Genomic DNA, 115,343 nt, shown 5'->3' on the forward strand with positions numbered 1-115,343 from the left:
ATCGACCTCGCAAAGAGTGTCTTCCAGATCCATGGTGTCGATGGGAACGGTCGGGTTCTCGTACGCCGTCAGCTTCGCCGCAGCCAGTTGCTGGTGTCAGCGGGACGAGAGATGCGATGCACGGCGCGGCGCGGTTCTCCACACGATTACGCATGGACCAGCGCAGCTGCCTCGCCGGCTTCACCTCCGGGCCATGGCGACCTTCGCCGCCAGACACGCGAACCTCGCCGGCACCGGTTTCCATTTGGCGACGGTGAGCGCTGCCGGCGCGATGGAACCCTTGCTGGCGGTGATACCTTTCACGACAAGCCGGCATTCTGGGCAAGCGACAGCTACGCGCCGGCCATGCCCGTCAGAACGCCGGTGACGATGCCGCTCGATAGCGCAGACAGGTCGCGAATTGCCAGTCGTGTGAACGGCGGCCGGATTATCGTCGATCGCGCGTACCTTGTTTCGGCCGCAGACTATCGTTCGGCAGCTTGTGATCTTGGCCACATAGCCTAGGAGCTATATATGACTTGCGAAGCCGTTTTTGGCGATGAGTTCGACGGGGAGTCGAGGCGTTGCACCAGACAGTCCAAGATGAGCTATTGGCCTCGGCTAAGCTGCTCGGTGTGTTCGGGCCCCAGCTGGGGCGACCGCATGCGGACCTTGAATGATTCGTCGTTAGCGAACATGAAAGAACTTCGCTTCGACGCTGATGATGGTGTCTGGCGGGTTGCGTTCGCATTGGACCGGAAGCGGAAGGCGATCCTGCTCGTCGCCGGCGATAAGTCGGGCGTGAGTGAGTAGCGCTTCTATAAAAGTCTGATCGCCAACTCGGACAAGCGCTATCAAGGGCATCTCGACCGTTTGGGGGCGGCGAAGAAAGAGAAGAAGTGATGGGACGCAAGCTTGACGACCTAATCGCTGCGCTCCCCGAGGATCGTCGGGAGCGGGTCGACGCGCGTTTCGAAGAATTAAGGGGAGAAGTCGAGAGTCTCGGCGATTTGCGGCGTGCCGCTGGAAAGGCCCAGGCCGAAATCGCTTCGGTCCTCAAGATCAAGCAGCCTTCGGTCTCGAAGATCGAGAAACAAGCCGACATGTACTTGTCTACTCTTAAAAGCTACGTCGAGGCGATCGGGGGGCAACTCGAACTCGTCGTTCGCCTTCCCTCGCGCGCGCCCCTCCGTATAGAGCGGCTCGGCGACGTCGTGGCTCCCAAAGCCATCTCCGTGCGTAGCGTTAAAAGAGCGGCAGGTGGACGTAATCGCACAAAGGCCGCACGCGCCGGCTGACCTCACTCTGTTTCGGCTAAAGAGGGCAGCACCTGGATGACGCGGATGTCGACATCCTGTTCAAGCAGGTGGGTGGCGAAGCTGTGACGCAGCGTGTGAGGGCTGACGCGTTTGCGGATGCCGGCGACTTCGGCTGCCTCCTGGACTGCGCGGTGCAATTGCCTCGATGAGATCGGCGCGGTGAAGCTGCGCCTCGGGAACAGCCAGCCATGGGGGAGCATCACCCCGCGCCGCTTGCCTTCGCGCCACCACAGCCGCAGCAGTTCCAGAAGTTGCGGCGAGAGCATGGGGTTGCGGTCCCTGCGTCCCTTGCCCTGTTCGACGCGGATCAGCATGCGTGTCGAGTCGATGTCGTCGACCTTGAGGTGCGCGACTTCGGACACGCGCAGGCCCGCGCCATAGGCGACGCCAAGTGCGGCCTTGTACTTGATGCCGGGTGCGGCTTCGCGCAGCAGCGATGGAAACCAACATCTACGGAAGCGTTGGCAAGCCTCACAGCGGGTTATCATGACCAACTGGAAGGTTTCGGGGCAAGCGGTTTTTCTTCAGTCCCCTATGGCTTCGGCACGTTCTCCGACGGCACGTCGATTCCGAAACTGGCGCGAATTCTCTTTCGTGAGAAGCTCGAGCCTTTCGAGGGCGATCCTTTCACTCTGATGCCGGACTATCTGGACCGTCCAGCCGGCATCAAGCCCAACCCCGGTGGTGTGGTCACACAGCTTGCGCACGCACTCTGGACTACGAGGGGCGACCTAAAATCCTACTTCCCTCTCCAAGAGGGGAAATCCCAGATAAACTACGCCGACTGGTATGTCGCGGGTGGCGCAACGTCGGCAGGGATTCCTGCCAGGTTCACGCACACTGTCGTCAAAAGAATCCGCCAACTAGGTCGGGGAACTGCAGATGTTTCCGTCAATGAAAAATCGGTGACCGCGACGCGTATTGCGCGCCGCACTTATCGAACTCTTATGAAAGCTCAGCCTCACATTCGCTGGCTCTACAGAATGGTGCCGCCGGCCAAGCGAAAGCAATTTCTCGATGCGATGTTCAGGCGTGCGTGGCCCACGAATTTTGACACGACATCGAAGGACACCCTCCGGCCCGGCCTGTCCCTGATCGGTTATCCATTTTCAGAAACGGGCGTGGGTGAAGCAATGCGCTCGCTCGCTCGTTCAGTCGACAGTGCCAACATCACCTATGATGTCACGAACTTTGACGAGCAGGTTCCTTCGTCGAGGAGGGATAGAGCCCTCACATCTCATATCGTTGTTCGACCTTCCAAAATGGTGAACGTTTTCTGCGTAAACGCCGACATGCTGGGGTCAACCATTCATGGCATTGGCGGGGGTGTTCTCCAAAACAGATACAACATCGTCAGGCCTTTCTGGGAACTGCCTTCGATCCACCCGCAATGGCTGAACAGTCTGCAACAAATGGACGAAATCTCGGCCCCGACCGCCTTCGTTCGGGATGCCTTCATGGCAGGTACCGATCGCCCCGTTGTGCACATTCCGGTGGCTATATCCGTCCCGCCCGACATCGAGGCGAGCCGTGAGCGTTTCAAGGTTCCAAAGAATTCTACCGCATTTCTGTTTGCATTCGATTTTTCGTCCTACCCGGACCGGAAGAACCCGGACGCCGTTTTACAAGCCTACCTTCGCGCGTTCGGACATGACCGAAACCGACGGGTATCTTTGGTTATCAAGACGATGGGTAATAGCCCCCAAAAACGAACAATTCTGAATTCAATTCGTAGCCTGGCGCAGACCGACAACAGGGTCGTGTTGATTGATAAGGTTCTCACTCGAACCGAAACATATTGTCTGACAAAATCGTGCGATGTTTTTGTCTCGTTGCATCGCTCGGAGGGCTTCGGGTTGGGAATTGCCGAAGCTATGGCTATGGGCAAAGCCGTTATTGCAACAAACTTTTCGGGAAGTAAGGATTTTGTTGGCACGCAAACGGGGTTTCCTATTGCATACCGATTGATCGACGTCGAACCCGATCAATACCCCTATTTCATCGAAGCCCAGAAATGGGCCGATCCCGACATAGATGAAGCCGCTCGGGTCATGGCGCAACTCGCCGACAACGTTGAGGTCGTGGCCGCTATGGGCGAGCGTGCTCGGAGGTACATGGCCGCGGTGCACAGCCCCGAGGCGGTCGGCAAGGTGATTGCTAGTCGCCTTCAAGACATCCAAGGATATAGGAATTCCATTCTAAATACCTATTGATAAGTTGATGTTCGCACGCCACTGCCCTCGATGCGCTGCGCCGGTGCACCAATCTGGGTCTGCGGCTCCAGGGCAATGCCCTGCGCTTCCAGACTGCGATGATCGATGCGGGCGTCGATGTCGAGTTCGGCCAGGCGCTCATTGGCCAGCTCCGCCCATCGCTCGCGCCAGCGCCCGACCAGTTGGGTAGCATTCCAGTCTCGAACGTTCGCGCCAAAACCGTTCTCGTCGACTGACCGCATGGTCAGCATGACATGAGCATGCGGCTTGGGACTGCCATCCTCCGCCCTGTCCCAGTGCACGTTGAGATCGGCGACCATGCCCCGACTGACAAACTCGGCTTGTACAAAGTCGCGCGCCAACTCGATGCCTTGCGCCTGGCTGAGTTCACGTGGCAGCGCAAACTCCACTTCGCGGGCAAGCTGCGCATCCTTGCGTACCTCGAAGGCCTCGACATCGTTCCACAGCCGTTCGCGGTCGCGCCAGGCCTCCGGTGCATCCTCCGGCAACATCACCTCGGAATGAACGACACCACGTTTGGCCGAGAAATCATGCGTGCGTTCGATCCGCTCGTCACGCAACCGAGAAGCCGAGCGGTAGGCGGCCGACGCTACAGCACTGCTCCCAGTCTTGCGGCCAATGACCTTGACGTGAAGATGATAGATCGCCATCGCGACAGGATCATTTGCACGTCAGACCGCACGTCGGCACGATGTATAAGCGCGCCCTCCCTCGAAAAAATCTCGGGATGGACCAGCCCGTCCCGGGCTGTCTCGGCAACCCTGAAGCCTTCCGGCAGGCGCTCAATTATCATTGCCACATCAACACTCAATGGAGACAGCCATGCGCAAACCACGCGACTACGACACGGAACTGAAGGCGCTGGAAGACAAAGCGCGAGAGCTGAAAACCAGAAAAGTGCAGCAGCTCGGCGAGCTGGTGATCGCCACAGGTGCCGATCAGCTCAGCACCGACGAACTGGCCGGCGCATTGGTCGCAATTGCCGAGACGAAAGACACCGCAAAGCGCGAGGCATGGGCCAAGCGTGGAGTGATGTTTTTCGAGAGTCGGTCCCGGCGAACTGCTCCAGAATCTCAGCGCAACCCTCGCAGCGCTGCAGCACAACCGGGCGGCCCACAATCGCCGGCAAGCGGCACAGGCTCGCAATGACATGAGGGCATGGCAGGTCGAACGTCGCAAGCGCACACGGCAGCTCATCGAACTTGGCGGGCTCGTCATCAAGGCAGGCATCGTCGAGCTCACCAATGACGATCGCACCACCATCTACGGCGCGATGCTCTGGATGGCCGCCAAGCTGCAGAGCGATGAAGGTGAGCATGCGCGAAACCTGTGGACTGCGAAGGGTAGGCAGACGTTCGATGGTGAACGGCGTGAAGAGCAGATGGGAGGGCGAGCTTAGCCACGCATTGGCTCCCTCGTAGGCCTACAAGGAGGCATCGACAAGGCTCGCGCGGCTGCATTCACAAACTGGGAAGGTCGCTCTCAATTGCTGCTGCGGACGCCTTTGCGCGTGTTCAGAAGACGGTGCGTCAATCCTACGATCGTTGATGGATGCTCTTACATTACATGCATCACTGGCGCTTGGCCGGCGCAGTTAGTACTGTTCCCGCGGACCAATCAGTTGTGAGAGCGGGGGTGCATTGTCTCGAAACGAATATAGGCAAACGAGAGTCACGCTGCGTTCCCGCGGAAGCGGGGTCGTCGTATGAGAAATGATCCTTGGGCGTTGCTCGTGTCTTCTATTCGTCGCCGACGGGCTCCGGAGGCACGATTCTTCAAACCCGTTTGCGTGATTGCCGCGATAGATTTGTCCAATGAGGGACTACTCGATCCGGCTCGGGTCAATGCAGATGCCATTCTTTCGCGCTTTCAAGCCTATGTGAAGCTGAGTTTTCGAGCGCGCGCTGACATGGGATGGAAGCCGTTGTGGCACCTATCGAACGATGGCCTTTGGACGTTTTTTGACAACGATATCGCGATTACGCGTGACGACTTCGGCGCGGACCGCAAGCCCGGAACGAAGGCTATTCTGTTCAATCGCTTCGACCTCCTGACTGTCAACGAGCCTTATAGAACTCTCTGGCTCGATCCTGAACATAGACGGGCGCTACGTCGCGCCATGTTGATCATTCTTGCGAACGATGACGAAGGCTGCCGGCGATTTGCGCGCCAGCTCTTTCGCCCCGAATTTGCGATGCTTCAGAAGGAGTGGCCTGCAGAAGAAGAGGTCATGGAGGAGTTGCGACTCTTTCGCGAGCAGCTAGACCTTTTTGGCGAAGGCACCGGCGTTGAGGTTGATGACGCCTCTGCGCTCGAGAGTGACGATATCGAGCAGCCCTTCGATCCCGAAGCAATCGACGTCGTGACGAGAAATCCCACTGTCGAGCTCCTGCTTTCCCGCGTAAGTAGTGGCAGAATCGATCTCATGCCCGATTTCCAAAGACGGTGGGGTATATGGGATCAGAAAAGGCAAAGTCGGCTCATTGAATCTCTGCTGCTGCGAATTCCAATCCCCGTCCTTTATGCGGCCGAGGACGAGGACGAGAGGTGGGAGATTGTCGACGGCATTCAACGTCTCTCAACGATTGCGCGCTTCGTTCGACCTGAAAGCATAGAAAGCCAGCCACTACTGCTGTCGAATCTGCAATATCTCGAGGCGTATGAGGGCAAGAGCTTCAATGACTTGAGCGAGAAGCTAAAGACTCGCCTCAGAGAGACAGAGTTGGTTGTCCACCTGATTCGTAAAGGGACGCCGCCGGAGGTTAAATTCAATGTGTTCGCGCGCATAAATTCTGGGGGCATTGCGTTGTCGCCGCAAGAGCTGCGCCACGCAATAACGCCCGGTGCCGGCCGTGGTTTGCTGGCAAAATGGGCTTCCTCGGAGGATTTTCTCAAGGCAACGGACAAGAGCGTCAAGCCGATCAGAATGGATGACCGGGAACTGGTCCTTCGATTTGTTGCCTTCTATTCGCTTGGCGTCTCTTACTACAACAGGGCAGATATGGACGGCTTTCTCATCCAAGCCATGAGAAGCTTGAACAGGCTGGAACCGGCAGATATTGAGCGCCTAAAGGCGGCGTTCAGCCGCGCCATGCTCCTCGCCTATTTGATCTTTGAAGGCGAGGCATTTCGAAAGCGCTTGTCTCCCGAGGCGGCAAGAATGCCCATCAACAAGGCTTTGTTCGAAGCGGTCTCTGTCAACCTTGCGAGATTGGCAGAGCAAGAGGGTAGCCTTTTGGTTGATCGACGGACACGTCTGTGGGGCGAGTTTATGGCGCTCTGCGCCGATCGACAGTTTGAGGCTTCTATATCGCAAGGAACGAGCGATGTAGCTAAGGTTAACCGACGTTTCGATATGGTCGCAGAGATGTTTCAGACGGTCGTGAGCAATGCTTGAAAGTGTCGCCCTGGTAAATTTCAAGGCGTTCGACGATCTCGCGCTCCCGCTTGAGAAGCTCACGGTCCTATCAGGCTTAAACGGCACGGGTAAAAGCTCGATATTGCAGGCTCTAGGATTGCTCCGACAGTCTTTCGACGCAGGAAGTCTGCAGACAGGCGAACTGGGCCTGAACGGCCCCCTCGTCGAGATTGGGACAGGGTGCGATCTACTCTATCAAGATTTTGACAAGCGCGTTGTACAGATAGGGTTAGGCGTTAAGTCCGGCGATGGCCGTCACTTCCTGGAATGGATCGCGGACGCCCCATCAGAGGCTGACGTCCTGGTCTGCAAGGAGAGGCCGAAAAATTTCGCTGACGAGCCCATCGGTTTGTTCAGCCGCGGCTTCCAGTTTTTACGGGCTGACCGAATAACGCCCTCCGTTACATTTCCTAAGTCCCAGCATGCCGTCGGACATGAGCGTTTTCTTGGTGCGCGCGGTGAATACACAGCATACTTCCTACTGAAGTTTGGTCAGGATCTCATGGTCGCGCCATCACGCCGCTTTGCGCAGCAAAGTGATGCTACAAGCCTCTTGGCGCAAGTGAATGCCTGGATGCAGGAGTTCAGCCCTGGGGTTCGCATCGAACCAGAGGAGGTCCCGATGACCGACTTTGTGCGCTTGGCCTATACCTACAGAGGCCGAAACGCCGCCTATGGAGACGCATTGCGCCCTACCAATGTTGGATTCGGTCTGACGCATGTTCTTCCCGTCGTAACAGCGTGCCTAGCGGCAGAACCTGGAACGCTGCTGATCATCGAAAATCCCGAGGCACAGCTCCATCCTCGCGGTCAGGCCGCGCTTGGTCGATTGATTGCTCTGACAGCGGCAAGCGGCGCTCAACTTATCGTCGAAACCCATAGCGATCATATCCTGAATGGTATTCGGCTTACTGTCAAAGATGGCCACCTTGAAGCCGCAGACACCAAATTGCACTTTTTCACACGATCGCCCGGAACCGCTACAACCTATGAAACGCCAGTTTTCGACTCGAAAGGCCGACTTTCGTTCTGGCCGTCCGGGTTCTTCGATCAATGGGAGCGAAGCCTGGACCAATTGCTGTCGTAAGATTGTTCAGGATGCTGCAGCTTCTTCTCAACGATCTCTCCATCCCCAATACCGCCTGCTCTCGGGAGGTCGCTGCAGCGCGGCTAAAGCAGTTCGTTGATGCGCTTCGAGCGGTTGCATCAATTTCTCCGCAGTTTGTCCTGAACGGACCCCATTCTCTGGCCGATCTGAGTTTCGCAACGAACTGGACCTTAGCCGCACTTCGCAATGATGCCGGCTGTACCGACGAGAATATCTATCTCAAGACGGTCCAGGATCGTTCCCCCTACGGTCAGACGATCGCGGAACTTGAGGGACCGCCACTGGTCGGTCTCGAGTATCGCATAGCCGAAACCGCAGCGATCCTCGTGGGCGAACCGGCGCTCGGACTTGGTCTAGCGCACCAGTTTGACGGCCTAGCCCTCAGCATATTTTCCCATGCTTTCTGGAGCGAGCCGGGTATAGACCTGCGCAGGCTGTCGCTCGATGAGGGCGGAGACATTCAAGACGAAACGGTTACAAGCCGAAACGCATGCTCCGAAGAAGGTGTGGCCCATCATCAGGAGGCGCTTGTCCTCCTAATCAGGCCCAATATAGTCGATGGAGCCCAACTTTGGGCTGAAAGAGAACTGTTGTTTCCTAATTTGCGCTTCATTCCTCGAACGCGACAGCAAATTGAAGACCTGAGCCACGGTGATCGAATGCTTAATCCGATCGTGGAACGACTGTTAGCCCTGGACGGGGCCATTGGCGCCTGGAGACGAAACCGGTCACCGTATCCAGTTTTTCCCTTTAGCGTAAACGGTGAAAGTCGCACACGACGGGCGCTCGCCGCGTTCGCTGACGAGAACGGCACGATCCTCAATTTCGAAGAACACGCCAAATTCACGCCAGGTGAAGGTAGGTTGCACTTTCTGCTTCAAACCGAACCGGAGCGTAGGGCATTGATCGGCCACGTCGGTAGAAAAATCGGAATTGGATAAGTAACGACCACCGATTTGCGCATACACCACATCGGACGGACCGAGAAACTGCAGCCGTTGGCATTCGACGAAATCCTTGCCCGGATCCAAAAGCTGGAGGACGAAATCAACCCACCTTCATAACATTAGTAGTGAAGCGCGGACGGCCGGTGCTGGCGAACAGATGTTGTCGCGCGGGAGCGAAGGTCCGAACTCCTGAAATCTCGGGCATGCTCACCAGCCGCGCTGACGCTAAAACAACGTCGCCCTAACAAGCGCCCCGGAATCGAACCTTGCCTATTGGCCCGTCGTGGAAGATGTTTGCTGGCCTGTTGGAAAAGCGAACTCGGTAATGTGGCGTAATGAACATGAACAGTGTCGATCCTCCCATTTACCTTGACGGCTTTGCAACCATGCCGCTGGCGCCGGAGGCCCAAGAGGCGATGGTGGCAGCATGGACGACTCCGGCAAATGCCGGATCGCCGCATATCTTAGGCGAGCGCGCGGCAGCGGCCATTTCTGGAGCGCGCGCCGACGTCGCCAAATTGATTGCCTCTGCTCCGTCTGAAATCGTATTCACGTCCAGCGCAACTGAAGCAAACAATCTTGCCATGCTCGGCGTTGCCGATTGGGCAGTCGAAACTCAAAACCCGCGGCGACGCATAGTAGTATCGGCAGTCGAGCACAAGGCGGTGCTTGAGCCGGCACACAGGCTGAAGAAGCTCGGATTCGATGTGGTTGTTGCGCCGGTGGATTACACTGGCGTGATTGACCTTAGCGCCCTGAGAGTGCTTGTAGACTCGAACACGTTGCTGATTTCGATAATGGTAGCAAACAATGAAACGGGTGTGTTGCAGCCGTTATCCGACGTTGTCGCGATCGCTCGCGCTAACGGTGCTCTCATACATTGTGATGGAGCCCAAGCTGCGGGAAAAATTCCGCTGGATGTGGTTGAACTCGACATCGACTATCTGAGCCTTTCATCCCACAAGATGTATGGGCCTGTTGGCGTCGGAGGCCTCTATGTGTCTGCCGCTGCACCGCCGCCCCGGCCAATCCAGTTTGGTGGTGGCCAGCAAAACAGCATCCGACCTGGCACAGAGCCTGTGCCATTGATCGTTGGATTTGGCGCGGCGGCAAGTCTTGCCTGCAGCAAGCTCTCCGCGGATGCGAAACACGGGGACGAGCTCGCGCTTCGTCTGCTCGCCAAGCTACAAGAGCGTCAAGCACCCTGCCGTAGAACGACGAACGGCGCCCCCGTCCTGCCTGGGACGCTAAGTTTATCAGCATTGGGTGTTGATGCTGATGATCTTGTTTCACTTCTCCAAACAAAAGTGTGTTTTTCGACTGGATCAGCATGCACGTCCGGTCAAGTTCTTTCATCCCATGTCTTACTTGCAATGGGTATGACGCAAATGGAGGCTCGCACTGTATTTCGTATATATTGTAATCGCTATACGACGGAGAACGATATCGACATAGCTGCGGACCAAATTGCCAAAGCACTCTTGCGTGCACGCCTTGCATCTGGACGGAGCCGCCAGTAGCAGTTTAGAGTGGGGGAATGAAGCATGGGCTCCTTGATTCTGATGCTCGTGGCCAATTCGCAGGCCATGAAACCTTTCCCCTCCGCCTCTTGTGGCTGAAGAAAGCCTTCGACGCGGTTGTTGGAGGCGCACCCTCGGGAACATTTCAGGAACAATCAGCAATTGCACGGTTTGGCGTCGGGCGCAACATGGCCGTTTCGATGCGCTATTGGGCCATGGCCTCAGGTTTCGTCGAGGAGGTCGAGCGTGTCCTGAAACCTACGCCACTTGGCGCGGCGATCCTGTCTGACGAGGGATTCGACCCGTACATCGAGCGCCCCGCGACTGTATGGCTTGTTCATTGGGCAGTTGCTGGCAGTCCACAGTTCACGACGACAGCGTACTACGCGTTCAATGGCCTCGTCGCTATCGAATTCGACCCCGCGATGCTTGTCGAGGAACTGCTTGATTTGGTTGCGGCGAAGGGATGGCGCGCCGCGCGAGGTACCCTCAAGCGCGATGTCGAAGTCTTTCTTCGAGGTTATGCGCGACGCGGAGATAGTCAAGGTGAGGATGCGGCCGAGCCCCTACTAGCGGAACTCGGGCTTATCCGAGAAGCGCGATTTGGAGGTTGGCACGAGTTTGTGCGTGGCCCCAAGCCGACGCTGCCCGATGGCGTTTTTGCTTATGCCTTAAACGAATTTTGGCGGCGGCAGGGGGGCTCTACCGCACTGACCGCCGAGCAAGTTTGCTACGCGGCGGGCTCGCCCGGTCGCGTCTTTAAGCTCGATGAAGACAGCGTCATTACCAGGCTCATGGGATTGGAGACGATAACGGAAGGAGCATGGCTTTGGACGGACACTGCTGGTTTGCGTCAGATACAGCGGATCGGTGAGGTCGATCCGCTTAAGCTGATAGCCAATGCGTATCCTGCACGGCTTGCGGCCGCAGCATGAGCAGCCTAGCTTCGATCGTTGAAATCGACCGACGGTTTGCAAGATCTGCACGTCTGGATGCTGATTTAAACGGCACACCGCCCTTGGTCGGCTACGTGCTGCAGGCGAGTATCGAAAAGTCGCTTACGACTCTTGCATCCAGCCAGATCGACAGCAAGCAAGGCGCCTTCACTTGGACAGGCCCATATGGCGGCGGCAAATCGAGCGCCGCCCTCCTCGTGGCCAATCTCGTTGCCGGCATTCCAGAGAATCGCGCGATCGCGCGCAAGATTGCCGGGCCGTCCTTGGCGGGAATTTTCCAAAAGGCATTTCCCGAAAAGTTAGGCCCTTGGGCAGTCGTCGCAGTCACCGGCAGCCGGATGGGGTTGCGCCAAGCAATCGCAGATGCCTGTCTTGTTACGTTCGGTTGGTCGAAAGCGGCGCACACACGGGCCGTTGTTAGCGATGACGCCCTTATCGACGCGCTGCAGGCATCGACAATCGCAGGCCGCAGCGGCGCTCTAGTCGTGTTGGACGAACTTGGAAAGCTGCTTGAGCATGAAGCGCTGGAAGGCGGCGATATACATTTGCTCCAGGACATTGCCGAGCGGGCTGCACGAAGCCACGGCCGCTTGGTCGTATTAGGTATTTTACATCAAGGTTTCGACCAATACGCGGCTCGGGCATCCCGTGATTCCCGTCAAGAATGGGTAAAGGTCCAGGGACGCTATCAAGATATTCCATTTCTTGCCGGCGCGGACGAAACAGTCGCGTTGCTCGGCCGGGCGATCAGATGCACTAAACGACCGGCTTCCGCCTCTGTGTCAGCCACGGCTGTTGCAGAGGCAATTGGCAAGCGGCGGCCGACCGATGAGCAGGTTCTGGCGGCCGCCCTGACCGCTACATGGCCGCTGAATCCAGTTACCGCGCTTCTTCTCGGTCCCGTATCTCGTCAGCGCTTCGCCCAGAACGAGCGAAGCGTTTTCGGCTTTCTAAGCTCGGCCGAACCGTCCGGATTTCAGGAGCATCTTGATAGGAGTGAGGACGGCACTACCTACGGCCCCGATCAACTATGGGATTATCTGGCGTCAAACTTTGGTATGGCCCTGGCAAGCGGTGTCGATGGTTCTCGGTTTAGTCTGGCTTTTGAGGCAATCGAACGCGCAGGTGCAAAAGGGGGACCGCTTCACGTTCGTCTAACCAAGTCCGCTGCCGCCATTGAATTCTTCCGCAACGGATCCGGGCTCGCACTCGCCGACGACATTTTGGCGGCGGCGACGCCGAATGCATCCGAGAAAGAGCGCAAGGCAGCGATAGCGGACCTAGTGGATTGGGCGGTGCTGATCCGCCAATCGCGGCTCAAAGGCTATGCTCTGTTCGCCGGCAGTGATTTCGATCTCGATGACGCGATCAACAAGGCGACAGCACCACTTAGCGCCGAACAATTGTTGGTCCTACCGCAACGTGTTGGCCTCGGCTTTGCGGCGGCCAAGCGCCACTATTTCCGCACTGGCGCGCTCAGAACGTTCGAGGTGGTAATCCATTTGACTGGCGAGGCCGACACGCCGCCGGCCATTGCTGATACCATCGCTTCCCGTCGGACCAGAGGGAGCGGATCTCTCGTCCTTCTACTCGGCGACGGGACAATCAACGGCGGCGAAGTCGAGCGCCGATGCAAGGCGGTCGCCAAGGCTCTCGGCAAGGCCAACGTCGTGGCTGCAGTCGGCGGCGCTACCGATGCATATGCCCTGCGGTCGAGTGCGGCGGAATTGTTTGCAATTGAGCGTGTGTTCCGCGAGCATCCCCAACTCGAAGGCGATCGGATTGCACGTCGCGAGATCGCGGCTCGCCGCTCCGCCGGCATCGATATCGTCCATCGCGACCTGGAGGCTGGTCTCGCCAATGCGCGCTGGTGGCTCGCACCTGAACCAACAACAGGTCTACGTGAGCCGCTGGCGATCGTGGCGACAGCTCTTGCAGACGCTGCTTATTTCAATACGCCCATCCTCCAAAGCGAATTGTTGCAGCGTGACCGACCATCATCGAGCGCAATGGCGGCTCTTCGCGAGCTTTGTCATGCGATGGTCGCGCACGCGGATCAGGCCGACCTAGGCTTCGAAGGGTTTCCGGCGGAGATGGGGCTTTACATGACCATATTGGCGCCATTTGGCGTTCATGGGGAGATTGGTTCTGGGGTCTATGGCTTCCGCGTTCCGGCAACCCACGGTGACGGGAAAAGCCTGTGGCCCGCGTGGAACGTCATCGAAGCGGCCACGGATATTACGCTTGACGAGATTTACCGAATTTGGGCGGCTCCACCGTTCGGTATCAAGGCGGGCGTCATGCCCGTTTTGGCACTCGCGAGCCTTATCGTGAACAGTGACCGATTAGCGATCTATATCGACGGCGTATTTCAGACCGGCCTCAATGATGTCGTCGTGGACAAGTTTCTTCAGAAACCTAACGAGGTCCGCCTGCGCCGTGTGGATCGTTCGGTACTGCAAGCCGCTTTCCTGGGCGGCTTGGCCCAGAAATTTGACATCATCGATGGAACCGCAACACTGCTCGTTGCCCAAGCCTTATTTCGGCGTTACGAAAAGCTGACGATTTACGCCAAGCGCACCGAGACATTGGGTGACGTGGCACAAAAGGTGCGGCGGGTGGTGCTGAAGTCGCGCGACCCGGAGGCACTCCTGTTTGAGGACCTCCCGAACGTCTTAGATGATAGCCCTTCGGCGCAAACCGTTTATGACGCGCTGCTTGAGGCCGAAGGAGCATATCAGAGCCTCCTCGATCGCCTACATAAAGCGCTCGCCAGATCCCTTGCGGTCGACGCATCGACCTTTGCTGGACTTTCCGAGCGGGCCGCTTCGATAAAGAACCTAACCAATGACTATGCTTTCGAGGGCTTCGCTATGCGCGCCGCTGCCTTCGAGTCCGGCGATGGCGACATTGAGGGAGTCGCCAGCCTGCTTCTTCATAAGCCTGCCCACCAATGGTCGGATCGCGATAGAGAACAGGCACTCCTGCAACTCGCTAGGTTCGGCCGCCAATTCCGGGAGTTGGAAGCACTGGCCGTCGTGCGAGACCGGCGATCTAACACTGAAGCTCTCGCGTTGGTTGTTGGCGTTGATCCGAAGACGGCCCCACTGTTCCGCAGCTTCATTCTGACCGAAGTGGAGAAGGTCGAAGCGACCGCGCTCGCCGACCAGCTCCTAGAAACGCTGGCAAGGGACTCGGCCCATGGGCGGATCCAGTTCGCCGCCCTAGCACGCGCAGTCGCAAGTCTCGCAGCTGATAGCGACATAGAAATCGCATGACCAAAATGGACCGTCATATTCTTGGTGTCTCGGGTGGACGTGATAGCGCGGCACTGGCTGTCCACATGAGACAGAACCATCCCGAACTGCCGCTCGAGTACTTCTTTACGGACACCGGAAAGGAGCTGCCGGAGGTCTACACATTTCTTGATCGGCTGGAAGGGTTTCTAGGGAAGCCTATCCTGCGCCTCAACCCGGATCGCGACTTTGATTTTTGGCTCGACGAGTATGGTAATTTTCTTCCCTCCCCACGCACCCGCTGGTGTACGCGCCAACTGAAGTTGAGGCCACTTGAGCAATGGCTGCGCGCCGATCTCGACGCGGGCGTCACGGTTCACTCGTATGTGGCGATCCGCGCTGATGAACCTACCCGCGAGGGATACCAGGCGACCCATCCGAATATGAGGGTTCACCTCCCGTTGAGAGAGGCAGGTATCGATCGCGCCGGAGTGATAGAGATTCTCCAGCAAGCCGATGTAGGCGAGCCGGAGTATTACTCCTGGCGCTCCCGATCAGGTTGCACCTTCTGCTTCTTTCAGCAGAAGATCGAGTGGGTACGATTGGCCGAGCATCACCCCGACCGGTTCGCGGAAGCCGTGGATTATGAAAAGACTGCATTACGGGATGGTTCTCCATTTACATGGAGCCAAGGTGAGAGCTTGCCCGATCTGATCCGTCCTGAACGTGCGGAACAAATCAAACTGGATTATGAACTCCGTCGGGAGCGTCTTAAGCGTCGCCGACCAGCAAATCCCCTAGCCGAAATGAACTCCGACACGATCGACGACGTTTACGGCATCGACGAGGCCGCAGGCGGTTGCGTGATTTGTCACAAATAGCGCCTAACAACGCGGCAACTTAAATTCATCTTTGATGCCAGCCCGGTGTATCTCTAATCGCGTCCGGCGCCAGGACGAAGCCGCGTCACGAAAGATTGGGGGGCGATCTCATATTTATCGCGCAGGAAGTAGGTGAGCCATTCGCGCACAATTTGCCAACGCACGGCCGGACCCATATCGGATGCTTCAACGAGCGTTGTGATCAAGTCTGCCGCAACGGCGTCCGATAGGTCGTTCTGAGCCGCGTCCAGTATCGCCCTGACTGCAGGCATGGTGGAAAAGCGCTCGGCCACCTTTGTGCGGAAGGCAGCTTCGCTCAAGTGCGGCTCTATAGCTAGCGCCTTGAGATCATGATCAGCCGCCTCAATGGCCGAGTACGTCAGTCTTTCACGGGCAGATGGCAAATAGGCTGCGAACAAACGCTCGGGTGCTGCCAGTTTCGGGAGCCATGGGCCGGCCAGCAGGTCATCAACCGTCTTTGCCTCGGGAAGAGGCCTTTGATCTAAAAGATCAACGGCTGATTGGATTGAGTCCCGTTCTTCGATTGTAGCTAAGCGCGCGGCACCCAGGGCCGCCCGACATCGTAAGACCGCTTCGTCGTCTGCCCGTACCGGTACTAACAATTCAAGGTTCGGATTCTCGCACCAGCCAAGTGCGGTTGCGGTGAGATTTGCGGACCCTGCTAGGAGCAGGTCGTCTGCTCCATAGAGTTTGGCATGCAAGTTATCCAAAAGCCGAAGTGTTACTCCCGGGCGGCTAGCGGCTAGATCGAAAACGGCTAGATCGCTCACGCCGGCGGCAACCTCCTCAGCGTACCAGCGCGTGACTATCTCCACCCTAACATCAGGATGGATGGCGCTGAGAACACGTTTGATGACGGCCGACTTGATGAAGGGCGCGCAGAGCAAGGCGCTCTGTTTCGCGCCCGCCAAATGTGAGAGGAGCAAATCCCCATCGCGACGCATCAGTCGAGGCCAGATATGTCGACAGGGTCGAGGAAGTCGCGAGCGAGCTTGCCCCAACTCTCGCGAACACGTTCATAACGCGCCTGATTGGGCGGATCTTCGCGTTCCATCCGAGCCCACGCTGCGAATAGAAGTTGGACGGCTTGCCCCGCCTTAAGTAAACGGTCCTGCAGTTCTGTACTGGAGAGGGTATCAAGGTCATCATCGGCAGAGACGGTGTCGAAGATCATATCGAAAGCTGGATGTCGACGGTTAAAGACCACCTCGGTGAGTGGGCCACGGGCGACGACGGTGAAGAGCTCTGACGATCCCCCAAGGGATTTGTCAATGAAGACGACTTTCAGGTCGCCGGACACGACGCGCGCGACAATCTCCGACGTATCTTCGGCATTGCGCCCGTCTTCGGTTAGGTCGCCTGAAAGCTCGTTCAAATCATCTGGCGAAGGAACAGTATCGCTGTCAGGAATCGGGTTGATCTCATCCCGCTCCTTCCAGCGTTTGTTGGCCTCCTCGGTCGGATCGCCATCGGTGTGCCGCTTGGCGCCCTTGCGCGTACCCTTGCCTTGGATCTTGATTGTGCTTCGGAGTTGGGCGAGGTTATTTTTGATGGTCTCACTAAGATATAGAAGAACCCCTTTGGGATCACCCTCATCCTTCAGGCGCGCGACGACCTCGGGCATGGTTTCACCGGGATCGGCGAGATCCTTCCAATCGAGACCAGATAGCTCATTGAAGACGGTTGCCGCCTGTTTGTTGTTGGTGACACCGAAGATTTCATCGAGCGCCGCAGGGAATTCGACCTCGCATCCCCACCAGCGGTCGCGTGGGTCGTACTGAATTGTCCAGGATCGGTCGAGCATCAGCTCCCGACCCTCGCGCATGACAGAAACCCCGATGTTGTTGGCAGCATCCTTTCCGTAAGCAGTGTCACCCCGGTTTACCGAGCCTGCCAAGTCAAGTGTGATATCCTTGGCGACCGAGTAACGGGTCTGGACTTGGTAGGTCTTCTCGTTAACCTCCACCGTGACGGGAACGCTGAACACGTCCTTGAACATCGGATCCTTGTTGAATGGTGCCGGCATGGTTGGAGCCGCGATCAAATACATCGGATCGTTGATCGTGACCGTATCGGACTCCAAGTAACCGTCCTCGCCACCCGCCAGTCGGATACTGAGACTGCCATCACCAACGAACCGGCGGTGGATACGCCCGAGCAGCCAGCCGGTATTCTTCAATGTAGCCTTAGCACCCTTCCAGGTTAGGCGGTCCGGACTAAGTTTGGTCCAAACGACCAACGTGCCACTATGACCTACGCTCAGCGCTCGATCACGCCATTCTGCGGGGACGGCGGAGGGTCGTGGGATCGGTACCTCCTTGCGCAACCGATCCCGAATCTCCTGAACGTCAAGGAAGCTATGAAGGGCATTGTCGGGGCCGTTCTGCCAGCTCCAAACGTCGAGCCGTCCAGCTTGTGAGATGGACGCATTAGGAAGACCCATGCCAAAACGACCGATCCCGGAGCGGTCGTTCAGGCGCGTTCCGTTGCCGAACTGCAGAGCTTTGCGTAATACCGCCGCATCCATGCCCAGTCCGTCGTCCAGCACGGCGATCTTGGTTAGCCGCTTTCGCTTGCGGTCGGCGAGTTGCACCTGTTCCTCGATACAGATGATCTCGATGCTCTTAGCTTCGGCTTGGACCGAGTTGTCGATCAATTCTGCCAAGGCATAAGCGGTGTTCTTGTAGCCGCTATCTCGCATCGCTTGGATTGCGAGATCGGCGGGAATGAAAGATGCATCTTCGATTACGGTCTCATCAGTCGCCATGCCAGACGTCCTCCCAGTTAAAGAATGCCTCGGCGATATCTCCGAACCCAGGATAGGCGGGATCATGGACAGTGAGAATTTCGCATGTTTCGTTGCCTCCGGCCCGCGGTCCGCGCGTTGCCCGTCCGACCATCTGGCTGTAGAGCACGAGAGACTTTGTCGGCCTTGCGATGATCGCCGCGCTGGTACGAGGTGCGTCGAAACCAGTTGTCAGAACACCGAAGTTGCATAGGATCTGCGGGCGCAGCGTCCCACCCTTGAAGGTCTTCAGAATAGAGGTGCGCTTGGGGCTCGGGGTGTCCCCAGATACCACAGCGGATAAGATCCCATACGCGGACAAGGCGCTGGCCATATCTTGCGCATGCTCAACGCTAACCGCGAACAGGATAATCCGGGCGTGCCCGCGAGCAATTAATCCTTTGGCTGCATCAAGGATTGCAAGGTTGCGAGCCGTATCGGCCGCCAACTTGTTCAAGGTCTCCTCAGCATAGTCATCGAGTTTTGCGAGCTTCTTTAGCTCAGCCGGGGTCGGCCGGATTGCAGGCGAATACTCAATCTGATGAAAAGCAGGACGAGACAAGTAGCCGTTGTCGAGCAGGTATTTGACTGGGTTGGGATCGTCGCCAATCTCAAGCACTACCTTCGAGCCGCCAAAAAACTCGGACAGCGCTTCATCGGCGCTCATGTCGTTCCAGGATCGACCTGGGGTGGCTGTCAGACCGAGCAAGGCGCCTTCGCCACCTGCCCCGCATAAACCTTCGATCACCTCGCGATAGGTCGGTGCCACCGCTTGATGTGCCTCATCCATGATGACGAGGCGGACCTTGGCCGCCAACTTCAAGAAAGCCAACCCGTCTCGCTCGCGCCAAGCATGCAGCTTTGCCAGGCCAGCAACGAGAATTCCGTCGGCCATATCTTCCGGTGCAGGAGTGCCAGCTCCCCAGAAGCGACGAATCTCCAAGTCACGATTCCCCAGCGATGCCCAAGCTGCCTCGAAGGTTTCAGCAGCCTGCTCCAGAAGCTCCCGGCTGGTGGCAAGCCAAACGACAACACCTGGCTCGAACTCATTCAGCGCTCTGGACACCAGGTGCATTGCCGTTCTAGTTTTGCCGGAACCTGTCGGCATATGGATGAGTGTGCGACCATATCCACTGCCAACACGCGAATAAGCTCGTCGGACCACAGACCGCTGATGGGCAAAGAGAGAGAATGATGGCTGGATCTCTTGACGGCTAAGAGCCGTCGTTCCGGCGGCCGTCTCCTCCCCTTGCAAGCCGAAAAAACCGCTGGCGATGGCCCAAGGTCGGAGAGCCCCAAGATCGCTAATGTCCAGCGCATCGTCAGCGACATCAACCCCTCCTTGAGCCAATCGCGCCTTCAATTCTTCGAGCTTCCCAAGGTCGAGATTTCGCAGCAGGGTCTTTCTGATTTCCGTGTTCGAAACTGCGTTTTGTGCGCGGTCCTGCAGGGCGCGTTCCGCCGCAGCGAGGAGAGCAGATCGGTCGCCCTTGGGCTGAGATGGAAGTAAGGGAAGCACGCGCGGGCCAACAATGATCTGAAGATCGCGCACAGTTAGGCGACCAAGTAAACTCTCCAGGTTTTGCCCGGGAGAGGCACCCGCGTAGCCCCGCTGTGGATCAAACACCAGATACCCTCGCCACCCCTGATCGCCTTTGCCCCAGGCACCCGTGTCGGACATTCGACACGGAACAGAACTATTGTCCGAGCACTCTATGCGGCGTCACTTCCGCCGCCTTCGCGCCGTATATCGGTAGTTTGCATCACAATCCCGGCCTTCGCGATCAACCCACTATCAATAGGCCCATTTTCTTTCCCGTTTCGTAAGATAAGACCGATATTTCTCGGATTCTGGCCTATCAGCGCACCACTGGGCGACGGAATGAGCTTGTATGTCGTAGCGTCGGGGGCTGGCAACGGAACGCCGTTCGCCAACGCGTCTAAAAGCTCGCCGGGATTGTCTTTAAGATAACGAAGTGCGTCGCCCGCATTGGGATGTACCGTCGCAGGATCCAAGTCTGCGATCGACGCGGAGATTGCTTCGCACGCATCTTCGCTCAGAACGAGCCGCATCTTGGCAAGCCCGGGGCGTCCAACGAAGCATACTCCGTCGTTCTCTAGCGCGGGAATAGTAAGAGAAACCGGGGTACGGTCTGCCCCAGGATACACGAGCCGCACTTGCATCGGAAAGGTCGCCGGCATTGGCGCGGGCAAACCGACTCGCCCCATGGCCGAAAGCATCTTCTGCTGGAGCTCAAGGGCATGTGCTTCACGCAGTCTTCCGATCAGAGCCAACCCGCCGCCATCCGCGCGAGCCTGGGCAAGGGCGTCCTGTCCAATCGTATCGACGTGCTTCAGATCCCATTTGATCCAATATCTCGTGTCCTCGAGCTCAATAACGGGCGTGCGAACCGGATCGTCTGCATAGCTCCAATCGCGAGCTCCGAGCTGGCGGAGCTCTCCGATCAACAGCAACACTCGCTTGGCACCGCCGCGCTGAAGGTCACAAGCGGGTGTCAGCACAGCTAGCACATTGTTTGGTCCCACATCGGCGATCGGGCTGGGCAAAGGTGGCTCGCCGGGGGGAGGCAACGGCCGCAGGACGTCGCCGAAAGCAACACCGCCTCCTGGCCCCGCCAAGCGCAGCCGTTCCGTGTTCTGGAACAACGATCGATAGACGAGTTGCTGCAAATCTGGGGAGCCAACCAGGTAAGGTGGCGGGTACTCAGCAGATGTAATTTCATTCAGCGTGATGGCGGCGTCAATTATAGCGGCCTCACTCTCGATCTCGTACTGCAGAATACGGTCGAAGATATCGACCATATAGCTCCCGGTGGGCTCGCCTTCCTCTGATAGAAGCAACTGTTGGATCTGCGCGTAGTCGGGCAGGTCTAGTGTCCGCATCAAGCCCACCGCCCGCATTGTGGCGCTGCTCACGCCTTGCTGCCATGCATCCATGAAGGCCGCGAGCCGCGTAGAGTCTGTGCGGTGAAAGGCAAGGCGACGCAATATGCGTGCGAGCTTGCCGTCTCTCTGCAGATCCGCCTTGCGCACAATCCGGAATGCTGAGGCCAAGAGGCCTGCGCTATCGCGGAACTCCTCACGCTTCTCTTCAAGCCTACCGCTGCGAGACATCAAGACCACGAGCGGCGGCTCGCTACGCCGAAGATCGACAACCCGGCGAAGTTTCGTCTTTGACTCAGCGATGGCATCTGAGTCTTGGACAGACCCAAGAAACAGATCGATCACAATCAGGTCCGCATCCGCAGCCTGCTGTTCGAAATTGCGGCCTGCAGTCTCGACCGCGAGCCCCAAAGTCTGCAACTCATCTACTAGCGCGTTGACGTACGCAAGATCGGTAGCCATGTCGGCATCGTACCGCGCGAAGACCGGACCTACGAGTTCGGGACGAATTTGGTCGCGATTCTGCCAGATGCTAGCAACGAAACTATCGCTTGAGGGTAACTCCGCTGTCGGCAAGGCGTCGTATTCGGGCGTGAGATTTCTGATGATCTCTACGTCAGGTTCCTGGAGATCATCAAAGAAATTGGTCCATTCATTTGCGTCTAAAGTTAGGTCTGCCGCACGCGGTAAGGGATCATAGGCGTCATCCACCACAAGGGCACGCCGAACACTCTTCTCGATGAGAAGCTCTGCCAGAGTTGTCATGCGATCACCTTGTCGGGAAGCTCGAGAATGAAGCGATGAAGTCTCCCCGTCTCAGGGTTTATCGCGTCGTCGAGGACGAGGGTCCCACCATGATATTGAGCGGCTTCACGGGCGATGAACAGCCCTAGGCCGCGACGTTTGCTCTTTTCCTTCAGCGAAAAGAACGGCTTGAAGACATTCTCGCGATTGTCAGGAGCGATGCCCCGCCCGTTGTCCTCGTAGACGATACTCGGCGGCCCGCTGTGGACGGCAATGCTGATCTCAGGTTTGAAACTCTTCTCCCTTTCGGCGCGCAGTGCGAGCCAATATACGGAATTGGAGATCAGATTCTCCAGTATCTGGATGGCCATACCCTTAACCGCGCGGACGCGAATGGAGCGCTCAGGAAGACTGAGGTTTAGCGTTATGCCTTGACGCTCGAATTGAGCGTCGTGCGCTTCCAATGTATCGCGCACCGAATCATTGAGGCTAAACACCTCCGCGCGCTGTCTGCCGGAAATGCTGAGCGGATCAAGGACACGCACCCGCTTGCTGATGCTTTTCATTTCAGCTCGGAGGGTTTCGATATTGGCTTTTATCTCGTCGGGAACGGGTCGCCGATGGAGTCGGTCCAGCGCGTCCAAAGCATTCTCCGATGCTCTGGCGAGTTCGTGGGCAACGACCTCAACCATCAGGCCGACACCGGCCATTTCGACCATCTGTCTGCTTTCCTGCTCGACTTCCGCTATGCGCGCTCGCGCCCTCGCCGCGAAATCAGAAAATTCAAACATGGTCTGCTGTAAGTCTTCCACCGCCTCCTGACCTTCAGGCGGCGCGAGCCGTTGCAGTTTTTTCAGTGCGTTTTTCGCACGTTCCTCAAGCCGATTCACTTCAGAACGGGCGTCGGACAAGTCGATCTTCTGACTCTTGTATTGCCGCTCGACATCCTTAAGAAACCCACCGAGCAAAGTCTGAACGACATATTGCATGACGTTGAGGAGAACATACTGTTCGGGAGTCTCCCGCAGCCCCTCGCGGTTGGTTTGATCCACAAGGTCAGGGTTTGATGTTCTGGAGATCGCAACCCGGCCGACGAATTGAGTCTTATTAAGGGTATATCCTGAGCGTCGTAGCGCCCGGCGATCTAGGCCAAGCCAGTCGTCCTCGTCGTCACCATAAGGGAAGACGCGGAATCGATCCCGAAATAGCAGAATCCCTGACCATTTCTCCTGAAGCTCTTTCACTTGGCGTAGGTCACCGATCGCGTCCACAGCGGTCAGCCGACGGCGGTTGAACCAATGGGCTTCGAGCGCGAACGGGCCTACACTGACCAACGCGCTGTCATGAATTGGACTGTGCTCGCCGATGATTGCGCCCTGCAGATCCTCTAATGGCACAACCACAATGCGGCTCTCGCGCGGGTGTGGGAACCCGAGATCCATAGCCTCAAGAGTACAGTGCAGCTCCGGACGGCCCTCCTCGATGACATAGCGTCCAGTAACCTTGGCATGTGCCTGCGCAAGCAAATCCGGGCTCATCCACGGGATAGTGATCCGCTCGTTATTCCAATAAATGGCGATACGGGGCCGATGTTTTGGATCCAGAAATGGGTCCGTCAGCCGGGCGAAATCATACTCCGCCATCTCATGGACGCGGCGTTCGGTCCAATCTTCCGAAAGATCACTTATAATCACGCGAGTGCCCGACCAGGTTGGACTTTCTTTCGCGCCGCCGGTGGTAGGCACAATCTTGATTTCGTCGAGCATCGCGTCGAGATCGCCAAACAGAGACCAATCAATATTCAGGACGTTCAACTCGGGGTCATCAATGCGAGCGGTTTCAATACGGAGGTGCTCTCCGAGGCGCATGGCGGAAAGACGTCCGATACCCTTTTCGCCCAGGTATGGACTCTCGGACTTGCCGGCTGCCAGCGCTTGCTCGACCGCATGCTTTCGAGACGCGGTGCCTATTACCAAGAAGTTCTTCTCAAGGTCACTGATCGACATCCCCGAGCCGGTGTCACTAACTAAGATACGGTTGCAACGGGCTTGGCCCTCGTCGAGGGCATCCAGTAACGCGTCTATGTCGGGTGCGGTTGTGATTAAAGATGTGAATGTAGAAAGGGCTTCAACGCTGGCGTCGGCGTTGGTCAGCTCAAGTGCTTGTTTCTGGAGGTCGGCTAAGTCGGCCGCCTTTGTAGAAATGCGTGCCCGCAAAGTAAGGTAATCATTTTTCCGCAGAACGACATCGAAGCGAACTTCCACACCAGATTTCGTACGGGCGTCAAAGCCGTTTTTGATTAGCTCGTAGAACGCAATCACATCGGAACTTATGAGTTCCGAGCCAAGTTCCAGCACTGTACGAGCGGATATACGGAACAAGCAGCAATTCCCATCGCATGCTGATTCGACCATCCGTCTTCAGCAGAAACAATTATTAACTTGTAGCGTGCCGACTTGCTAGTCAGTGCAAGGTCGGCAATTCTCAAACGCCGTTGGCTGGGGGAACATGACGGACAGCTCGCAAACGCGGTTTGAACAATGCACCCTGCCAAGCGAAGCAGGAATGGGCTGCTCCTAGAAACACCAGCAGAAGGGTGGTCAGCAGCGACGGTAGTCGTGACCCTCTGCCTTCGGAGGACATCGGCCAGCCTCTTCCTCAAAATGGAATTTCGACTGTTTAAGCCGCGTGCCGTCGATAGCAGAAGAAGGCCTCTTTGATAGTAGGTATTGCGATGTAGCGGTCTACCGACTCCAATCCCCTTCGGTACTTGGATCAAGGTTGCACCACACCGGAACAGATTCCAAAAACCCCAGGCAGACAGCCCCCCGACGCACAGTGAGGTTCACGGGTATGCCGGCGAACCGCCGCATCGAGCAGTTAATATCGATTGAAGAAGAGTGTCCAAAAGTGCTGTCGGCGGCATCGTCGTGGAACGAAAGAGAAGGGAGCAGAACTTTCGTGCGCGATTTTTGCACACAACATCTCGCAACTAGCTGATCCATTGACATATCAGCCCCCATCACGATGGCCAAATCGACGGAGGCGGATAGTCGCCCTGTTTGATGCCTTTTAGGCCGCCTGCCAGACCTGATTCAAAATCCGCGCAGCAAGGGCAGCTTTGTCTTGCGGCAAAAAACGACCGTAATGGTGTGCCACCATGTCGGGTGTATCCTGGATTGCGTAGCTGGCCTGCTCATACGACCCGGTCTGCTTCAGGATATGCGTTGCCAGCACGTCGCGAACATTGTGCGGGCCGTGAGGGAGAAGGCCGGCGATCGCGCCGCGTTGAGTATAGGGATTGTAGATGCCATATCGCTGGATGGTCCGGCGCCACGCCTCATAGAACGTGTTTCGATCGTATGCCGCATCCTTACTCGTCGCCTTCACCGTTTTGATAAAGAAGGTGCCGGGGTCCCCGAAGTGCGGTTCGTATTCGAGCGTAACGCCCTTGCTGCCGACCTCAAACGAAATCATCACATTACTCCTGAACTGGCCGGCACCACATCGACCGCCCGATGCTCGAGGGGTGAGGTCGTGCCCGCTCTCATCAACGTCCGGGACGTGCGCACCTACAATCAGACTCTGCTCGAACTCCCTCTACGCGGAGAACTTGCAGGAGCGTGCCTGCGCTCGCTATCACGAAGGCGCCAGTGCTAGAACTCGCCGCCTTCCAAAGCATCAAAAAGCGAATCTAGTGTCCCACCTTGTCCATGAGCACCCGCAATTCGGGCTGAGGCGCGACCCAGAAAGTTCGAAAACCTTCCAGGAACCTCAGCGCGCGCGCCGTCGGAACCTGGCCGAGAATGATGGTGGAGCCGGCAGCAACGAGATTGATGGCGACGCCGGAGACAATCTGGCCGCCCCAATGGGTGATCGAGGCGAAACTGTGCACCAGCGCGAACAATCACGGCGGTGAACCGCGGCCGCCCAGGCGCCGCAACCGCCAGGCAGGCGAGCAGCAACGGCCCGGAGAACACCAGTTGCTCGGCGGCGATGGTGCGGGTCGCATCCCGCACCGCCATCTTGACGGCGCCCGCCGAAGTGAGCATGGCGACTAATCGGACAGCAGGCACAGCATTCAATCCCCGAAGGCGTCAGTCGACGTTCGTAAGAGACATATGGCGCGGCGCGAGCGCTGCGGCTTTACGACAGACGAAAGCGGTTCTCAATCCGAGGCGATGCCGTTCTTGATCCGTGTGAGGCGGCTTTCGCCTTCCTCCGGGCCGAAGCAGCTTTCGACATCATTGCATTCCCGGCAACTGGGCGCGCTGCACAGCGAAAAACCTTCGGCCTCGCAGAGCTTGCGGTAGAAGTATTTCTTCCATTTCATGTTTTGGGTGTTGCCGGCCGCCAGCGTCGGAAAATGCGAGGCGAGCAGGCGGCCGAGCTCGGTCCGATTAAAAAGGCCAAGCTCCTGCCAGAGGTGGTCATTGCGCATGGCACGCCGGGCGATGATCCTGGCGAAGCGGGCGCTCGTCGGGTCGCCAGGACGGGCATGCGCCAACAGCAGTCCATGCAGCAGTTCTTCCTCCAGATCCGGCTCGGGCTCGCTCACCTCTTTCAAGGCAAACGCGTTGATAGGAATAGCAGGAAAACAGCGGGACAGGACATCGCGCAGCTCGGCGCGCGAAAGTCCGGTTGCCTCCGTCACAGTCGCCTCGCCGGCCTCGATCTCCTCGAGCGCACGTGAAAGCACACAGGCAAGCACATGCTGGTCCAGCTCGATCTGCGGCGATTGGCCGGTGCTGAGCCGGGCATAATGTTGGGCAAATATGGTGCGTTCTCCTGGTTTCGTCCTATCAATTCATGCAGAGACCCGGCCTGCCGCAACATGGGTCGGGCAGTTCTTCGGGTGTACGCAGTCGCGGATTGCCTCGCGGTCGAGTAGTTCGGCAATTCTCGTCTGGTCCACTCGGCTCTGTCGTAAATTCTGCGATTGGAAGGAGGCGTTCCGCGAACCGCGGGGCCCTGCCGTTTGCGCCTCACGGGGAACACAGGCGCCGGAAATGCCCCTGCAGAGTTGGACGTGAACCGTGCGGGACAGAGGTCGCGTGCTGAGTGCGGCCACATGGTTCAAGCCCGCCAGACTCTCGGTTGAATGAGTCCTCAAAGCGCGCAGCGGGTGAGTTCCAGCGCACGTTCAGGACAGGATCGCACGCCTCGTGATGCAGGCAGTTCCTCCCCTTCCGCAACTTCAATGTCACCAAGCAGGATGTAACCGTCATCATCGAGTTTGAAGATGTCAGGCGCTTGCGCCGCGCATCGCGCGTGGCCCTGGCATTTGGCCTTTTGGACGATGATGCGCATGGCACTGCCTCCATTGTTTGTGCCCGGCTCGGGGCGGGCCTAAGACCAGTCCAGGATCAAATTTTCGATCCCGAACACATGGCCGCCAGAAGTTATCGGCGCCGTACCCTGCTTGACCCTGAAAGCCGGGATGCGCGCCAGCCACTCCTCCAGGCCAATGACAATCTCCCGCCGGGCAAGGTGTGAGCCAAGGCAACGGTGGGGACCATAGCCAAACGATTCGTGGCGGTTGTCCTCCCGCTCCAAATCAATCGTGTTGGGGCATGCGAATTCCGCCGGGTCACGATTGGCAATCATAGTGGCGCAGGAAACATAGTCCCCCTTCCGGATCGGCGCTCCTTCGAAGTCGATATCTTTCGTGGCCACGCGGATCAACTGAATGGGCGAATAGGCCCGCAGCAATTCTTCGGTTGCGAGCGGGATGCGGTCCGGTTCGCTCCGCAGCAATTGCTGATCTTTGAGGTTGCGTGCGAGGTACGCCAAGTCAAAGCCTATAGCTGCTGCGACCGTGTCGAGCCCAGCGACGAAGACAAGCACGCCGATGCCGCGGACTTGGGTGTCCGTCAGCCGGCGGCCCTCGACCTGTGCCTGCACGATAAAGGTCATGAAATCGTCAACCGCCTCCTGGCGGCGCATGGCTGCAAGTTCGTCGATGAATGCCACGATCGTCCGGGCAGCCACAGGTCGTTCCTTATCGTCGCCGTGGAGCAGATCTTTCCCCCAGCCGACGAATGTATCGAGTCGGTCATCAGGCAACCCCAGAAAGCGAAGAAAGGTGCTCACCGCGAAAGGAAATGCAAAATCCTTCATCACGTCGCAGCTTGTGCCCGACGCGGCGATCCTTTCGATCAGCTCGACCGCCCGTTCGCGGACAGCCGGTTCCAAAGCCAACACCCGCTTTGGCGAAAGCAGCGGATTGAGCAGTGAGCGAAAGACGCCATGGGCCGGTGGATCGAGCTCAAGCGGGATCGTGGGCCAGTTTTCACCCAGTATGGAGGAGAAGATGCTGCGATGGCTGGAAAAAGTCTCTGCATCCTGCAGCACCTTCCGCTGGTCCGCGGCACGGGTGATGACCCAGGTACCCCGGCCATCTTGCGTGTTGTAGCGGGAGTAAAAGATCGGAGGCCCATCATGTACGCGAGCGACAGCTGCGTGTGGATCCCCGTTGAGTGTTGGTGGCATCCCTGGCGATGTAAACAGGCTGAAATCCCTCACCATTTCGGGCGGGACATGATCTGGAACGGGGTTGGTTGCCATTTTGCTTTCTCTACATTGCCGTTCATGGCTCGATCGAGATTGCACCGCTGTTCATAAAGTAGATATCCAGCATGGGTGCGTCTCGTGTCGGGCGCCTTCGAGATTCTGTCGCCCGATCAGCCCACTGCCAGCGCGGATGAGATCGGTTGCGAAGTCAATCAAAAGGCATCTCCGCCTCGCTGCGGTCATGAAGCAAAGCCGCCGCTTATCCCCGATAGGGTTGAGAGGTGGTCAATCCGCTTTGAGCTCCGTGACGCACTGCTGACGCCCCGCTGACCAAATTATCGAAGCAAGTCGCGTGCCGGATAGGCGCACCCCTAGCCTGCGCCAAGCGACGCCAGCCAGCACTGGGCCCGCCGCCACTAAGTTGATGATCACCTGTCCACCATTCTCAGGACAACGTCCGACAACCGACATCCACGGTCGGTTTCGAGTCCACATCGGCCTGTTCGGCCTGGATGCTGCTGCACTGCCTTCCGGTGACGGGCGAGAAGATCGCTCGCACGGCCTGGATTGAGCAACGACGCTATCCAGCGCACGGTTCGGGTGCGGTCCGATAAGACCCGGCGGCGCTTCCGCTTCGGTTCGGCGCTGATGGCATATGCGTTGTTGTAGCCGCTGCAAGGATTTCCGTCAGACGGCGATGCAGTCGTGCGCACCGGTCCGGACGACGACGAGCCTGCCTGTATCGACGCGGTCAATTCCGGCGCGCACGCCTAACCGTGCGTATGCGCTACGACGGCAAGCACTATCGCACATGGACCTAAATGTCGGAACGTGGTGCCGAGTCCTATGGCGGCCGGTTCAATCCGAGGGCCTGTCGGCACACTCTATACATCCCTGTCGCTCGGACCGGGAATGCGTGGCAGACTCTCGGCCAGAGACCGCCAGTCGCTGCGCTCGCGTTCGCCTTCCTTGCGCGTGCCGAAGAACTGGATGATCATCTTGCCGTCGGCGCCATAGGCTTCAATGGACGTGACGTGACCGTCCCTCGTCGGCTTGCGCACGGCCCAGACCTCGCGGATGTGATGGGTCCTCAGATGCAGATGGAAGGTTTCGTCGAGCACATTGATCCGCGGCCCGATCTGCTTGACCGACTTGATCGGGCCGGAATGGATCTGAATGCAACCACGATTGCCGACAAAGCACATGATAGGCATCTCGTCTTCGGCCGCCTGCTGGAACAGGGCGCCAACGGCATCATTGTCGAGCAGCCAGGCGTAATCTTCGTCGGCCATACGCATTGCCTGGCAGCGGCTGAGCTTCAGTGTCTTCAACATATCGTAGAACTGATGCACGTCGCTCAGCCGGCTCCAGTGCTCGCGTAGGTCGTCGGCCGTGGCGGCTTGGTCCGGACTCACTGCGTTATCGCGCGCACCGCCCGCTTCGACCGATATGATCGGCTCCTGGTCGGAGGATACGAGCTGTGCCGCCAGATTCTGATAGGCCTGCAGGTTCGAGGCGGGCCTGAGATGTACTTTGTGCATCGCCTCGCCGGCGGCATCAAAGAATTGCAGGCTGCGGCGGATCTCGGCTCCCTCGCGCTTCTCGACGGCGAAGCCATACGCCCACGCTTTCGGGAAGATGCGCAGGTCGATGTCGTCGCCGAGCACCATGGCATGCTGGTTGCCGGTGACCACTTTGTCGTAGACGCCGATCTTTTGGTGCACGGCACTTTCGTTGCGGGTGAGCGCCATCACCTCGCCGACCGCTTCGAGGCCAGTCAGCAGATCATCGACGCGCGGCTCGATGCGCACCGCGCCGTGACCACAATGCGCCGCGACCAATTCGGCTTCCGAAACGCCCAATCGAGCGGCGAGATCATGCTCCCGGATTTTTGGATTGTCTTTGCACGCCCGCCGGATTTCGTCGGGCGACGGTTTCTCGCGCTGGTCCATGTCTTACCCCTGGTTCTACCTACGTGTAAGGATCAGCTGCCCTGCCGGGGAATCTTCAGGCGATAGGGCGGCCGTAATGCTCGCCCCTGATCTGCTGCTGGCCCATGAACAAAGGGTCGCTGGACAGCGTGCGCACGGCGTCGCACCCGCGCCGAAAACCGGCGAGCATGACATGCCGATGGCATCCCGTTGAGCCGGTCGGCGGCTACTGGGCGGTGTGAGCGAGTATGGGTGTTGTCGCAATCGGCCAGGCGGGCATTCGGATGCCACGGGGCGTCGCTGCTTTGCCAAACAAGGCGTATCTGACCCGGTCCTGACATGTTGCTCCCTTGCTTCGCCCCATCCCCATCGCGAGGGCACCCACGGCATGATTGTGGATCGGCATGCTCTTGCCGCCTCGCCAAACGGAGCCTCAAAAACCGTGCCAATTGCGCCGAAGCAAGCTCAGAAGACGTTCTGTATTTGGTGATGTGAGTTCAACCAAGAACTCAGGCCCAACATTCCTCGTGGCGATCCCGACAAACCCGACAGTACGTGTCGGTTGGCCGACAGCTTCGCAGCAATGCACTCACAAGAAGCACGGCAGTGTCAGAGATGCCGCGCTGTGTTGAAACGTTTTTTTCGCTTTGGCACGGTGCATGCGACGTGATGCGCAAGCAGGTCCCGGACTGAGGAGAATGGAGCCATGATTACGCTCACCGACAACGCTGTTGCCGCCTTCAAGACTGCTCTTTCCCGCGCCAGCGAGCCGGCGGAAGGCTTTCGCATTATGGTCGAGACCGGCGGCTGCGCCGGCTTCAAATACTTAATGGGCTTGGAGAGCGTGTCGCGCGAGGGCGACGCGATCACTGACACAGATGGGATCAAGCTGTTCGTGGACACGGGCTCCCAACCCCTTGTCGCCGGCATGACCGTTGACTTCCTCACCGGGCTCGAATCTTCCGGCTTTGTCTTCGATAACCCCAATGCGCGCGAGAAGTGCGGCTGCGGCAAGTCCTTCAGTTAAACGCCCGAAGGCCCTATGCGGCCGTCGGACTCATTTTGCGGCAGAGGAGACTTATATGGCCGGCACGACAGATGTCCCCGTCCTAAAGACCAAGGAAAACGGATCTCGGGACCGCCATTCGCTTCCGGTAAGGTGCAAAGAACGCCGCCTCCCGAAACAGCTCGGGTCCTGGTGTCACCCGAGCTGCTTGCGGACAGATCGCGCTGCTGTGCCAAATTCGGCTCATCGATAACGTTATCGCGTTCGGGCGTCCTTACGGCTGACGGCGGCCACTGCGAACATGTCCATCTCGACGGAGATCCGGTCTGCGTCAAACACTCCGGGCGTCTGCGCGGGCTGCCAGTTCAGGCCCATTATCATCAACGGCATGCGCCAGAGGCTCAACGAGTCGGTCCGCGCCGCGTCATTCTGGTCAACTGAGGATCGCACCTATGAAGCCTGTCTACCTCGACAACAACGCAACCACACGGGTCGATCCTGCGGTCCTGCAAGCGATGTTGCCGTTCTTTAGGGATCAATTCGGCAACCCTTCGTCGGCGCACGCTCTTGGCGCCTCAGTCAGTGCGGCGGTGACAAAGGCGCGGAGGCAATTGCAAGCGCTGATCGGCGCGGAGTTCGACGATGAGATCACCTTCACCTCGGGTGGGACAGAAAGCGACAATGCAGCGCTTCTTTCAGCGCTCGAGGCGGCGCCCAACCGAACCGAGATCGTGACGTCCGCAGTCGAGCATCCCGCCGTGCTGACGCTCTGCGCGCATCTTGAGAAGACCCGCCGCGTCAAGGTGCATAGGATCCCGGTGGATTGCCGTGGCCGGCTCGACCTCGACGCCTATATGGCCGCCCTCACCCCACAGGTGGCAATCGTATCCATAATGTGGGCGAACAACGAGACTGGTGTGATCTTCCCCGTGGCCAGGCTTTCCGAGTTGGCCAAGGAAGTGGGCGCCCTATTCCATACGGATGCTGTGCAGGCGGTCGGCAAGCTTCCGATGGACCTGAAGTCGACCGCAATCGACATGCTGTCGCTCTCCGGCCACAAGCTGCACGGGCCGAAAGGGATCGGCGCGCTTTTCGTAAAACGCGGCGTCAACTTCCATTCGCTGATCAAGGGGGGACACCAAGAACACAACCGGCGTGCTGGCACCGAGAATACGCCCGGCATAGCCGGGCTCGGCACGGCGGCCGAACTCGCCTTGAAATTCATGGACGACGAGACCACACGGGTAAAGTCGCTCCGCGATCGTCTGGAGGGCGGGATCCTCCAGCGCATCCCAGGCACCTGTGTCACTGGTGATCCCCTGCAACGGTTGCCCAACACCGCAAACATCTCCTTCGAACATGTCGACAGTGATGGAATTCCTCTTCTCCTCAGCCGCATTGGCATCGCGTGTTCCTCTGGCTCGGCCTGCACCTCCGGCTCTCTGGAACCAAGCCATGTCCTAAGCGCGATGAAAACGCCGCACGCGGCAGTCCGCTTCTCCTTGGCGCGGGACAACAGCGAAGAGGATATCGACCGGGTGCTCGAGGTCATGCCGGCAATCGTGGGGAAGCTGCGCAGCTTTTTCGGTTCTGGGCCGGGTAATCCGGTCTATGCGTGAGCGGCAGAAGAACAGGCTACCGGTTATGACCCGTCATGTCTCTCTCAACGATACGACCTTGCGCGATGGCGAGCAGGCGCCGGGCGTCGCCTTTACCACGACGGAAAAGCTGGAGATCGCTGAGTCTCTTGCGGCGGCCGGCGTCACAGAGATCGAGATCGGCACGCCGGTCATGGGCGTCGACGAGATCGAAACAATTCGCGCCGTGGTCGCGCGGCGTCTTCCGGTTCGGCTCATGGCCTGGTGCCGGATGACGTCGTTGGATCTCGATGCAGCGATCGAGAGCGGGGTCCAGGCGGTCAATTTGTCGCTGCCTGCGTCGGACATCCAACTTGCCGCCAAGCTCGGCCTCGACAAGGCGGGAGCGCTCCAGGTCATCGATGATATGGTCAGGCGCGCCGCCGCCGCCGGCTTCTTCGTCGCGGTGGGGTGCGAGGATGCCTCGCGGGCCAATCGGGATCATCTCGCCCGCGTCATCGAGACGGCCGCACGCGCCGGCGCAAGCCGCGTGAGGCTGGCCGACACAGTCGGTGTTCTCGACCCGTTTTCGACCTTCGAACTTGTCGCCCAGCTCGTGGCGCGGTCTCCAATCGACCTTGAATTTCATGCGCACAACGATCTCGGACTTGCTGGCGCCAACACGCTGGCGGCGATCCGCGCAGGCGCGCGCCATGCCTCCGTCACCGTCCTGGGGCTCGGCGAGCGTGCGGGCAATGCCGCGCTGGAAGAGGTGGCCGCCGCGATGGCGGTCTTCGGCGGCGCGGATACCGGCATCGAGCTGACCGCATTGCCCAGCCTCGCCGCCGAGGTGGCCTGGGCCGCCCGCCGGCAGATCGCGGCCACTAAGCCGGTCGTCGGCGCCGATGTTTTCACCCACGAATCCGGCATTCACGTCGCAGGGCTGCTGAAGGACTCGCGCACTTATCAGGGGCTTGATCCGGCTCTCGTGGGCCGCTGCCGGCGGATCGTCATCGGCAAGCATTCCGGCGCCACTGCGATTGCCCATGTGCTGAGCGAAAGCGGTCGCGATCTCGACCCGGATCTGGCAGCCGCGATGGTGGCCCGCGTCCGGCGCGAGGCGGCCGAGACCAAATCGACGCTCACTGCAACTCGACTGGTCGAGCTCTACGATAAAAAGTGCAGCGAGGCGTCCCTCTTCGAGCTGTGCGGGTCCAGGTCAGCCGTGCGCGCGCGCGCAAAGGCCACAGTTTTGCGACCAGGGAGAATGCAATGAATTGTTCCGCTGACAGCCGCCCCATCGATGTCACCGACATCCTCGCACGATTGAAGCGCCTGTCGGCCGCGGAGGAGTTCTTCTCAGTCCTTGGCGTCTCCTATGACCCCAAGGTGCTGAATGTCTCGCGGCTCCATATAATGAAGCGCGTGGGCCAATACCTTGCCGAAGAAGATTTCTCCGGTCTACCCGACCAGGTGATTGCCGCGAGGGTGCGCGCGACGCTCGAACGCGCTTACGAGGACTTTGCGATTTCCTCGCCGCTCACGCATCGGGTCTTCAAGGTGCTCAAGGACCACGATCCGAACAAACCTGCCGCGCCGGGTCACACCTTTGTCCCGTTCGACTCGGTACTGAAGCGGTTCGGACGGGAATGAGCGGCGACAAGGGTTGCGACGCGACAATGTCGAGCAGCCGACAAATCCGGTCATCACCACAGCGCCGTCAGAAGCAACCAGCCGAAGTTGTAGGAAAGGGGGCAGCGCAAGAGACTTGGCACGGATTATGCGGATCAAGGAGATAACCGCAATGCCCGCACCCGGACAGGAGCCTAGAGAAACCGCCAATGCACATCGTAATCTGCATCAAGCAGGTGCCGGACTCGGCACAGATAAGGGTCCATCCGGTGACGAACACAATCATGCGCCAGGGTGTTCCGACCATCATCAACCCTTACGACCTGTTCGCCCTCGAAGAAGCGCTCAGACTGCGCGATGCGTATGGCGGCGAAGTCACTGTGCTCACCATGGGTCCGCCCATGGCAGAGGACGCGCTGCGCAAGGCGCTCGGCTACGGCGCCGACCGAGCGGTGCTCTTGACCGACCGCTATTTTGCCGGCTCCGACACGCTGGCGACCTCGTTCGCCCTTTCACAGGCAATCGCGAAAGTCGGCGAGGCGTTCGGCACGCCAGACCTCGTCTTCACCGGCAAGCAGACGATCGATGGCGACACCGCCCAGGTCGGGCCCGGCATCGCCAAGCGCCTCGGACTCCTGCAACTGACCTATGTTGCGAAGATCCCCTCTATTGACCTTGCTGCAGGCGAGATCAAGGTCGAGCGCCGCTCCGAAGGCGGCACACAGATGCTGAAGAGCAGGCTGCCTTGCCTCATCACCATGCTGGAAGGCACAAACGAGATCCGCCGGGGCTCGATCCACGACGCCTTGTGCGCCGCGCGCAGCCAGGTCTTGAAATGGAGCGCGGCCGACGCCGGCATCGAGGATCTCACCAAATGCGGCCTGCGCGGCTCACCGACGGTCGTCAAGCGTGTTTTCGCCCCTCCTGCTCGAGCTGAAAAGGCGGCACTAATCGACACCGCCGAGAAGGCCTTGCGCGATGTCGCTGACGAACTCATCACCGCAATCTTCACCCGCCAGCCGGCGCTGGAACATGAGCTCGCCTTCAACGGCGGCGCGTGACGGCAAGGAGCAAAACGATGTCGACCGCGAACCGAGAACCCCCTCGCCCTGCCGCCGGCCGCGCCGGCATAAAGAAGGAGCTGCCCGCCCATTTCAAGGACTACCGGCACGTCTGGGTCTTCATCGAGCTCGAACGCGGCCAGGTCCACCCCGTATCATTCGAGCTGCTCGGCGAAGGCCGCAAATTAGCAGACAAGCTTCAGGTCCAGCTTGCAGGCGTCGTGCTCGGACCGCCGGGAGAGGCCGTCGGGAACGCCGTTGCCGAAGCATTCGCGTATGGTGCTGACCTTGTCTACATCGCCGAGGCGCCCCTGCTCGCCGACTATCGGAACGAGCCTTTCACCAAGGCGATGACGGATCTGGTCGATACCCACAAACCCGAAATCCTTCTTCTCGGTGCCACCACACTCGGCAGGGATCTTGCCGGCTCCGTGGCGACGACCTTGCAGACAGGGCTCACGGCCGACTGCACCGAACTCGATGTGGATACCGACAGTTCGCTCGCCGCCACGCGTCCGACTTTCGGCGGTTCCTTGTTGTGCACGATCTATACGCTCAATTTCCGCCCTCAGATGGCGACAGTGCGGCCAAGGGTCATGCCCATGCCGCAGCGGACGGATAAACCGGTCGGGCGTGTCATCCGGCACAAGCTCTCGCTTGCCGAGGACGAGATCGCTACCAAAGTCCTCGGCTTCCTGCCGGACAATCAGTCGGCAAAGGCAAACCTTGCCTATGCCGACGTCGTGGTTGCGGGAGGCCTTGGTCTTGGCGCGGCGGAGAACCTGCAGCTTGTGAAGAACCTCGCGCGAGCAATCGGCGCCGAGCATGGCTGTTCGCGCCCGTTAGTCCAGAAGAGCTGGATGCCAGCTGATCGGCAGATCGGCCAGACTGGCAAGACCATCCGGCCGAAGCTTTACATAGCGGCCGGGATTTCCGGCGCCGTCCAGCATCGGGTTGGCGTCGAGGGGGCGGATCTCATCGTGGCCATCAACACCGACCCGAACGCGCCGATTTTCGATTTCGCTCACCTCGGAATCGTCACCGACGCGATCCGCTTCCTGCCCGCACTGACGGAAGCCTTCACCCGGCGGCTGTCGCCCCACAGTCGCGATAAGCTTGCGAGCTAAGGGACGGACATGATCGAGGAAAACTTCGACGCCATTGTTGTTGGGGCAGGCATGTCCGGAAACGCAGCTGCTTACACCATGGCCAGCCATGGCCTAAAGGTGCTGCAGTTGGAGCGCGGTGAATATCCGGGCTCCAAGAATGTCCAAGGTGCCATCATGTACGCGAACATGCTGGAGAAGATCATCCCGGATTTCAGGGACGATGCGCCTCTCGAGCGGCATTTGGTTGAACAGCGGCTTTGGGTGATGGACGACACATCCCATACCGGGATTCACTATCGGTCGGACGACTTCAATGAGGCCAAGCCCAACCGATACACAATCATCCGTGCCCAGTTCGACAAATGGTTTTCGCGTAAGGTGCGCGAGGCCGGCGCGACGGTTCTGTGCGAGACGACCGTGACGGAGCTCATCCGTGACGCCAAGGACAGGGTGATTGGCGTGCGCACAGACCGGGCCGGCGGAGCCATCTACGCGGACGTGGTCGTTCTCGCAGAAGGTGTCTGCGGACTGCTTGGCACGCGAGCCGGCCTGCGGCAGATGCCGAAGCCACAAACCGTGGCGCTCGCCGTTAAGGAAATGCATTTCCTGCCCGAAGAGGTCATTGAGCAGCGGTTCGGCGTCAAGGGCGATGAAGGCTGCGTGATCGAGGCGGTGGGCACGACCTCCCGCAGCATGGCCGGGCTCGGCTTCCTCTACACCAACAAGGAGTCGATCTCACTGGGCATTGGCTGCCTCGTCTCCGATTTCGCCGCGATGGTCGAGAGCCCCTACGTTCTCCTTGATGCCTTAAAGAGCCATCCTTCGATCCGGCCGCTGATCGCCGGCTCGGAAGTGAAAGAATATTCCGCACACCTCATTCCCGAAGGCGGCTACAAGGCTATTCCGCAGCTGTTTGGCGATGGTTGGGTCGTGGTCGGCGATGCCGCGCAACTGAACAACGCCATTCACCGCGAGGGTTCGAACCTCGCCATGACCTCCGGCCGCATCGCGGCTGAGGCAATCATCGAGGTCAACAGCCGCAACGCTCCTATGACCAAACGAAATCTCGCTCTTTACAAAGCCATGCTGGACAAGTCCTTCGTGGTCAAGGACCTGAAGAAATACAAAGATATGCCGGCCTTGCTCCACACCAATTCCTGCAATTACTTCACAACTTATCCGCGGTTGATGTCNATACAAAGATATGCCGGCCTTGCTCCACACCAATTCCTGCAATTACTTCACAACTTATCCGCGGTTGATGTCCCAAGCCGCGCAGAACTTCATGCGTGTCGACGGCACGCCGAAGATCGAGAAGGAAAAGGCGACCACGGCGGCCTTCATCAAGGCGCGCTCGCGTTGGGGGCTGGTCAGCGACGCGGTCCGCCTTGCATTGGCGTGGCGCTGAAGGGAGACGAAATGACGATCGCAGTGACAAAGTCACGTGTCGAGGACAAGCTTTACCAGAACCGCTACTTGGTGGATTCCGGCCGCCCGCATATCAAAGTGCGACCGCACGAGAGGCCAAGCGCGAACTTGCTCGCGCTTACCCACGTCTGCCCGGCGAAATGTTATGAGTTGAACGACAAAGGTCAAGTGGAGATCACTGCTGACGGCTGCATGGAGTGCGGCACCTGCCGGATTTTGTGTGAGACCAGTGGCGAGATCGAGTGGAACTATCCACGCGGCGGTTTCGGAGTCCTCTTCAAATTCGGATGACCGACGCACGCACGTATTAAGAGGGTTGATCTTGGTACAGTTTAGGTCTCGCCCAACGCCAAGTCTATTTTCTTTGCTTCGATCGTCGCTTTGACGAAGAGAAGCTCGTGAATACTGTGCTTTCAGAATTCAGATAAAAAAGGAGGAGCACTCTGGACGACAACCCCTGAGGTGTTTCCATGACCCACGGACCGCAAGATCGGGTCGACGAGGTTGGACCTCGGGAGACCCGCCCTGAACCGCCCAGCAAAAGCATGCCCCAATCAGATATCGCGCTCAGAGGACTCTACGAGATATCGAAGGTGCTGACCGCCCCCAGCGAGCTGGAGATTACGCTCGCCAATGTCGTGAACGTCCTGCCTTCATTTCTGCAGATGCGTCACGGAGCAATCGTCGTCCTGGACGCTGAAGGAGAGCTGGAGATTGCCGCGACTGCCGGCAATACCCACGTACGTCAATCAGGCACTCGCCGCGTCATACCACAGGCCGTAACAGATCAAATCGTCGCTACGGGGACGCCGCTCTTCATACCGGACGTGCGCAAGTCCCAACTATTTCAGGCTGACCTTCAAACGTCTTCGAGCATCGGAACCATCCCAATTGCCTTTATCGGTATCCCGCTAAAGGCTGATCATGATATCCTTGGGACATTGTCGATCGACCGCGCCGGAGACGGCGCCACCGACTTTCGCGACGACGAGGCCATTTATTTCCTGACGATGGTCGCCAACCTTGTCGGCCGGACCATCCGCCTCCATCGCGCCCTGAGTACAGATCGTCAGCGGTGTGGCCATGAGCAATCGGGACCGGAGAAATCGCCCAACGAGGGGAGGACCTACGACCCTGCCCGGCATGCGGATGCCAAAATCGACGGGATCATCGGGGAAAGCCCCGCACTCAAGCAGGTGCTCGAAACCGTCTCGGTCGTAGCAGGGACCAATTCCACCGTGCTTCTGCGGGGTGAAAGCGGCACGGGCAAGGAATTCTTTGCGCAGGCCATCCATAAGCTCTCACGTCGGAGGAAGAAGTCTTTCGTCAAATTGAACTGCGCCGCACTGTCTGAAAGCGTTCTGGAGTCAGAACTGTTTGGGCATGAAAAGGGCGCTTTCACGGGTGCTATCTCCCAGCGCGCCGGTCGTTTTGAATTGGCAAATGAGGGAACGCTGCTACTTGATGAAATCGGCGAGATTTCGCCGGCCTTTCAAGCCAAGCTGTTGCGTGTCTTGCAGGAAGGCGAGTTGGAGCGAGTCGGCGGCACCAAAACGCTACAGGTCGACGTGCGCCTCATATGCGCCACCAACAAGGACCTCGAGGCGGCCGTCATAAAAGGGGAGTTCAGGGCCGACCTTTATTACCGCATCAATGTCGTGCCAATTATCCTGCCTCCGCTCAGAGAGCGAACCGGCGATATTCCACGCCTTGCGAACGCCTTCCTCAACCGGTTCAACAAGGAGAACGATCGCGCACTAGCCTTCGCGGCGCCGGCGCTTGACCTGATCTCGCAATGTTACTTCCCTGGTAACGTCCGCGAGCTGGAGAACTGCGTCCAAAGGACGGCCACACTTGCGCGCTCAAGGACGATCACTCCATCCGATTTCGCCTGTAAGAAGGGCCAGTGCCTTTCCTGGCTCCTCTGGAAGCGAGCCGACCGCTCGAATGGCGGCAATGCCATCGACGATCTCGCACGGGTCAACGCAGTGCCGGTCGGATTGCGGCTGCCGGCCAGTTGCATCGGTGCCTCCGCAGGCAAGATATCTCCCCTTACGGCCGGCGATCCGAACGATCCCGCTTGTCCCCCGCGTCTGGCGGAACGCGACCGGGTGATCGACGCGATGGACAAGGCCGGTTGGGTTCAGGCCAGGGCGGCTCGTATCCTCGGCCTCACGCCGCGGCAAGTCGGCTACGCCCTGCGCCGGCATGGTATCGTGGTGAAGAAATTCTAGACGTCGTGATGACGTCAACCGTAAGCAGCCCGGAGTGGTCTCGCTCACGCTCTGCGCGCCCGAGGCTGCTAGCCTCGCGACCCTATTTGCGTGTCCACTGTCGTAAGCCCGACAAAGGTTTGTCGGAGCAATCCGAAGAAATCTGACACGATAAGCCTATTCGTGAACCGAAACAGCTCTTTGAGCTGGCATAGCTCTTGCGCTTTGAACTGCGACATCACGCAGCAACGGAGCCGTTCATGTCTGCACCGGCAATTTCGCTTGAGAGCCTCAGCACGACATTCGGTGACCAGTTGCTTGGCACCATGAAACCCGGTGGCTGCGCGTCATCCTGCGGCTCGTCGACAAAGCCCGACGACACGGATCCGGCTGTCTGGGAGAAGATCAAGGATCACCCCTGCTTTTCAGAAGAGGCGCATCACTATTTCGCGCGCATGCACGTCGCGGTCGCGCCGGGCTGCAACATCCAGTGCAACTACTGCAATCGCAAATATGACTGCGCCAACGAAAGCCGGCCTGGGGTGGCCTCTGAAACGCTGACGCCCGACCAGGCGCTACGCAGGGTGATCGCGGTCGCCAGCGAGGTGCCGCAGCTTTCCGTGCTCGGCATCGCCGGACCGGGCGATGCCTGTTACGACTGGAAGAAGACGAAGGCAACCTTCGCGCGGGTTGCCAGGGAAATTCCAGACATCAAGTTTTGCATCTCCACGAATGGGCTGGCGCTGCCGGACCGTGTCGATGAGCTTGCCGACATGAACGTCGATCACGTGACGATCACCATCAACATGGTCGACCCTGAGATTGGTGCAAAGATCTATCCTTGGATCTTTTACGACCATCGCCGCTACGTCGGCATCGAAGCCGCCCGGATCCTGCATGAGCGGCAGATGTTGGGCCTGGAGATGCTGACCGCGCGCGGCATCCTCACCAAAATCAACTCGGTGGTGATCCCGGGCGTGAACGATGAGCATCTGATCGAGGTGAATAGATGGGTCAAGGAGCGAGGCGCGTTCCTGCACAACCTCATGCCGCTGATTTCGGACCCGGGACACGGCACGCATTACGGACTGAGCGGGCAGCGCGGCCCAAACGCAATGGAGATGAAAGCTCTTCAGGATCGTGTCGAAGGCGGCGCCCAGTTGATGCGCCACTGCCGGCAGTGCCGGGCAGATGCCGTCGGCATGCTTGGCGAGGATCGTGGCCAAGAATTCACGGCCGACCGGATTCCCGGCGAGGTCACCTACGATGCCAGCAAGCGTAACGCCTATCGGGAGCTGGTCGCGCAGGAGCGCCGTGATCACGTGGCGGCCAGAAGTGAAGCGATCGGATTGGTCAAGGCAGCGAGGCCCGGCAAATCCGTCCTCTTCGCGGTGGTGACCAAGGGCGGCGGCCGCGTCAACGAACATTTCGGCCATGCGAAGGAATTCCAGGTTTACGAAGCCTCGCCGAGAGGCATCAGCTTTGTCGGGCATCGCAAGGTCGAGCAGTATTGTCTCGGCGGCCGGAGCGCAGAGGCCACCCTCGATGGCGTCATCGCAGCGCTGGAAGGCGTAGACATCGTGCTGTGCGCCAAGATTGGAAATTGCCCGCAGGATCAGCTCGCGGAGGCTGGAATACAAGCGACCGATGCTTATGCCCATGACTATATCGAGACCGCAATCAGTGCGATTTGCGCCGCCGCATCTGGAACTCCCGCACTCGCGGCGACGGCCTGAGCTGTCTCATTCATTCGGACCAGGAGTTAAAATGGCTTTCAAGATCATCGCATCCCAATGCACCCAATGCGGCGCCTGCGAATTCGAATGTCCTTCCGGCGCGATCAAGTTCAAAGGCGAGAGCTACGTGATCGAGTCACAGAAGTGCACCGAATGCGAGGGGGTCTTCGATGCGCAGCAATGTGCCTCGGTATGCCCGGTGCCGAAGACCTGCGTTCCTGCGTGACCACATGGCTGCCGACATGGTTGGGGCTGCCTACGCAGGACGCCTGGAACGCCTTGTTCACAACCTGCAGCCGCAAGAGAAATCAGGGAACGGACATGTCGCTCAGACGCGAAGAGGAGATCGAAATCCGCAGGCCGCCACGATTCATGCCGGGAGAGCGGGTACGTGCTACTCGCCACATAAAGAATGACGGCACCTATCCTGGCAGGGAGATCGGCGAAAATCTCGTGCGGAAGGGCGATGAGGGATATGTGCGTGACGTCGGCACCTTTCTCCAGCAGTTCTTCATCTATGCGGTCGAGTGGATCGACCGTGGCACCGTCGTCGGCATGCGAGCGCGTGAACTGATGAGCCTCGACAAAGCCGAGGCGTTCTGCAGTGCTGAAAGCAATTCCAATGAAGGGACGGCCAGATGAAAGTCATGATCCGCAGGACCGATGCTGGCTTGTCGGCGTATGTCCCCAAAAAAGACCTCGAAGAGCCGATCATCAAGCTCGAGAAGGAAGAGTTGTGGGGCGGAACGGTCACGCTCAGGAACGGGTGGCGGCTCCTCCTACCCGATCTTCCACGGGATACGCGTCTGCCGATCACTGTCGAGGCAAGGAAGGTTTCCGAAGAGGACTGATGCTGCCCCTAGGTGCGTCGCGAGGAAACGAGCATGAACACGATCCTGACATCGGACCACCTCGTCATCGTGCGGGACAGTTTTGCCGATAAGCTGCTTGACTTGGCGAAGGAAGCGCTCGCCGCCGATGAGGTGATCCCCTANCTCCCACATGATACGCGTCTGCCGATCACCGTCGAGGCAAGGAAGATTTCCGAAGAGGGCTGATGCTGCCCCTAGGTGCGTCGCGAGGAAACGAGCATGAACACGATCCTGACATCGGACCACCTCGTCATAGTGCGGGACAGTTTTGCCGATAAGCTGCTTGACTTGGCGAAGGAAGCGCTCGCCGCCGATGAGGTGATCCCCTATCTCGGTCCGGGTCTTCTTGGGTTGAACTGTGCGGAACCGCCAGTGCCGCATACTCCGGAGGTCGTTGCCGCGGCACTCAATGCACGGGCGCCCGCCCCTTCCAGGATCCGCACCAATATGTGGTCGGTTGCGCAGTTCATCGAACAGCGCCGGCATCGCCGGACGCTTCAAGCTTGGATGACCGAGATATTCGCAGCGCCGGTGAGGCCAACCCTCCTCCACGCTTGGCTCGCAAGGCTGCCGCTCTCCCTCATCATCGACAGCTGGTATGACAGCGCGATGCGCACGGCTCTCGTGGAGACCGGCCGAACGGACGTCGTTGAGATACAAGGCGTCACGCGGGCGAACGAAATCGGCAACATTTGGACGAAAACCTACGATTTGTCCGGGAGGGAGCTCGACGCTCGATCGGGGGCAAAGACGGTCCTCTATGCACCTCACGGGAGCAGTAGGCCCTCGCAAAACTTTCTCGTCGCAGATTCCGACTATGTCGAAGTCCTGACCGAAATTGATATCCAGACACCGATCCCAGACGTGGTGAAGGAACGGCGCATCACCCGTGGATTTTTCTTCGTTGGCTGCCGCTTCAACGATCAGATGCTGCGCACCTACGCCAGACAGATCATGAAGCGCTCCCGCGGTCCCTACTGCACTGTAATGGACGCGGAAACCCTGACCAGAAACGAAGCGCGTTTCCTTGCGGCAAGCGGAANGCGGTCCCTACTGCACTGTAATGGACGCGGAAACCCTGACCAGAAACGAAGCGCGTTTCCTTGCGGCAAGCGGAATCACGGTGATCGACATGCCACTTAGTCAAGCGGCGGCTCGGCTTCTGGGAACGGGCACGGCTGCAGGTTGAGGACGGGATTAAAATGGCGGTCGCCTTTGATGATGCGTCCTTCGGCTTTCCTCGAAGGCGCAAAATGCAGTCGGGAATACACCCGTGAACAGTGATGCTGTCGGCAGCGCAACGAACGCTCTGAATTCGTTCACCCATGTTGAAGCGGCCCGCTGGGGCCGGGATTTGAGTACGCTGTTGCGCATAACGCGTATGAATTTTCGGCATCCCTGGCAAGTCGCCTTCGCTATGGGCTCGACGATCATGGCGGCAATCCTCCAGTTGCTCATTCCCCAGCTTCTCGGCCGGGCTGTCGACCAGGCCCAGACAGCCATCGGGGGCGGTGTCGCCGGGAGCGCGGCAGGACAAGCGCTCTGGACCCCGGCTCTCCTGCTGCTCGCCGTCAGCGCGCTACGCGGCCTTTTCACGATGGCGCAGAACTATTTTGCCGAAGCCGTCGGGCATCATGTCGCGTACGAACTGCGGCTCGCCTACTACGACAAGATCCAGCGTCTCAGCTTTTCCTTTCACGACCGGGTCCATTCAGGCGATCTGATCACCATCGGAATGCTCGATCTCCAAGGCGTGCGGATGTATTTTTCCACCGCGCTCGTTCGCGTGGTCCTGCTCACCATGCTGATCGGGATCGGCGCCTACATGATGATCTCGACCGATCCCATGCTCGGCCTGGTCGCGCTGAGCTTCGTGCCTTTTGTCGCCTGGCGCTCATCGACCACACAGCTTAGGCTGCGCGCCACCTGGCTCGACCTCTATGAGCGCCTTTCGGTACTAAGCCGCGTGATGAAGGAAAATCTCGCAGGCATCCGCGTGGTCCGCGCTTTTGCGGCTCAATCCTATGAGATGCTGAAGTTCGACCGCGCTTCCAAGACCGCGCTCGGCCTCGCCAAGGATCTCGTTGACATCTACGTACCCAGCACGTCGGCGATGACCTTGTCCTTCTTTTTCGCAATGGGATTGGTGCTTTGGATCGGTGGCAACAAGCTCGTCGCTGGCGAGATCAGCGTCGGAACGATGGCGACCTTCCTGACCTTCATGACCATCCTGCAAATGCCAGTCCGCCAGATCGGCCTGATGGTCAATGCCTTTGCCCGCGCTTCCAGCTGCGGTTCGCGGCTTTTCGGTCTCCTCGATCAGGAGATCACGATCAGGGATGCTCTCGAGGCCAGACCGCTTGAGATAAGCGTCGGCACTCTGCGCTTCCACAATGTCTCATTTGCGTACCCCAATGTCGAAAACCGCGCCATTCTGAAGAACCTCAGCTTTGAGGCCCGGAGAGGCGAGACGATCGCGATCGTCGGTCCGCAGGGTTCCGGCAAATCGACGATGGCTCATCTGATCCCCCGCTTTTACGACGTGACCGGTGGCGCCATCACGTTGGACGGCCAGGATATACGCAATGTCACGCTCGAGAGCCTTCGCAAGGCGGTTGCCGTTGTACAGCAGGATGCGTTCCTATTCACCACCACGATTGAGAACAACATCGCTTATGGCGACCCCTGGGCGAAGAGACAGCGAATTGAACACGCTGGCGAATTCGCCCAGCTCCACGACTACATTCTAGGGCTCCCAGCAGGGTATGAGACGGTCGTGGGAGAACGCGGCGTCTCTCTGTCTGGCGGCCAGCGCCAGCGTCTCACGATTGCTCGCACCATGATGCTGCGCCCCTCTGTCGTCGTTTTCGACGACTCGATGGCCGCGATCGATGCCGGCACCGAGNCGCACCATGATGCTGCGCCCCTCTGTCGTCGTTTTCGACGACTCGATGGCCGCGATCGATGCCGGCACCGAGCAGCGCATTCGCGCGGCGACGCGGCGCTTCGCCAAGGATCGGGTGACGATCATCATCGCGCACCGGCTGAGTGCGCTTATGCATGCCGATCAGATCCTTTTTGTGGATAACGGCGAAATCGTAGAACGCGGCAAGCATGAAGAGCTTCTGGCGAAGCGGGGACGCTACAAAGCCCTTTACGATCTCCAGACGCGCCCAGGTGATATCATATGACCCAGTATGGGGGCGCCCGCTGATGGACCAAGGCCCCGGCGAACTCGAAGCCGAACGTGACGACGGCAGACGCCCTCCGCGCGCGGTCGTCGGCTCGCACCGGATCGAGGAGGAGATGTTCGGCCGGGCTTTCGACAAGAGCATCCTCCGCCGGATCTGGGGCTTCGTCCATCCCTATCGGGCAAAGGTAGTTGTCACGATTGTCGCGATGCTGATCTTCACCGGGACGCAGCTTCTCATCCCCTTGATCATCCGCTACGCGATCGACAACGGCATGAACCCGGCAGGGAGCGATCGCTCAGCCCAGCTTGCNTCCCCTTGATCATCCGCTACGCGATCGACAACGGCATGAACCCGGCAGGGAGCGATCGCTCAGCCCAGCTTGCGGCCGTCGGCGCGTTCCTTTTGGCGATTTTGGTCAATTTCGCCGCCGGTTACATGCAGGAAACCTTGGATGGGAAAATTGCCGAAGCTGTCCTGTTCGACATCCGCCGCGCCATGTTTGGCCATCTGCAAAAGGTTTCGCTCTCTTTCATGGACAAGACTGAGGTCGGACGCCTGATNTCCCCTTGATCATCCGCTACGCGATCGACAACGGCATGAACCCGGCAGGGAGCGATCGCTCAGCCCAGCTTGCCGCCGTCGGCGCGTTCCTTTCGGCGATTTTGGTCAATTTCGCCGCCGGTTACATGCAGGAAACCTTGGATGGGAAAATTGCCGAAACTGTCCTGTTCGACATTCGCCGCGCCATGTTTGGCCATCTGCAAAAGGTTTCGCTCTCTTTCATGGACAAGACTGAGGTCGGACGCCTGATNCGCCGCGCCATGTTTGGCCATCTGCAAAAGGTTTCGCTCTCTTTCATGGACAAGACTGAGGTCGGACGCCTGATGTCGCGCCTGCAAGGCGACGTTAACTCCATACAGGAGTTCCTGGAAACCTCGGTATATTCCCTAGGCGATGTTGCACTTCTCTTCGGCATCGTATTCGTAATGCTGTGGCTCGACTTCCGCCTCGGCCTCCTGACGCTGTCGGTTCTGCCGATCCTGGTGATCGTCCGCATTGTCTGGCTGCCGCGCGCCCGCGACGCCTTCATGGCTGCACACGAAACCAATTCCGTCGTCAATGGCGCGCTGGCCGAAGCCATTCACGGCGTGCGGACCATACAGTCGATGGATCGCCAGCAGGTGAATTTCATTCTTTTTGACGACCGGGCCCATGCCAACCTCAGGACCCAACTGATCGCTGCCAGATATGCACTGGTCATGGTGCCTATCGTCGATGGCCTCACCGGCCTCGCCTTGGCCGCCGTTATTGTGGTTGGCGGCTCGATGGTCGTGAATAGCCGTGTAGATGTGGGCGTGTTGGTAGCCTACCTGTTTTACATCCAGCGCTTCTTTGACCCGATCCGCTCACTCACCCTGCAATATTCGATCATGCAGCGCGCCATGGCCTCAGGCAAGCGCCTGACCGATGTGCTCGACGTCAAGATCGATGTTCAGGACAAACCCAATGCCGAGGTGCTTTCGCCCGAAATGGACGGCTCGGTCGAGTTTAGGCACGTCACCTTCGGCTACGATCCGAACCGTTCGGTTCTGAAAAATGTCTCCTTCAGGGTCAATCCCGGCGAGACGGTCGCACTGGTCGGACCGAGCGGTTCTGGCAAATCGAGTGCGATGGCCCTGGTCCACCGCTTCTATGATGTTCAGCAGGGTCAGGTGCTGGTCGGCGGGCATGATGTGCGCGACCTCACCCAGGAATCGCTCGGCCGCCAGGTCGCCATGGTGCTGCAGGAGCCATTCCTGTTCACCGGGACGGTCTTCGAGAACATTCGATACCAGAAGACGGACGCCACGCGCGACAAGGTGATCGAGGCGGCGAAGGCGGTCGGCGCGCATGACTTCGTCATGAGCCTCGCCGACGGGTATGAGACCCAACTTGGCGAACGCGGCGACAACTTATCTCTCGGCCAGCGCCAGCTTATCAGTTTCGCCCGCGCCCTCGTCGCTGACGCCAAGATCCTCGTGCTCGACGAAGCGACCGCCAACATCGACAGCTACACGGAATTGCAGATTCAGAAGGCTCTGATCAAGCTGCTTGAAGGGCGGACTGGCCTCGTCATCGCCCACCGTCTCGCCACGATCCGGGGGGCCGACCGCATCATCGTGCTTCAGAATGGCCAAGTTGTTGCGACTGGCAACCACGATGAGCTAATAGCTATGGGCGGCCTGTATTCCAAACTCTACTATCTCAACTACGCCTCCTTCGACGACATTCCCGAACACGAGACCACCGTCCAAGCTGGCTCCCAGACCTGAGTTTTTGGCGGCCTTGTGGTAGTGGCGTTGACTTTCGGGCGTGTCGGCGGACCACTCAGGCCACCGCAGACGGCTAGCAGGCAGCATTCAAGGACAAGCACTCCTCGCAGTTCGTGAAGACCGGCTGCGAACGATTTCCTCCAGCATCGTATCCCGACCGCGGTGCACCCCCATCATCGGGCGAGCTCGCTCCTGGTGGTGGCTGGGGGTAGCAAAGCCGCTCGCGAGCGCGCCCTCAACAGCGCCGTAGCGAGTGGCGGCTTTGCTACCGCCGGGCCGCTGATGAAGCTGGAGGCGCCGCACCGACGCCGCCCCAGGCGAGAAGAACCTCTGCGGCGGGCTATGGCGACGGGTAGCGCGAGCGCGACGAGCAGACGCGTGCCTGCATCGTGACGCGCTCGGCCATCTCTCCTTAGGATCATGCAGGTTCACAAGATGGCCCAGACGCCAGCCAACGCACAAACCTGGTATTCTGTGCCGCCGGACCGGCTCGTCGTCAGTTTGGCCTCCCTCCCGATTCCCCGTCCCCATCACGTGCACGCTAGAGCACGTCGATGTGAGGGAGCGCTGTGACCGCGAATTTCATGGTCAGCCAAATCGAGCCATGATTTCGGATTGAATGGTCGTCGCGGTGTACAGGGAAGCATCTAGTGGCAGATTTCCAAATGCCAGTTGACAAAGCAGGTAGTTGGCACCTGCCACTTCCAACTGACCTAACAGAGCTTTTCGCACAGATTCTGCTGATCCTACCACGCACAATTCACTCTCGACTGCCGCGTCGAAGGTCAGCGGCAGGTTTGGTGGAGTGGGGATAGCGTTAAGCTCGTAAAGGAATTGGAAGCTCTTGAGCCAGCGTTCGTAAGCAGGTGCCGCGAGCGAATAGGCATGTGTGTCACAACGCCCAACCACGACCATGCGGAGCAATCCGATAAATTGCGCCTGATCCCCCGCGCCAGCGTTGTCCTCTCGATAGGCGCGGAACGCATCAGTAGTTTTGCGAACAGAAGAGGAGGGTCCTACACACGCGATATTTGTTCCATTCGCAGCCGCCCAAGCTGCGGACTCGGGTCGATTGGCAGCGACCCATGTCGGCGGATGTGGACGCTGATGAGGTCTTAGCGTCAAAGGAACGTCATTGAGATCAAAATGGCAGCCTTGATAGCATAGCGTGCCGACCTTCATCGGATTAACAAGTATTTCCATGAGGATTTCGCTGGCTTCGGCATAACGGCCCGGCACCGCGTCCGCACCGATCCCGAAGTAGCCCAATTCGATCGGGAGAGCACCGCGCCCTATGCCCAGTTCGAGCCTGCCACCGCTCAACTGGTCCAGCATACAGATCTCTTCGAACGCACGCAGCGGATGATAAAGCGCAAGCAGCATCACCAAGGGTCCGAGACGCAAGCGCCGGGTGCGCTGGGCGACGCTCGATAAGAACAGATTCGGCGATGGACCTCTCCCATGGGGAGTACAGTGGTGTTCTGCGAGATGATAGGCATAGAACCCCAGCTGATCGCACGCCTCTGCTAACATCAGGCGATCTTCGTATTGCCGACCGATGTCGCGGCCATCCTCGTCCAGATGATCGAAGATGCCGAACGCTAAGTTTGAAGGAAAGACGTTTGTCACTCGATAAGTCCCCGATTTTAAAAGCAGGCTGTTCTCTTGCTGGGATGACCAAGCAAGTCGGAAGAGATGTGTGTGATCGCCGATTAGCGTCAGCGTAACGAAGAAGCAGAGCCTGACGCTTCCCTGCCCTTGGAGCTTGGCACCGTTAAGCTTCCAGCAATGTCGCCAGCGGCAGCAAGAAATACATCCATCTGCTCTTTTGTGCCGATGCTGACGCGGATGCAGTGTTCCAAGCCTTTGTCCGGAAAAAACGCGACAAGTATCTTTTGCCTTTCCAATGCTGCTTGCCACCATGAGCCGTCCTGTCCCGCGGGCACACGGGCCAGCAAGAAATTTGCGCGGGAGGGCGTTACGGAAAATCCGAGTTGCGACAGCGCGAATGTCACTCGCTCTCGTTCATCCTTGATGTGCTTGTGGTTCTCTGCGTAGGCGCCGCGATGCGCAAGCACGCTGATACCAACGGCATGCCCGATGACGTTCATGTTGAAGACGTTCTGGATGTTTCGCAGCCTGCCAATAATTTCAGGGTGACCGAAACCGAAACCGACGCGAATGCCGGCGGCGGCATAGCTTTTCGAGAATGACCTCAAGATCAGAACGTTCGGATACCGGTTGATGAGGCGCAGGCCATGATCAGGTGCAAAGTCGACGTAGGCTTCATCAAGGACAACCAAGCGGTCCGATTGTGCTACGAGGCGTTCGATATCGCTTATCGGGAGGAATGTTCCGGTCGGATTGTTTGGATTGGCCAACATAATGAACTTGGCGTCTTTTGCCGGACCGGAAAGCAATTGCTCCGTTGGCAGGGAGTGAGCTTGACATCCGATTTCGAGAAACTCGGCGCCCTGAATCATGGCAAGTTTGCGGTTGAACGAAAACCCTGGCGACATCATCGCAACCTTGTCGCCAGGCGCGAGGAAAGCTCTGTAGATGAGTCCGAGCAGTTCAGACGACCCGTTGCCTGCGATGACATGGTCCCTGGAAACGCCATAGGTGCTGGACGCCGCTTCCCTCAAGCTGATGTTATCGTCATCCGGATATAGATACTGGCACTTGAGGGCCGCCACTGCACTTTGCATTATGATTGGCGGCAACGGAAACGGGTTCTCATTCGTATTCAGCTTGACAAAATTTCCGTCCGGCGCTGGTCCGTTGGACGGCAGAGCATCTAACTGTCGCGTCACTGGCGGAAGAGCCGAAAGCACAGTTTGCAGTTTTGCATCGGACATATTTAACTCCGTTTCAGTCACACAGGGGGCATCCGTATGAGCTCGCAACGAGAGCAACATGGCGGACAGGATTGACGATGGAAGCGTTGCCTCTCACACGATGGTCGCAACGCAGACACGGGAATTCGGCCAGGCTGTCCTCGGTGGATCGAGTGGACGCGGACGCGGATCTGCATCGCTGCCGCAAGGCGCTAAGCAGCTCAGCTCATCTCCTCGGTTTCAGATACGCTTGATCTCGACGCCGTATTTCCTTAGCACGTAGCCAATCTGGCGCGGGGTCAGTCCAAGGAGGCGCGCTGCCTTTGCCTGCACCCAGCCACATCTTTCCATGGCAGCAATGACGCGCTCTATGTCGGGGTTCCTCGCGCCAATTGGGTGTGTTGCACCGGCACGCGGGACTGTAGTCGCTGCCGCATCCGGCGGCGTGGCCGGATTCGCTGACTCCGGCAGGATCGGCGCTGGTTGCAGCGCGGCCATGCCCGATCTGCACTTCCACAGCGCCTCGGCAAAGCATTGGCCTTGGGAGCAGGCAAAGTCGTTTCTCCCGATTGATAGTCCCTCGGCCAGGATCGCTGTCCGGTGCACGCAATTTTCAAGTTCGCGAATGTTGCCGGGAAACTCACATTTCATCAGCACTTCAATCGCACGCGGATCGAAGGTGAGCGTACAGCCGTTCTCGTCGTTGAACTTCTTGAGAAACTCAGCTGCGAGGAGCGGAATATCGCTGCGCCTTTGGCGCAATGCTGGTACCAGCAAGGGAACCACGTTGATGCGGTAGTATAGGTCGGCGCGGAACTCATTCCTTGCAACCGCCTCTTCCAGGTTCCTGTTCGTGGCGGCAATCACGCGAACATCGACCTTGATGGTCTGATTGCTGCCGACGCGCTCAAACTCCTGCTCCTGCAGCACGCGCAGTAGCTTTGCCTGGAACGAGGCCGAGATCTCGCCAATCTCATCCAGAAACAACGTCCCCTTGTCAGCGAGTTCAAAGCGCCCCTTGCGGGAATTGAATGCGCTTGTGAAGGCACCCTTCTCATGACCGAACAATTCGGATTCCAGAACTGTCTCTGGGAGCGCTGCACAATTGAGTTTAACGAAGGGCCGCTTGGCGCGCGGCGACAACTCGTGAATTGCCTTGGCAGCCAGCTCCTTTCCGGTACCGGACTCGCCTCGCAACAGAACGGTGGTTTTTGCCTTGGCTACGACCGCGATCTTCTCCAGCAGCGCGCTTATCGCCGGACTGTCACCAATCATCCCCTCGACATGAACCTTTTTGCGTCGGGGTGCAGGGTGCTTAACACCACACAATTTCGTTTGCAGCCGGTCTTCCAACTCCGGCGGTCGCTCGCGGTCGCCTGCGGAGAAACGATGCAACTTGACTGTCTGTCCCACCATGTTGGCGATCATGGTGAGCAGCCGGACATCGTAATCGAACCGATAGCTTGACCTGCTTTGCAAAGCCCTGTCCATAGTCAGCGCGCCTACGGCGTTCCCATCAACACGAATGGGAACGCCGATGAACGACACGGTGTCGGAGGCCCCAAGCACCTCGATGTCAGCGGCAGTGAAGGCCGGATGCATCGCTATGTCCTCGGCGATGAGCGGCGTGTCCGTCGTCACAATCTGATCGATGGCGTTGCGCGGCACGCGCGACCGGGAGGGCTCATTGCTGTTCGTGTCGCAGTCGCCGGCCACGGTGATGTCCAGTCCGCCCTCGGCATCGCAGAGAGCGATGATGCCGTGCCGCATCTGCACAAACGAGTGCAGGAGATCAACGACCTTGGTCAAACTGAGTTCGAGCCGGGCGGGATCGGTGAGTATTTTCGATATTTCGAAGATTCCGGTGAGGGCGCGCTCGTGCAATGCCCCATTCGCAGGATTCGTCTCGGACGTTGGACAACCCCTTATCGCATTCGGCAGCGATATGCCGCACTCGCTGGCATTTTGTTCTGATTTGCGAATGTTGTGGTGCATGTGATCCTCGATCTCGCGCCATCAAACGTAGGCCGGCGGCATGTGCGCCCGCGACGTCGCGAGCAAGCGCGAAAATACTCCGACGTGAACTCGTGCCGCCGCCGTTTGGTCGAGTGCAAAGCGGATCGAACCATGATGCATCGCTTGGCTCTCCCCTCCACGAAGCTTGGCCATGGTCTCGGCTGCACCAAGGCAACCACACGTTGTTCTCAAAAGACTGGAGCGAGGCGGGATAGTCAATCGAGCTTTCTTTCATTCGTGAAAGGAAACCTCGCGGCATATGATAGAATTCATCAATTCTGTTTTTGCCGTTGAACGGCGGAAATACTTGCGCCGGCGATGCGGTGCCCGAGCGGCTGACCGCGCCGAGTGTAAATGCCGGGCCGGGCCATTCACCAGCGCCCAGGAGGGGCGGGAGCGATAATAACCGCCAACGACACTGGTCGGAATGAACAGGCGACCTATTTGGTACGCGCTGGCGCCAGCGATGCGGCCCGGTCCAAAGCCGGCTAAAACGAGGAACCCACCACGCTCTGTGCAGCAAACCGCTAGCCAGAGGGATCGACCGGCAGCACTCTGCCAGAGACATCCAGGGCGTGCCGGACCGCGGCCTATCCCGCTGGTCTGACACCGCATTCCTCCATCATTGGCGAGCCCACGTCAGTTCAGGTCATGCGGATTCATCTGGCATGGGTATTGCGGCGGCGTTGGTGCAGCGTTCGACCGGAGCGCCGCGATAGGGAGAAGCCCGGGAGAAGTCACGCCACCTCGATCCGGTCAGGGAGAGAGAAACAGTGTCAGCTGCACAAGTTCGCGGCGCGAGTCCCGCGCCCCGCAAACCCTTCTACACCAAGCTCTACGCCCAGGTGCTTGCCGCCATCGCGCTCGGCGTCGCAATTGGCTATTTTTATCCGGAGACCGGCGAGAGCCTGAAGCCGCTGGGTGATGCCTTCATCAAGCTGGTCAAGATGATCATCGCGCCTGTCATCTTCCTGACAATTGCCACCGGCATTGCCGGCATGAACGATCTTCATAAGGTCGGCCGGGTCGCCGGTAAAGCAATGGTCTATTTTCTCACCTTCTCGACGCTCGCGCTGATCGTCGGCCTCATCGTCGCCAATGTCGTCCAGCCTGGCGCCGGCCTCAACATTGATCCGGCCTCGCTCGATGTCCAGGCCGTGAATACCTATGCCGCAAAAGCCAGCGAGCAGTCGGTCACCGGCTTTCTGATGAACATCATCCCGCCAACGATCGTCGGTGCCTTCGCGGAAGGCGACATCCTGCAGGTGCTGTTCTTCTCGGTTCTGTTCGGCATGGCGCTTGCGATGGCCGGAGAGCCGGGCAAGCCTGTCGTTTGCTTCCTTCAGGCGCTCATCGCGCCTGTCTTCAAGCTCGTTGGAATTCTGATGAAGGCCGCGCCGATCGGCGCTTTTGGCGCAATGGCCTTCACCATCGGCAGATATGGCATCGGTTCGGTGGTCAACCTCGCGATGCTGGTCGCGACGTTCTATTTCACCGCCTTCCTCTTCGTGTTCGGGGTTCTCGGCGCGGTCTGCCGCTACAACGGCTTCTCGATCTGTTCTCTCATTCGCTACATCAAGGAAGAGCTGCTGCTTGTCCTCGCAACGTCCTCCTCGGAGGCGGCGCTCCCTTCGCTGATGCAGAAAATGGAGAAGGCGGGCGCCAGGCGTTCGGTTGTGGGTCTCGTCATCCCGGCCGGATATTCATTCAATCTGGACGGCACGAATATCTACATGACGCTGGCGGCCCTCTTCATCGCGCAGGCGACGAACACGGATCTGTCCATCGGCGATCAGGTGCTGCTGCTGCTCGTAGCAATGCTTTCCTCCAAGGGCGCTGCAGGTGTCACAGGCGCGGGCTTCATCACCCTGGCGGCTACGCTCGCCGTAGTTCCGAGTGTTCCCGTTGCTGGGATGGCACTGATACTCGGCATCGACCGCTTCATGTCCGAATGCCGGGCGCTGACGAATTGCGTCGGCAACGCAGTGGCATCCCTCGTCGTCGCCCGCTGGGAAGGAGAATTGGACCGAGCACAGATGAAAGCCGCCTTCTGCGGTCATCAGCTTGCCGAGGCATCAAACCGGCTACCCTCCTCCCAATAAGGTGGGCGGCCCACGACCTGTTAAGTCGCCTAGCTGGTCACATGAACTGAACGACCGACCCGCAGCCTCTAAACGGCTCCTCACGGACCATGTAGCCGAAGCGCTAAATGTGTGAGTGCAAACCGTCACCGCCCTTTAAGCGAATGAGCCTTTCAGTATACCCGGCCGGTTTACGTCTGGAATGATGTTCGTCCAACACGCTGTTGGCCATTCGTATGGGACGTCTTCACTTTGCCACCCGAAACCGAAACGCGTCAGGCGACAGAGAGCCGGCCCGCGTCAAAAACCGATCAGAATAGGACCTATGACCAAGCGCCCCACAATTGCCGATCTCGCCCGCGAAGCCCGAGTCAGCGTAGCAACGATCGACCGGGTTCTGAACGCCCGCCATCCGGTGCGCGAGGAGACCGCGCGGCGGGTCCACGACGCCGCCCACGCGATCGGCTATCATGCTGCCGGGCTAATCAAGCAGCGCTTGCGGCGAGACCTACCGCACTACCGTCTGGGCTTCATCTTGAGAAAACCGGCCCAGCATTTCTACCAAGATTTTGCGCGCGAGGTCGAAGCATCGGTCAATTTGGCCCAGTCCTTCCACGGCATTCCGCTCGTCGAATTCGCCCCGTCACATATGCCGAGCGACCTGATCGCGCCGCTCAAGGATTTGGGCGCACGCTGCCATGCGATCGCGATGGTGGCACCGGACCACCCGAAAATTACAGCAGCGGTTGAGGACCTCAAGGCCAAAGGCATTCCGGTTTTCTCGCTGCTTTCCGACTTCGCCGCCGGCGTACGACAGGGGTATATCGGCCTTAACAACCGCAAGGTGGGGCGCACGGCCGCTTGGATGGTGTCGAAGGTCGCAAAACGGCCCGGCAAAGTGGCGGTTTTTGTCGGCAGCCATCGTTTCCAGGGGCACGAGCTCCGTGACGTCGGCTTTCGCTCCTATTGCCGTGAGAACGCGCCCACGTTCGAGGTGCTGGATCCTGTCATGAACCTCGAGAAACGGCAGATCACCTACGAGGCAACGCTTGATCTCATGCAGCGAGAGCCCGAGCTCGTCGGCTTCTATGTCGCCGGCGGCGGCATGGAGGGCGCCATCTCCGCGCTTCGAGAAGAGGGCAAAAGTCGCGATCTCGTCGCGATCGTGAATGAAATCACGCCGGAGTCTCGGGCGGCGCTCGCAGATAATATCGTCACGATGGCGGTCGCCACGCCAATGCGCCGACTTTGCCGGGAGCTGATAACGCTGATGACGCGGGCTATCGAGACCGGCACCGCTGAAACACCCGGACAGACATTTCTCCCGTTCGACATCCATCTGCCGGAAAATATATGAAACTCATGGGCTCTATCGTGAGCGGGGAGTTTGATCCCATCCCGCGGGGTGGCCGCACCCACGGACCTCAGCCGGGCAGAATGTAGCGCCGATTAGATGAACGGATCGGCCACGCGTTCAGGCAGAAGCGCGGGGTCAATTGCTTGGGTCCGCAGCGTCAAGCTCGACCGGCTTCATTGCCAAGTGCCCGACTTTCTCGGTGCAGGGGACTGTCGTCGACGCCAGTAGCCGGGCGAGGCTGGCACAGATTGGATCGACCACGTCGACCGCCATCTCCTCGCCTGGCCGCGCGTGAAAAGCCGCGGCAAGGCCTGCGACGTTGGCATTTAAGTGGGGCTGAGCATCTTCTGGGACTCCGCAAGCAAAATCGGAGGCGGCAGTCAATTCAGTAGCAACCCCGGGCGTGTGTTCTGCTCGTTCCTGGCCCTCGTACTTGACAAGCAACTGCGCCGCTCTGCTGGGCAAAGGCCCGGTGTTTAAGTGGGGCTTAACATCTTCCGGGACTTCGCACGTGAAATCGAGGTGGCAGTCGGTACCAACAACCGCAAGGTCGGATCGGCGTGCCCGAGACGCTCATTGATTTCAGGCAAAGGCGCCAGGCAAGATGCCTCCTGCAACATCATTTCCCGCATCCACATGCTTGCCGGATCAGTATTGTGAAGCTCAGGCCATTGGACGGCCTCCGTGAATGCGGGAGGAGGAAGTGGCGGCGGAAGTTGGACAATCCGCAGGGGTGTTGTTTTTGCGAAATGCTGCGCCAGCCGTAAGGGCATGGTCCCGATGCGGTTGGTGCCTGACAGGACGGGCGCGATCAGGCTAAAGCCCTGTACGACGACCTCGACACGTCTCTCGAAACCGTGCTCGAGCAAATACCATTCCTCCATGGTGGGCTGCCGGGTGTGCCTGAATTTGAGCACGACATGCCCCATGGACAAGTATCGCTCGAATGTAAGTGGCTCTGACAGCTGCTTGTTCGTGCCGCAGCCTACGCATACGAGCATATCGTCGAACAGGGCTGCGCGAGGATGTTTCGACATGAACACTTCCGGCATAATCAGAAAATCAAGGTCGCCGCGCCGGAGAAGCTCCTCGGGGTCGTCGCAAATAGGCAGACATTCAAAGCGGACGCCGGGAGCTTCCCGCGCAGCACGCTCTACGATCTTCTTAAAAAATACGAGCGTGATGTAATCGGAAAGCATCATTCGGAAGAGACGATCCGATTGGGCTGGGTTGAAAGCGTCGGAGGAAATAATCGACAGCTGGATGTGCAGCAATGCCTCCCGGACTGCTGTGGCGAGCCCGTCGGCGCGCGGTGTCAAAATGAGCTCGCGGCCGTTCATCGTAAATAGCTCATCGTTGAAATAGGCGCGTAACCGAGCAACGGCGGCGCTCATGGCCGGCTGGCTCAGGTTGATACTGCGAGCCGCGGCAGTGACTTTACGCTCCCTCATCAGAGCGTCCAGCACAACGAGGAGATTTAGATCGAGTCCCTTGAAACGCATGTCATGTTCTATCCAACGTGTGGATGCGTGTCATTCAAACAATCAATTTTACGAATTTACGAGCCATGCATTAGAGGAACGTTAATGAGCGACGTCAAGCTCAAATCGACGACACGGGCCGGAACTTCGAGAGAGAGCGTCTGGCTCACCTTCGCCAACGACNGTGGATGCGTGTCATTCAAACAATCAATTTTACGAATTTACGAGCCATGCATTAGAGGAACGTTAATGAGCAACGTCAAGCTCAAATCGACGACACGGGCCGGAACTTCGAGAGAGAGCGTCTGGCTCACCTTCGCCAACGACAACGGCTGAATGCAGCCAGAAGCGCCGCTTTGGTCGGGTAATGCGGCCGCAAAAAACTAATATGAAGAGAGGTCCTGAATGCGCCACCAGGTGCAGTGGAAGTTGTGCTGGGAAAACGAGTTGCAGCTCTCCGATCACGTTGAGCTCGCCGAGTTCTTTCGTGATACGTACGGGCCGACTGGGGCGTCCAACGCAGAACCGTTCGAAGGTAGTCGAAGCTGGGCCGGAGCCAGGCCTGAACTCCGCGTGATCGCCTATGATTCAAGTGGTGTAGCGGCTCACATGGGCATACTGCGCCGTTTCATCAAGGTTGACGCGGTCGACCTGTTGGTGGCTGAGCTGGGCCTGTACGGGGTACGCCCGGACCTTGAGGGTCTCGGAATCGCCCATTCAATCCATGTCATGCTTCCAATACTGCAGGAGCTTGGCGTTCCATTCGCTTTCGGAACGGTCCGGGACGCGCTGCGGAATCATGTTGAGAGGTTCGGGCGGCGATACAGGCCTTTGGCCGTTTTGTCGGGAATTCGCGTGCGCTCGACCCGACCAGAGGCCCGCCTCGACCTGCCGCCCACACGCATCGATGACGCACTCACCATTGTTCTGCCGGTTGGACGGCCGATCAGCGAATGGCCCACGGGCACGATGATAGATCGGAACGGACCAGAGCTATGAGCCGTCCCGATTGCTTGTACGAAGTGCGCCGTGAGTGCTCTGACGGCACCGGCCGTCGCAGCGTTTATCTCACGTTTGACGACGGTCCCAATCGACTTTTCACACCGGAGATTCTCGATGTGCTGGCAGAGCAGCGGGTGCCGGCGACTTTCTTCGTCATCGGCGCCTACGCCTTAGAGCACCCAGATCTAATCCAACGGATGATCGCAGAAGGGCACGAGGTAGGCAACCACACGATGTCTCATCCGGATCTGTACCAATGCGGTTTCGGCGAAGTGCAACGTGAGGTCTTTGAAGCGAACGACGCCATCATGAGAGCGTGCCCGCAGGCCTCGGTGCGCTATGTTCGCGCGCCCTACGGCGCCTGGAGCGAAGAAGTGTTCACAGCGTCACAGATCGCGGGGCTGGCGGCCCTCCATTGGTCCGTCGACCCTCGAGATTGGTCTCGCCCTGGGGTCGACGCGATTATCGATAAAGTGCTCGCCTCTGTCCGGCCGGGCGCAATCGTACTCTTGCACGACGGATGCCCTCCCGGCGAGTTGGGCCGGGGCGCTCACGCCGGTCTGCGCGACCAGACGGTCACGGCGCTGTCCCGGCTGATTCCAGCATTGCGTGAGCGCGGATTTGTAATCCGCTCACTTCCTCAACATCACTGAACAAACGAGATCCCATGACTCTTCTTGGTACAACCAGCACTGTGGCCATATCGCTTTATGCGCTGCTCTCGACTGCTTATAAGAGCATGCAGGGGCTTTATGCTCTGCCGACAAACGACTCATCGGCGTTGGAGGTTCTCGTCGGCTCCGATCAACTGCCCAGCGTGGATGTCATCGTCCCCTGCTTCAACGAGGATCCGCGCACGCTTTCAGAGTGCCTGGCTTCCATTGCCGACCAAGAATACGCCGGAAGACTTCGGGTCTATGTGGTTGATGACGGTTCTGGAAATCGCGAAGCCTTAGGAACTGTCCACGAAGCCTACGCGCGCGACCCTAGGTTCGACATCATTTTGCTTCCCGAGAATGTTGGAAAGCGCAAGGCGCAGATCGCCGCGATACGCCGCTCATCAGGGGATCTGGTGCTTAACGTTGATTCAGACACGTTACTCGCGTCCGACGTCATTGCCAAGCTTGTACCGAAGATGCGAGATTCAGCGGTCGGCGCAGTCATGGGTCAGTTGACGGCCAGTAACCGGACCGAGAGCTGGCTGACCAGGCTGATAGACATGGAGTACTGGCTGGCTTGCAACGAGGAGCGCGCGGCGCAGGCTCGCTTCGGTGCCGTTATGTGCTGTTGCGGCCCATGTGCCATGTACCGCCGGTCTGCGCTCCTTTTGTTACTGGACCAGTACGAGTCGCAGTTTTTTCGGGGCAAGCCAAGCGACTTCGGTGAGGATCGCCATCTTACTATCCTGATGCTGAAAGCAGGCTTTCGAACCGAGTACGTTCCGAGCGCCATCGCGGCCACAGTCGTCCCGAACAGACTAGGACCGTATCTGCGCCAACAACTCCGTTGGGCACGAAGCACATTCCGGGACACGCTGCTTGGGCTGCGCTTGCTGCCCAGCCTGAATAGCTATCTCACGTTGGACGTGGTCGGACAGAATCTCGGCGCGCTACTCCTCGCCGTATCGGTATTAACGGGCCTAGCACATTTCGCACTGACAGGCTCTGTGCCTTGGTGGACAGGACTGATGATTGTAACCATGACCATGCTCCGATGCAGCGTGGTAGCATTTCGTGCCCGACAGTTTCGATTTCTGGGCTTTTCGCTGCACACGTTCATCAACATCTTTCTCTTGCTTCCGTTGAAAGCCTACGCGCTGTGTACATTGAGCAATAGCGATTGGCTGTCGCGAGGCTCTGCTGTCGCTACATCGAACACTGGGGGAAAACAGGCCCCCACCCAAACTCCGATCACTGGTTCCAGCAGGGCAGAATTCTCGCCCCATGCGGCTCCGCTTCGCAGGCTCAATCTTGCGCGGGATTCTTCGGAATTAGTGCTGTCGGGCAACATTTGCGGCGACGAGTGATCGCTAATTACCTAGTGGACGAGAGGTGCACGAGTTTGACCCAGAACGTGAATCATCAGTTGCTTGATCGGGAATTGGCCGCAGACGATCCGTGGCTTCTCGACGGCAATCCGTTCGAGCGGAAGCGCCACACGCAAATGCTCCAGCTGGCGCTTGCCCAAGGCTCCATTTCAAATGCCCTCGAAGTCGGGTGCGCTGCCGGCGCATTCACGGAAAAACTAGCCCCCTACTGCCAAGGGCTCACCGTCATCGATGTCGTGGCGCAAGCGATTGCTCGAGCACGTCAACGGATAAACGAGCCGTCGCGCATCAACTGGATAGTCTCCGATGTTCAACAGTTTTCGACCGACGAGTTGTTTGACCTGATCGTTGTGGCGGAGGTCCTCTACTATCTCGAAGACATAGCCGAGATGCGCGCGGCCGTCAAAAACCTGGTGCGGGTGCTTGCGCCTGGCGGGCATCTGATCTTCGGATCGGCAAGGGATGCTAATTGCCGTCGCTGGGGTCACGCCGCTGGTGCTGAGCCGGTCATCGCCATGCTGAACGAAACGTTGATCGAGGTAGAGCGTCTTGAGTGTCGGGGCGAGTCGGTCAACGAAGACTGCTTGCTCGTCCGTTTCCGAAACCCGCTTTCCGCTTCCTGATGAATCGAATCTATCGCCGTTAACCTGGAGACACTATGCGCATCTTTGGTATCAAGCTGACCCATGATGGGGCGATCGCCCTGGTCGAGGATGGACGGCTCGTCTTCTGCGTTGACCAGGAAAAGCGGCACAACGATCCGCGTTACCAAGCCATCGATAATCTCTACGCAATTGTCGCCGCTTTACCGGAACAGGGGCTAAATCCTTGTGACGTCGATCAGTTCGTTATCGACGGCTGGGATGGCGAAGACGAGTCACAGTTTCAGGTCCGGCAGGCAACCAAGCAACCGCCAGTCTTGGCGTCCCTCTCGGTAAAATGAACCCATGTCCATGGTAGCGATCGATCTTACTGACGTAAGCAAAACTTATGACAAGCTCGTTGTCGACAGACTGTCGTTCCGCGTTGCGGCGGGGGAATGCTTCGGGCTCTTGGGACCGAACGGCGCGGGCAAAAGCACGATTGCGCGTATGGTCCTCGGCATGACATCGCCCGATGCGGGGAAGATTACTGTGCTCGGCGTTCCAGTGCCGGCGCGCGCGCGTTTGGCACGTATGCGCATCGGCGTGGTTCCGCAGTTCGACAATCTTGATACCGCGTTCACTGTACGCGAGAACCTGTTGGTGTTCGGGCGCTACTTCCGGATGAGCAGACGCCAGATCGATGCGGTCATACCATCGCTGCTTGAGTTCGCCCGCCTCGAGAACAAAGCGGATGCGCGCGTCGCCGAACTGTCCGGCGGCATGAAGCGGCGCCTGACGCTCGCGCGTGCGCTGATCAATGACCCGCACTTGCTGGTGATGGACGAGCCGACCACCGGCCTCGATCCGCAGGCCCGCCACCTGATCTGGGAACGGCTGCGATCGCTGCTGGCGCGGGGCAAGACTATTCTTTTGACTACCCATTTCATGGAAGAGGCCGAGCGGCTGTGCGATCGGCTGTGCGTTATGGAGGAGGGGCGCAAGATCGCCGAAGGCCGCCCGTCCGCACTCATTGACGAGCAGATCGGCTGTGACGTGGTCGAGGTCTACGGCGGCAATCCGCATGAACTGGGTGCGCTGATCCGGCCGTACGCACAGCGCATCGAGGTGAGCGGTGAGACGCTTTTTTGCTATGCACCCGATCCGGAGCAGGTGCTGGCGCAGCTACGCGGGCGCGCGGGTCTACGCCTTCTGCAGCGTCCCCCCAATCTCGAGGATGTGTTTTTGCGGCTAACCGGGCGCGAGATGGAGGACTGAACAATGGGCGAACGTTATGCGGCGGGCATGCCCGCCAATGCGTGGAATTGGGTCGCGGTTTGGCGCCGCAACTATCTCGGATGGAAGAAAATCGGGCTTGCATCGGTGCTCGGCAACCTCGCCGATCCGATGATCTATCTGTTCGGTCTCGGCTTTGGAATCGGTACAATGATAGGTCCTGTTGAGGGCACTTCGTACATTGCGTTTCTCGCGGCTGGCATGGTTGCCACAAGCGCGATGGCATCGGCGACCGCTGAAACGGTTTACGGGAGTTTCGGCCGCATGGGCGACCAGCGCACCTGGGAAGGAATGCTATGCACTCAGCTGACGCTCGGCGATATCTTACTCGGCGAATTGGCGTGGGCAGCCACCAAGGCCCTGATGGCGGGCACAGCAATCACTATTGTTGCCACCACGCTAGGCTACGCATCGTGGCCATCCATCCTCTGCTTGCTGCCAGTCATCGCTCTCAGTGGCCTCGCCTTCGCGAGTCTAGCGATGGTCGTCACGGCGCTTGCGCCCAGTTATGAATATTTCATATTTTATAATACGCTTGTTATAACACCCATGCTCTTCCTTTGCGGCGCGATGTTTCCGGTCAACCAATTGCCCGGCGCTTTTCAGGACATCGCCTCCTTGTTGCCCCTCGCACATGCAATTGACCTCATTCGTCCGGCGATGCTTGGCCGTCCGGCCGGCAGCATGGGCCTGCATATCGGCGCGCTTTGCATATACACGGTTTTGCCGTTCTTCCTATCGGTTGCTCTGTTTCGTCGTCGGCTGATGCGTTGACGCTCTCACCATTCGTAAAATTGATAGTTTGGGCGATACCCATCCACGCGTCGGATAGGTCAATGCATGCGTTTTAAGGGACTCGATCTAAATCTCCTCGTTGTGCTGGACGCTTTGATCAGGGAGCGTAAAGTCACCACCGCAGCCCGCAGTATTAACCTGAGTCAGCCGGCCATGAGCGCCGCCGTCGGTCGGTTACGCGCCTATTTCAGCGATGAGCTATTTACGATGAACGGCCGCGAACTCATTTTGACACCGCGCGCGGAGGGGCTCGCCACAGCAGTCCGGGAGGCATTGCTGCACATCCAGCTGTCGATTATTTCCTGGGACCCCTTTAACCCGGTCGGATCGGATCGTCGCTTCCGCATCATCCTTTCCGATTACCTCACACTCGTATTTTTTAAGAAAATCGTAAAGCGTGCTGCGCGGGAAGCTCCCGCCGTCCGCTTCGAATGTCTGCCTATTTCCGACGACCCCGAGGAGCTTCTCCGGCGCGGCGACGTTGATTTTCTGATTATGCCGGAAGTGTTCATGTCGAAACATCCTCGCGCAGCCCTGTTCGAAGATATGCTCGTATGCGTAGGCTGCGGCACGAACAAGCAGCTGTCAGAGCCACTTACATTCGACCGATACTTGTCGATGGGGCAGGTTGTGCTCAAATTCGGAGACACCCGGCAGCCCTCCATCGAGGAATGGTATTTGCTCGAGAACGGTTTCGAGAGACGTATCGAGGTCGTCGTACACGGCTTTAGCATGATCCCGCCCCTTCTATCAGGCACCAGCCGCATCGGGACCATGCCGTTGCGGCTGGCGCAGCATTTCGCGAAATTAACACCCTTGCGGATTGTCGAACTTCCGCCGCCACTTCCTGCCGCATTCACGGAGGCCGTCCAATGGCCTGCGCTTCACAATAATGATCCGGCAAGCCTATGGATGCGGGAAATGATGTTGCAGGAGGCATCTCGTATGATTGCCCTGCCTAAGAGCACCGGACGTCTCAGTTGTCGGCCGAATTGAGAAACTGACCCCTCGGTTATGATAGGAGGCATGGATGGCGATTGGGATTGGGCGATTCCTGCATTGTCGAGAACGATGCAGGGAGAGCAGATCATTCAGCCTGAAGAGGTGGCAGCGATGCTGCGGCGGCATGAGGTTGGCGGGGAACCGACGGGCGAAGGAATTCGGGTGCGCGCGCAACACCGTGCCTCGGCATCTAAGCGAGGGCGGGACTGTTCCGTTTCGCAAGCCCGTGCGGCCGACGGCGTTTGACGGACTGGACGATTGGCTGCGGGAGCGCTTCTTCCCCCATGGGTCGAGCCGGATGACGATCTCGACCCGCTCCAGATGCACCGGGAACGCCTTGCGCGGTCGCGCAGCACGTCGCGGCTCGCCTGTCGGTCTTGCGGTCTTGCGGCCTCGAGTTCGGACTCAATCGCGCCGAGCCCGGTCTGGATTCGAAGGCGAAGGCCTGCTGGGCACGTTCGAGCTTCTCGGAGCTGCGACCGAAGCGGCGCGCTCCAGCTGCTTGACGATCCCTGAAGGTCGGCGAGCCTCTCCTGGGCACGCTCGTTGAGTGTCGCCATCCGGACGATCTCGGCCTTGAGTGTTCGCTCCGGAGTTGTTGCAGTTCGGCCTTCTCCGCCGCCATGGGGACGAATATCGCCTTGAGCGGAACGATTTCGTGGAGACGGGCCAAAGCGCTTCTCGTCATGACGCCGACAAAAGCTTACTTTGCATGGCCAGAGGCCCGCCTTGTGCGCCTGAGTCACTTCGCCACGGCCTATCCGGCCGACGTCGGACGCCGTCTCCGATCGGCTTAAGCGCGCCAGTCCATGCCTTCGACGAGCGCCATCAGTTGGGCGCGGCAAGCCGGATCACGCCGTTCTCCACCCGCGGCCAGCGGAACTTGTCCTCGTCCAGCGCTTACGGTGCGGGTATGCCGGCGTCGAGCAACAGCGAGAAGTTTGGGGCGGAACTAGGACGGCTTACGAAGTGTTGTCCCGGTCCGGTTTGAGTGTCCAATCTTCAGATCGATTGCTTGGGCGACCAGATTCCCCGCCGCCTGCGAGCCCGCTACTGCTCAGCGGAAGGGCGAAGTGAACGTGAATGCATCCATTTCGTAAATGTGTGTCTATCCAAGCAATCGATTTCTCTAATTACCCGATGAGCAATATGAACGCGTCAGGCAGGGTGCATCATCAGGAGTATTTTTCGATGGCAAACATTATCGAGGGTAGCCCGGATGCCGAAACACTCCTCGGCACCAAGGGTGAAGATTGGATGGAGGGTTTCCAGGGCGGTGACTGGATTGACGGTCGTGGCGGCAACGACGAGATCTCGGCTGGCCCGGGCAGTGACCGAGCCCTTGGCGGCGAGGGTAACGACCGCATCTTCGGCGGAGATGGCTGGGACGATCTCTCCGGCGACAACGGCCGCTTCAACGCGCGCATCTCCGGTGAGGACAATGACAGGCTCAGCGGCGGTCCCGGCCAGGATGTCCTCTACGTGGGTGACGGCCAGGATACGTTGACCGGGGGCACCGACAATGACACGTTCGTGTTCCAGTTCCACAATCCGGTGCCTGGGGTCGATCCGAGTGTCGGGTCGAAGCCGGACATTACCACTATCACCGATTTCAACCCGGCGGAGGACAAGTTTGCCTTCGATGCGGTGGGCCTCTACAACGACGGTTTTGGCGCGAACTTCGTCAACAACGCCAGTATACAGTCCGGCTACCCGGTGAGCAGCTTCTACAGTGGCGCGGCCTCGGGTGCGAACGGCGAACATGTCGTGGTAATCACTGGCGAATCTTTCAACTCTGCTGATGAGGCAGCGCGTGCGATCTCCGGCGAGCACGCCGGCGACATCATTGTCTACCAAAGCAGCTACACCGACAGAGTCGCAACTCTGGCCTATGTCACCGGCGACGGCAGCGCGCACGAGTTCGCCCACCTGGGCGGTGTGGTCACCGTGGCCGACCTAGGCCTGACCGCGTCGGACTTCACCTTCGTTTGATCCAGAAAACCGATACGGAACCGCGCCCCGCCCCCCTGGGCGGGCGCTTTCCCGTCTCCGCTACTTGCGATGGGCCGGTGCGCCCGGGAGCAGTCGCAGCGTGTACAGCTTGACGAAGCCCTGCACGNGAGCTGGGTCGCCAGATCCTCACGGAGACCTACGTGAGTAACCATTCCTTGAAGGATTCAGCTTTGAGACCTTTCCCTCTGACTTCCGCTATTTGGGGAATTCTGTTGATCAGCGGCGTGGTCAACGTGCTTGCGCTGATCTCGCCGCTGTTCATGCTTCAAGTCTATGACCGCGTTCTGGCAAGTGGCAGCGTATCGACGCTGGTGGGGCTCGTCGTGCTTGCTGCGGGGCTTTATGCGTTCCAATGCTTGCTCGACATTTTGCGCGCCCGCGTGCTGCTGCGGATTGGCGAGCGTTTCGATGGAGAGTTTTCCGGACGCGTTCACAATGCGATCGTTCGCCTTCCGCTTTCAACGCGCATGCCGGGCGACGGCTTACAGCCGCTTCGCGATCTCGACAATGTTCGCGGCTTCTTAGGTGGAAACGGTCCGACAGCGTTCTTCGATCTGCCATGGATGCTGTTTTATCTTGGCATCTGCTTCCTCCTTCATTTCTGGATCGGCATGACGGCACTTATCGGGGCGGTCGGTCTCACATCTCTGACACTCCTTGCCAACACTCTCTCGCAACGGCCGATAAGCGATACCGTTTCCCACAACATGGCACGCAATGGTCTGCTGCAAGCAGCGCGTTGCAATGCCGAGGTCGTGCAAGCTCTCGGTCTTGGAAAGCGGATCGCTGCCCGATGGCAAAAGGCCAATGCCAAGTTTCTGGCCGCCAACCGGAAAGCTGGGGACGTCGCAGGTGGGCTGGGTGCCATTTCAAAATCGCTGCGCGTGCTGCTGCAATCGGCCATTCTTGCCGTCGGCGCGTACCTTGTCATCAGACAGGAGGCTACGGCCGGGGTTATGATTGCCAGTTCGATCATGATGGGGCGTGCGCTGGCTCCGGTCGATTTGGCCATTTCAAGCTGGAAACCTTTCCTCATGGCGCGCCAGGGTTGGGCGCGGCTGGAGGACCTCCTGGAAAAGGTTCCTGAATCCGCTGCCGTTATGCCAATGCCTGCACCTGAACGCGAACTGCGCCTCGAAGGCGTGACAATCGTTCCGCCCGGCGCAAGGAAGCCGACCGTGACCGGCCTTGCGTTTGCCATTCAGGCGGGAAGCGCACTCGGGATCATCGGTGCATCGGGCTCGGGCAAGTCGACACTCTCGCGCGCCATCGTCGGCGCATGGGCGCCGGTCGCCGGAAAAGTCCGCATCGACAGCGCAAGCCTCGATCAATGGGACCGGGAAGCACTAGGCCGTCATATCGGCTATCTGCCGCAAGGTGTTGAACTGTTCGACGGCACCATTGCCGAAAACATCGCTCGTTTTGAAGATAATCCTGATCCTGAGGCTATTGTCGCCGCGGCGAAAGCAGCGGGCACGCACGAACTGATCCTCCGATTTGAGCACGGCTACGAAACTCCAATCGGTGAGGCCGGATCGGCACTTTCCGCCGGGCAGCGCCAGCGTATCGGTCTTGCCCGTGCTCTTTATCGAGACCCTTTCCTTGTTGTGCTGGATGAACCCAATGCCAATCTCGATTCGGAAGGCGAGGCTGCGGTCGTTAAGGCGATCGCCTCCGTGCGCGAGCGCAAGGGCATTGCGGTTGTCGTCGCCCATCGGCCCAGCGCCATCCGCGCCGTGGATTTGGTGTTGGTGATGGAAGGTGGACGGCAGCGAGTATTCGGTGCGCGTGGTGAAGCGCTTTCCAAAGTCCTGAAGGGGACAGCGATGGCAAGAGGCGCTGGCGTCAAGGCCATCGAATCTACACAGGATAACGTGGGAGAGCGCGCTGACATGGAGGATCCCGGTGTCCGGCATTCATCAGAACAATGACGTTTCCAGCTCCATTCGCCGCCACCTGGTGGCGGGCCTTCTGGCGAGCGTAATCTTTGTGGGAGGAGCCGGAGCCTGGGCGGCCTTCACGAATCTCTCCGGTGCGGTTGTCGCGTCCGGACACTTTGTCGTCGATTCCTATGTCAAGAAGGTGCAGCACCCGACCGGCGGGGTGGTGGGAGAAATCCTGGTGCGCGAAGGCGATAAAGTCAAAGCCGGCGACATCCTCATGCGGCTCGATGCCACCCAGGCGCGCGCTAATCTCGCCATAGTCAGCAAGCGGCTCGATGAGCTCGCCGCCTACCAGGCACGACTCGATGCTGAGCGTGACGATCTCGCGGAGATCGCCTTCCCGGACTGGCTGCTCGCCCGAAGAGATGTTCCGGACGTAGCTTCGGCAATACATAGCGAGACGCTGCTGTTCGAATTCCGCAGACAATCCCGCAACGGAAAGCAGGCGCAACTGGCGGAACACATTACTCAGTATCGCCACGAGATCGAAGGATTCGAGGCGCAGGAAATTGCCTGTGAAAAAAGGATCGAGGTTCTCCTAAAGGAAATTGCTGTTCTGAGTGGGCTGCGCGACCAAGGCATTGTCTCGGACCAACGGTTGAACAGCCTGAAGATCCAGGTTGCCACTTTCGGTGGCGAACGCGGTGAGAAGATCGCGGATCAGGCACAGACAGCAGCCCGCATAGCCGAAACGCGCCTGCAGATCCCGCAGATCGATCAGGATTTCAAGACCGAAGTCGGCCAGGAGCTCAGAGAGGTTCAGGCGCAGGTCGGGGAGTATGGTGAGCGCAAGGTGGCGGCTGAACAAGAACTGCGACGGATCGATATCGTCGCGCCGCAGTCAGGCACCATTCAACAACTCGCAGTTCATACGGTCGGCGGAGTGATTACGCCCGCCGATCCGATCATGCTAATCGTGCCGGAAGGCGACGATCTTGCGCTTGAAGTACGAATCACCCCGAAGGACATCGACCAAATCCAGCTTGGTCACAAGGCCGTGCTGCGGATGTCAGCTTTCAATCTGAGAACCACGCCGGAATTGAACGGATATGTCAGCCGGATCGCAGCCGATCTGGCGACGGACGAAAAAAACGGCATTTCGTATTACCTGGTGCGTTTATCGGTTCCGCATGCGGAACTGACGAAGCTCAAGGACCTGACGCTCGTGCCCGGCATGCCGGCCGAAGCGATGGTCAAGACGGGCGAGCGTACGGCGCTTTCCTATTTTGTGAAGCCGCTGTCGGACCAAATCAGTCGGGCATTCCAGGAGGAATGAAAGTAATCTGATCTGATCCCCAGAAACTGGACCGTTCAGAATTGGAGTTTTCCGCTGTAGTTTCCCGGCTGGGAGAGGAGCGGAAGCGATGAAAGCATCGAAGTTTTCGGACGCGCAGAAGGCGTTCATTCTGAAGCAGGGAGCGGATGGGTTTCCTGTGGCGGAGATCTGCCGGAGGGCCGGGATCAGCCAGGCGACCTATTTCAACTGGAAGAAGAAATATGACGGGCTGCTGCCGACAGAGATGAAGCGGCTGAAGCAGCTCGAGGACGAGAACGGCAAGCTCAGGAAGCTGGTCGCCGACCTGTCGCTGGACAAGGAGATGCTGCAGGACGTGATCCGCCGAAAACTGTGAGGCCTNGCGGATGGGTTTCCTGTGGCGGAGATCTGCCGGAGGGCCGGGATCAGCCAGGCGACCTATTTCAACTGGAAGAAGAAATATGACGGGCTGCTGCCGACGGAGATGAAGCGGCTGAAGCAGCTCGAGGACGAGAACGGCAAGCTCAGAAAGCTGGTCGCCGACCTGTCGCTGGACAAGGAGATGCTGCAGGACGTGATCCGCCGAAAACTGTGAGGCCTGGTCGCAAACGCGAGCTGGTGGCCGATACCTGTGCTGATTGGAACGTGTCGATCCGGCGAGCGTGCCGTGTTCTGGAGTTCGACACCTCGACCTATCACTACAAGTCCCGCCGCCGTGACCAGGCCGGCCTCGAAGCTCGGATCAAAGACATCTGCGCGACGCGGGTTCGCTATGGCTACCGGCGCGTGCACGTGATGCTCACGCGGGAGGGCTGGGACATCAACATGAAGCGGACCTATCGCATTTACAGGGACTTGGGCCTTCAACTGAGGAACAAGACGCCGAAGCGCCGGGTGAAGGCGAAGCTGCGAGACGATCGCCAGCCAGCCGTCGAACCCAACGACGTCTGGGCGATGGACTTCGTTCACGACCAGCTCGCGACGGGCAAGAAGATCCGGGTCCTGACGGTCGTAGATACCTTCTCACGTTACGTGCCGGTGCTCGACCCACGCTTCAGTTACCGCGCCGAGGATGTGGTCAGGATGCTGGAACAGGTCTGCCCAAGATCGGCTATCCAAAGACGATCCGGGTCGATCAAGGCTCGGAGTTCGTCTCCCGCGACCTCGATCTGTGGGCCTACACCAGGGGCGTCACGCTCGACTTCTCGCGACCGGGAAAGCCAACGGACAACGCTTACATCGAAGCCTTCAACGGCCGCTTCAGGGCGGAATGTTTGAACGCCCACTGGTTCCTGACGCTTGCCGACGCGGCCGAAAAGTTGGAGGATTGGCGCAGATACTACAACGAGGTGCGCCCCCATGGCGCAATCGGGCACAAGGTTCCGATCTCGTTGATCAATCCCGATGGCGCCGTCAGCCCGCCAATCGTGAAACAGCCGGAAAACTCCACCTTCCGGCGGTCCAAAGAATGGTATCGGACAAAACGGCCAAGGCTCTAATTGCCACTGGATGACAGTTCAGTGGCATGTATGGACGGCCTCCGCGTGGCAAGGGCTTTCTGATATTGATGACAGGTTGGTCGGGTGCAGGCATGTATTCGGCCTTTGAGTGCGGCCTGTTCATGCCGCTGGCCTTGATGAAGTCCGCGGATCGGATCCCAGACAGGTCAACGCGCTTTTTGAGCGGCACCCACTGAGCGGGTTTTTCCGATCCCGGTTCGACCGTCCGTCATCACACCATCAGCACTCACCAATCTCTGTGCTTCCTCTGCGACTACGTCACTACGCCGGTGAATCCGGGAAGCGCTTGCCCGTAGTCATCAGCGCCCAGACGATCCGGGCCATCTTGTTTGCCAAGGCCACCGCAACGACGTTGTACGGCTTTTTCGCCAGAAGCTCGGCAGCCCAGCGAGTGGGGTGCCGCTTTGCCCTTACGACGGAAGCGAAGCACGGCATGGGCTCCCACAACAAGAAGGCGACGGATGTAGGGATCGCCTTGCTTGCTGATCCGCCCGAGCCGATCCTTTCCTCCGGATGAGTTCTGTCGCGGCACCAGGCCAAGCCAAGCCGCGAGTTGCCGGCCGGATTTGAACAAGGAAGCATCTGTCACGGTCGCAACGATTGCGCTGGCGGTGATCGGACCGATGCCGGGGATCGTTTCGAGGCGACGGCTCAACTCGTGCGAACGATGCCAGATGTGAATCTGTCGGTCCAGCTCACAGACCTTCTCGTGCACCTCACGCAATTGCTGTACCAAAAGAAAGAGGGCCGATCGGGCAAGCGGGGGAATGAGGTCGTGCCCCTCGTCCTCAACCAACGCGACGAGCATGCTGTAGCACCCTGACGAGTGATGATGCCCAACTCCGCCAAGTGGCCGCGCAAGGCGTTCACCAGCATTGTCCGCTGCCGGATCAAAAGCTCGCGGACGCGATGCAGCATCAACACGCTCTGCTGCTCCTCGCTCTTTGTCGGAACAAAGCGCATCGTCGGTCGCGTGACCGCCTCGCAGATTGCCTCGGCATCCGAAGCATCATTCTTCTGCCGCTTCACGTATGGCTTGACGTATGACGCAGGCATCAGGCGAACCTCATGCCCCAGAGCCGTGAGGACACGAGCCCAGTGATGGCTCGTTGCGCAGGCTTCGATGCCGATCAAGCACGCCGGCAAGGATGTAAAGAATGCGACTACATCCTCGCGACGGAACTTCCGGCGGACAACCGCTGCGCCCTGCGCGTCAACGCCGTGCACCTGAAACACGTGCTTGGCGACATCCAGACCGATGGTGCTAACCTTCTCCATGGACGGCTCTCCCTCATGTGACTTTCGACAGCCACACTTTGGCACATTGCGATGCCGGGAGCGGAGGCCGTCCACCTCATCAGGTCACCTTACGGCGCACATTTTTGATTGGGTTGACGCGCGATACGGGCGCAAGCTCCGCGTAATCTATTCGCCATCGAGCGGCGGGCTGCTGCTCCAGTTTGCGAGGGTGATGATGGCCCAGGATGAAATGCTGACACATCACCAAACCGATTGGTAGCCGAGGCCTCGGTAGATCTAGACGCGGGCATCAAGGCTCTTTTGGACGGCATATCATTTGGGCATGCTCGCTGGTGCTTTGAGCAGATGGTCGAAAAGTGCCTAAAAGCTGTTGTCCAGTGGGAAGGCGATTATATCGTTGACAAACCTAGATCGAAAATAGGAATATGGTCCTGATAGGCCGGCCCCGCTCCCATTAGTTAAAATTGTACGTTGATTCCCTTTGAGACGGCATCCCGAAGGGTGTAAAAAACTCTCTTCGCTGGAAGGGAGGCCGCGATGACACAATCACATTTAGAGGTCGCACAGTCGGTCATTGAAACCAGCTTCAGGTTGCGACATCATTACATAGCAGGAAGAGCCGCACTTCGCCGGGACATGGATCAATCTCGGAAGGCTATCCAAGCGTCACGCGAACTGCTGAATCGCCTTCGTCAACGTCATCGCGAGGACGCGGCGCACGGTTGGGAAGATGCCGACCCGGCTCCTGTTGCCGTCTCAGCGTTCGATGCCGACGTTATCCGCAAGGTCTTCCACGATCTGGTTTTGGAAACGGGTGCGCCTGAGTGTCAATGGCGCGAACTGGCTACGAGCCTGGTACATGAATTCACCGGATGCGAGCGGATCGAGGCTGGCTTGGTGGATTGGATCATCGGCAGTAGCTACCAGCCGGTATGGAGTAGATAAAATTGTAGGGAACTAATTCTGCCCGCCATTGGTTATTTCCCCGTGGACGCAGCCGCAGCTCCTTAACCAGGTCCGCAAAAGCCCGCTGTCGAATAGGCAGCGGGCTTCCCTTTATGGCGCTATCCAGCCGTAGGGGAATGGCCGGCTAGGCTGCCTACCGCAGGCCGGAGTTTCCGTCCGGGTGCTTCCGTGGTGCTTCCGCGGAATCACTTCGACAGAGCCCCGAGGTGTGCGATGGCTAAGCTGAACAAACGAACCGTGGATCAAGCGGGACCGGAAAAGTCGGACTACTTCCTTTGGGATGACGAGTTACCTGGCTTTCGGGCTGCGCGTGTTTTCATCCGGTAAGCGCAGCTATCTCGTTCAGTATCGAGCCAAAGGTCGGACCCGCCGATTCACCATCGGCCCCCATGGCGTCTGGGCTCCTGAAGCGGCTCGAAAGGAAGCGCGCATATTAATCGGTCGGATCGCGCAAGGCGGCAACCCTGCGGAGACGAAACTTCTCGATGCCAAAACGATCACCGTCAAAGAACTTTGCACCCGATATTTGGCTGATTGTGAAGCCGGGCTTGTGCCAGGCAAAGGCGGTCGCCCTAAGAAGCCATCGACTATGGCGATCGACTGTAGCCGCATAAAACGCCATATCCTCCCGCTCCTTGGGAGCCGGAGGGTTACTGAGATCACGTCGGCAGATATTGCCAAATTTCTGCGCGACGTTGCCAACGGCAAGACCCGAGCCGACATCAAGACGAAGAAGCGAGGGCGAGCGATCGTTCGCGGAGGCATCGGCACCGGCTCGCGCGGCGTAGGTCTTCTCGGCGGCATCTTCACGTACGCCATCCGGGAAGGGATCATCGAACAGAATCCTGTTCACGGCTTTCGTAAACCAAAAGATCGTGTTCGAGACCGTCGTCTGACCGAACGTGAGTATCGAGCGTTGGGCAAGATTCTCACGGATGCCGCTTTCGATCCGCAGTTTTCAACGGTTACCAAAATGGTGCGGACCCTTGCTATGACGGGATGTCGACGAGGTGAGATCATCAATCTGAGAATGGGCGAGATCGATGTTCAGCGCAGTTGCATCAGGCTGGAAGATTCCAAGGAAGGTGCATCGACCCGGGCCATTGGCTTGCCCGTGGTAGAGTTGCTCCAACCACTATTGTCCGACGATGACGCTGTTTACGTGTTTCCCGGTACGGAGGAAGGGAAGCCATTAGTGGGCTTTCCAAAGCTGTGGGAAAAGCTCTTCAAGGACACACCGCTTGAAAGCGTTACACCGCATGTGCTTCGCCACAGCTTCGCGAGCGTGGCGAACGATCTCGGTTTTACCGAGTCGACGATAGCCGCCTTGGTGGGACATTCTCGCGGAACGATCACGAGCTGGCCTGCTGCCGGTTCCGTGGACAGGCACTTAAGCTAACATCGCTATTTCCTCGAACTCAACTGGGCTGAGATAACCCAGCGTCGAGTGGCGCCGCTTGGGATTGTAGAAGCGCTCGATGTAGTCGAACACGTCCGCCCTGGCTGCGTCCCTCGTCCTGTAGACCTTGCGGGCCGTCCTCTCGGTTTTGAGCGACGAGAAGAAGCTCTCCATCGCCGCATTGTCCCAGACGTTGCCGGACCTGCTCATCGAGCAGGTGATGCCATGGTCGGCCATCAGCCGCTGGAACTGCTCGCTCGATGTTCAGATCTTCGGCCAAGCTGCCCTGCGGCCGGTATCTCTCTTTCGCGGAACGTGAAGAGATCGCAATTCTTCGCGTCCAGGGCCTTTCGATGCGCAACATCGGTCGCCGCCTTGGTCGATCCGCCTCAACGATTTCCCGCGAGTTGCGCCGCAATGCTGCCACGCGCAGCGGTGGCCTGGAGTATCGTGCGTCGACTGCCCAATGGCACGCCGAGCGATCAGGCCGGCGCCCGAAGATTGCCAAGCTTGCGCTGAACCAGGCCCTGCGCCTCTATGTCGAGGAAAGGCTTGCCGGAACAGTCGCGGCACCTGACGGAATAGTCGCTCCTGGTCCTACGGTCCCCTGGATCGGACGCCGGCATGGGCAACGAAAGGATAGAAGATGGGGCAAGGCATGGAGCCCAGAGCAGATCGCCCAGCGTCTGGCGATAGATTTCCCGGATGACGAGACGATGCGGATCAGCCACGAAGCCATCTATCAAGCCCTCTTCGTCCAAGGTCGAGGAGCGCTGCGGCGAGAGTTGACGGCATGCCTGCGGACTGGGCGAGCCCTGCGGACGCCACGGGCGCGCGTCGGCCTGCGTGGCAAGGGCTTCGTGTCATCCGAGATCATGATCAGTCAGCGCCCGGCTGAAGCGGATGACCGTGCAGTCCCCGGACATTGGGAAGGCGATCTTATCCTCGGGCTTGGCAGTTCGGCGATCGGTACGCTCGTGGAGCGCACGACACGGTTCACGATGCTGCTGCACCTACCGCGACTGGACGGCCACGGCGAAGCACCACGCTCCAGGAATGGACCGGCCCTCGCCGGGCATGGTGCGGAGGCTGTCCGTGACGCCATCACGCGCACCATCGCAACCCTGCCCACGGAACTTCGTCGCTCGTTGACATGGGATCAGGGCGCCGAGATGGCCCAACACGCTGCCCTCAAAATCGACTCAGGGATCCAGGTCTACTTCTGCGATCCCCAGAGTCCTTGGCAGCGCGGCACCAACGAGAACACCAATGGGCTGCTGCGCCAGTATTTTCCGAAAGGCACGGACCTGAGCGCGCATAGCGCCGCAACGATCGCTGCCGTCGCAGCGACGCTCAACGCGAGACCTCGAAAAGCGCTCGGCTGGAAGACGCCAGCTGAAGCGCTTGACCAATGGCTCATGAAAAGAGAAACCGACCCTGTTGCGACGACCGTTTGAATCCGCCTTGGCTGCCCTGATCAGAATGGTGCAGCAGACTGTCGGGCTTGCCTCTCCTCCAGATCGCCATGATGAGGGCGTCGGTGACGAGTTGGGCTGTCATCTCGGCCTTCATCGACCAGCCGACGACACGGCGCGAGAACAGGTCGACTACTGCGGCAACGTAGAGCCAGCCTTGCGCGGTCCAGATGTAGGTGAAGTCGGCCACCCACTTCTGGTTCGGCGCCGATGACTCGAAGGCGCGGTCGAGGATGTTCTGCGATACTGACGCGACCAGCCGCTCCCCAGCATCCTTCGGCAGGCCACGTCGGCGTGGCCGGGCTCGCAGGCCGTTCTCCCGCATCAGCCGTTCGATGCGATGCAGGCCGCAAGAGAGCCCCTCCGCCAGGACATCGTGCCAGACCCGGCGTGTGCCGTAGGTGCGGTCGCTGCTCTTGAAGCTTCGGTCTATCTCGACAAGAAGAGCCTCGTCATACCGGGACCGGGCGCTGGGGTTTCGGTTGAGCCAGGCATGGAAGCCGGAACGGGACACATCCAGTGCACTGCACAGCCATGCCACCGGCCAGATGCTCCGGTGTTTCGCGATGAAAGCGAACCTCATGTCACTTCCCTCGCGAAGTAGGCTGCGGCCTTCCTAAGAAACAGCCGCCTCAGTGTCGCATGGAACAGCTTGCAAAACGAAGCCCAGCGATTTGGCGCGCCGCTTCAGATTGGCGAGGACACGGCTGCGATATTGTTCCTCATAGTGATCGGCGCCCGGATCCCTGTAGGTCATGCCGTGCCTGAGGGTGTTGTAGAACAGGACCGCAATTTTGCGGGCGGTCGCCGTCACGGCCGTCGCCTTGCCCGCACGAGAGGACAGCCGACGATAGAATGCTCCGAGCGCCGTATCGCTCCGCCCGATAGTCGTGGCCGCCAACCGCAACAGCGCTGCTGCCCGGCTGGATGATCTCCGCGTGCGTGAAGAGAGCACCTTGCCGCCGGAGATTTTGTTCCCCGGCGCGAGACACAGCCAGGAGGTAAAGTGCTTGGCGCTCGGCCAAGCTCTCAGATCCGTGCCGCACTCGCCGATAAGCTTCAACGCGAGTGACGGACCCAATCCATGGATCTCGGTCAGATCAACGCCAAGCACGCCGTATAGAGCGGTCCTCACATCGAACGATGGTGTATTGACCTGCTTGGTCTTCACCCGCGGCCTGGAGAGCTTGCCGACCGGCTTGGTCCCTTTGTCAGTCAGCGCCGCTATCAAGGATTCCAGCTTGCGATCGCAGTCGAGCATCTTGGCCTGATAGGTGTCGTAAAGCTCCAGCGACTGGGTCAGGGCGAAGACATGTTCGTCCCGGTCGTTGCCCACCAGGGCAGCGCGGATCGTCTCGATAGAGGAATGGCAGCGCACATCGCGGTAGGTCGCCAATACATCGGGATTGCGCTCGCCCGCTACAATCGCCCGGATGATCCGCATACCGGTCGCGCCGGTGATGTCGGAGACAACGTGGTGAAGTTGCAGATTCATCTCCATCAGGGCCTTCTGCATGTGCTGGATATGGGCGGCTGCGTATTCCACTAGCCGCTCTCGCTGACGCAGATAGGCGCGCAGAGTTGCGATCTCGGCATCAGGACGGAAACTCCCGCGTAACAATCCGTAGGAATGGAGCTGGCGGAGCCACGCGGCATCGCTGACATCTGTTTTGCGCCCAGGCACATTCTTGGCGTAACGCGCATTGACCAGAATGACCTCGAACCCGTGCTGCTCAAGAATCTCATAGGCCGGGATCCAATAGACCCCGGTGGATTCCATCGCGACACTGGTCACGCCGCACGCTTTGAACCAGTCCGCCAGATCATGCAGGTCTTGCGTGAATGTGCCAAACGCTCGCACTGGCGTATCAGTGCAGCCCGGGTCGACCGCTGCCATGTGCATTTTTGATCCGATGTCGATGCCAGCGGCACCAGCATTGACCGGCTTCAATTCCGGGCGGTCACCGGTCTTCCTTTTGGGCATAGCAAATCCTCCATACGATTGTCGGCAGGAGGGTCTGGGCTATGCTAAATCTTCATCTTCCTAATCGGGATCACCGCAGGAACGGCGTCACCACTCTCAAGTTCGCATGCACCCATGGACCACGTTTTTTAACGGGGGACTGTGCCTCCAATAAGCTGACGGCCGCTACCCTCCGAGGTCCGAGAATAGCATGGGCTGTTTCTACCGCGCACAGGCGGGCCATGGCCCGTGACAGTTTTTTAGGATGTCGCGCTCCGCCTTGAGCTTCGCCACTTCGCGTCGCAGCTTGTCGATCTCGAGCTGCTCCGGCTTCATTTGGCCGTGGCCGGGAAACGCATGCTGCGGATCGGCCGACAGATCACGTATCCATTTGCGCAGCACATTCTCGTGCAGGTCCAGATCCCGAGCCGCCTGCGCGACCGCAACACCCCGTTCCTTCACCAGCCTCACAGCCTCAAGCTTGAACTCGCGGCTGAACTTTCTTCTCTCCATGGGAAAACTCCGGTTCCATCTTCAACACCTTAACTCGGTGTCCATGGAACCGGCAGCAGGCCAAGCCGCTATATCCACACGGTAGACACCGCGCTCGTAATGGCAGGCGATACAGTCGCTAGCTACATCCAGGCCTTGCTTGATGGGGTTAAGTTCGAGCGCGCAAATTATGCACTCGACCACAGCGCGCGTAAGGATGCGATGCGGAGATTCTTGACGGCATCTGTAGAGTCTACCGGTACTAAAATGTCGTGACGATCAATTGGAGGCTCGTGAATGACAATGCCATCCCGCGTATCATTCAAACAACTCGCTGTGCGAGCCGAGGCGCACCAGCATCAGCGTCTTCGTATCACGCCTCGCATAGACGAGCACCAGATCAGGCCTCACATGGCAGTCCCGAAAGCCTAGCCAATCGCCCGATAAGCCATGGTCGCGCAGCCGCTCGGGAAGAGGGCGGTTGGTGGCAAGCAACTCGATCAACGCGCGCAATTCCTCATCGAGACCTGGATCGGTTTTTTTCTCGCGCTTGTAGTCGCGCTTGAACCTAGAGGTCCGCTCGATCGCGCGCATCACTTCGTCTCCGGGCCAGTACCCTGCGCCTGCGGGTTCGGCGTACCTGGCGCGGACACGACCGGTGGCGGAGCAGCCGTTCTCGGCGAGAACGGCTGCCAAGGATCCGTCATGTCTGTTGCGCCGATTTCTAGGGCTGTCTCAACAAGCGCGTTGTAACTCGTCGCGATCAGGCCAGGTGTCTTGATATGATGGTGGTAGCGCAAGATCCAATGCGGGTTCCAAATGATCGCATTGCCAAGTGGCCCCGAACGGCCTGGCTTAATGTCGATAAATTCGAGCTCATGGAGCTTCTTCATCCGCGTTGCCCAGGTATGCTCTCCGCGTTGGCCGCCGAAACCGGAAGCCAATGCGAGGTCGCCAGGCTTATTGAGCACGACGAAGTTGTTGTCCCACGTGTTGCACCAGAGTGTCAGGTAAGTTGACGAGACCGGCGCTCCCTTGGTCATCTCGTCCATGATCTTCAGAACGAGGGGCATGGTCTTGGGTATCGTCGCAAAGCCTTTGTGAGCCTTACGGTTCCAAAGCCAAATCCCCATCCCAGGCCAATGGAGCTCGCGAATGGCTAATTGCTTTTTTGCGACTGCGCTGGCTTCTCGGGCCGTGGGCATTTTTAGTATTCCTTGTGTTGAACCGTTGTGCTGCAACACATATGGGGTAATTTTCGTTGAAAATCAAATACTTAGATGTGTCCTCGTTGAGGACATATTGCGCAATTCATGTATCTTCAGTTAGCGAAACGCCGGTTTCCTTACACCTAATTGTACTGAGACGCAATATATGTTTCAAGCGGTGTCAAAAAAAGGGTGCGTTTTCAATGAGTTATTCGGATGCCGTCAGTGCTTATGGTTATACGGTACTACGTGTTCTGCAGGTGCTCCGGTCCTCCCGGGATGGTCCGGAAGGGGGATTGGAAGCCTTGACCGGCCGCCGGCAACATATCATTTAGATATTGTAGCTACAATGTAGCCCAGATTGAATGTGAGTATTGCCATGCCTGCTGCCGAGGTTGTCCGCGCTCGGATCGATTCGAACCTGAAGAGGGAGGCCGCAGCTGTCCTTTCCGGTATGGGGCTGACCGTTTCCGACGCAATACGGTTAATGCTCGTGCGGGTCGCGGCGGAGGGTGCACTGCCATTTGAGATCAAGATGCCAAACCGCAATACCAAAGCCGCCCTGCGTGCTGCGACCAAGGGCGAGGCCAAGCGTTTCGATACCGTCGATGCGCTACTGGCCGATCTCAATAGTGAGGATGACTGAGAGGGCTGAGCGATTGGCCTGAATCTGATCTTGCACCAGAGGAGGTCCTGGCCGCGCCGCGGCAGCATGCGCGAGAGCCGCAGTGGAAAGATCGCTTGGCATTGGGCCTCGTACCGACCGAACGTCGATGGGCCGCCACCGGTTTGACTCTAGAACGGAATGTCATCCGAAGGATGATCGGAATCGACTTCATGGATCGCGGTCGTTCCACGCCGTAAGATGAATTGAGGCCCTTTGACATTGGCGAACTGATGCCTCCGGGCGATCTTGTTCGCCAGTTCCGGGAATGGGCGTTGATCGCCCTCCGGGTGCATCAGGCCGATCTCAATGTAGTAGCTCGTCAACCTGGCCAAGGTGTTTCGACTGATCTTAAAGTAGCTTTGGGTGTCGGTGTCGGAGACCTCCTGGACCAAGGCCGAACCGATCGTGACGCAGCTATCCTGTACATCGATCCAGTACTGCCCCTCAAAATTGTCGGCGCTCCATTTGAGGTTCTGGTGCACGATAGGAAACAGCGGCATCCATGTAGTGGCGACCGTGCCGCTCGCTCCTTGCAATCTGGATCGCCGTGGCCGATTGGGGAGAAATTCGATCTCCACCTCGCTGTCGATCGACGGCAACTGCACACTTGGAATCTCGACTTCGAGCTGGCCCAAGGCCTCGCGGAACTTCTCGTTCTCCTTACGCACCTCGTTGAGCTCGCTCAGGACCTCGACGCTTGAGATGGTGTCGCCTCGCACCCAACCGACGCGTGGCTTAGTCAGCTTGGCGTTGACCAAGGCATGCATGACCGAGGCCCTCAGTTCGCCCACGCTCGTCCAGGTTTTTCGTGTCTTGGTCGCCGAGACTTCTTCGATGAACGCCTCCAATAGTCGTTTACCGGTATCAGTAAGCTCGGTCTTGTCGGAGGTTATCTGCCCACGCTGACCGTGAAGCATAACGAGGACGGGGATTTGTCGCTCGACGGCGTACCGATATTCCTTGTGAGTGTAGCTGAGACCATCATCCGCAATTGCTCCGTATCGGCCACCAATAATCAGAACGTAATAATCGCACTGGTCAAGGAGAGAGGTTATGAGATCGAAAGCAGCATCGTCCGATGCGGGAAAGGATTCCATCTGGACCGGGAAGTCGCCCGCCTCGATCACCGTGTCCTGGACTGCTCGACGCTCCTCGCGCAGGTCCTCGAACGTTGAACTGATAAAAACCGAATATTTGGTAGCCACTCGAAGCCTCGCTTGCAGCACGCGAGCAATGGACGCGAAGTGTCGTGATCAGTCAACGGCGCAAGGGGAACATCGCGCCTCAGATCAACTATTCCCGAGGTGGTAGCGGGCGCAACTCGGACGTCGGTAAATCCGCGTAGTATTCGATATGGAATGCCGCTCCAGGCTAAGCCGTGCGCACGGCAACAACCTATCCATTATAGTCGATAAGCTGCCGATCGGCTAACGGTCAAAATCAAGGTATTCGTCATCTTCAAACGCAGCGTCGACCACTGGCGCAACGCGGGCGGGCTACGCTGTTCGGGGCTTTGCTCCGCCCGCCACCAGCCCTCGCTACGTCCATTCGCCCTTTTGCTATTCATGCCGCTTCGCATCGAACGCCTGCCTTCCCCTCGCGGCCCATAGGTCCCGTGCATGCTTGCCGTCATGGCTCTGCAGTTTGGCGGCGATCCAAAGCAGCGCGCCATAGATGGCGGCGCGATCGTCGTTGGTCAGATCAACGATCCCTGCCTTGACGACGAGGCCACCGAGTTCGATCAGATGTCGGGTACGCTGACGTCGCTCGACCTGCCACGCGCGCATGTCATTGCGAGCCAGAGCCGCTTGCCAGCGATTGCGAGCCGCCCGGTTGCGCTGGAGCGCCGCGAAGGTTGCGCTGAGATTCCGGACCAGTTCGTCGGGACCGGCTCTCGAAAAACGTCACTCCACGCTTGGCCCATGCCTCACGCTTTGAGGTGTCTTTCGTCTCGGAGATTGCAACCAGTGCGCCGGCCAGTTCGTCGGTGCTCAGTTGATCGGCGCCTGTGGCGATCACAAGCTCGCCAAGTTGCTGCACCTTTCTGGTTTTGAGCTCGCGCGCTTTTTCTTTCTTTCGGCAAGCCTAAGCGATGGCGTCCGGGTTGGCGGACAAACCTGTCACCCACTCGACCGCGGCAAGGGCAATACCTGGGAGAGCTGGCGGAAAAAGCGGAGGCCTCGAAACCTTTCCGTTGAGCTAACTTGCCCGCCTGTTCAAAAACGTCGAAGTAATGTTCCGCTAGGACGCGCGCGTGGCTTTCGAAGCGTCGTTCTCATTCTCGATCCGCGATGCGATCGATGAGGATTACGTGCCGCTAGGCTCGGAGGAAATGTATACTGAAGAAGAAATCACCTTCGAGGCCGTGATCACGGTTGCCCGCAGCATGGACGAAGGCATCGATGTGGCTGAAGCCGACGTCGCGTTGAGACCGGTGACGGTCAAGTTTGGCACGGTGGAGCCCTTCGGGTGCAGCAGGAACCGAGCCCTATCGGCTCGGCTGTGGTGAGCGGTCCTTGTTCCGCTTGTCTGCGACGTAGCTCTGCCCATTCTCCATCTTCATTATGTCGAAGAGGCCAGTCGCCGCGAAGAGTGCCGGAAAGTTCTTCACTCCATAGTTTCGTGGATCGATGGGCGCCTGTCGTTTCACTGCGCTTCCTGCCGATGACATAGCTGCCCATCCATCGTCTTGCGCCGTGGCCTCCACAGCGCCACGTAGGATCGTCACGAGGGTCGTATCCTGCGATAGAGACTTGCCCGTTCGCTTGTCGGCGGGCTTTTCGGCGGGCGTTTTAGATACGGCCGCTGATTCCGCTTTGGTCTTTGGTTTCTCGCCGGGGGCTACAGGGGTTGTCGGTTGCTCAGCAACGTCAAGGCTATCGAGATATAGGAAAGTCGTGCAGGCATTGACGAACGGTGTTGGCGTTTTGCGTTCCCCAAATCCGTAGACTTCGTGTCCATTGGCCTTCAACTGCATCACTAGTGGCGTGAAATCGGCGTCGCTGGAAGCCAAACAGAAAGCGTCAAGCTTTTGCGTGTACAGAAGCTCCATTGCATCGATCACAAGCGCGATATCGGTGGCGTTTTTGCCGGCCGAATAGGTGAACTGTTGAATGGGCCGAATTGCAAAATTGTGTAGCTTGTCTTTCCAGTTCCTGAGATTGGCGCTTGCCCAATCGCCATAGGCGCGGCGGATATTGGCCGTGCCGTATTTTGAAAGTTCCGCCAGTATCGCTGCGATCTTGCCGTGGGACACATTGTCCGCATCGATGAGCAAGGCGATTCGCCGATCAGATGTGGTTCGCGACCTGTCCTCATTCTCCATTCGATTGTTCGCCCTCCCTGCGCATCTTCATTGATAGCATCTATGTGCGATGTGCGCACGATTTGTGGTTCAAGCAGCGCCCCTCAGGTGCACGGCGAGGGGCAGTTGGCCCATCGATCCCGTGGGGCCCTACCACCTAATTCCGATCGATCTTCGGCGACGTTACGGGCTACGCAGACCGTCGGCGATAGCAGAAGAGTGCTTCTTCGATAGTGGGTTCCGCGATGTGTCTCCTGGGCGCCCACGACGTGCCCGACATAGTGCAGGCCTATTGTGATTTCGGCTCTCAGGTTCTGACGCTGCCCGACAAGGCGATTACCACCCAATTGGCCGGACAGCCACAATACGTGGTGCTATGTCAAGAACACCGGAGATCGGCAGATTCTGGGCAAAGATTGGAAGACGCTGTCGAACCGTTTGAGGAGGCTTGCCGGTCCAATGTGGTTAGTGCTGAAGGCCAACCGAGTAGGACAGAGCGAATGGCTGAAGATGTTCAAGCCGCCGTTCGACCCCTACGTCGAACTGATGCCCCATGAGTCGGGCGACCAGTTGCTCATCCTCAAATCGAAGGAGCTAGACGGTCTCACGACACTCAAAGACACGCTGAACGCTGGAGACGGCATAGTCCGAACCTTGAATGGAGTCGCTGGAGGGGTTGTCTTTGCGGGGTCCTCGGTTGAACTTGACGGTGCCGCCGAAATGCGCGACGGTAGACTGATCCGCCATATGATGTTGCGCACGGAAACAGCGCATTTTTCCATAGGACGCGGATCCGCTGAATTTCAGGTCATCATTCGAGACAACGACGGCAACATCGTCGTGCCGACCCCCGCGCCAACTTCGGCCCAACGCCGCTACGCTGCTTCCAAGGGAAGCGACTTCCTAACACACGCGCTCAATTACTGCGCCGGCGAGCCGGGCTGGTTCGACCTCTACAAGGCGATGGAGTGTCTAGAACAAGCTGGGTTCAACCCAAGGGGGAAAGGCAGAGCCGAAATGGATCGCTTCAGTCGCACAGCGAACTGGTTCTATCGGCACCATGACAGGAGAAATGAGCAGAAACTGCCGTCGAAGCCTATGGACCTACGTGACGCGCGCCGACTACTGCGCTCACGAGTTAACGACGCGCTAGATCAACTTGCACGGCACACTCAAGATGACGGCGCCAGCGCGCGATCATCTCCGTAGCCGTACTACAGCGATGTTACGAAAGGGTGGCAAATGAGGGTTTCGGATACGTTCGCGTCTCGACAATCGAGGAGGCTTCGAACGGTGAAAGCCGCGATACCCAGCAGGCCAAGATCACCGGTTACTCCGCCTAGCGCCTAACTTGGAGGACCAGACTGGGGGACCGCGCTTTGGCGGAGCGGCTATAAGCCATTGACATCGCTGATCATTGGGGGACGAAAAATGGTATGGTGGAGGGAGCGGGATTTGAACCGACTTAAAGGAGGGCTATTGCGTAGACGTAGTTCTCATCATCACCCGGCGCGGCGCGCCACACTTTTTCCACCACTTGAAAATGCACCTAAAGCCTTGAATGGTAAGGACAGATTTGCCGTTCTAAACCCTTCATTTCGTGGATACGAAGTCGATCTGCGAATACCAACTTTAGGACCGTGCGACGATCTTCCAGTTTACCGAAGCCCATAGAGTCCAAGGGTATAGCATTTGGCCGCATTTTTTCCGCTTGCCCATGAAGGTCTCGTTCGGTCGCTTAAGACCTTCAGCCCCAAACCCCGCCCTTTGGAAGAGCTTGGGGGCGACGAAAGGTTTGAGGTAGGCGGTCTAGGCTACATCCCTCAACATGCGATAGTAGCGGCGGCGCCCGTACTCCCGGATCATCTCGTCTCGCCGCTGCCTGTCTTGTGCAACTCCGCCGTCAGGTCGGATCTCGCAATCGAGAGCGTCCAGCACTGGCTTGGACATGTTGAAGCGCGCATTGGGTTCGTCATACCCAAGTTCATCCACGGAGGATTTGTAGCTAAACCCCGCATGGATAGCTGCCGCCACGAACACCCCGTTGGGCACGTATTTCGGGCCAAGGGGCTCTCCGCCCGGATAGGTGCAGGCGTAATTCTCGGCGATGTGCTTCGACCGGTAACTGCCCGTGCCTCGCCGGATCGTCTTGGTCGCCGCCACACGCTTGAGCAATGCGAGTGATAGCAAGAAGGGCCGTACCGCACCATCGCTTGTAAGATCGTCGCGCGCTTTGACGAACCGCTTATTGAAATTCTCGCCGGTCTCTCTCTTCCCATCAGCTTCGCGTTGGGGCCGTCCGATACCAAAGCCCCACATCGTGAGTGCCGGCGTTCTTCGCGCAACGTCCTGAAGCGCCACCTTGGCTGCCGCGTGGAGAAGCGGCAGCCCCGAAACATCGAAGCCATAGCCCGCCAGATATCCGGTGAAGGCTTCGCCGTTGACCGTCACCGTTGGCGGGTGAAGCGGGCCAGCGGCGGTTCGGGCCGCCGCGTAGGTGAAGAAGCCGAGACTTCGGCCAAGCGCCTCGCAGCGATGGGACGATTTCACCGCCGGCAGTGTGCGGGTAAGCTCGCCTTTGAGCGTATCAAGGGCGGTCGCGGTCAGGTATAGGTTCAAGGTAAACACAGCTAGCATCCTCCATCAGGACTGCCGTTCGCCGATTACGCAGCAGCCCGCTGGTTGAGATGCGGTCTGTGATTGAGGAAATTATCATCGTGGGACGTTTGACCCGGCGACAGGTCACAGGTGCCTAACCCGACTCAATACTAATCCCAAGAGCTGCTTGCGGCAACGTCAGAGGTCCGTGTCAGAGGGGCATATTTTCCCAAAACTGGTAAGATTGAGCGACGCAAGATGTGCCGTGTAGTACCGCAATGTTGTCAGGCAGGTGCTGCGCCCTCCCGTGAACCCTCCAGCATGTGGCGCTTTCTCGGCATTGAGCCTTATCACGCCATTGAAACGTTCGCCGTTTCATCGCGCTTAGGGAATGGCGTTCCTGCCCCTCCCCAAGACCCCACCCAGACCAACGTGATTGCCGTTGGAACGCAACCGAGGACGTATGCCGCCCTGGACCTCGCATCATGTTTCGCACATGAAAACGACCAAAGGCCTTCATGCCCCTTGGAACCCTGACGAGGACTTTCGCTCCCACGACCGGCGTTCCACTGAGGCTTCGGCACGGGAAGATGCGCTCTCCTCAGCCTGTGGTGTTCTCACTGGCCCACGATTTCTTTCTAAGCTCCCATCGATGTCTGCGCACACCACAAAGCTTTTGGCTACTTTTCGAAGATAGGATTCCCAGGACCTGCCGAACCTGGAAATTGCCAGCCCATATGCGTGACTGTGTTCACGACCGCGCATGTCAGTTCGGTGACATGTTGCTGAACCTGTTTCAGGTATGCGATGTCGATCGGCGTCTTAAAAATCCGATCCTTCCTATCCACGAAGAACGGATTGCTTCGGCCTTGGGTATCGGGCTTTCTCCATGATCCGTGGCAGAAGACATTGCGGATTTCCGCAGCCTTCTTCAGGTCATCCACAAGGTCGTCGAATTCCTCGATTGAATGCTGCTGATGAGCGCGAACCGACGATTCGTATGCACGAATGAGTCCTCCCAGCGGATCGCTCAACGCCTTTCGCAATGTCGGCAACCATCTTGCGAACTCTTCATCAATCTTCTCCTCGGGGATGTCGCGGGTTGCCGTGAAAGCGAAAATCGCTTTCCCGAGAACTTCCTCCAAAAAGCCGAATGTCGCCACTGTTCGGCCCAAAGCCTCCCAAAACTCAGCAGAGTGCAGGTGTGTGGGATACAAATCCGGCAAATTGTTGGGGTCGATAATGTATCCCTGCGCGTACGGCTTGTTCGGGTTTTCATCCATTGCTTTGTTCCACTTCAGCCGCCGTGTTATCAGCGCGAAGAATTCCCGCCTCTATAAGAGCGCGGCGATAGAGGCCGATGAACTGGCTAACAAGGCCCCAATGCTGGACGGCAGGCTCGGCGCCGACAAGCACGGCGAGCGTCCATAAGAGATCGTGGTAGGTCTGCTTGAAGCCGTCCATGAGATCAGCCAATCGGTCTCCCATCTCCAGCGATCCGGCATCGCTCGCGTATAGCAGCTTGTTACGGAAGTCGGCGCGCTCTAGAAGAAACGCCTTCAGTGTTTTCTTCTGTTGCCTTTCAATCAGGCCGATAAACTCCTTCAGCAAGGAATCAACAATCTCTTCGCCGGGAATGTCATCTCGTGAGATCGCAATTGCTAGAGGGTTATGCCGAATTATCTCTTTGCCGTCGTGATCCAAGATTGCCAGTTTTATTTTCTTTCCATTGATAACGGGTTTGGCAGTCCAATTGATAAATTTCTCCAACCCCTCCATCGTAAAACCCTGCGTAAGCACGTCGCTTAGAATGAACCGAAACTGGGCAAGGGTGGGGTAGAATGCCAGTTTCACCACATGGTTCTTGAACTTGCGAACAAAGTCCTTGTGTTCGGGGAACCGATCCTCATTGAGTTTCAGCCATTCGAAGATGGCGACAACCAATTCCTCTTCCGCCGCGATAAGACGGATTGCTCCCATCTCTTCATCGAAATCAATGAGCTTTGCTGCGCGTGTATAGTGTTCAAGCGCTTTCGCTACGCGGGTCGTGACCTTTCGGGGCGCATTCTCGAAAATGAATGAAACCAGATCATCGCCCGCAATCTCCGCAAAAGGAGTGATGTCGATAGATTTCATTTCGTATTTGATTTCTGTTTCTTTAATCATCACCACCATATTTCGTTATAAAGATTGCTGAACAAAAACTGGGGTCGGAGCCTCCTGTCCAAAGAGTTGTTTTGCACGCTCCTTTCCAACCTTCTCATGCCGCCTTTTCAGCGCGTTGTTGAGGCTCGTGTGGAAAGCCGCGATCGGTTCGCCAGTCTGCGTAAAGTCGTCACTCCAAACGGAAAATCGCCCATCGACGCATTGCGCAAAGAGAACGCTGGCTTGCCAGAACACGACGGGTTCCTCGGTTTCGCACATGATCTTGAACCAGTGACGCGCCCATACATTAGACCGATAGGCAGCGATCGCCGCAGCGTGTGCTTTGCCAGGCAGACCCGCTGAACTTTCGTATTTCTCAAATATCCGATCCTGGCGGGGACTCTCATCGCAGAAGCCCGCTACCATAAGACCGCGCGCAATTTCGGCTGGCTCGGGTCGCACGAGTTGCTCATCGACATAGATTTTAAGAAAGGATGCCTGACCGCATTGCAACGCGGAGAATACCTCCACCGCTATGGCCTGATCCGTTGCGGCGCCGTCAAGCCGCTTTCTGCGCAGTGCGTCGAGCGCCGGCGAGCTTCCCCCCCTCCAGACGCTCATCGATCCAAGATCAACGCCGCTCCTGCCGAAGGTGAAGCGTACCAACGGGCGGCTGTAGGCCGTCCGTTCAAACAGCGCCGCACTCTTCTCGGGGTCGGTATCTGCAATCGCGCCAGCAAGAAGCAGAATCAGATTGTGTACGGCAGGAAGCTTAGCGTCGTTAAGCTCCATAAAAAGGTCATACCATCGGGCCGCAACTATGGGATCCGCAGCGGCGATCGCTGCAAACTCCTCTTGCGTTAGGTTGTCGAGAATGATGTACGCCTTTGCCGTTGTCAGCTCTTCTCTAAAAGCGACGAACGCATCGTAATTGCGGTTTTGCCGTTCGCGGAATTCGTCGTTGCTTTCCGAAAGATGCCTGAAAAAGTCCTTTGGAGATGCCGGGGGCGCTTCTCGTTCCGAAACGGAAAAGCGTACCGGCTCGTCGGAAGTAGCATCCTCCACCTCCAGTTCGATTTCGGGGGCGATCAATGCATCTGGCAGGCCGGAGGCAAAGCGGATCGAAGCATCAATGCGGCGGGCAATTTCCTGCACAGCCGACCCCTTAAGCATCGACGCTGCGCGCCCGTATAGGCGCGGTGAGATTCGGTCGAGAACCGCGCTTCCATCTACCAAACCCACATGCGCGGCTTCCAGTAATGCAAAGGAGCCGTACCAGCTTTCGAAACTCTCTTTGCCCTCCCAAGGGCTGCTTTCCCAGCCGCTCTCAACGACCGCTTTTAAAAGGTCCGGATTTCCGGAACGGGCCGCCATGCCAAGAGCGCTGATACGAAGCTGTTCCACCTTCGAGGAAATTAATGCGCTGGCGAAGGCGCACGTCTTGTTTGAGAGCACCGCACCAGTCGCAGCCGCAATCTCAAGCAGGAGATGCTGCTTGTATTCCGCGCCGGAGGACAAAGCGTCTTCCACGAAATCGTCAAGCGTCTGCGCATCCGGCGTCTTGGTCTCATTGATAAGCTCGAGCAGAAGCGGCTCGTCCTCTGTCGTTGCAAGCAGAACTTCGATCTGCTCCGCGGCGTTGAGGAATGGGAAAGCGATGAGCAGTTCATATTGCAGCACGATGCCCTCACCCGCAGGCAATCCTTGAGCATCGTCGGCGGCATGTGCACTTTTCCACTTTTCTATCAGCGCGCGCGCCAGTTCTTCTGTGATGAGTGCGCCGTGTTCGCGCAACTCCAGCAGTCCTTGCTGAAGCGACATGCCCGATCGCTTCGCGACATCCTCCGCAAACTCGCGATGCTTCGCGGCGCCTATGTCCAGAGCAAAACGGACAACGACCGGCCGCTCGTCGACAAAAACGTGATCCTGCGGCGTTTGCCCCCGGCCCTGCCTGATGACGCTTGCATCGAGACTCTGATAGCGCTGGATAGTCTCGCTTAGGCCATCCGCGTCTGTTGCCAACGGATCGCAGGGTTCGATCTTTTCCCTCGCATCGCGCCTGCCCAGTAGAAGCTGCCGATCTTTGGTCAGCTCCTCATAGAGAGTGCTTGCCGTTCGGTCATCTTCCGGCTCCCCCGTTGCGCGCAAGATTCTGAGCCGTGCCCATTTGCCTATTTTCGATACGGTATCGGCAGTTAGATCGTCACACGCTTGCAGCAATGCGTTGCGCGTATTCGACCAGTCCCGGCGGTTCATACCGATGAGGGCGAGGAAGTCCTTCGTTGGTGTCTGAGTGGAGCCGTTGAGCGCGTTTGCAAAACTCCAGTCAACAAGCGCATCCGCGAAAGTGTCAAGTTCCTTACCAGCCAGCAGAAGCAATGCGAGGCGCGATAGCGCATCCAGGTCGCCCTCCGTTGCTGAGAGCCGGTCTCGATGAGACATTTCGGCGGGGGAGAGGACGGCAAGATTGTGATCGATTTCCGCTTGCCGTTTTGCACGCTCCTGCGCGACTTTGTCTTCGGGATCGTGACGTGGGTGATGGTGCATTTGCCGTTCCGGTGCCAGCGAGTAAGCGCGCAGCCATTTCCGAACTTCCTGTGCCACAGAGTCCCAGACGGCGCTTGATTTCGCGGCTTCAACAAGCGCGGCCTGTATCCAGTCAAAGTTAGGCTGATGCCCGCCTTGCAACCCGAGATCGCGTGCCGTCTCGGCAAGCGCCAGCGGTCTCGCCCTGGCAAAGCTAACTAGCGCAGATAGAGCATCTGACGGAGGGTTCTGAAGCTCGGAAAATCCCTTGATGAGAACGCGCGCAATCGTCGGGGAATACTCATCGTCGTCGGCCGCACATACCGTGATTGCCGCTATGACGGCGTTGGCCGTTTTGTCCAACGCTTCAATCGGCTCAAGAACCTCTTTTAAAGCATCGTCCAAGCTGCGATCATTGCGCTCGGCTTTGCGCAGATTTTCGAGAATGGATAGCCCAAGAGCCAATGTCAGCCCTTCATCTCTAAGTTCATATTTTTTGGGCTCTCCGGGGACAGCGCGATAGAAGCGGCCTTCGGCAACGGCTGGAACTTCTGAGTCGAAGATACGAAGATCGTCTCTTACCTGGGCGGTAGCTCGTTCCAATAGCTTCTTCGCTTGCCCCCGCAGATGCGAGATGAAATCGACAGAGTGTTCGCCAAAGTCCTCTTTGATGCCTGCCACAATGTGCTCGAACAGCAGGCGATCGACGCTGAGTTCCTCAAAGGCAGCGACATCATCGCCAAAAACTTCAAGCGCAATCGAAAGAAGGCGTGGATTCCGTAGGAACTCTGCAACAGATGGGTTCAACTTGTTCAGCGGGACATTGTGCCGTTTGAGTATCTGGTCCCGTTCAGCCGCGCTCCATTTGGAGACCGTCACCGCCTTAGCCGGAACGGTCAGAGCCTTCTTGACGCGCGTGTCGAAGTAGTGCGTACGGGCCGTGAATATGACGCGTCCGCCGCGCTGATTCACATAGGTAGCGACATTGCTGATGATCCGCCCCCATGCTCGGCCCGGGCGCTGATTGATTCCGTCAATGACAAGAATCAGACGCGGCCGTGACGGTTTGTTGTCGACCTTCCAAGCCTTAAGGCGGCGGCGCCAGCGAATTGCGCTCTCGTTACCTGCATCGCCTGACTGGTTGACGAGCTTTGCGATCAGAAGCGCTTCTATGTCGTCTTGTGTGGGCGCTTCCGAAAAATCATCCGGTGCCGCGAATACCAGAAGGGGTTTGTCAGGTTGTGCCAGCCATGACTGGATCACGATCCATGATTTGCCGCAGCCCTCCTCGCCGTGCACGCAGATAACCTCATCACCTGGACTTCCTGCAAAATATGGGCTGAGGACATTGACAAGATCGTCGCGGCTCAAAACTGTGACGGCTGTATCATTGGGTGCGAGCGGCTGGCCGAGTTCGCTGCGTGCCACAGCCTTGTTCGATAGTGTTTCTCTGAACCATCCGGCATTGGCTTTTTCCGCCATCGCCGTGGCCATTCCCTGCGCATCCAGATTTCTGCGAACCGCCTCTTCGTGGCGCGGGTACTGAGCATCGGTGCGAATTGCAGCCAGCGCAGCAGATGCCTTCTTTCGAGCATCATCAGATTTGAGATTAGTTTTCAAAAAATCGTCGACTTTGCCGCCGCCCATCGCGAGCGCCACAGCGAGGCGTGGAAAATCGGGAGGAACCCAATCGAGAATCAGCACGCTGATGCCTTCTTTGGCACCGTCGGCACGCAGATCATCTGCGAGTTGGCTTGGGACCGTGCAGGTCGCGCCCAGAACCCAAACGAGATCGGCGTGGTCGTTGTGGCGTACGAAGTCGGGGATTTTCGAAAGAACGTCCTTTCGCGGCAGGTCGTCAGTATAGAGCTTCCCCTCGAATGCGACCGCGCCTTCAAAGGCGGACTTGCCGTCGACCCCGCGCTGATAACCGCTGCTGGCAAGCCGGAACGGAATACCTGTAACCGCATTGAGGGTGGCGGCGATCAGCCCCTCGAACCCTTTTTCGCTCGTGGGCTTAAGTTCGGAAAGGGCGGCCTTTAAATCGTCAATGTGGCCTTCAAGGGAAATAATCATGATGCGTTTCTTGGGTTAAATTACATAAATTGGTCTTGTTGTTAACGTCTGCTATACCACGTTCCCTTGCCCGCTCCATGCTGGGTCAGATGCTTTGCATCAACCAACATCGCCAGATGTTTTTTGACGGTGTTACGGTTTGCGCCTGTCAGATTGACGATCTCTCCGATGGTTATGCGCCCGCGCTCTTTGATGGCTTCAACGATTTGAAGCGAGAGTTCGGGCAGCGTTCCGAGAACGAGACGTTCGCGCTCGATTTTCTTCTCCAGTTGCCTCTTTTGCTGCTGCAGAGCGCGTAGGAAATACACAGCCCACGGCTGCCAATTGGGCTTCTGACTGCGGATCGTTTTCTGGGTCTGGCGCAGCGCCAGATAGTAGCCTTCTTTGCTGTTCTCAATCACGCTTTCGAGCGAAGAGTAAGGCACATACGCATAGCCGCTGCGCACCAGCAGAAGCGTTGTCAGAACGCGCGACAGCCGGCCATTGCCGTCCTGGAACGGGTGGATCTCCAAAAACACTACCGTGAAGATTGCCACGACGAGCAAGGGATGGAGGCTTTGCTCGTTGAGCGTCCCGCGCGTCCACTCGATAAGTTCCTTCATCCGCTTTGGCGTATCGAAGGGCGTTGCGGTTTCGAAGATGACGCCAATTTCTTTTCCATCGGCATCGAACGCACTGACATTGTTGGCGAGCGTCTTGTATGCGCCGCGATGACGCTCATCCTTGTTGCTGAACGCCAGCAGGTCACGGTGTAGCTGCGTGACGTGGTTTTCGGTCAGATCAATCGCATCGAAATGCGCGAAGATCGTTTCCATCACCTGCGCGTATCCGGCGACTTCCTGTTCATCGCGGGATTCGAAGGACTTGATGTCGAGATTGGCAAGCAGCCGCTCGACTTCGGCGTCCGTTAGCTTGCTGCCTTCGATACGGGTAGAAGAGCCAATGCTCTCGATGGTCGCAACCCGGCGCAAAGCCGAAAGACGCTCTGGCGCGAGAGTGCCAAGTGCCCGCCAAGCCCCTTTGAACTCATCGATCTCCGAGACGAGAGAGAGGATTTCGGGGGTAATTTGCAGGGAATTGATCTTCAGAGTCATACCCAAAAATATACCCAACAATACCCAAAAGATCAAGAAATGGCTTTACCCAATAAATGACCCATAAGTACCCAAAAGAAGAGTTCTCATGCGCTCTCGGCTATGCCGGACGGGCTCTATGGCTGGCGGCCACCGGACCGCAAAGGTGCGTTTCGGCCCAGGGGGGTGACGATCCCTAGCGGGAACGCGGCACTCCTCGTCGGGGGCCGTCGGTCCCGTGTTCCGCCTTCGGCGGCGCTATGCTGACACTCCTGCGGCTGCCCCTTTTAACCGATCTCGTCGTTGCAGTCAGTCCCGCGTCCCGGCCCTTCGGCCCGCGCAAGTGCTGACGCTCCTTAGGCTGCCTTTTTTGTGCACGGCGCTCATTATTCCCTCGCGAGAAACGAAGACTTGGGGCTCAGCTCTTCACCGCCTTGACGAAGTCCACCTCCGAAAGGGGGCTCAGCGCGAACTCGCCTTTTTTGAGCGATCCAGCAAGCTCGCCACACGCTGCGGTCGCGGTTGCGAGGTAATATATCGATCGCTGGAAATGTAGAAACACATGGACCTTCGACCGTTTCCATTTTTCGATGAATTGCGAACCACGACCTGACCACCTCATGATGTGGAACTGTGTCGATCCAACCATGATGGGACGCTTTTCAAAATCCAAAGAGAACCCGAAGCTATATGCGCGGAAAGTCTTTTCGTCGTGCATATCGAGTAGCCAGAACATTCGGCGTCCTTGAGCGTAGAACGCTTCGCGAGCTGCCCTCTCGTCGTCAGAAATCGACGAATGCTGCAATTCAAGCACAGTAGGGCGCGGGCCGGACCCGCAAAAGACATCAGCGCGATGACGCTCGCCTGTTACAGGGTCCACGAGTCCGATCTCACATTCAGTAATGTCGAACTGCGATTTCCACCACAAATGCCAAGGGCCTTCGGGCTCGCTCCAAGGGTCACAATCAGCAACCAAATGCCGCCAATGGGGAATGTTCTGGAGAGGCATGTCGTACGCTCACCCTTCCGCAAGGGCGGACGTTTCGTGCCGTCGATCCATGCGTACAACATGTCGTCTATCCGTTTCGATTGAGGTCAGCCGTCATTCGCGGCCAGCAAGAGCACACAAGGATCAATCCTTGGTGTCAGGATCGTCGTTCTCACTTTCGCACGAGTAACGCTTACTCGGAAATTTTGTCGGGCTTGGCCCATATCGTCAGTACGTTCGTTTGAACGAACTATGCGATCAGGATTTGCGACGATCTTTTTTTGCCGATGTGTCTTGGCCACCCCTCGAAGACAATCACTTCATCGAACTGCTTTCCGAGAACGGCCAGTAGCGGGCGCGAAGCAGCCACTCGCCATCCAGCTGTTCATTCGTGCGAGCAACTAATCTACACGATCGCCCTTTTTACGGACGAGGGCCTCGGGCTCCATCCCAAGCGCTTTGGCAATGCGTCCGATAACCGTGACACTGGCCGAAACATCAGCGCGTTCGATCGCTCCGATGTAGCGGGCACTCAAACCCGACCGCTCTGCCAATTCCTCTTGCGTCAGGTGCCGCCTGTTTCTGGCTTGCCGCAAATTGACAGCTAAAATTTCCTTGAGGTCCATCCAAAGAGCTAACTCGAGAATGGAACGATCATTCCAGGAACGATAGTTCCTATTCGTAATTATGTATGCTATGAAAGGAACCCCTCTCGTCAGCATAGTGGTCATGCCAAATGAATGACGCACCTAAGGTTCCAGTTGATATCGGCAGGTCTCTCGATCCCGTTTTGGCCCTGTGGGGCGAGTGGCAACAGGCTCGATATGTCTCGTTGGTGCTATGCCGGGTGCAGCAGCGGTTGGAAACGAGAATGATGGTCGATACCGGAATTCAGGTATTGACTGCTGGCGCGTCCGTGACCCGAGGATTGACAGTCACCGCGTTCGGACCGGGCTCTCAGCACGCCATAGCTTGTGAAGCCGAAGTTCTTGCAATGACTGAGGCGCTCAAGATTCAAGACACGATACCCGCACTCCCCGCCAAGTCACTCGCCGGAATTGTGGCTAAGTTGGAGATGATCGCCGGCGCAGATCGAGATATCGGTGACCCTACCGACTTCCCGTGGCCTCATATTGCTTCGGTGCTACGCGACCTCAAAGCCGTTGTGGGCGAATTACCTCCTTATCGGCCGGACCGCGCTTCGACACGCGCGGATGCAGGGCGCTATTGGCAGGATGCTTGTACACTTGTCAGGGCGCTTGCGGACGAGGATGCTCTGCAGAACGCAACCACTTTATAAATCTCGCTAGACGGGCCAAGGCTGACGGGCGGCAAGTTCGCTAACGTGGGCATGTTGAAACTGGCCGTTATCCAAAAGCATCGTCACGGCCATAAACGTAGCTATTGCCGCAATCGGTATTTTGACGGGAAACGGGCGCCCGACTGGACAGCGTCTGGCCTATAGCTAATCCGAATATCCTGCCGACTGCTTCCGTGGTGCTTCCGCGACGTCTTTCCCGACCTCTTCCCCTCAAGAAATGGCCTTGTTAACTACATGTTTTTGCAGTATAAAAGTGGCGCACCCGACAGGATTCGAACCTGTGACCTCTGCCTTCGGAGGGCAAGGCCTGCTCTGTCCCCAAATTGGAAAGTTTTGGACTAAGCTGCATGCTCCGATAGCAGAAGAACGCCTCTTTGATAGTGGATAATGCGATGTAGCGCTCTACCGACTCGAACCCACATCACGGCGGGTCATCGAGGGCACTAACATGGCCACCCGAGTAGCAACGGCTATCGGCTTATAAGATAAGGTGCGGGTATGCCGGCGTCGAGCAAACAGAGAATTTGGGAACGGAACTAATCCACACAAATATTTTGTTGGTACTTCTGTTGGTTGGCACGGTTGCTATGTGAGTCCTAACCATAAGAAAACGCAGCCGGATTTCCTTCACTTGGATTCCGCCTCTGGGCACCAATTTCAATCTCACGCTCGTCATCGCGGCAGTCTCGACCGTGCTTACGCTGGTCTCGCTGGTCCTGATGAGCACGATCGAGGTCGCGCGGCAGCGCAGTGGCCAAGGTCGCCTTGCGTGAGGGTTTGCGCCGAGGAAGCAGCGCGCCCGAGCAGTTCAACATTGGGCGATAGCGCGGCCTGGGCGCCAAACATCATTCTTGGGAGATAGAGTTGACCGAAAGACGGATACTGGTCGGGCGTGCTTTCATGTTCGCACAGTTTCACTCCGCAGATTACTTGGCGTGACCGCTTCGAAATCAGGCGAAGGAAAGATGTGATTGCGCATGCAAGGCAATCCGGAACGACCTTTGGCGGTATCGTCAATCGCGTCGAGGAACTCGGCTATAAGGCTATTCCAACGGTTTCGGCTGTTGCGCCGCCTGGCGGCCTTGTGGATTACGACTTCTACGTTGAGATACGCGCCGCGCTGATAGCCCAGGCTCGCCAGGAAATATATGACGCGATCGCGCTTGAGCTGCACGGCGCCATGGCGACGACCGGCCACAGGACGACTTGAGGGACTGGCCGGTAGGTTTAATTTGGTGGTCGTTCTCATGCGCCTTAGCCCGTCCTTCCCTGTGGTTTGTGTGCATCAACGCCGGTGATTCGGGAAAATCACCGCCGTTTGGATTCGAACCACGGAAGACAGAACTGGCAATCCCTCTCGCCGGTCAGGTGTAGAGCGTCGATGTGCAGTCGCATTGCGCACCAGGATATCGCGCACAGCGGCCTTGGTGGCTTGCCGTGAACCATGCGGACTTGCCGCCACGCTCGACCAGACCGATAACGGCGCGCTTCGGCTTCATCTTGCGCTTCAATCGCGCCTGGCCCTTGCGCTGAGGTGAAGGTAATCGCGGTCCACGCGCCCGATGCCAGGTTTCGTCGGCCTACGATCTTGCCTTCGCCACCAAGCGGCCCAGAAGACTTAATGTCTCCCGCCATCGCTTCTCGAATGCCGTGAACCATGAACCAAGCGATTTTGTTGGTGACGCCGAGCATACGGCGCGGTTGGTGCTCGGAGATGCCTTTCTTGGACGACGCGTAGAGCTGCGAAGGCCAGAGAATGGCAGGCGCCATGTGTTGCACTTCTGGAAGCCGGGCGAGTAGACCTGCGGTGAAGCTTGGTTATGCGATCCGGATTGGCATTGCCGCAATGTGAGCAATAACGGACCACGCGGCCAATGAATGGCCTCCAAAGGCTCGCGAGCCTTCTCGGCGGCGTGGTAAATTCGGTTGGTCATGGTCGAACCTTGCGAGATAACTAGAGGCCATCGCGATCGACGGGCAAACGGTCTTGCACACGCACACCTGCGGGCGGTGCGTTGTAAGCGCTAGCATCCACTCGATTCTTGCTGGAATTCCGGCTAGCTTGGCGACAAATGGCTCAGTTCTGGTCGGTGGATCACAATCAAACCGCCCGTCAACAGATTGATGGGCAGCACCTTTGGTCCCCCAAGACCGAGGGTAATGGCGCGCGAAGTGCGTTCCACAACAAATATGGGCCGGGGGCGCGTGGCGACCAATCAATTGGCCACATGGGCAGCAGAGCGGAATTCGCCTTCACCGCTCCGAACCGACGGAATTCGCAGACACCGGAACTTTTTGGAATCAAGAGGGATGATTTCTGCCGATCTTTTGGATACCACATTCCCCTTCGATCCCTCTCAAAACGACAACAGGGGTCTCGGCCCGCTCTCGCAAGGCGATATTCGCCAATCCAAGTTTCGGACCCAGACAATCGGAAGGCCTGTCTGACCGGCATCCCACGGAAGTAATACAGATTGAAAATGGCGGCCTCCTATTTCAAAGCCACGATGGTTTCGAAGCCGGCCCGTCGCTCACGGTCCTCAAGGCGAGAATTCTAAGAGACGTTCACCAATGACCCAGCACGCAGAAAACGCTCGAATTCTCATGTACAGCCACGACACGTTCGGGCTCGGCCACCTGCAGCGCTGCCGGACTATCGCGCATTCGCTGGTCGAGGAATTCCGGGGACTTCAGGTACTTATCATTTCGGGTGCGACCATCGCTGGCGCCTTCGACTACCGTGCCCGTGTCGACTTCGTGAAGATCCCCAGCGTCATCAAATTGCGCAACGGCGAATACACCTCGCTGGAAAAGGATATCGATCTGCATGAGACGCTGAGGCTGCGCCAGTCGATCATCCGCCACACAGCCGAGACCTTCCGGCCGGATATCTTCATCGTCGACAAGGAACCGCTCGGCCTGCGCGGTGAGATAGAGGATACTCTGTCCTACCTCAAGACGCGCGGCACCACGCTGGTGCTTGGCCTGCGCGAGGTGATGGATGCGCCGCACCTTCTCGAGGCAGAGTGGGCGCGCAGGGATGTGATGCGCAAGATAGGCCTGTTCTACGACAAGGTCTGGGTCTACGGCCCGCCCGATTTCTACGATCCGCTGACCGGCCTGGATGTGCCGCCGGCTGTCAGGGCAAAGATGAGTTTCGTTGGTTTCCTGCAACGGAGCCTGCAGCGGAACGAGTTGCCCGGCCACCGGCCCGACGGCGACTATATCCTGGTTACCACCGGTGGCGGCGGCGATGGTGCCGAATTGATTCACGACGTCTTCGATGCCTATCAGCAGGATCCTCAACTGCAACACAGGGCCCTGATTGTACTTGGGCCCTACATGCCGGCACGCAAGCGCAACAAGCTGCTCAAGAAGGGGTCCAAGATCCCCTACATCAAGATGATCGAGTTCGACAACCGTATGGAAGACCTGATTGCAGGCGCCAAGGCGGTAGTTGCCATGGGTGGTTACAACACCTATTGCGAGATATTATCTTTCGACAAGCCGGCGCTGATCGTGCCGCGGATTGAGCCCCGCCAGGAACAACTGATTCGCGCTCGGCGCGCAGCGGAACTCGGGCTGATCGAGCTGCTTCTGCCGGATGAAGCCAAGGACTCCCAGCGATTCGCCGATGCACTAGTGGCTCTGCCAGACCGGTCCCGCCCCTCACAGAGTAACCCGCATCTGACGCTGGAAGGACTGCCTCACATTTCCGAGATTGTCGCGTTATTGCTCGACCGGCGGGCCGGCCATCACCTTTCGGTCGTTGAAGGAACCAACTGACTTGCAACGTCGCAAGATCGTCGTGGTCCTGAAGGGCTATCCGCGGCTGTCGGAAACTTTTATCGCGCAGGAACTGCTCGGTCTGGAACGCGCAGGGTTCGATTTGATTCTCGTTGCGCTCAGGCGCCCCACCGACGCAAAACGGCACCCCGTGCATGACGAGATCAAAGCGCCCGTCCACTACCTGCCGGAATATCTGCACGACGAGCCGCTACGCGTGCTTCGCTCGTTGTTTGCCTATTTGCCGCGGCCGAGCTTCTGGCGCGCGCTCGGATCGCTGGCCGCCGATATGCTCCGCGACTTTACGCGCAATCGTGCACGTCGCTTCGGGCAAGCGCTGGTGCTGGCGGCCGAATGGCCGGAAGACGCGGGATGGTTGCATGCGCATTTCGTGCACACACCGGCATCGGTGACGCGCTATGCCAGCCAGCTTCGTAGCCTGCCCTGGAGCTGCTCAGCCCATGCCAAGGACATCTGGACTTCGGCGGACTGGGATTTGGCTGGCAAACTTTCCTCGGCCCGCTGGACAGTCACCTGCACGAAAACCGGCTTCGATCGTCTGAAAAAACTCGCCAACGGCAACTCGTCTGTGCATCTGAGCTATCATGGGCTCGACCTTCATCGCTTCGGCAGTTTCGGCGACGCGCGAAAACAGCATGACGGCTCGGAGCCGGCCGGAGCGGTTGTCGTACTGAGTGTCGGTCGCGCCGTCGAAAAGAAGGGTTACGATACCTTGCTGGAAGCCCTTGCCCTCTTGCCGGGCGATTTGGCCTGGCGTTTCGAGCATATCGGCGACGGCGAGGAACTGGAACGGCTCAAGGCGATGGCGCAAAAGCTCGGACTGGACGATCGCGTCGCCTGGAAAGGCGCGCTTGCGCAGGAGCAGGTGCTTGAGCACTACCGCTGCGCCGACATCTTCGCCCTGGCCTGCAGGATCACGGCAAATGGCGACCGGGACGGCTTGCCAAATGTTCTCGTGGAGGCAGCTAGCCAGCGGCTTGCCTGCGTGTCCACCGATGTTTCTGGTGTGCCGGAGCTTATATCGCCCGATGAAACCGGGCTTCTGGTACCGACAAATAGCCCAATCGCACTGGCACAGGCGCTGGAGCGCCTGATCCGGGATCCCGTGCTGCGCGCCCGCCTGGGCGATGCCGCAGAGCGGCACGTGCGCGGCAATTTTGATCATATGGCCAGCATTGGACAGCTGACGGAACTGTTCGAGCGCGAGTGGCGGGCCGTCGATTGAAGCAGCTGCGCGCCTTCCTCTATGTTCAGCACCTGCTCGGTATCGGGCATCTCGCACGGACCAGCCACGTTGCGGCGGCTCTGGTCGATGACGGTTTTGACGTAACGATCGTGACCGGCGGACCTCCGGTCGCTGGGTTTCCGGGCCTGGGGGTAAAACTTGTAACCCTGCCACCTGTCACCTCCGGTGATGAAAGATTTTCCGGACTTGTCGACCTGCAGGGCATACCCATAGACGTGGATTTCAAGAAACGCCGTTCAGAGATGCTGCTCCAGGCATTCCGGGATTGCAGGCCTGATGTCGTGATTGTCGAGGCGTTTCCATTTGGACGCCGGCAGATGCGATTCGAACTCTTGCCGCTGATCGAGGCTGTCAACGCTTCGTCGCCCAGACCGCTGCTGGCAACGTCCATCCGTGATATCCTTCAGGAGCGCGTCAAGCCGGGCCGAAACCAGGAAACGCTTGATCTGGTCAATAGGCATTTCGATCTTATTATGGTCCACGGCGACCCGGCTTTTGCAACCCTCGACAAGACATTTCCACTGGCCGGGGGGATCAAGACCGAGGTCACCTACACCGGGCTCGTTGCCGGGCCACCATCGCCCGCCGCCTCCGAGCGCTTCGACGTTCTGGTGTCAGTTGGCGGCGGGGCTGCCGGAAACAGCCTTGTAAGCTCCACCATCGCAGCTGCGCGGAATGCCAGGAACGGTTGGAAATGGTGTTTGATCACCGGCCCAAACCTGCCGAAAGACCAGTTTGACGCGATTGCACACGACGTCCCGCCGGGCCTGTCCATCTTCCGGTTCCGCAAGGATTTCGCCAGCCTGCTGACGGGTGCCCGCCTGTCAGTCTCGCAGGCGGGTTACAACACGGTCTGCGATGTCCTGCGCGCGGGATGTCGCTCCCTGCTCGCCCCATTTGCAGCCGGCGGTGAAACAGAACAAACGGTTCGCGCCCTGCTGCTCGAAGAACTCGGCCTTGCAACGGTTGTGATGGAAAGGGACCTGACGCCTGAAGGTTTGGCGAAAGCGATCGAAGCCGCGCTTGTGGCACCTGGACCATCCGCCCATCGTCTCAACCTGGACGGCGCCCGTCACTCGGCGCAAATCCTGCGCGACCGGCATCGAACATGGTCCCTAAGACAGGAGCTTCGTCTCAACAAAAGCTCATGATCGAACGGACGACAAATCCCAACGCCGTTCAGGTTTCGCGGAAAACGCAGAACAGCTCTACCTCTTTGTCTTGACGCAAGTCCGGACAGAGAGCCGCTCACATTTTCCTGGATTTGCTCTGACGCGCGTCGCTTCTGGTGAGCTTCGTGCGACGCGCTCCACGGCGTGTTTTATGGATCGAAAACCGCTAGGCGGTTGGGCGAAAGCTAGACCGTTCCAATCAGCATGAAGCGCGTATAATTTTTGGTGGGCAGCTCGCCGGAGAACCGCACCTCCCGCAGCGCCGCCATTGCTTCGAAGGCTGCCAACGAAGCCACGCAGTTGACGTGCGTTGGCTCGCTGAAATAATCGTTCGATTGCAGCAGAACAGTCGTCCCCTGCGGAAGCAGAGCAAGCCAGGCGGGCAGATCGGCTATGTGTTCGCAGCTCGTATTGACGGTCAGGTCGGGACGCCCGGCCGCATAGTCGAGTGCGTACATATCTGCCGTCAGGGCCCGGAACCGGTCGCCGGCATCCCGGTTTAACGTCTGGGCGACAGGCGCGACTTCGGGATCGATGTCGATGCTATCAACCGCTGCGATGTCGAAGCGGGCATCGTTGAAAAACATTGCCGACAACACGCCATACCAACCACCCAGAACCCATATTCGCCCGAAGCGCCCGCCGCTGTTTTCGAACAGCCTATCGAGCGCCCACATCTTGCAGGCGACCTGTTTGTGGTTGAAGGCGTTGCCTATATCGGCGTTCGGATGCTGGGCGATGACGCGCGCCAGCCCTGCCACGAGAGGACGGTCGGCATAGGCCGCAATTCCGCGCGTGAGGTCCAAGGCTTGCTCGCGCCAGTCCATGCCGGCATTGCGTGGTTGCGTGACATCCATCATATTCGTCTTGTATGGTGGGAGTTCGGGCGACACAACGCAATCTTGCCCCCCGCAAGGCCGTTTTGATCCGGGGATTTGATTATGCTGTTAGCCGCTTCGCCATTGCCCGGTGCCGGAGAGAGCCGACTGCATCTGTCGGGACAATCGGCGTCTTTCGTGCACTGCATGTTCGAGCTTGTCATCGGCGACGAAGAAATTGCCGATACGCCATGCGCCGGTAGCCGCTTCTTCATCCCCCATCCTTCCAACTGAAGGCTCCACGGCCGCATATGGAACCCAGTCTCGCCCGCTATATCTGGACGCACACCAAAAAGCAGCAGCTTTGGATATTGATGATCGTCGTGCTTTCGATGGTCCCGTATTTCATGTCCTTCGACCTGCCGAAACTCATCGTCAACGGCCCGATTCAAGGTAGGGGCTTCGAGCAAGTGGGCGCGACCCAGCCATTCATGAGGCTGCATTATAGCCTGCCCTTCATTGGCGACGTCCTGTTCTTCTCCGGTTTTCAGCTCGGCCGCAAGGCGACGCTGTTTGCCCTGAGCCTTGTGTTTCNGCAGCTTTGGATATTGATGATCGTCGTGCTTTCGATGGTCCCGTATTTCATGTCCTTCGACCTGCCGAAGCTCATCGTCAACGGCCCAATTCAAGGTAAGGGCTTCGAGCAAGTGGGCGCGACCCAGCCATTCATGAGGCTGCATTATAGCCTGCCGTTCCTTGGCGACGTCCTGTTCTTCTCCGGTTTTCAGCTCGGCCGCAAGGCGACGCTGTTTGCCCTGAGCCTTGTGTNCTTGGCGACGTCCTGTTCTTCTCCGGTTTTCAGCTCGGCCGCAAGGCGACGCTGTTTGCCCTGAGCCTTGTGTTTCTCCTCCTGGTCGTCATCAACGGCCTATTTAAACTCTACATCAACACCTACAAGGGCCGTCTCGGCGAACGCATGCTGCGGCGTATCCGCTTCGATCTGGTCGATCGTGTGCTGCGGTTTCCGCCGGTTTATTTCAAGCGGGTGAAATCCGCCGAAGTGGCGACCATGGTGAAGGACGAGGTGGAGCCGCTGGGCGGCTTTATCGGCGATGCCTTCCTGCAGCCGGTACTGCTCGGCGGTCAGGCGCTGACGGCCATGCTCTTCATCATGGTCCAGAACGTCTGGCTCGGACTGATAGCGGTCGTGATCGTGACGATCCAGATCGTGCTCATCCCGCGAATGCGGCGGCGGCTGATCGTGCTCGGGCGCCAACGGCAATTGACGGCGCGCGCACTTTCGGGCCGGGTTGGCGAAATCGTCGACGGTATCGGCGCGGTTCACGTCCACGACACATCAAACTATGAGCGTGCCGATATAGCTGCCCGGCTCGGGCTCATATTCAAGATCCGCTTCGATCTTTACCAATGGAAATTCATGGTAAAGTTCCTCAATAATTTTCTCGCGCAGCTCACGCCCTTTCTGTTCTACATGATCGGCGGCTACCTAGCCATTGAGGGTCGGCTGGACGTCGGCCAACTCGTAGCCGTGATCGGCGCCTACAAGGATCTGCCGGGACCGATGAAGGAACTGATCGACTGGGATCAGGATCGGCAAGATGTCCAGGTCAAATATCAGCAGGTTGTTGAACAGTTCACCGTGGAGGGTCTCATTGAGCCTAGAATTGGGGCGTTGGCGATCGACGATCCCGATCCGATGACCAAACCCCTGTCGGCGATCGGTCTGTCCATAGCAGACGATGGCGGTGCGATGCTTCTCAACCGTGTCTCCCTCCAGGTCAAGCCGGGTGAGACGGTGGCGCTGGTCAGCACCGCAACAGGCGGAGCCGAAGCGCTTGCAGAAGCCTTCGCGCGGCTCAACTGGCCCGACAGCGGAAGGATCGCTTCGGGTTCCGACGACCTGCTTGAACTCCCCGAAGCAGTTACCGGACGGCGCATGTCGTATGCCTCGTCGGATGTTTTCCTGTTCCAGGCAAGCCTCCGCGATAACTTGCTCTACGGATTGAAGCATGCGCCGATGACACCGGTGACTTATGACGGTGCCGCGGCAGACCAGCACCGCTGGGACATGGAAGAGGCGCACCGGTCGGGCAATCCAGATCTTGATATCCGCAGCGACTGGATCAACTATGCTTCCGCCGGGGCCACCGGCCCGCACGACCTATTTGAAGCCGTGCGCCGGGTGCTCGACGCGGTTGTTCTGTCGCGCGACATTCTGGATCTTGGCTTGCGCTCGTCGGCCGACCTCAAACGTCACACGGAACTTGCCAGGCGGATCGTCGAACTGCGAGCGGCGTTGCGAACCCGGCTTGAACAGGAAGGGCTGAGCGGACTGGTGGTTCCCTTCGAACCGGGCGCCTACAACAAGGAAGCGACCATCGGCCAGAACCTGCTCTTCGGCGCTGCGGCCGGCCCGGAACTGGCGGACAGGGCGCTGGCGGCCAACCCCTATTTTTCTTCTGTGCTGAATCAAGCCGGCCTCGACCGCACGCTCTACGAAATGGGCATGGAAATCGCCGAACAGGCGATCGAGCTCTTTGCCGACCTGCCAGCCGATCACCAGTTTTTCCAGCAGCTCGCCTTCATGAGCGCCGAGGAGATACCGGCCTACGAAACCTTGCTGCAACGACTCAAGAACCGTCCCTACGAGGCGGTTTCGGAGACCGACCGCGCCATGATCGTCAGCTTGAGCTTTGCCTATATCGAGCCCCGGCACCGCTTCGGCCTGCTGAGCGATGAACTGATGAGCAAGATCGTCACTGCCCGCAACCGGTTCTATGAAAACCTGCCGACCGAGCTGCATAGCGCGATCGAACGGTATGATCCGGGCAAATACATCGCCGCGGCTACTGTCATGGACAATGTGCTGTTCGGGCGTGTGGGCAACAACCACCCCGACGCGCCGGACCGCATACGCTCAATCCTCTATGACATTCTTGACGAGCTGGGGCTTTATGGCGAACTTCTCAATGTCGGCCTGGATTTCAACGTCGGGGCCGGCGGCAGGCGGCTGACCGGTGGACAGCGACAGAAGCTCGACGTTGCCCGAGCCCTGCTCAAGCGTCCCGATTTTCTCATTCTCAACCGGCCGCTATCGGCGCTCGATCAACGCATGCAAGATAGGGTGTTGCGAAACGTGCTCGAGGAAGCCAGGCGCGACGGCCATTCGCCAGCAATTGTGTGGGTCGTGACGAATCCGTCAATGGCGATGATGTTCGATCGCGTCATCGTCTTCGACTCGGGTGAATTGGTGGAAGACGGAACACACGAGACACTTTTGGCAGGCAACGGTGTCTTCAAGGAACTGGTGTCGTAGAGGGACGTCGCGGATGCGGAACCAATTCCATCTGGGCGCGTGTTGCTCTAGTCTGGCAAACGCTAATTTTGAGGTTTGCGACAATGCTGCTCAAGGATGAAGTTGGAATGCTGCAACGCGTTCCCTTGTTTTCTGGCATCGAGTTGACAAAGCTCAAACTGCTTGCGTTCACATCCGATCGCGTGAGCTACGGCGCGGGCCAGATTCTGTTCCGGCAGGGCGACGAGGGAGATGCCGCCTATGTCATCCTTTCAGGCAGGGCAGAGATTCTGGTCGATTCCGACAGAGGGCCGATAAAAGTAGCCGAAATGGTGCCAAATTCAATTGTTGGCGAGATCGCCATACTTTGCAACAGCTCGCGCACTGCCACCGTCAGAGCGGCAAGTCAGCTGGAAGCCTTGAGAATCCGAAAGGATCATTTCCTGAGGCTCATGAAGGAGTCCCCCGAAATGACCATTGAGATATTGCGGGTTCTTGCCGATCGCCTAAGCCACACCACCGCCGATCTGATCGATGCACGAAGTGCCAAATAGCGAATGAACCGCGGTCGATGCTTCCCGTAATCATAGCGCGGGCCTCTTGCTGAAAAGGTCACTGGGAAAACCGGTCTGGCCTCGTTCCGGGCGGAAAGCGGTTCACAATTTTCCTGAATTTGCTCTAGCGGCAGTTGTTTGGCTACGATGAGCGACGGGAACTGCGAAGGGGCTACCATGGACGACGACGTTTTCCTGGTCAGGTTTTGGGGGGTGCGCGGCAGCATCCCGGTATCGGGGCCAGAATTCTCTCGCCATGGCGGCAACACAAGCTGCATTGAGATGCGCTGTGGCAAGCATACGCTTCTGTTCGACGCGGGCTCTGGCATGCGGCCTGCCGGCGGGGCGCTTCGGACGTTGGGCGTGACCGATTTCGACCTACTTTTCACCCATTGCCACTACGATCACATTATCGGGCTGCCGTTCTTTGCGCCGATCTACGACCGGAGCGTCACGGTTACGCTTTGGTCCGGGCATCTTGCAGGGCGCATGACGACGCGGCAAATGGTCGATGCTTTCATGCGGCCGCCTTGGTTTCCAGTGAAGCTGGAGGTCTGCAAGGCAAGCCTCGACTACCGGGACTTCGTGTCCGGAGACGTGCTTCGGCCGCGCGAAGGGGTGGTGGTCCGGACGGGCAGTCTTGTTCACCCAGGCGGCTGCATCGGCTACCGGGTCGAATGGGGCGGCCGCGTCGTGTCGGTGATCACAGACACTGAGCATGAGCCCGACAAACTCGATCGCACGGTGCTCGGCCTGATCGAAGATGCCGACCTCGTCATCTACGACTGCACCTACACCGATGAGGAAATGGAACGCCGCCGCGGCAACGGGCACTCGACATGGCAACAGGGGGTCAAACTCTGTGGGGCGGCCGGTGCGCGAGGGCTTGCGCTGTTTCACCACGATGCGACACGCACCGACGAGGAACTGGATGAGATCGAGAAACTGGCCAAAGACAGGTTTGCTGGCGCTTTTGCCGCGCGGGATGGGCTGACCCTCGAATTTCCAGTCTCGTTGCACAAAGAGCGCTGAGCTATTTTCCTCTGCCTGCGCAGCGCCCGATCAATGTCCTGATTGGAACCCATGCGCAGGTTTCGATTTGTGCAGTGACTGTGAACAGCCGTTCAAGGAAACGCCACGCCGATTCATCATGTACGAGATGATGCGTGAGCAGGCCGACCGGTTCGTCATCGAATGCATGCTGCAAGTGCGCGATGATTGCCTGGACCAATAGGCCGTGATCGCGACAGCCGCGCGTGCCATGCCAATCCATGATGTCGACATTGCTGTTGATGACCGCCAGTGGAGCCGGCTTCGGCGGCCCGAAGACCGACAACGCCGCAAATTCTATTGATCCAAGGTCGGATACGAGGTCGGCGTCGATCCTGTTCCAGGGGGGCACGAGCATCGGGACGGCGCGCGCGCCGTGCAGGTCCGTTAAGTGCGACAGCCCGCCAGCCAATTCATCGAGGACGGCCTCGCGTGGCCGATGGGCGCCGAGTTCCTGCTTTTTCTGGCCTTCGGGCGCATGATTTCGATGCGCCCAGCCATGGATGGCGACTGTGGCATGCGGCGCCTCGTCGAGCCGGGCGACAAGCTTCTCATCCGTGAAAGCCGGAATGACGGCCAGAGTGGCAGGAACCGCGAATTCACCGGTGAGGTCGAGCAGCCGATCAAGCGCGGGCATAGGATCCACGGCATCATCGTCGCGCAGCCAGAACTCTGACTTACGACCCGCCCCTTGCCGGCCCGCCAGTTCTTCCACCAAGGGCTGCCAGATCCGATCGGACGATGTCATGAGACCGAGATCTTCGGAAGAAGTTCGGCCAGATGCGCCGCTGCAACGTCGAGGGAACGTTCTTCAAGGATGAAACGTCTGGCTTCTTCAGCCATGATGGTTCTCTCGTCTTTACGGGCCAGAAGCCTTTCAATGGCAGAAGCGAAGGCCGCCACATCGTGCGGCGGGGTGAGAAATCCGGTCTGGCCATCTCGTACAACTTCCGGCACGCCGGCGATGTCCTGAGCCACCACCGGAAGGCCGGCGGCCTGTGCTTCAAGATAGGCAACGCCATAGGCCTCCCCGTAACCCGGCCAGACGTAAATTCCTCCACCGTAGAGGACATCCGGCACGGCGGCTGGGTCAATCGCGCCAAGCCATTCGATACGCTCGGCGGCAAAGCCGGCGAATAGCGCCTTGACGTCCTCACGGGCAGGCCCGTCGCCGACGACCGACATGGTCCAGGGCAGATGGCCGATCTGACCGAGCGCTTGCGCCAGCATGCGATAGCTTTCGACTTTGTCGCCCGGTCGCATCATGGCAACAGCAACGAGGCGCGTCGGGCAACCTCGTGCCGGCATTTCATGGAAGACCGATGTGTCGATGAAGGGTGACAGCATATGAAGAGCGACCTGGGGTATCGCATCTGCCAATCCCTGACGATCCCTTTGCGTGAAGCAGATGTTCAGCGCCGCCTGTTCGACGGCTTGGACCACCAACGCTTGCGTATCAGCCCACAAACCGGCATTGCGTCGCCTCGAATAGGAAGCTTCCGCTGTCACATATGGGACATCAAAGGTCGACGCCAACTCGGGCCCGATCAGGTCGGGCGCCTTGTAATAGGGATGATAGCAGAACCATAGATCGGGCTTGCCGTCACGGTCCCAAAGCCGGGCCAGCCGCGCGGCTTCCTCTCGGGCCTCTATCTTGAGCGCATCGAAACTTTTCGGCTCCGGTTCGCGTAGATAGAAGCGCAATTCGGATGCCAGTTCGACGCTGTGTCCTCCATGCTCCAGCGCCTTGACCAGCATGCGTGCCATCTGGCGGTCGCCGGAGGCAACGGAATGATTGGGTGACTTCAGCGGCGCGTAGAAGGCAATTCGCATTGCGCGACCCTATCATCGGAAAGCATGCGCAAGTCAATTTCGAAGCATCATCGACTGCACCTTCAAGCAGCGGAATGTGCTATCTGATGCTCATGGAAACAGCTGCCGCCTCGGACCCGTTTGTCGCTTCTCTGCCGGTCTTCGCAAAGTTCGAAAGCGTGGCCGACATCGACAACTATCGGCCTCTCCCCGATGGCTGGGCGCTGGCAACAGCCGACATTGTCGGCTCGACCAAGGCGATCGAGACGGGACGCTATAAAACGGTCAATATGGCCGGCGCCAGTGTCATTTCGGCCCTGCTCAATGCGCTAGGTCGGCAAGATCTTCCCTTTGTCTTCGGCGGCGACGGGGCGCTCGTGGCCTTTCCCGGCTCGGCGATGGAGCCCACCCGCAAGGCGCTGGCGGCTGTCCAGAGATGGGTGGCGGACGAACTGGACCTAACCCTGCGTGCCGCAATCGTGCCGATAGCGGATATTCGAGCGCAAGGCCTCGACGTTCGCGTGGCAAGGTTCCAAGCATCAGATGCCGTCTTTTATGCCATGTTCGCCGGCGGCGGTGGCAGTTGGGCGGAAGCCGAGATGAAAGCGGGGCGCTACCGCATCGATCCTGCTGCGGCCGGCGCACGGCCGGATCTGACCGGCCTGTCCTGCCGCTGGAACCCGATCGAAACCCGGCACGGCGAAATCGTCTCGATCATAGCCACACCGGGCTCGTCGCGCGACCTGCGCGGTTTTCAGTTTCTGGCGTCCGACATCATTGCCCTTGCCGCCAGGCAGGAACGCGGTGGCCACCCCGTGCCGGTGAACGGGCCGGGTTACAGCTTGCTGCCCGCCGGCCTCGATATTGAGGCGCGGGCGACGGCGCCGGCAGGACTGCGGTGGCTGTCGAAGTCGTGGATAGTGTTCCTGATGGCGCTTACGGCCGTCACCGACAGATATGGCTGGACAATCGGCAGTTTCGATCCAAAGATCTATAAACGCGAAGTGGCCAGCAATTCGGATTTCCGGAAATTCGACGACGGCCTGAAGATGACCATCGACGTTGACGCTGATGTGTTGCAACGGATCGAGAAGCGGCTCAAACAGGCGGAAGAGGCGGGCATCTGCAACTATGGCCTGCACCGCCAGAAATCGGCCTTGATGACATGCCTCGTCGCCTCGCCGCTGCACCGCGACCACGTTCATTTCATAGATGGTGCCGCCGGCGGCTATGCAATGGCGGCCGCAAACCTGAAGGCAAAGTTGCCGGTCTGATGACGGCTTGCGAGAATCCATTTTCCCAAATATGCCTCGGCCATGGTTCCTGGGACTGGTAAGCCGCGCCTGGCAGCGGCCAGCCTGTCCCAATTAACGGGAAAGCAGATTTTGGGCGCTTCACGATCGGCATATGACCGTCTGCTGAACCGTATCTCGACGCACGCCGCGCAAGTCGGCGTGATCGGATTGGGCTATGTCGGGTTGCCGCTGGCAATTGCGGTCGCACGCGCCGGCTTCCCGGTTTTCGGCTTCGACATCGAAGCCCAGAAGGTCGAGAGTCTGAACAACGGCCAATCCTACATCGAGGCGGTGACGTCGACAGCCCTTGCCGGCCACGTGGCGAGTGGACGGTTCCGCGCCACGGCGGATTTTGCCGAACTGTCAAGCTGCGATATCATCATCATCTGCGTTCCGACACCGCTGACGAAAAACCGTGAGCCGGACCTGTCCTTTGTCAGGAACACAACTGGCGTCATCGCAAAGCATCTGCGTCTCGGTCACCTCGTCGTGCTGGAATCTACCACCTATCCCGGCACCACCGACGATGTGATTAAGCCCATACTGGAAGAAACCGGCTTGCAGTCGAAGATAGACTTCTTCCTCGGCTTCTCGCCCGAACGCGAGGATCCCGGCAACCGCAACTTTGAAGTCGCGACGATCCCCAAGATCGTGGCAGGTGACGGCATTGACGCGGCGACGCTCGTCAAGGCTTTCTACCAATTGGTGGTCAAAACCGTCGTTCCGGTTTCCAGCACGGCGACCGCCGAGGCAGTCAAGCTGACGGAAAACATCTTCCGCTCAGTCAACATAGCCCTCGTCAACGAATTAAAGGTCGTGCTCGGCGCCATGGGTATCGACATCTGGGAGGTGGTCGAGGCGGCCAAGAGCAAGCCCTTCGGCTACATGCCTTTTTATCCTGGCCCCGGGTTGGGCGGGCACTGCGTTCCGATCGATCCCTTCTACCTGACGTGGAAGGCGCGCGAATACGAACTGCCGACCCGCTTCATCGAGCTGGCGGCAGAGATCAACACCGCCATGCCGCGTCACGTGGTCGATGAACTTGCCAAAGCGCTGGACCGGCGCCGCGGCAAGGCGCTCAGCCGCTCGCGCATTCTCATCATCGGGCTCGCCTACAAGAAGAATGTGCCCGACATCCGCGAAAGCCCCTCATTGCGACTCATTGAACTCATCGAGGAACGCGGCGGCAAGGCGGAATTCCACGATCCGCACGTTCCCGAGATCCCTACCACACGGGAGCATATGGCCATCAGGGGGCGCCGCTCGCTCGAGTTGACCGAGGCGGCGTTGAAGGATTTCGATGCTGTCGTCGTTGCAACCGACCATGACGCGATCGACTATCAGGTAATCGCTGATCACGCCATTCTGATCGTCGACACACGCAATGTTTTTGGCCGTCTCGGGCTGCTCCGAGAGACGGTGGTGAAGGCCTGACGGCGCCCCAGCCGGCCACTTTCGCACGATGTCAGGATCGTGATTTCACTCCGGCCGCAGCTTCGCCACATAACGCAGGGCATGAATGCAGTTAAGCCTGTTCCTTGGTTGCAAGGACAGTCATTCAGAAGGTTCCTTCGCCGTCGCGGCCGCACCCAACCGTTGACTTCGGGGTATCTTTGGGTCGCTGGCGGACTGTGTTATGGCGGATCGAAGGATAATGGTTCCGTCTTCGACGGGTTTCGAGGTGGCATGAGCACGACGCGAGCAGAAATTTCCACAATTCTCATGGATAAGGTTGCCGACTGGCTTACTCAGTCGGCGTTGGCGGGCGACGAACTGGAAACATTGGTAAAGGGGTTTTGCGAGCGGCTGGCTGCTGCCGGCCTGCCGCTGAAGCGGGTGCATTTGAGCTTTTCGATGCTTCATCCGCTTTATGACGCGCTTGGCTTCACCTGGCTCCGCGGCCAAGGCATGGAAGTGGAAGGCTTCCGCAAAAAGGACGGCGTTCATTCCGACAGGTTCCTGACCAGCCCCTACTACCATCTGCTCAGCAACAAGCTCGACCATCTGCGGCGTCGGCTCGACCCGTCGGTCCCCTCGGAGTTTCCTGTTTTCGATGAACTCAGGCTGATGGGCGTGACCGACTACATGGCTTTCGTCCACCCCTTCAACGGCAATACCAGTCAGGGAATGATCGGCTCCTGGTCCACCGACAGTGCTTCAGGTTTCAGCGACAGCATGATTTCGGCGCTGCTGCGTATCCAAAACCATCTCGCCATCGCAACCAAGATGGCGGTGCTCACGAAGCTGGCCGACAACATGATGACCACTTATCTCGGCGGGGACGCCGGCAGACGCGTGCTGGACGGCCAGATCAAGCGCGGCGAGGGCGACACAATCCGGGCCGCACTGGTCATGGCCGATATGCGCGGGTCGACACGGCTTGCCGAAACCTCCGGCCGCGAAATCTACATCGATACGCTGAACCAGTTTTTCGACGCCATTGCTGCACCTTTCAATCGCAAGGGCGGGCAGATCATGAGTTTCATAGGTGATGGCTTCATTGCCGTCTACCCTTGCGAAAGGCATCGCTCGCAGTCCGAGATCGCCTGCCAGTCTGCTCTGGCGGCAGCGCACAAGGCCACTGCGCGCATGATCGATCTCAATCTGCGAAGAAAGGAAAAGGGGTTGCCCGATATAAAATTTGGCATCGGCCTGCATGTCGGCAACGTGATGTTCGGCAATGTCGGGCTTACCGATCGGCTCACCTTCTCTGTGTTTGGCTCGGCTGTAAACGAGGTCCAGCGTCTCCAGACCCTGACCAAGAAATATCCGCACCGCGTTCTCGCCAGCAAGGAGTTCGCCAGCTATTGCGGCGCCAACAGCTGGCTGACGCTCGGCACCGAGGAATTGGCGGGGCTCAAGCAGAAGCTGACGGTGCTTTCACCCGATCTGTCGGGCGCTCTCGCACTCGATGAGGATGGTGCGCTGGAGCCGATTTACGACCGGAGAT

General features: G+C 58.5%; 82 protein-coding genes and 21 pseudogenes (1 of these 103 running past the window's edge). 63 read left to right on the forward strand and 40 right to left on the reverse strand.

The window, feature by feature from the left end; genetic code table 11:
* Window positions 1-210: 210 nt before the first annotated feature.
* Window positions 211-450: pseudogene (locus X742_RS1000000175505) on the reverse strand (ABC transporter permease); the annotation flags it as partial.
* Between the two features lie 225 nt (window positions 451-675).
* On the opposite strand from X742_RS1000000175505, the gene X742_RS1000000175510 reads away from it, so the two are divergent.
* Both X742_RS1000000175510 and X742_RS162470 read left to right on the forward strand, forming a co-directional pair.
* The gene (locus X742_RS1000000175510) at window positions 676-792 is read left to right on the forward strand and encodes a type II toxin-antitoxin system RelE/ParE family toxin (RefSeq protein ID WP_245275519.1); all 117 of its coding nucleotides are present in this window, start codon (window positions 676-678) and stop codon (window positions 790-792) included.
* Between the two features lie 89 nt (window positions 793-881).
* A complete protein-coding gene (locus X742_RS162470; RefSeq protein WP_023770857.1) occupies window positions 882-1,277 on the forward strand; it encodes an XRE family transcriptional regulator in 396 nt (131 codons plus the stop codon).
* Window positions 1,278-1,303: 26 nt separating this feature from the next.
* Here X742_RS162470 and X742_RS162465 read toward each other — a convergent pair.
* Window positions 1,304-1,723: pseudogene (locus tag X742_RS162465) on the reverse strand (tyrosine-type recombinase/integrase); the annotation flags it as partial.
* 1,032 nt (window positions 1,724-2,755) lie between these two features.
* On the opposite strand from X742_RS162465, the gene X742_RS1000000175515 reads away from it, so the two are divergent.
* Window positions 2,756-3,511, forward strand: a complete 756-nt coding sequence (locus X742_RS1000000175515) for a glycosyltransferase family 4 protein (protein WP_245275520.1) — start codon at window positions 2,756-2,758, stop codon at window positions 3,509-3,511.
* Window positions 3,512-3,525: 14 nt separating this feature from the next.
* On the opposite strand, the pseudogene mobQ reads toward X742_RS1000000175515, so the two are convergent.
* A pseudogene (gene mobQ / locus X742_RS162455) lies at window positions 3,526-4,182 on the reverse strand (MobQ family relaxase); the annotation flags it as partial.
* A gap of 172 nt (window positions 4,183-4,354) precedes the next feature.
* Between mobQ and X742_RS162450 the strand changes: the two are divergent.
* The 9 genes from X742_RS162450 (at window position 4,355) to X742_RS162415 (ending at window position 15,598) form a co-directional block, all read left to right on the forward strand.
* Window positions 4,355-4,681, forward strand: coding sequence for a conjugal transfer protein TraD (locus X742_RS162450; protein ID WP_023770861.1), 327 nt, complete (start codon window positions 4,355-4,357; stop codon window positions 4,679-4,681).
* Between the two features lies 1 nt (window position 4,682).
* Window positions 4,683-4,931 carry a conjugal transfer protein TraD gene (locus tag X742_RS162445; RefSeq protein ID WP_023770862.1) on the forward strand — a complete coding sequence of 83 codons (249 nt, stop codon included), beginning with the start codon at window positions 4,683-4,685 and terminating at the stop codon, window positions 4,929-4,931.
* 306 nt (window positions 4,932-5,237) lie between these two features.
* Window positions 5,238-6,929 (forward strand): DUF262 domain-containing protein, encoded by a 1,692-nt coding sequence (locus X742_RS0136165; protein ID WP_198019182.1) that lies wholly within the window; start codon window positions 5,238-5,240, stop codon window positions 6,927-6,929.
* The gene (locus X742_RS162440; protein WP_023770864.1) at window positions 6,922-8,037 is read left to right on the forward strand and encodes a DUF3696 domain-containing protein; all 1,116 of its coding nucleotides are present in this window, start codon (window positions 6,922-6,924) and stop codon (window positions 8,035-8,037) included. The genes X742_RS0136165 and X742_RS162440 overlap by 8 nt, the downstream gene beginning before the upstream one ends.
* 11 nt (window positions 8,038-8,048) lie before the next feature.
* Window positions 8,049-8,999 carry a hypothetical protein gene (locus X742_RS162435; protein WP_023770865.1) on the forward strand — a complete coding sequence of 317 codons (951 nt, stop codon included), beginning with the start codon at window positions 8,049-8,051 and terminating at the stop codon, window positions 8,997-8,999.
* Window positions 9,000-9,346: 347 nt separating this feature from the next.
* Window positions 9,347-10,525 (forward strand): cysteine desulfurase family protein, encoded by a 1,179-nt coding sequence (locus X742_RS162430; protein ID WP_031247716.1) that lies wholly within the window; start codon window positions 9,347-9,349, stop codon window positions 10,523-10,525.
* A gap of 17 nt (window positions 10,526-10,542) precedes the next feature.
* Window positions 10,543-11,460 (forward strand): DUF4007 family protein, encoded by a 918-nt coding sequence (locus X742_RS162425; RefSeq protein WP_023770867.1) that lies wholly within the window; start codon window positions 10,543-10,545, stop codon window positions 11,458-11,460.
* Window positions 11,457-14,759, forward strand: a complete 3,303-nt coding sequence (locus X742_RS162420) for a hypothetical protein (protein ID WP_023770868.1) — start codon at window positions 11,457-11,459, stop codon at window positions 14,757-14,759. The genes X742_RS162425 and X742_RS162420 overlap by 4 nt, the downstream gene beginning before the upstream one ends.
* A complete protein-coding gene (locus X742_RS162415) occupies window positions 14,756-15,598 on the forward strand; it encodes a phosphoadenosine phosphosulfate reductase family protein (protein ID WP_023770869.1) in 843 nt (280 codons plus the stop codon). Before X742_RS162420 ends, X742_RS162415 begins: the two co-directional genes overlap by 4 nt.
* 53 nt (window positions 15,599-15,651) lie before the next feature.
* Here the strand turns inward: X742_RS162415 and X742_RS162410 are convergent, their stop codons facing one another.
* The 11 genes and pseudogenes from X742_RS162410 to X742_RS162360 all read right to left on the reverse strand — a co-directional run bounded on the left by X742_RS162410 (window position 15,652) and on the right by X742_RS162360 (window position 30,517).
* On the reverse strand, window positions 15,652-16,563 hold the full coding sequence (locus tag X742_RS162410; protein ID WP_023770870.1) for a phospholipase D family protein: 912 nt from the start codon (window positions 16,561-16,563) through the stop codon (window positions 15,652-15,654).
* Window positions 16,563-18,386 carry an ATP-binding protein gene (locus tag X742_RS162405; RefSeq protein WP_023770871.1) on the reverse strand — a complete coding sequence of 608 codons (1,824 nt, stop codon included), beginning with the start codon at window positions 18,384-18,386 and terminating at the stop codon, window positions 16,563-16,565. The genes X742_RS162410 and X742_RS162405 overlap by 1 nt, the downstream gene beginning before the upstream one ends.
* Window positions 18,376-20,085: a DEAD/DEAH box helicase gene (locus tag X742_RS0136170; protein WP_023770872.1), complete on the reverse strand. Its 1,710-nt coding sequence runs from the start codon at window positions 20,083-20,085 to the stop codon at window positions 18,376-18,378. The genes X742_RS162405 and X742_RS0136170 overlap by 11 nt, the downstream gene beginning before the upstream one ends.
* A 32-nt stretch (window positions 20,086-20,117) precedes the next feature.
* Entirely contained in the window at window positions 20,118-22,073 is a 1,956-nt protein-coding gene (locus X742_RS162400) for a hypothetical protein (protein ID WP_023770873.1), read from the reverse strand.
* Entirely contained in the window at window positions 22,070-24,433 is a 2,364-nt protein-coding gene (locus X742_RS162395) for a sensor histidine kinase (protein WP_023770874.1), read from the reverse strand. The genes X742_RS162400 and X742_RS162395 overlap by 4 nt, the downstream gene beginning before the upstream one ends.
* A gap of 691 nt (window positions 24,434-25,124) precedes the next feature.
* Window positions 25,125-25,469 (reverse strand): annotated as a pseudogene (locus X742_RS162390) (hypothetical protein); the annotation flags it as partial.
* A gap of 379 nt (window positions 25,470-25,848) precedes the next feature.
* A pseudogene (locus X742_RS1000000173835) lies at window positions 25,849-25,953 on the reverse strand (ABC transporter permease); the annotation flags it as partial.
* A gap of 267 nt (window positions 25,954-26,220) precedes the next feature.
* The gene (locus X742_RS162380) at window positions 26,221-26,829 is read right to left on the reverse strand and encodes a nitrogen fixation protein NifQ (protein ID WP_023770877.1); all 609 of its coding nucleotides are present in this window, start codon (window positions 26,827-26,829) and stop codon (window positions 26,221-26,223) included.
* Window positions 26,830-27,161: 332 nt separating this feature from the next.
* Window positions 27,162-27,362, reverse strand: a complete 201-nt coding sequence (locus X742_RS162370; RefSeq protein ID WP_023770879.1) for a ferredoxin — start codon at window positions 27,360-27,362, stop codon at window positions 27,162-27,164.
* A 39-nt stretch (window positions 27,363-27,401) separates the two neighbouring features.
* On the reverse strand, window positions 27,402-28,619 hold the full coding sequence (locus tag X742_RS162365) for a cytochrome P450 (RefSeq protein ID WP_023770880.1): 1,218 nt from the start codon (window positions 28,617-28,619) through the stop codon (window positions 27,402-27,404).
* An 830-nt stretch (window positions 28,620-29,449) separates the two neighbouring features.
* Complete coding sequence (locus X742_RS162360; RefSeq protein WP_023770881.1) at window positions 29,450-30,517, reverse strand: hemin-degrading factor; 1,068 nt, start codon at window positions 30,515-30,517, stop codon at window positions 29,450-29,452.
* 685 nt (window positions 30,518-31,202) lie between these two features.
* On the opposite strand from X742_RS162360, the gene X742_RS162355 reads away from it, so the two are divergent.
* From X742_RS162355 to X742_RS162280, 18 genes and pseudogenes are all read left to right on the forward strand, one after another.
* Complete coding sequence (locus X742_RS162355; protein WP_023770883.1) at window positions 31,203-31,523, forward strand: iron-sulfur cluster assembly accessory protein; 321 nt, start codon at window positions 31,203-31,205, stop codon at window positions 31,521-31,523.
* Window positions 31,524-31,954: 431 nt separating this feature from the next.
* Window positions 31,955-33,121, forward strand: a complete 1,167-nt coding sequence (gene nifS, locus X742_RS162345; protein WP_023770884.1) for a cysteine desulfurase NifS — start codon at window positions 31,955-31,957, stop codon at window positions 33,119-33,121.
* Window positions 33,122-33,146: 25 nt separating this feature from the next.
* Window positions 33,147-34,355 (forward strand): homocitrate synthase, encoded by a 1,209-nt coding sequence (gene nifV, locus X742_RS162340; RefSeq protein WP_023770885.1) that lies wholly within the window; start codon window positions 33,147-33,149, stop codon window positions 34,353-34,355.
* Window positions 34,352-34,732, forward strand: a complete 381-nt coding sequence (gene nifW, locus X742_RS162335; RefSeq protein ID WP_023736300.1) for a nitrogenase stabilizing/protective protein NifW — start codon at window positions 34,352-34,354, stop codon at window positions 34,730-34,732. The genes nifV and nifW overlap by 4 nt, the downstream gene beginning before the upstream one ends.
* A gap of 188 nt (window positions 34,733-34,920) precedes the next feature.
* Window positions 34,921-35,772 carry an electron transfer flavoprotein subunit beta/FixA family protein gene (locus X742_RS162330; RefSeq protein ID WP_023770886.1) on the forward strand — a complete coding sequence of 284 codons (852 nt, stop codon included), beginning with the start codon at window positions 34,921-34,923 and terminating at the stop codon, window positions 35,770-35,772.
* 17 nt (window positions 35,773-35,789) lie between these two features.
* Window positions 35,790-36,899: an electron transfer flavoprotein subunit alpha/FixB family protein gene (locus X742_RS162325; protein ID WP_023770887.1), complete on the forward strand. Its 1,110-nt coding sequence runs from the start codon at window positions 35,790-35,792 to the stop codon at window positions 36,897-36,899.
* 9 nt (window positions 36,900-36,908) lie between these two features.
* Window positions 36,909-38,289 (forward strand): annotated as a pseudogene (locus X742_RS01000000169765) (FAD-binding protein).
* Window positions 38,290-38,300: 11 nt separating this feature from the next.
* Window positions 38,301-38,600 carry a ferredoxin family protein gene (locus X742_RS162320; protein ID WP_023678245.1) on the forward strand — a complete coding sequence of 100 codons (300 nt, stop codon included), beginning with the start codon at window positions 38,301-38,303 and terminating at the stop codon, window positions 38,598-38,600.
* A 254-nt stretch (window positions 38,601-38,854) separates the two neighbouring features.
* Window positions 38,855-40,543, forward strand: coding sequence for a nif-specific transcriptional activator NifA (gene nifA, locus X742_RS0136180; protein WP_245275521.1), 1,689 nt, complete (start codon window positions 38,855-38,857; stop codon window positions 40,541-40,543).
* A gap of 239 nt (window positions 40,544-40,782) precedes the next feature.
* Window positions 40,783-42,258 (forward strand): nitrogenase cofactor biosynthesis protein NifB, encoded by a 1,476-nt coding sequence (nifB, locus tag X742_RS162315; RefSeq protein ID WP_023770890.1) that lies wholly within the window; start codon window positions 40,783-40,785, stop codon window positions 42,256-42,258.
* 31 nt (window positions 42,259-42,289) lie between these two features.
* Window positions 42,290-42,484 carry a 4Fe-4S dicluster domain-containing protein gene (locus X742_RS162310; RefSeq protein ID WP_023672218.1) on the forward strand — a complete coding sequence of 65 codons (195 nt, stop codon included), beginning with the start codon at window positions 42,290-42,292 and terminating at the stop codon, window positions 42,482-42,484.
* 95 nt (window positions 42,485-42,579) lie between these two features.
* The gene (locus tag X742_RS162305; protein ID WP_023770891.1) at window positions 42,580-42,900 is read left to right on the forward strand and encodes a nitrogen fixation protein NifZ; all 321 of its coding nucleotides are present in this window, start codon (window positions 42,580-42,582) and stop codon (window positions 42,898-42,900) included.
* Window positions 42,897-43,109: a putative nitrogen fixation protein NifT gene (nifT, locus tag X742_RS162300; RefSeq protein ID WP_023678250.1), complete on the forward strand. Its 213-nt coding sequence runs from the start codon at window positions 42,897-42,899 to the stop codon at window positions 43,107-43,109. The genes X742_RS162305 and nifT overlap by 4 nt, the downstream gene beginning before the upstream one ends.
* Before the next feature lie 240 nt (window positions 43,110-43,349).
* Window positions 43,350-44,319, forward strand: a pseudogene (locus X742_RS162295) (SIR2 family protein).
* 84 nt (window positions 44,320-44,403) lie between these two features.
* Window positions 44,404-46,321, forward strand: a pseudogene (locus tag X742_RS01000000169770) (ABC transporter ATP-binding protein).
* 22 nt (window positions 46,322-46,343) lie between these two features.
* Window positions 46,344-46,637 (forward strand): annotated as a pseudogene (locus X742_RS162290) (ABC transporter ATP-binding protein); the annotation flags it as partial.
* Window positions 46,638-46,669: 32 nt separating this feature from the next.
* Entirely contained in the window at window positions 46,670-46,894 is a 225-nt protein-coding gene (locus X742_RS162285; RefSeq protein ID WP_245275522.1) for an ABC transporter transmembrane domain-containing protein, read from the forward strand.
* Window positions 46,888-48,636: pseudogene (locus tag X742_RS162280) on the forward strand (ABC transporter ATP-binding protein); the annotation flags it as partial. The gene X742_RS162285 and the pseudogene X742_RS162280, both read left to right, overlap by 7 nt.
* Window positions 48,637-49,224: 588 nt before the next feature.
* On the opposite strand, the gene X742_RS162275 reads toward X742_RS162280, so the two are convergent.
* From X742_RS162275 to nifA (X742_RS162265), 3 genes are all read right to left on the reverse strand, one after another.
* Window positions 49,225-50,265: an LLM class flavin-dependent oxidoreductase gene (locus tag X742_RS162275; protein WP_023770897.1), complete on the reverse strand. Its 1,041-nt coding sequence runs from the start codon at window positions 50,263-50,265 to the stop codon at window positions 49,225-49,227.
* Window positions 50,266-50,354: 89 nt separating this feature from the next.
* Window positions 50,355-51,494, reverse strand: a complete 1,140-nt coding sequence (hisC, locus tag X742_RS162270; protein WP_023770898.1) for a histidinol-phosphate transaminase — start codon at window positions 51,492-51,494, stop codon at window positions 50,355-50,357.
* Between the two features lie 219 nt (window positions 51,495-51,713).
* Window positions 51,714-53,468: a nif-specific transcriptional activator NifA gene (gene nifA / locus X742_RS162265; RefSeq protein WP_084569493.1), complete on the reverse strand. Its 1,755-nt coding sequence runs from the start codon at window positions 53,466-53,468 to the stop codon at window positions 51,714-51,716.
* Between the two features lie 794 nt (window positions 53,469-54,262).
* On the opposite strand from nifA (X742_RS162265), the gene X742_RS162260 reads away from it, so the two are divergent.
* On the forward strand, window positions 54,263-55,591 hold the full coding sequence (locus X742_RS162260; RefSeq protein WP_023770900.1) for a dicarboxylate/amino acid:cation symporter: 1,329 nt from the start codon (window positions 54,263-54,265) through the stop codon (window positions 55,589-55,591).
* Between the two features lie 304 nt (window positions 55,592-55,895).
* Entirely contained in the window at window positions 55,896-56,927 is a 1,032-nt protein-coding gene (locus tag X742_RS162255; protein ID WP_023770901.1) for a LacI family DNA-binding transcriptional regulator, read from the forward strand.
* Between the two features lie 476 nt (window positions 56,928-57,403).
* Here X742_RS162255 and X742_RS162245 read toward each other — a convergent pair whose 3' ends face one another.
* Window positions 57,404-58,429, reverse strand: coding sequence for a LysR family transcriptional regulator (locus tag X742_RS162245; protein ID WP_023770903.1), 1,026 nt, complete (start codon window positions 58,427-58,429; stop codon window positions 57,404-57,406).
* A 384-nt stretch (window positions 58,430-58,813) separates the two neighbouring features.
* Between X742_RS162245 and X742_RS162240 the strand changes: the two genes are divergently transcribed.
* From X742_RS162240 to X742_RS01000000169780, 14 genes and pseudogenes are all read left to right on the forward strand, one after another.
* Window positions 58,814-59,407 carry a NodA family N-acyltransferase gene (locus X742_RS162240; protein ID WP_023736281.1) on the forward strand — a complete coding sequence of 198 codons (594 nt, stop codon included), beginning with the start codon at window positions 58,814-58,816 and terminating at the stop codon, window positions 59,405-59,407.
* Complete coding sequence (gene nodB / locus X742_RS162235; RefSeq protein ID WP_023766912.1) at window positions 59,404-60,063, forward strand: chitooligosaccharide deacetylase NodB; 660 nt, start codon at window positions 59,404-59,406, stop codon at window positions 60,061-60,063. Before X742_RS162240 ends, nodB begins: the two co-directional genes overlap by 4 nt.
* A 14-nt stretch (window positions 60,064-60,077) precedes the next feature.
* Window positions 60,078-61,436: a chitooligosaccharide synthase NodC gene (nodC, locus tag X742_RS162230; RefSeq protein ID WP_023770904.1), complete on the forward strand. Its 1,359-nt coding sequence runs from the start codon at window positions 60,078-60,080 to the stop codon at window positions 61,434-61,436.
* A gap of 35 nt (window positions 61,437-61,471) precedes the next feature.
* Window positions 61,472-62,080, forward strand: a complete 609-nt coding sequence (nodS, locus tag X742_RS162225) for a nodulation methyltransferase NodS (RefSeq protein WP_023770905.1) — start codon at window positions 61,472-61,474, stop codon at window positions 62,078-62,080.
* A gap of 35 nt (window positions 62,081-62,115) precedes the next feature.
* Window positions 62,116-62,400: a carbamoyltransferase N-terminal domain-containing protein gene (locus X742_RS162220; RefSeq protein ID WP_023766915.1), complete on the forward strand. Its 285-nt coding sequence runs from the start codon at window positions 62,116-62,118 to the stop codon at window positions 62,398-62,400.
* Between the two features lie 4 nt (window positions 62,401-62,404).
* A complete protein-coding gene (gene nodI, locus X742_RS162215; RefSeq protein WP_023736276.1) occupies window positions 62,405-63,316 on the forward strand; it encodes a nodulation factor ABC transporter ATP-binding protein NodI in 912 nt (303 codons plus the stop codon).
* Window positions 63,317-63,319: 3 nt separating this feature from the next.
* Window positions 63,320-64,108: an ABC transporter permease gene (locus X742_RS162210; protein WP_023770906.1), complete on the forward strand. Its 789-nt coding sequence runs from the start codon at window positions 63,320-63,322 to the stop codon at window positions 64,106-64,108.
* A gap of 66 nt (window positions 64,109-64,174) precedes the next feature.
* Window positions 64,175-65,125: a LysR family transcriptional regulator gene (locus X742_RS162205; protein ID WP_023770907.1), complete on the forward strand. Its 951-nt coding sequence runs from the start codon at window positions 64,175-64,177 to the stop codon at window positions 65,123-65,125.
* A 30-nt stretch (window positions 65,126-65,155) separates the two neighbouring features.
* Window positions 65,156-65,417, forward strand: a pseudogene (locus X742_RS1000000175520) (hypothetical protein); the annotation flags it as partial.
* Window positions 65,418-66,322: 905 nt separating this feature from the next.
* Window positions 66,323-67,123: a hypothetical protein gene (locus X742_RS162200; RefSeq protein WP_023784695.1), complete on the forward strand. Its 801-nt coding sequence runs from the start codon at window positions 66,323-66,325 to the stop codon at window positions 67,121-67,123.
* A 176-nt stretch (window positions 67,124-67,299) separates the two neighbouring features.
* Entirely contained in the window at window positions 67,300-69,075 is a 1,776-nt protein-coding gene (locus tag X742_RS162195) for a type I secretion system permease/ATPase (RefSeq protein WP_245275523.1), read from the forward strand.
* The gene (locus tag X742_RS162190; RefSeq protein ID WP_023770910.1) at window positions 69,050-70,363 is read left to right on the forward strand and encodes an HlyD family type I secretion periplasmic adaptor subunit; all 1,314 of its coding nucleotides are present in this window, start codon (window positions 69,050-69,052) and stop codon (window positions 70,361-70,363) included. Before X742_RS162195 ends, X742_RS162190 begins: the two co-directional genes overlap by 26 nt.
* Window positions 70,364-70,451: 88 nt before the next feature.
* Window positions 70,452-70,712, forward strand: a pseudogene (locus X742_RS162185) (transposase); the annotation flags it as partial.
* A gap of 18 nt (window positions 70,713-70,730) precedes the next feature.
* Window positions 70,731-71,742: pseudogene (locus X742_RS01000000169780) on the forward strand (IS3 family transposase); the annotation flags it as partial.
* A gap of 381 nt (window positions 71,743-72,123) precedes the next feature.
* Here the strand turns inward: X742_RS01000000169780 and X742_RS01000000169785 are convergent.
* Window positions 72,124-73,140 (reverse strand): annotated as a pseudogene (locus X742_RS01000000169785) (IS110 family transposase).
* Window positions 73,141-73,659: 519 nt separating this feature from the next.
* Between X742_RS01000000169785 and X742_RS162175 the strand changes: the two are divergent.
* Entirely contained in the window at window positions 73,660-74,067 is a 408-nt protein-coding gene (locus X742_RS162175) for a hypothetical protein (protein ID WP_023770913.1), read from the forward strand.
* A 234-nt stretch (window positions 74,068-74,301) separates the two neighbouring features.
* Window positions 74,302-75,448, forward strand: a pseudogene (locus tag X742_RS01000000169790) (tyrosine-type recombinase/integrase); the annotation flags it as partial.
* A 30-nt stretch (window positions 75,449-75,478) separates the two neighbouring features.
* On the opposite strand, the pseudogene X742_RS162170 reads toward X742_RS01000000169790, so the two are convergent.
* Window positions 75,479-75,748: pseudogene (locus tag X742_RS162170) on the reverse strand (IS3 family transposase); the annotation flags it as partial.
* On the opposite strand from X742_RS162170, the gene X742_RS162165 reads away from it, so the two are divergent.
* Window positions 75,748-76,944, forward strand: a complete 1,197-nt coding sequence (locus X742_RS162165) for an IS30 family transposase (protein ID WP_023770915.1) — start codon at window positions 75,748-75,750, stop codon at window positions 76,942-76,944. The pseudogene X742_RS162170 and the gene X742_RS162165 overlap by 1 nt on opposite strands.
* A 7-nt stretch (window positions 76,945-76,951) precedes the next feature.
* On the opposite strand, the pseudogene X742_RS162160 reads toward X742_RS162165, so the two are convergent.
* The 5 genes and pseudogenes from X742_RS162160 to X742_RS0136220 form a co-directional block, all read right to left on the reverse strand.
* A pseudogene (locus X742_RS162160) lies at window positions 76,952-77,578 on the reverse strand (IS3 family transposase); the annotation flags it as partial.
* The gene (locus X742_RS162155; protein WP_023770917.1) at window positions 77,579-78,946 is read right to left on the reverse strand and encodes an IS110 family transposase; all 1,368 of its coding nucleotides are present in this window, start codon (window positions 78,944-78,946) and stop codon (window positions 77,579-77,581) included.
* 237 nt (window positions 78,947-79,183) lie between these two features.
* A pseudogene (locus X742_RS162150) lies at window positions 79,184-79,438 on the reverse strand (transposase); the annotation flags it as partial.
* A gap of 297 nt (window positions 79,439-79,735) precedes the next feature.
* Window positions 79,736-80,011: a type II toxin-antitoxin system YafQ family toxin gene (locus tag X742_RS162145; RefSeq protein WP_023770919.1), complete on the reverse strand. Its 276-nt coding sequence runs from the start codon at window positions 80,009-80,011 to the stop codon at window positions 79,736-79,738.
* Window positions 80,011-80,622, reverse strand: a complete 612-nt coding sequence (locus tag X742_RS0136220; RefSeq protein WP_051407601.1) for a hypothetical protein — start codon at window positions 80,620-80,622, stop codon at window positions 80,011-80,013. The genes X742_RS162145 and X742_RS0136220 overlap by 1 nt, the downstream gene beginning before the upstream one ends.
* Window positions 80,623-81,004: 382 nt before the next feature.
* Here X742_RS0136220 and X742_RS162140 point away from each other — a divergent pair, with 382 nt between their 5' ends.
* Entirely contained in the window at window positions 81,005-81,271 is a 267-nt protein-coding gene (locus tag X742_RS162140; RefSeq protein WP_023770921.1) for a type II toxin-antitoxin system RelB/DinJ family antitoxin, read from the forward strand.
* A 149-nt stretch (window positions 81,272-81,420) separates the two neighbouring features.
* Here X742_RS162140 and X742_RS1000000171460 read toward each other — a convergent pair whose 3' ends face one another.
* The 3 genes and pseudogenes from X742_RS1000000171460 to X742_RS0136225 all read right to left on the reverse strand — a co-directional run.
* Window positions 81,421-82,497 (reverse strand): DUF4062 domain-containing protein, encoded by a 1,077-nt coding sequence (locus X742_RS1000000171460; RefSeq protein WP_051407602.1) that lies wholly within the window; start codon window positions 82,495-82,497, stop codon window positions 81,421-81,423.
* Between the two features lie 354 nt (window positions 82,498-82,851).
* Entirely contained in the window at window positions 82,852-83,079 is a 228-nt protein-coding gene (locus X742_RS162135) for a conjugal transfer protein TraD (protein WP_023770923.1), read from the reverse strand.
* A 1-nt stretch (window position 83,080) separates the two neighbouring features.
* Window positions 83,081-83,365, reverse strand: a pseudogene (locus tag X742_RS0136225) (conjugal transfer protein TraD); the annotation flags it as partial.
* Between the two features lie 181 nt (window positions 83,366-83,546).
* Here X742_RS0136225 and X742_RS162130 point away from each other — a divergent pair.
* Window positions 83,547-83,801, forward strand: a complete 255-nt coding sequence (locus tag X742_RS162130) for a hypothetical protein (protein WP_023770924.1) — start codon at window positions 83,547-83,549, stop codon at window positions 83,799-83,801.
* Here the strand turns inward: X742_RS162130 and X742_RS162125 are convergent.
* Entirely contained in the window at window positions 83,781-84,569 is a 789-nt protein-coding gene (locus X742_RS162125; protein ID WP_198019184.1) for an NYN domain-containing protein, read from the reverse strand. The two genes, X742_RS162130 and X742_RS162125, sit on opposite strands and share 21 nt — an antisense overlap.
* Window positions 84,570-85,055: 486 nt before the next feature.
* Between X742_RS162125 and X742_RS162120 the strand changes: the two genes are divergently transcribed.
* Window positions 85,056-85,805 (forward strand): hypothetical protein, encoded by a 750-nt coding sequence (locus tag X742_RS162120; RefSeq protein ID WP_023770926.1) that lies wholly within the window; start codon window positions 85,056-85,058, stop codon window positions 85,803-85,805.
* Window positions 85,806-86,405: 600 nt separating this feature from the next.
* On the opposite strand, the gene X742_RS162115 is transcribed toward X742_RS162120, so the two are convergent.
* The 7 genes from X742_RS162115 to X742_RS162090 all read right to left on the reverse strand — a co-directional run bounded on the left by X742_RS162115 (window position 86,406) and on the right by X742_RS162090 (window position 96,628).
* Entirely contained in the window at window positions 86,406-87,224 is an 819-nt protein-coding gene (locus tag X742_RS162115; RefSeq protein ID WP_156939350.1) for a hypothetical protein, read from the reverse strand.
* A 650-nt stretch (window positions 87,225-87,874) separates the two neighbouring features.
* Window positions 87,875-88,477 (reverse strand): hypothetical protein, encoded by a 603-nt coding sequence (locus X742_RS162110; RefSeq protein WP_023770929.1) that lies wholly within the window; start codon window positions 88,475-88,477, stop codon window positions 87,875-87,877.
* Complete coding sequence (locus tag X742_RS162105; RefSeq protein ID WP_156939351.1) at window positions 88,470-89,363, reverse strand: hypothetical protein; 894 nt, start codon at window positions 89,361-89,363, stop codon at window positions 88,470-88,472. The genes X742_RS162110 and X742_RS162105 overlap by 8 nt, the downstream gene beginning before the upstream one ends.
* A gap of 12 nt (window positions 89,364-89,375) precedes the next feature.
* On the reverse strand, window positions 89,376-93,941 hold the full coding sequence (locus X742_RS162100) for a hypothetical protein (protein ID WP_023770931.1): 4,566 nt from the start codon (window positions 93,939-93,941) through the stop codon (window positions 89,376-89,378).
* A 41-nt stretch (window positions 93,942-93,982) separates the two neighbouring features.
* Complete coding sequence (locus X742_RS162095; RefSeq protein WP_031247735.1) at window positions 93,983-95,035, reverse strand: DUF977 family protein; 1,053 nt, start codon at window positions 95,033-95,035, stop codon at window positions 93,983-93,985.
* Window positions 95,036-95,432: 397 nt separating this feature from the next.
* Window positions 95,433-96,023: a hypothetical protein gene (locus X742_RS01000000169800; RefSeq protein ID WP_245275497.1), complete on the reverse strand. Its 591-nt coding sequence runs from the start codon at window positions 96,021-96,023 to the stop codon at window positions 95,433-95,435.
* 380 nt (window positions 96,024-96,403) lie between these two features.
* On the reverse strand, window positions 96,404-96,628 hold the full coding sequence (locus tag X742_RS162090) for a helix-turn-helix transcriptional regulator (RefSeq protein ID WP_023770933.1): 225 nt from the start codon (window positions 96,626-96,628) through the stop codon (window positions 96,404-96,406).
* A gap of 245 nt (window positions 96,629-96,873) precedes the next feature.
* Between X742_RS162090 and X742_RS162085 the strand changes: the two genes are divergently transcribed.
* Both X742_RS162085 and X742_RS162075 read left to right on the forward strand, forming a co-directional pair.
* Entirely contained in the window at window positions 96,874-97,302 is a 429-nt protein-coding gene (locus X742_RS162085) for a hypothetical protein (RefSeq protein ID WP_023770934.1), read from the forward strand.
* A gap of 913 nt (window positions 97,303-98,215) precedes the next feature.
* Window positions 98,216-98,533, forward strand: a complete 318-nt coding sequence (locus X742_RS162075; RefSeq protein ID WP_084056413.1) for a M81 family metallopeptidase — start codon at window positions 98,216-98,218, stop codon at window positions 98,531-98,533.
* A gap of 422 nt (window positions 98,534-98,955) precedes the next feature.
* On the opposite strand, the pseudogene X742_RS1000000175525 reads toward X742_RS162075, so the two are convergent.
* Window positions 98,956-99,069 (reverse strand): annotated as a pseudogene (locus X742_RS1000000175525) (IS1595 family transposase); the annotation flags it as partial.
* An 825-nt stretch (window positions 99,070-99,894) separates the two neighbouring features.
* On the opposite strand from X742_RS1000000175525, the gene X742_RS162070 reads away from it, so the two are divergent.
* Genes X742_RS162070 through X742_RS162060 form a run of 3 tightly spaced genes read left to right on the forward strand, consistent with a single transcriptional unit; the run spans window position 99,895 to window position 103,527 of the window.
* On the forward strand, window positions 99,895-101,109 hold the full coding sequence (locus X742_RS162070; protein ID WP_023770937.1) for a glycosyltransferase family protein: 1,215 nt from the start codon (window positions 99,895-99,897) through the stop codon (window positions 101,107-101,109).
* Between the two features lies 1 nt (window position 101,110).
* Window positions 101,111-102,355: a glycosyltransferase gene (locus X742_RS162065; RefSeq protein ID WP_023770938.1), complete on the forward strand. Its 1,245-nt coding sequence runs from the start codon at window positions 101,111-101,113 to the stop codon at window positions 102,353-102,355.
* Entirely contained in the window at window positions 102,352-103,527 is a 1,176-nt protein-coding gene (locus tag X742_RS162060) for a glycosyltransferase (RefSeq protein WP_023770939.1), read from the forward strand. The genes X742_RS162065 and X742_RS162060 overlap by 4 nt, the downstream gene beginning before the upstream one ends.
* A 206-nt stretch (window positions 103,528-103,733) precedes the next feature.
* On the opposite strand, the gene X742_RS162055 is transcribed toward X742_RS162060, so the two are convergent.
* Window positions 103,734-104,405, reverse strand: coding sequence for a class I SAM-dependent methyltransferase (locus X742_RS162055; protein WP_031240451.1), 672 nt, complete (start codon window positions 104,403-104,405; stop codon window positions 103,734-103,736).
* Between the two features lie 572 nt (window positions 104,406-104,977).
* Here X742_RS162055 and X742_RS0136250 point away from each other — a divergent pair.
* The 3 genes and pseudogenes from X742_RS0136250 (at window position 104,978) to X742_RS162045 (ending at window position 109,268) form a co-directional block, all read left to right on the forward strand.
* A pseudogene (locus X742_RS0136250) lies at window positions 104,978-107,703 on the forward strand (ABC transporter ATP-binding protein).
* Between the two features lie 83 nt (window positions 107,704-107,786).
* Window positions 107,787-108,236, forward strand: coding sequence for a cyclic nucleotide-binding domain-containing protein (locus X742_RS162050; RefSeq protein WP_023770941.1), 450 nt, complete (start codon window positions 107,787-107,789; stop codon window positions 108,234-108,236).
* Between the two features lie 177 nt (window positions 108,237-108,413).
* Complete coding sequence (locus X742_RS162045; RefSeq protein WP_023770942.1) at window positions 108,414-109,268, forward strand: MBL fold metallo-hydrolase; 855 nt, start codon at window positions 108,414-108,416, stop codon at window positions 109,266-109,268.
* A gap of 1 nt (window position 109,269) precedes the next feature.
* Here the strand turns inward: X742_RS162045 and X742_RS162040 are convergent, their stop codons facing one another.
* Window positions 109,270-110,034, reverse strand: a complete 765-nt coding sequence (locus tag X742_RS162040; protein WP_023770943.1) for a polysaccharide deacetylase family protein — start codon at window positions 110,032-110,034, stop codon at window positions 109,270-109,272.
* A complete protein-coding gene (locus X742_RS162035; RefSeq protein WP_023770944.1) occupies window positions 110,031-111,119 on the reverse strand; it encodes a glycosyltransferase family 4 protein in 1,089 nt (362 codons plus the stop codon). The genes X742_RS162040 and X742_RS162035 overlap by 4 nt, the downstream gene beginning before the upstream one ends.
* A gap of 92 nt (window positions 111,120-111,211) precedes the next feature.
* Between X742_RS162035 and X742_RS162030 the strand changes: the two genes are divergently transcribed.
* From X742_RS162030 to X742_RS162020, 3 genes are all read left to right on the forward strand, one after another.
* The gene (locus X742_RS162030; RefSeq protein WP_023770945.1) at window positions 111,212-112,372 is read left to right on the forward strand and encodes a DUF3095 domain-containing protein; all 1,161 of its coding nucleotides are present in this window, start codon (window positions 111,212-111,214) and stop codon (window positions 112,370-112,372) included.
* Window positions 112,373-112,483: 111 nt separating this feature from the next.
* Window positions 112,484-113,827, forward strand: a complete 1,344-nt coding sequence (locus tag X742_RS162025) for a nucleotide sugar dehydrogenase (protein ID WP_023770946.1) — start codon at window positions 112,484-112,486, stop codon at window positions 113,825-113,827.
* A gap of 252 nt (window positions 113,828-114,079) precedes the next feature.
* Window positions 114,080-115,343, forward strand: partial view of an adenylate/guanylate cyclase domain-containing protein gene (locus X742_RS162020; protein WP_023770947.1) — the 5' portion only. It continues 77 nt past the right edge of the window; only the first 1,264 of its 1,341 coding nucleotides appear in the window; its start codon is at window positions 114,080-114,082; its stop codon lies beyond the right edge, outside the window.

It is taken from the genome of Mesorhizobium sp. LNHC229A00, assembly GCF_000502415.1.
Taxonomy (GTDB): domain Bacteria; phylum Pseudomonadota; class Alphaproteobacteria; order Rhizobiales; family Rhizobiaceae; genus Mesorhizobium.

Coding starts and splice junctions, on each gene's coding strand:
- X742_RS1000000175510 (WP_245275519.1), top strand. CDS start 676: ATGAAAGAACTTCGCTTCGACGCTGATGATGGTGTCTGGCGGGTTGCG.
- X742_RS162470 (WP_023770857.1), top strand. CDS start 882: ATGGGACGCAAGCTTGACGACCTAATCGCTGCGCTCCCCGAGGATCGT.
- X742_RS1000000175515 (WP_245275520.1), top strand. CDS start 2,756: ATGGCAGGTACCGATCGCCCCGTTGTGCACATTCCGGTGGCTATATCC.
- X742_RS162450 (WP_023770861.1), top strand. CDS start 4,355: ATGCGCAAACCACGCGACTACGACACGGAACTGAAGGCGCTGGAAGAC.
- X742_RS162445 (WP_023770862.1), top strand. CDS start 4,683: ATGAGGGCATGGCAGGTCGAACGTCGCAAGCGCACACGGCAGCTCATC.
- X742_RS0136165 (WP_198019182.1), top strand. CDS start 5,238: ATGAGAAATGATCCTTGGGCGTTGCTCGTGTCTTCTATTCGTCGCCGA.
- X742_RS162440 (WP_023770864.1), top strand. CDS start 6,922: ATGCTTGAAAGTGTCGCCCTGGTAAATTTCAAGGCGTTCGACGATCTC.
- X742_RS162435 (WP_023770865.1), top strand. CDS start 8,049: ATGCTGCAGCTTCTTCTCAACGATCTCTCCATCCCCAATACCGCCTGC.
- X742_RS162430 (WP_031247716.1), top strand. CDS start 9,347: ATGAACAGTGTCGATCCTCCCATTTACCTTGACGGCTTTGCAACCATG.
- X742_RS162425 (WP_023770867.1), top strand. CDS start 10,543: ATGAAGCATGGGCTCCTTGATTCTGATGCTCGTGGCCAATTCGCAGGC.
- X742_RS162420 (WP_023770868.1), top strand. CDS start 11,457: ATGAGCAGCCTAGCTTCGATCGTTGAAATCGACCGACGGTTTGCAAGA.
- X742_RS162415 (WP_023770869.1), top strand. CDS start 14,756: ATGACCAAAATGGACCGTCATATTCTTGGTGTCTCGGGTGGACGTGAT.
- X742_RS162410 (WP_023770870.1), bottom strand. CDS start 16,563: ATGCGTCGCGATGGGGATTTGCTCCTCTCACATTTGGCGGGCGCGAAA.
- X742_RS162405 (WP_023770871.1), bottom strand. CDS start 18,386: ATGGCGACTGATGAGACCGTAATCGAAGATGCATCTTTCATTCCCGCC.
- X742_RS0136170 (WP_023770872.1), bottom strand. CDS start 20,085: ATGTCCGACACGGGTGCCTGGGGCAAAGGCGATCAGGGGTGGCGAGGG.
- X742_RS162400 (WP_023770873.1), bottom strand. CDS start 22,073: ATGACAACTCTGGCAGAGCTTCTCATCGAGAAGAGTGTTCGGCGTGCC.
- X742_RS162370 (WP_023770879.1), bottom strand. CDS start 27,362: ATGCGCATCATCGTCCAAAAGGCCAAATGCCAGGGCCACGCGCGATGC.
- X742_RS162365 (WP_023770880.1), bottom strand. CDS start 28,619: ATGGCAACCAACCCCGTTCCAGATCATGTCCCGCCCGAAATGGTGAGG.
- X742_RS162360 (WP_023770881.1), bottom strand. CDS start 30,517: ATGGACCAGCGCGAGAAACCGTCGCCCGACGAAATCCGGCGGGCGTGC.
- X742_RS162355 (WP_023770883.1), top strand. CDS start 31,203: ATGATTACGCTCACCGACAACGCTGTTGCCGCCTTCAAGACTGCTCTT.
- nifS (WP_023770884.1), top strand. CDS start 31,955: ATGAAGCCTGTCTACCTCGACAACAACGCAACCACACGGGTCGATCCT.
- nifV (WP_023770885.1), top strand. CDS start 33,147: ATGACCCGTCATGTCTCTCTCAACGATACGACCTTGCGCGATGGCGAG.
- nifW (WP_023736300.1), top strand. CDS start 34,352: ATGAATTGTTCCGCTGACAGCCGCCCCATCGATGTCACCGACATCCTC.
- X742_RS162330 (WP_023770886.1), top strand. CDS start 34,921: ATGCACATCGTAATCTGCATCAAGCAGGTGCCGGACTCGGCACAGATA.
- X742_RS162325 (WP_023770887.1), top strand. CDS start 35,790: ATGTCGACCGCGAACCGAGAACCCCCTCGCCCTGCCGCCGGCCGCGCC.
- X742_RS162320 (WP_023678245.1), top strand. CDS start 38,301: ATGACGATCGCAGTGACAAAGTCACGTGTCGAGGACAAGCTTTACCAG.
- nifA (WP_245275521.1), top strand. CDS start 38,855: ATGCCCCAATCAGATATCGCGCTCAGAGGACTCTACGAGATATCGAAG.
- nifB (WP_023770890.1), top strand. CDS start 40,783: ATGTCTGCACCGGCAATTTCGCTTGAGAGCCTCAGCACGACATTCGGT.
- X742_RS162310 (WP_023672218.1), top strand. CDS start 42,290: ATGGCTTTCAAGATCATCGCATCCCAATGCACCCAATGCGGCGCCTGC.
- X742_RS162305 (WP_023770891.1), top strand. CDS start 42,580: ATGTCGCTCAGACGCGAAGAGGAGATCGAAATCCGCAGGCCGCCACGA.
- nifT (WP_023678250.1), top strand. CDS start 42,897: ATGAAAGTCATGATCCGCAGGACCGATGCTGGCTTGTCGGCGTATGTC.
- hisC (WP_023770898.1), bottom strand. CDS start 51,494: ATGTCCGATGCAAAACTGCAAACTGTGCTTTCGGCTCTTCCGCCAGTG.
- nifA (WP_084569493.1), bottom strand. CDS start 53,468: ATGCACCACAACATTCGCAAATCAGAACAAAATGCCAGCGAGTGCGGC.
- X742_RS162255 (WP_023770901.1), top strand. CDS start 55,896: ATGACCAAGCGCCCCACAATTGCCGATCTCGCCCGCGAAGCCCGAGTC.
- X742_RS162245 (WP_023770903.1), bottom strand. CDS start 58,429: ATGCGTTTCAAGGGACTCGATCTAAATCTCCTCGTTGTGCTGGACGCT.
- X742_RS162240 (WP_023736281.1), top strand. CDS start 58,814: ATGCGCCACCAGGTGCAGTGGAAGTTGTGCTGGGAAAACGAGTTGCAG.
- nodB (WP_023766912.1), top strand. CDS start 59,404: ATGAGCCGTCCCGATTGCTTGTACGAAGTGCGCCGTGAGTGCTCTGAC.
- nodC (WP_023770904.1), top strand. CDS start 60,078: ATGACTCTTCTTGGTACAACCAGCACTGTGGCCATATCGCTTTATGCG.
- X742_RS162220 (WP_023766915.1), top strand. CDS start 62,116: ATGCGCATCTTTGGTATCAAGCTGACCCATGATGGGGCGATCGCCCTG.
- nodI (WP_023736276.1), top strand. CDS start 62,405: ATGTCCATGGTAGCGATCGATCTTACTGACGTAAGCAAAACTTATGAC.
- X742_RS162210 (WP_023770906.1), top strand. CDS start 63,320: ATGGGCGAACGTTATGCGGCGGGCATGCCCGCCAATGCGTGGAATTGG.
- X742_RS162205 (WP_023770907.1), top strand. CDS start 64,175: ATGCGTTTTAAGGGACTCGATCTAAATCTCCTCGTTGTGCTGGACGCT.
- X742_RS162200 (WP_023784695.1), top strand. CDS start 66,323: ATGGCAAACATTATCGAGGGTAGCCCGGATGCCGAAACACTCCTCGGC.
- X742_RS162175 (WP_023770913.1), top strand. CDS start 73,660: ATGACACAATCACATTTAGAGGTCGCACAGTCGGTCATTGAAACCAGC.
- X742_RS162165 (WP_023770915.1), top strand. CDS start 75,748: ATGTTCAGATCTTCGGCCAAGCTGCCCTGCGGCCGGTATCTCTCTTTC.
- X742_RS162155 (WP_023770917.1), bottom strand. CDS start 78,946: ATGCCCAAAAGGAAGACCGGTGACCGCCCGGAATTGAAGCCGGTCAAT.
- X742_RS162145 (WP_023770919.1), bottom strand. CDS start 80,011: ATGCGCGCGATCGAGCGGACCTCTAGGTTCAAGCGCGACTACAAGCGC.
- X742_RS0136220 (WP_051407601.1), bottom strand. CDS start 80,622: ATGCCCACGGCCCGAGAAGCCAGCGCAGTCGCAAAAAAGCAATTAGCC.
- X742_RS162140 (WP_023770921.1), top strand. CDS start 81,005: ATGCCTGCTGCCGAGGTTGTCCGCGCTCGGATCGATTCGAACCTGAAG.
- X742_RS162135 (WP_023770923.1), bottom strand. CDS start 83,079: ATGCGCGCGTGGCAGGTCGAGCGACGTCAGCGTACCCGACATCTGATC.
- X742_RS162120 (WP_023770926.1), top strand. CDS start 85,056: ATGTGGTTAGTGCTGAAGGCCAACCGAGTAGGACAGAGCGAATGGCTG.
- X742_RS162110 (WP_023770929.1), bottom strand. CDS start 88,477: ATGGATGAAAACCCGAACAAGCCGTACGCGCAGGGATACATTATCGAC.
- X742_RS162100 (WP_023770931.1), bottom strand. CDS start 93,941: ATGATTATTTCCCTTGAAGGCCACATTGACGATTTAAAGGCCGCCCTT.
- X742_RS162095 (WP_031247735.1), bottom strand. CDS start 95,035: ATGACTCTGAAGATCAATTCCCTGCAAATTACCCCCGAAATCCTCTCT.
- X742_RS01000000169800 (WP_245275497.1), bottom strand. CDS start 96,023: ATGCCTCTCCAGAACATTCCCCATTGGCGGCATTTGGTTGCTGATTGT.
- X742_RS162090 (WP_023770933.1), bottom strand. CDS start 96,628: ATGGACCTCAAGGAAATTTTAGCTGTCAATTTGCGGCAAGCCAGAAAC.
- X742_RS162085 (WP_023770934.1), top strand. CDS start 96,874: ATGATGGTCGATACCGGAATTCAGGTATTGACTGCTGGCGCGTCCGTG.
- X742_RS162070 (WP_023770937.1), top strand. CDS start 99,895: ATGACCCAGCACGCAGAAAACGCTCGAATTCTCATGTACAGCCACGAC.
- X742_RS162055 (WP_031240451.1), bottom strand. CDS start 104,405: ATGGATGTCACGCAACCACGCAATGCCGGCATGGACTGGCGCGAGCAA.
- X742_RS162050 (WP_023770941.1), top strand. CDS start 107,787: ATGCTGCTCAAGGATGAAGTTGGAATGCTGCAACGCGTTCCCTTGTTT.
- X742_RS162045 (WP_023770942.1), top strand. CDS start 108,414: ATGGACGACGACGTTTTCCTGGTCAGGTTTTGGGGGGTGCGCGGCAGC.
- X742_RS162040 (WP_023770943.1), bottom strand. CDS start 110,034: ATGACATCGTCCGATCGGATCTGGCAGCCCTTGGTGGAAGAACTGGCG.
- X742_RS162035 (WP_023770944.1), bottom strand. CDS start 111,119: ATGCGAATTGCCTTCTACGCGCCGCTGAAGTCACCCAATCATTCCGTT.
- X742_RS162030 (WP_023770945.1), top strand. CDS start 111,212: ATGGAAACAGCTGCCGCCTCGGACCCGTTTGTCGCTTCTCTGCCGGTC.